Origin of the sequence: Chryseobacterium sp. CCNWLW53 (assembly GCF_037083525.1) — a bacterium.
GTDB lineage: Bacteria > Bacteroidota > Bacteroidia > Flavobacteriales > Weeksellaceae > Chryseobacterium > Chryseobacterium lathyri.
On sequence record NZ_JBAOJR010000001.1, the window covers coordinates 980417 to 1083065 of the forward strand.

Here is a 102649-nt window from a genome sequence, read left to right on the forward strand (position 1 = left end):
CTTTAGAGAAAATAGAGGTCCTGAGAGACGGGGCTTCAGCCCAATATGGTTCTGATGCCATTGCAGGAGTAGTGAATTTAGGTTTAAAGAAAAGACTTGGACTTTCAGGACAGGTATTTTTAGGAGGATATGCTTCACCTGTTGCCAATAATTTTTCAGGAGGAATAGATGGGCAGACCATTTCTGCTGATCTTAACTATGGAGCAAAGATCGGGGAGAAGGGATTTATTAATGTAACAGGTTCCGTGCAATACCGTGATCCATATTCAAGAGCGGGAGAACGTCAGGGACCCATCTTTAATGCTTATAATGCCATTAATTACAGAGCATTGCAGAACGGAGTGAATATCGATGGATTATATAAAAACATTACCAATACTTCCAACACTCAGCAGATCATCAATACAGTCAAGCAATATGCATCACAGGTTGATTATTTTTCGCAGGATTTTAAAAATCAGATATCAGGAGCTAACAGTATTACGGCATTGCAGGGGTTACTGGGAAAAGATTTTACTGATCAGGAACTTGCATACAGAGGTCTGGAAAGAAAAGATTTCAGCCTTAGGGCAGGACAGTCCAAGCTGCAGTCTGCACAGCTTTTTTTCAACTCTGAAATTCCGGTTAATGAAGACTGGAAAGTGTATTCCTTTGGAGGATACAGCTACCGTTTGGGAAATGCAGGTGGATTTTACCGTCTTCCGAATACAGAAAGAAACATCAATGCTGTTACCCCGAATGGATACTTGCCGCAAATTGAAGCCAATGTGAATGATTATTCTCTAGCCGGAGGAATCAAAGGAAAATGGAACGGCTGGAATGTGGATCTGAGCAATACTTTTGGTAAAAATGCTTTTAATTTTGGAGTGGTGAACACGTTTAATGCTTCTTTAGGAGAAAATTCTCCAAGAACCTTTGAAGCAGGAGGCTCAGAATTCTTACAAAATACGCTGAATCTTGATTTCTCAAAAAAATATGATGTGTTTCATGGCCTGAATGTGGCTTTTGGAGGGGAATACCGTTATGAAAACTATAAAGTAAATGCGGGTAATGAAAACTCCTATGTTTCTTATGATATTTTTGGACGTGTAGTGACTGCTGCTACCCCTGACAATGAAAAAGTAACTGACTTTTTTGGAGCTACAAGACCAGCCGGATCACAGGTTTTCCCCGGATTCAGCCCGGATAACGCCGTTTCCGGAAGCCGAAACAGTGTTGCCGCTTATGCTGATGTGGAAATTGAACCTACGGATTGGTGGCTGGTAGAAGGAGCTGTGCGATTTGAAAATTATTCTGACTTTGGTTCTACCTTTAATTATAAGCTGGCAACGAATGTAAGGCTGGCTAAAAACTTTAACTGGAGAGGTGCAGTTTCTACAGGTTTTAGAGCACCATCTCTGGCACAGATCTATTACAGTTCAACCTCTACATTGATCCAGAAAGGAGAAACTACCCAGGTAGGGACTTTTAGAAATAATTCCGAAGCAGCTCAGGCTTTGGGAATTCCCAAACTGAAACAGGAGACGTCACAGTCGTACAGCACAGGAATTACATGGAAGATTCCGGCTTTAAGTCTGGTATTTACGGCAGACGCCTATCTTATAAAAATTAAAGATAGAGTAGTGCTTACCGATTTGTTCTACCGTCCGGAAGGAAGTTTTGCGCCGGGTTCAGACCAAGCCGTGCTACAGGGAGCGTTCGATCTTGCAAGAGCCAGTGCTGCGAATTTCTTTGCTAATGCAGTAGATTCCCAGACAAAAGGGCTGGATATTACAGTTTCTCAGAATACAAGAATTTCGGAAGGGATATCTCTGGAAAATAACCTGGGACTTAATTTTAATCAGACCAGAAGAGTTGGTGATATCCATGCTTCGCCTAAACTGGTAAGTCAGATCAATAATTATTTCTCTGAGCCGAACAGAGTTTATTTTGAAGAAGCTGTTCCACGTATAAAAGCTACGCTTGCCAATACCCTGAAACTTTCAGCACTTACGGTTTCCCTCAGAAATTCCTATTTTGGAAAAGTGACAGATGCTGATGTGCTGGATGCCAACTTTGACGGAGTTACTGAAAGCAGAGAACACTTTGTTCTGAATGAACGTTTTGTGACCGATCTTTCCGTAGGCTATGACTTCAATAAAAACATTTCGGCAACAATAGGCAGCAATAATATATTTAACATCCTTCCTTCGAAAAGCCCTGATATAAGCTCATTAACAGCGGATAATCAGTTTGTGTATTCCAGGCAGGTTTCTCAGTATGGTATAGGAGGCCGTTTCCTGTTTGCCAGAGTAGAATTTAAATTTTAAAATACATAAAAAGCAAAGCAAAAAACAGAGAAGGAATCTCTGTTTTTTGTTAAATGAGGGCAGAATTTATTATTCTGCTCTTTCTTTTTCTTTAAAATTGACCGTTCTGCTGTTAGATTTGACCTTTTGGTTCCCAAAATTATAAGTAATGCTTACGGTTAGCTTTCTTGCATCCCAGTAATTATCAAAAGATTGTGTATTGTTTGTAAAATAAACACTTCCTCTGTAGCCGCCCTGCCTGAAAATGTCATTCACAGAAAGATTCATCTGCAATGCTTTCTCCATAAGGCTGACTTTGATTCCTGCATTTAATCCGGCACTGCTTTTTGATGTTGAATTGCCACTTTTTGAAGGAAGGGATTGCCAGTAATTCAGGAAAAAGTAGAGGGTTTTTGTTTTATTTAATTTAAAAGTATTGTTAGCAGAATAATAAATTGACTGCCCATTTTTAGGACTTGCATTAAAGTTGGTAATTTGAGTTTCGCTATAGCTGAAGGAGGTCGAAATATTGCTTTCCCAGATCTTGAAAAAAGTGTCTGTATAAGTAAGATTAAGCCCATAATTATCCTGATCATAATAGTTTTGGTAGGTGCTGTTCAGGTAAATTCCATCCAGGAAAGTAATCTGGTCAAAATTGTCTTTACTTCTCTGATAATAAAGGTTGGCAGAAAATTTATTTTTAAAAATATAATTAAATTCCAGATTATGATTAAATGAAGGTTGAAGGCTCGGATTTCCGGCATAATAACTAAGTGGATTAGAATACCATCTGAAAGGATCAAGAGCACGGAAATTTGGACGGTTAATTCTTCGGGAATAATTCATACTGAATTGGTTATTTTTATTGGCTTTATAGGAAATATAAGCTGTGGGAAAAAGTTTTCCGTAATTGTTTTCAGACTGAGATTGGGTGGTCGCAGAAAATCCCGTTGTCTGCGCATACTCGTAACGTAAACCGAATTTTGCAGACCACTTCTCTCCGAAATCTTTACTTGCACTGATATAGGCGGCATAATTTTTTTCATCATAATCAAAAAGATTACTCCTTTTCGGATCAATGATATAATCGCTGTTAACCAGATTAAAATACCCAATATCCGATCTATTGGAAAACTGACTGTATTTAACACCTGTTTCTAACTGTAAGCCTTTTAAATTTAATGTTAAATCTGCCTGCCCTGAATAAATTGTGTAATCTACCGATGAAAGATTTCTTACAATTTGAGTAGAATGATCAGCAAGATCTGTGGTTATAAAATTGACATTTGTATCGGGCGAGTTTCCATAATAATTAGCCCCCAGACTTAATTTGTGTTCACCAAACTTCTGATCAAAATAGAGATTGAGCATTTGCGAATCCGAGGTGGAACGGTGTTTGGATTCTGTGGCTGTTTTTAGTGTAGAAATATCATCAGTAAAGTAATTTTGAAAAGAATGGATATCCATATTAGAATGGGTTCTTGCCATATCATAGATCAGTCCGATAACAGACTTGTCGCTCAATGAATAGTCAAGACTTACATTGATACCTAACCCATCATTCATATCACGTCTTTGGTCTCTGCTTACAGAGGATTGATTGCTGATAACGGTATAATTCTCGATGGATTGTTTTTCTTCATCGTATCCCCGGAACTTTAAAGAAGCTTTTACTTTTTCATTCTGATAATTCAGACCTGCAGTTCCGCCAAAGCCTGCAAAAGTTGCCTGTTTATAATAATTATTCAGATAACCACTCCATCCGGTATTCTGATTCTTTTTTAAAACAATATTAATGATTCCGCTGTTACCCTGTGCTTCATACTTGGCGGGAGGTGTTGTGATCACTTCAATTTTAGCAATATTTTCAGAACGTAAATTTTTCAGATAGTTCATCAGCTCCGATCCGGAAAGATTTAGCATACGGTCATTCACCATGACAGAAACCCCGCTTTTCCCTGCAATAGACAGAAGACCTTTATCTTCTTCTACTTTTAACATAGGTGTATTGCTTAAAATTTCTGTTCCTGAGCTTCCCTGGGAAACCATAGAATTTTGAACATTATAAACAAGACGGTCAACCTTGCGTTCTATAATTTTTTTATTGCCTTCTAATGATACGGCTTCAATTGTTTTTACTTTTGCTGTATCATTTACGGACTGTGCAGATAATAATGTACAGGATAAGGTGAAGATAAGTATAGGTATTCTTTTCATGTTTATTTTATAATAATTGCTAATAACTTTGTGTTACGTTATAGAGCAAAATTATAGGATAGAAGATCCTCTGGAAATAGAGACTAGATGAATGCTTCATTTTAACGGACCAAACCGGTTTCATCGGGAATTTTTGGTGTTTTGTCGAGAAAGTACCTTATAGTATCCAGTAGAGAATTATATTTGAAAATGAAAAAGCAACAAATTATCTGGCTTCAGGTCCTCTACTGGGCTTTCAACTTTGTAGGTAATGTCATTATGCCGAATTTTTTTTTCCCAGAGCGCAGAGGCTTTGAGTGGAATGTCCTGAATATTACTTATTTTATTACAGAGATTTTAACCTTTTATATTTTATACCTCATCATCATTCCCAAAGTATTTAAGCTGGAGAAGCTTTATTCTGCAGTTTTTGTTTTTCTGCTGGCTATTTTATGTTTTGGATTTGTACGTTATGGGATCGAGGAAATTATTCTTCCACTTACTCTCGGGTTCCGGAATTATAATAAGGATGCGGAACTTTTATTTTATTTAGCAGATAATATATATAATGCCTCTCTAACAGTGTTTATTGGGGGAATCTTATGGATATTAGAAAAATATGGGGTAGCTGAAAATGACAAGAAACAATTAATGATTGAGAAAAAGCAGGCAGAGCTTCAGGCGCTGAAAACGCAGATCAATCCACATTTTATTTTTAATTCTTTGAATAATATCTATTCATTGGTCTATCAAAATTCTGAAAAGGCGTTGCCAGCCATTGAAGAATTAAGCCGATTGTTGAGGTATAGTACAAAAGATTTGGAAAAAGATGTGATCTCTTTGGATAAAGAGATGGGATATATTGATAGTTTAATTGCTTTGGAGAAGCTTAGGATCAAGGAACCTGAATTATTGGTTATGACAAAAGAGATTACTCATCCGGAGCTTAATATTTCACCAATGTTGTTGGTCCCATTTGTTGAGAATGCTTTTAAACATGGCGATTTTCGAGGGAAAGGTTTTGAAATAAAGGTTTCTGATAATGAACAGGTATTACATTTTTATCTTTTAAACTTTAAAAAACAAAAAATGGCAGACTCCGGTTCAGGAATTGGCATTCAGAATGTGAAAAAAAGATTAGAGATTTTATATCCTCATAAGCATCAACTCATCATCAATGATTCAGAAACAGAATTTGTTGTAGATTTAAAAATTGATTTACGGCATGAAAAAAATTAAATGTATTATTGTAGATGACGAACCGCTGGCCGTCTCTCTTTTGGAAAAGTATGTTGAAAAAATACCTTTCTTTGAACTTGTTTTTTCTACTGAAAATCCCATTTTAGCCCTGGAATATATACAGACCCATGATGCAGATCTGATCTTTCTGGACATTCAGATGCCTGAACTCACAGGAATTAACTTTATGAAGATTGTCGGAGAAAAGAAGAAATATATTCTGACGACAGCCTATTCCGAGTATGCTTTAGAAGGGTACGAACACAATATCATAGATTATCTTTTAAAGCCTGTTTCCTTTGAAAGATTTTATAAATGTGCGTTGAAGGCCCAGGAGCGCTTTTCTTTTCACGGAGAGATGGAATCTCATTTTTTTGTAAAATCATCAGGGCAGCAACACCGCATTAATTTCAATGATATCCACTATATTGAAAGCATTAAAGATTATGTGAATATTCGCACTACGGATGAAGAGTATATCGTATTGGATACTCTTAAATCAATGGAAAACCAGCTTTCTGAAAAGTTTATCAGGATTCATAAGTCTTTTATTATTAATGTGGACAAAATTAAAAGCATTGGTCCTAAAAAGGTAATACTGCCATTGCATGAAATTCCAATCGGAGAAAGCTACAGAATAAATCTTTTGAATACACAAAAATAAAAGCGGCTTCCGAGGAAGCCGCTTTTCTATGATTAATTAATCTAACAATTAATTTTCCTGTTTCTTAATCAGGTTAAGAGCAGAACCTGCCTTAAACCAGTCGATCTGCTGATCGTTGTACGTATGGTTAGCCATGATGATATCTTTGGTTCCGTCCGTATGAATGAATTCTAAAGTCAACTGCTTTCCTGGAGCGAATTGATCAAGATCTAAGAAATTAACCACATCGTCTTCCTGAATTTTGTCATAATCAGCTTCATTAGCGAAAGTGATTCCAAGCATTCCTTGCTTTTTAAGGTTTGTTTCATGGATTCTCGCAAATGATTTTACCAATACAGCTTTTACCCCAAGATGTCTAGGCTCCATTGCTGCATGCTCTCTTGAAGAACCTTCACCGTAGTTCTGGTCTCCAACAACGATGGTAGGAATTCCTGCAGCTTTATAAGCTCTTTGTACAGCCGGAACTTCACCATATTCACCAGTTAATTCATTTTTTACACGGTTGGTTTCCATGTTATAGGCATTCACAGCTCCAATCAGCATGTTGTTTGAAATATTGTCGAGGTGGCCTCTGTATTTCAGCCATGGTCCAGCCATAGAAATATGGTCAGTAGTACATTTTCCGAAAGCTTTGATCAAAACTCTGGCGGCTTCAATGTTTTTACCGTCCCAAGCCGGGAATTCTTCCAGTAACTGAAGTCTGTCCGAAGTAGGGCTTACCTTCACGACAACAGAAGAACCGTCTTCAGATGGTGCCTGGTATCCGTTATCATCAACAGCAAATCCTCTGGATGGTAATTCAGAACCCTTAGGCTCATCAAGTTTTACCTGCTCACCGTTTTCGGCAGTTAAAGTATCTGTAATTGGATTGAAATCTAATCTTCCTGAAATTGCTACTGCAGCTACCATTTCCGGAGACGCTACGAATGCATGCGTGTTCGGGTTACCGTCAGCTCTTTTGGCAAAGTTTCTGTTGAACGAGTGAATAATAGAATTTTTCTCTCCTTTATCAGCTCCTTCTCTGTCCCATTGCCCGATACAAGGTCCACAGGCATTGGTGAAGATTCTTGCGTTCTCAAATTTTCTGAAAGAATCCAGGAAACCGTCTCTTTCTGCTGTGAATTTTACCTGCTCAGAACCAGGATTAATCCCCAGGATCGCTTTAGGTTTAACTCCTTTTGCTACAGCATCTTCCACAATGGAAGCTGCTCTCGAAAGATCTTCATAAGAAGAGTTAGTACAAGAGCCAATAAGAGCCCATTCCACTTCTATCGGCCATCCGTTAGCTTCAGCTTTAGCTCTGAATTCCGCTACAGGAGTCGCCAAATCCGGAGTGAAAGGTCCGTTTAAGTGTGGAGTAAGCTCAGAAAGGTTAATTTCAATTACCTGATCAAAATACTGCTCAGGGTTGGCGTATACTTCAGCATCACCGGTTAAGTGTTCCGCTATTTTATCAGCTGCATCTACCACATCCTGTCTTCCTGTTGCCGCAAGATATCTTCTCATAGAATCATCGTATCCAAAAGTAGAGGTTGTTGCTCCTACTTCAGCACCCATGTTACAGATCGTTCCTTTACCAGTTGCTGAAAGAGATTGTGCCCCTTCTCCGAAATATTCCACGATGCATCCTGTTCCACCTTTTACGGTAAGAATTCCTGCTACTTTCAGGATAACGTCTTTTGCAGAAGTCCATCCGCTCATTTTACCGGTTAATTTTACCCCGATAAGTTTTGGCATTTTAAGCTCCCACGCCATTCCGGCCATTACGTCTACTGCATCAGCACCTCCAACACCGATAGCCACCATTCCTAAACCTCCTGCATTTACGGTGTGAGAATCTGTACCAATCATCATCCCTCCGGGGAATGCGTAGTTCTCCAGTACAACCTGGTGAATAATACCGGCTCCCGGCTTCCAGAAACCAATTCCGTATTTGTCACATACAGAGCTCAGGAAGTTGAAAACTTCAGAGTTTTTGTTGATTCCTTCCTGTAAATCTGATTCAGCACCTACTCTTGCCTGGATCAGGTGATCGGCATGAGCCGTTGAAGGAACAGCTACTTTAGCTTTCCCTGCCTGCATAAACTGTAAAAGCGCCATCTGCGCAGTTGCATCCTGCATGGCCACTCTGTCCGGTGCAAAATCTACATAAGAGTTTCCTCTCTCATGTGCTGATGTAGCATTACCTTCCCAAAGATGGGTGTAAAGGATTTTTTCTGAAAGTGTAAGAGGTTTTCCCACGATTTGTCTTGCTGCAGCAATTCTCTCCGGGTAGCGTTCGTACACTTTTTTGATCATATCAATATCAAAAGTCATATCTTAATTTAATTTTTCTTCTTTAAATAAGCTTTTCCGTCAATAATTTTATTTTAAAACGGAAAAATATCATTGTTACTTAATTCATCAAATTCTGTTCCTCCAATTCATAAAAAGGATAATTATGATAAATAATCAGAATGTTATATTTCTATCAAGTTAAGAAAAAATTGGAATTTCTTTCTATATTTTTATTTTAAATAATTCTAAAGCAGTCTTAAATAGAAAGGTTCTAAACAAAAATTGAAAGATTTAAATCCTAAAGGACTAAATCTTTCAATTATATAATTTTAAAACAGTCCTACGACCTAACGTTAAGCTATACTATGACCAACCTGGACCAACTCTTTAATAGGTGGAGCAAATTTAGTCAGGTCAATACCTTCAACGGCAGCTTTATATTCATCAATATTAGGAATTCTTCCAATGATAGCAGAAAGAACAACCACCGGAGTTGAAGCCAATAAAGATTCTCCTTTTTTACGTTCTGAATCTTCAACTACTCTTCCCTGGAAAAGACGGGTAGAAGTTGCCAGTACCGTATCTCCTTTAGCCGCTTTTTCCTGATTCCCCATACAAAGGTTACAGCCTGGACGCTCAAGATACATCATGTTTTTGTATTCAACACGTGCTTCGCCTTTAGGAGCATTATCATCAAATTCGAATCCTGAATACTTTTCTAAAAATTCCCAGTCTCCTTCTGCTTTTAATTCATCAATAATGTTATACGTTGGAGCGGCTACAACAAGCGGAGCGTTAAATTCAACTTTACCTTGTTGTTTTTCAATATTTCTAAGCATTTGAGAAACAATTTTCAAATCGCCTTTGTGAACCATACAAGATCCAACAAATCCAAGATCCACTTTTTTCTCGCCTCCATAATAAGAAAGGTCTCTGATGGTATCATGAGTATATCTCTTAGAAACATCTTCGTTGTTTACATCCGGGTCAGCAATCATCGGTTCAACGATGGCATCAAGATCAACAACGACTTCAGCATAATATTTAGCATTCGCATCCGGTGTCAGAGCTGGTTTCTCACCAGATCTGATTTCAGCGATTCTCTTATCAGCCTTATTAATTAATCCCTGAAGGACATGGTTATGATTGTCCATACCCTTATCAATCATGATCTGGATTCTGCCTTTTGCAATTTCCAATGACTCGATCAGGGTTTCGTTCTCAGAAATATTGATGGAAGCTTTTGCCTTCATCTCTGCAGTCCAGTCTGTAAAGGTAAATGCCTGGTCAGCAGGAAGTGTTCCGATGTGAACCTCAATGATTCTACCCTGGAATACGTTTTCCCCACCAAACTGCTTAAGCATCTGAGCCTGAGTAGCATGAACAACATCACGGAAATCCATGTGCTCTTTCATGTTTCCTTTGAAAGTTACTTTTACGGATTCAGGGATTGGCATAGATGCTTCACCTGTAGCCAGTGCAAGGGCAACTGTTCCTGAGTCTGCTCCAAAAGCAACCCCTTTAGACATTCTTGTGTGGGAGTCACCACCAATGATGATCGCCCATTCATCTATCGTTATATCATTAAGAACCTTGTGAATAACATCTGTCATAGCGTGGTATTCACCTTTCGGGTCACGGGCTGTGATCAAACCAAATTCGTTCATGAATTTCATTAGTTTCGGAATGTTGGCCTGCGCTTTTTTATCCCAAACAGAAGCAGTGTGACATCCGGATTGATAAGCACCGTCAACAATTGGAGAAATCACGGTAGCTGCCATTGATTCAAGTTCCTGGGCGGTCATCAAACCTGTTGTATCCTGAGAACCAACGATATTAACCTGTACACGAACGTCTGAACCGGCATGCAAAACTTTTCCCGGAGTTGTTCCGACTGCGTTTCTGTTGAAGATTTTTTCAACTGCAGTCAAACCTTGTCCTTCGTGGGAAATTTCTTTTGACGGAGCAAAAACAAGAGGAGTTTCTATTCCTAAAAGTTTTGCAGCAAATGTCTGCAGCTTTTTACCGAATACAATTGCATATGATCCGCCAGCCTTGATGAATTCCATTTTTTGTGGAGTGAATGCCTTAGCAATATCAATCAGCTCCTGGTCACCGTTATAAAGCTTTTTTGTTTTTGTATTGATGGTAAGAACGGTTCCTGTAGCAACGGAGTACGCTTCTTCAAGAATCGGTTCCCCAGCTTCGTTACGGATTGGCTCTCCATTTTCGTCAAGTTTTTTAACCCAGTTTTTAAGGTCAAGGCCAATACCACCGGTAACGTCAACCGTAGTAAGGAAAATCGGAGAAATACCGTTTGTTCCTCCAACGATTGGAGCAATATTCACGAATGGGATGTACGGGCTTGCTTGCTTACCTGTCCATAAAGCTACGTTGTTCACTCCGGACATTCTGGATGAACCTACACCCATGGTTCCTTTTTCTGCGATAAGCATTACACTTTTATCAGGATGCTGTACCTGCAAAGCTTTAATTTCTTCCTGCGCCTGAGGAGTGATCATACATTTACCATGAAGTTCACGGTCTGATCTTGAGTGCGCCTGATTCCCCGGAGAAAGTAAATCTGTCGAGATATCACCTTCACCAGCGATAAAAGTCACTACTTTTATTTCTTCAGCAACTTCCGGAAGTTTAGTGAAGAACTCTGCTTGTGCATAGCTTTCAATAATTTCTTTGGCGATTTCGTTACCGCTATTGAATGCTTCCTTCAGACGGTTGGTATCTGCCTCATAAAGGAAAACCTGTGTCTTAAGAACGTCTGCCGCTTCCTTGGCAATAGAGATATCATTACCCAAAGCCAGATCAAGCAGTACCTCAATAGAAGGTCCTCCCTTCATGTGAGATAATAATTCAAAAGCAAAGGCCGGAGATATTTCTTCTACTACGGATTCTCCCAGAATAATCTCTTTTAAAAACTTAGCTTTTACGCCTGCAGCACTTGTTGTTCCTGGTAAGGTGTTGTAAATGAAAAATTTAAGAGAATCTGATCGATATTCGTTACCCGGATCTTTAATTTGTGCAATGATTTCGCTTAGTAATCCGGCACCGTCAATGGGCTTTGGATTGAGTCCCTGGTTTTTTCTTTCTTCAATCTCTTGGATGTAATCCTGATACATATTCATAATAATAGAAGTCTTTTAAATTTTAAAAGTAGATGTAAGGCAGTTCTCAGTACTAAAGTTGCTGCAAAAAACAAGTATAGTCATCAACAACATAATCTACCCCTTTAAAAATGTGAAATAATGTTCCGTTTCAAAGTGGGATATATTTGACCTTTAATAGAATGTAAGTAATTTACCTGCGATTTGTCTTGCTGAAAAACTCTCTTTGGGTAAGATTTATACACTTTTTTGACAGCATTCCTATCAAAATTATATCTCCAAAACGTTTTTAGATTATCAAACACTTAAAAAGTGCTTCCAAATTTACGAATTTTTTAGTATTTTATCAGAATGAAATTATTTAGATTCTTTATAAATATGAATTTGATAATTTCTATTTTTGGCCGTAATTTTGCAGGCAAATGATGAATATGAAAAATATCCTGAATTTTTGGTGTGTATTTATCTCGGTTTTCGTTTTTTCACAGACGAAATCCGTGAAGAAGCTACCGATTAAAAATGTAACTAAAACTGTAGTGAAAAAGGGATCTGCAGTGGCTAAGCCAAACCCGGATCTGGTGATTATCAATCCGGATCTTCCGGTTTTGATCCCTAAAAAAGAAGATGGGAAATTTGGTTACGTTAATCAGAACGGAAAATTTATTATCAAACCTGAATACCATATTGCCGTCTTTTTTTATGAAGATTGTAATCTTTTGAACTCTCCCAACGAAAAAATAAGAAAATTCGGAACTAAAGAATATGCTACTGTAGAAAAGGATATGATTTCTTACCGGGTGAATAAGGCGGGGAAAAGAGTCTATCAGTTCAAAGATTCGGATCTCGGAAAATGTAAGTTGGAGGATTATAAGCAGCAGCTGTATCAGGCATACGTTTTAAACGGATTTTACGGTATCATTGAAAAGTCCAGATTCGTGAACGCAGCAGATTACAGGGATTACCAGATCTATCCCCAGTATCAGTATTTATATATTCTGGAAGGTGATGATACCGCAGATCCAATGATTGTGGCTTCCCACAACGACAGGTTTGGAGTAATTGATGTTAATAATAAAGTGATTGTTCCTTTTGAATATTCCAATATAAAAAGGAATTTCAGCTGGAAAATGGGGAAAATGTTTGACGTGACGAAAGACGGAAAGAACTATTATTATATCGATGCCAGAAATAAGACTTATTAATCTTTGTATAAGAATATCTCTTTCAGATTAAATTGAGGATGCAGATCTCATCATTCACAGAGTATCGGAAGATCCTATCTCACTTTTTTTTTGTAATTTCGCGGTTGAAATAAAGGGGTGCTTTAATAAGCTGAGATTATACCCAATGAACCTGGAACAGATAATGCTGTTTAGGGAATTTTGAAAATGTACCACTGGAACAGTATAACAATATATCAATCATTGCTAGACTGTTAAATTAGTAAATTGCTACATTATTTAATCCGCCCCTTTTATTCATTAAATTTTAAAAATTTATAGAATGAAAGGATTATTTTTTTTAGGGCTTACGGTAGGCTCTGCAGCCTTTATCCAGGCGCAAAATAAGGATTCACTGAAGGTCAGGGAAATTGAAGCTGTCAACTTTACCAAAAGACTTCCTGTTGCCAAAGAAATCATTAACGTACAGAAAGATGTAGACAGCAGGAATCTGGGTCAGGATCTTCCAATTCTTTTAAAAAATCAAACGTCTGTTATCTCAACCTCTGATGCCGGAAACGGAATTGGGTACACGGGATTCAGAATTCGTGGAGTAGAAGGAAAAGGTATTAATGTGATGATGAACGGCGTTCCCTATAACGATTCTGAAAGCCAGGGAACATTTTTCGTCAATGTTCCGGATCTTACCAGTTCTGCTTCCCAGATTGTGATTCAGAGAGGGGTGGGGACTTCCAATAATGGGGTTTCTGCGTTTGGTGCGAGTATCAATGTGATCTCCAAAGAACCGGATGAGAAGATGTATTTCAAAACTGATGACAGCTACGGCTCATTTAATACCTATAAATATTCAGCGGAAGCAGGTTCCGGGAAATTCTGGAACAACAGGCTTTCGGTGATGGGAAGGTATACGCGTATCCAGTCTGACGGGTATATTGACAGAGCTTCTTCAAAACTGGATTCTTACAATTTCACTGCATTATTTGAAGAAGGGAAAACAAGGCTTCGTCTGATGGCTTTCGGTGGAAAAGAAAAAACTTATCAGGCATGGAACGGAATTGACCGGCCAACCTGGGAAACCAATCCTAAATTCAATTATTCAGGACAATACACAGATCTGTTGACCGGAGAAGAGAAATTCTATGATAACGAGACGGATAATTACAGACAGAATCATTTCCAACTTTTATGGGAGCAAAAATTCAATGATAACTGGAATTTGGAAACCACGCTTCATTATACGAAAGGAAAAGGCTACTATGAAAACTATAAAAGAGTTGATGAAACAGATGTAGAGGCTACACATTATTCCAATTATAATTTGCCGGTACCGATTGTAAATGGCTCTCCGGTAGAAATAACCGATTTTATCAGAAAAAAATGGCTGGATAATGATTTTTACGGGGCTGTTTCTACGCTTTACGGAAAGCTGGATAATATAGATCTTAATTTCGGTGTGGTCGCGAACCAATACTATGGAAGACATTTTGGAAATGTTACCGGGGTTTATTTTCCACAGATCAATGAGTATGAATATTACAGAAACCGTTCGGTGAAAACTGAGCTGGCAGGGTTTGCAAAAGCTTTATGGAGAACCGGGGATCACTTTGAATTCTTCGGAGATCTTCAGATCAGAAATATTGATTATGATACCAAGATCCTGAATGCCGGAGATGGAGAAGGTGGAAATCTTGATAAGAACTGGCTTTTCTTTAATCCAAAAGCGGGAGTGAATTATAAAATCGGGAATGGAAAAGTTTTCCTTTCATACGCACATGCCCACCGCGAACCGAACAGGGATGACCTGATGAGTGATAATGAAGTAAAAGCCGAAAAACTCCATGATTTTGAAGCCGGTATTGAAAAACAGTTTGGAATTTTATCTGTTACGGCTAATTTATACTATATGTACTATGTTAATCAGTTAGTACTGAACGGGCAGTTAAATAATGTAGGAGCATTCATCAGAACAAACTCCGGAAAAAGCTACAGAAGAGGAATTGAAATCGGAGCGTTGGCGAAACTTTCCAAGCAATGGGAAGTGAATGGGAATATCAGTCTCAGCCAGAACAGAAACCTTGACTTTAAGATTAAAAATAATGGAGCACTTCAGAATCTGGGTGATACCAATATTTCATTTTCGCCTAATGTCATTGCCAATCTTGGCCTAAAGTTCAATCCTTCCAAGAGTTTTCTGTTTGCTTTAACGAATCAATATGTCGGAAAACAATATCTGGATAATACCGGGGATAAAAACCTCGAGCTGAAAGATTATTTCCTGACCGATTTCAATGCGCAGTACCAGTTTACCATAGCCCATAATGATATTGCTTTAAAATTACTGGTGAATAATCTCTTTAATAAAAAATATGTAAACAACGGAGCGGTTTATGGTGGAGATCCATACTATTTTTCACAGGCAGGAACTAATTTTATGTTCGGGATCAGCTGGAAAATTCAATAATACGGATGATAATTTGCCAAACAGGGTTTAATACATTCAATTTTATACCTATTTATCAAAAGACTGTTCAGGCAGTCTTTTTTTATATCCTACAAATCTCTTCAAAAAGTCACGAAAAAATTATAAATTTGCTGCCAAATGAATATTTCAGCTTACATTTTAGAATATCTGAAACAATTTGGAACTGTGACGGTTCCGGGATTCGGTGCGTTTTCGCTTAAAAACTCCAAGGCAATTATTAATTCTGAGAACGGAAGCATTCTTCCGCCTGCAAGCGAGATCGTTTTTGCAGTGGATTATGAAATACAGTCTGACGAGCTGGCTGCCTTTATAGCCGGAGAAAAGCAGATGTCTTTAGAGGCTTCCAGAAGTGACTTGAAAATCCAGACTGATTTTTGGAAGAAAAAACTTCAGGCAGATCAGTTTCTGGAAATTCAGAACCTCGGAGCTATCCATATTGAAGATGATAAGACGCATTTCAAGGGGAAAAGAATAGAAGCGGGGCATCCGGACTTTTATGGGCTTGAAGAGATCAGGCTCTCGGATATCAACAATGGTGAAAAAATAAGTACTAAAGAAAAGAGAGAGAAAGATTATACATTCAAAAAATCTATTCTTTGGATTTTTCTGCTTGTCATTCCTGTTTTAGGAATTCTGTATCTGGCATTCACCCAAAGAGAACTTCTTTTCGGAAAAAAATCTTTTGATAAAGTTTCTGTCCAGACTTCTACACATAGAATTGTAAAAGACACCGTAAAAGTAATGGTACAAGGTCCGGAAACGGCTGTTTCAGATTCCCTGAAAAAAGATTCATTAGCAAAACCAGCCGGAAAAGGCATAAAACCCGCTTCGGCAGCTCAAAACAACACTAAGACTCAATGGCAAAAGTAAAAAAAGCGTCAGAATCTCTGACGATCATGACCAATATTGTTCTTCCGAACGAAACCAACTCTTTAAGAAACCTTTTCGGAGGTGAACTTCTTGCAAAAATGGACCGTTGTGCTTCTATTTCTGCAGCCAGACACTGCGAGAGAAGAGTGGTAACAGCTTCTGTAAATCACGTTTCTTTCAATCATCCTATCCCTGAAGGTGGGGTAGTGGTTCTGGAATCTAAAGTTTCAAGAGCTTTCTCTACTTCAATGGAGGTGTATGTGGATGTTTGGTTGGATGATCCGATCAATCAGAAGAAAGTTCATACCAATGAAGGAATTTATACTTTCGTTGCAGTAGATGAATTCAACCGTCCTATTCCTATCCCGGACATGATTCCCGAAACTGAAGAAGAAAAACTGAGACATGCTGCTGCTTTCAGAAGAAAAGAACTGTCATTAATCCTTTCCGGAAGAATGAAGCCCCTGGAATCGGTGGAACTTAAAAAATTATTCCAGGAACCGGAAGAAACAAAAGAGTCAAAGAAAGATAAAAAATAAAAAATTAAACACAAATAACATGAATGGATGGCACGAATTTTCACAAATGGTTTGTGCCTAATCAAATGAAAAAAAATAATAAAGATGGATATTTCAGAAAATGATATATCAAAAATTGTTTATGAAGCAGGGTAATATAGTCCATAAGTCATTAGGACCGGGACTTTTGGAAAGTGCTTATGAAGAATGTTTGTTTTATGAATTAAATAAATTTGATATTCTTGTAGAGAGGCAAAAACCGATGCCATTAGTTTATGATGAGGTTAAAATGGATATTGGTTATAGGCTTGACTTTTTAATTGAAAAAAAATTTGTGCTGGAAATAAAATCCATAGAATCATTAAAAGATATTCATTTAGCACAAATACTTACATACCTTCGCCTAAGTAATTGTAAACTTGGAATGTTAATTAACTTTAATACACTTCAGTTTAAAAATGGAGTTAAAAGAGTGATTAACGGCACTTTATAATTGTGTTATTTGTGAAATAAATTAGTGCCATTTGTGTTTAAACTATGAAAATACTTCTTTTAGATAAAAACCATCCTCTCATCACAGAACAGCTTTTAGCTAAGAATTTTGTATTAGAAGAAGATTTCACATCTTCCTATGATGAGGTTTGTCATAAAATTGATAACTATGACGGAGTTATCATCAGAAGCAGAATTCCTCTGGATAAAAACTTTCTGGAAAAAGGGAAAAGCCTGAAGTTTATTGCCAGAGTAGGAGCGGGAATGGAAAATATTGATATTCCAGTTGCAGAAAAACTGGGAATTCAGTTGATCAATTCTCCGGAAGGTAACAGAGATTCGGTAGCAGAACATGTTGTAGGGATGCTGTTGATTTTAATGAACCGTCTTTTTATCGCTTCTCAGGAAGTGAAAAACGGAATCTGGCTTCGTGAAGAAAATAGGGGAGATGAGCTTCTCGGAAAAACGGTAGGGCTTATAGGATATGGAAACATGGGGAAAGCTACAGCAAAAAGATTCTCAGGATTTGGCTGTAAGGTTATTTTTCATGATATTCTTCCTGGGCTTTCTGATGAATATGCTACACAAGTCAGTTTAGAAGAATTAAAACAATCTGCAGATATTCTGAGCCTGCATATTCCGCTGACTTCTGAAACTCACTATCTTATTGATGAAAAGTTTATTTCAGAAATGAGAAAAGACTTTTATTTAATCAATACAGCCAGAGGAAAAAACGTAGAAACTAAATATTTAGTTGAATCTTTAAAGTCAGGGAAAGTAAAAGGTGCCTGTCTTGATGTTCTTGAATATGAAAAGGCATCTTTTGAAAATCTGGAAACAGAAAATGAAGATCTTAAATACCTTCTGGAATCTGAAAAAATAATCGTAACACCACACATCGCCGGATGGACTCACCAAAGCAAAGAAAAGCTGGCACAGGTGATCGTGGACAAGATAATTGCTTCCTACTGTTAGGAAAAATCTAAGGCAAAAGATAAAATTACTCATTGCCTGTGTCTTTATCCCTTTCGCGAGTTTCATCTTTTATGTTAAATAATTCATAATATACGCTTCGAACTGAAAATTTATTTTGAGTTTTATTAAATTGCTGCTCATTTTTTGATACTCATGACGAAGCGTAATTTTTTACTTATTGTAGCTGTTTTTTTATCCTTTATTTCCTGTAAAAAAAATTCTGAATCCAAGCAGACTTCAGCTGAAAACACGACTAATCTTCCAAACTACGGAAATGTAGATCTGGGCAATGTTTTTACCAAAGAAGACAATCAGCTTGGAGATAAAGGAATACTCACAGGGTACATCGACCAGTATTATAAAAAGATCTGGGAAGGTGGAGATCTGAGCGGAGGGATACTCGTCGCAAAAGGAGATGATATTCTGTATGAAAACTACAGAGGTTTCGGCAGAGAAGGAAACCAGATGCCGATTGATAAAAATACACCACTGCATGTAGCTTCTGTCTCAAAGACGTTGACGGCTATGGCCATGCTGAAATTGGTGGAAGCTGGAAAAATAAAACTGACCGACCATCTTACCCAATATTTTCCGGGGTTTCCTTATCCGAATGTCACTGTACAGACATTGCTGGATCAGAGAAGCGGTCTTCCGAAATACGAATATTTTATTGCCAAAATACAGCCGGCTCCGGCAGAACTTTCAAAATCTTTTATTACCAACCAGGATGTTCTGAATATGATCATCAAATACAAACCAGATCTGGCAAGGGATACGGATACAGGTTTTATGTACTGCAACACCAACTTTGCGATGCTGGCTTTACTGATAGAGAAGATCACCAAAACTCCGTTTCCGCAGGCCATGAAAGAAATGGTATTTCAGCCTTTGAAAATGGAACATACTTATATTTTTCAGGAGAAAGATATTCCTACAGCCGCACAGTCTTTTTATTACGGCGGAAACAGACTATATCCTTTAGACAGGCTTGACCTTATCTATGGTGATAAAAATGTGTATACAACGCCGAGGGACCTTTATAACTTCTCAAAAGCCATGTTTTCAAAAGACTTCTTAAAGCCTGATCTGATGCAGATGGTTTTCACACCGTATAGCAACGAGAAAGCAGGAATGAATAATTACGGACTCGGTTTCAGGATGAAGATCTTTGACAATGGCGAGAAACTTACTTATCATAACGGATGGTGGCACGGAACCAATTCCGTATTTGCCCATCTGCTGAAGTCAAAAGTGACGATCGTAGCTATTGGGAACAAATATTCAGGGAAAGTATATACAGCATTGGCTTTATCAGGATTATTTGAAGATTTTCCGGCTCAGAAAGATAAGCTGCACAGTGTAATGAACGACAATAAAGATACTTTGAATGCCGGACATGAAGTTTTTGGAGAATAATGTTTAATTTTGCTTAAACATATATGAAAAGACTTCTTCTATTATTCGTTATCTGTTTTCTTGTACACTCATGTGCAAGAGTAGGATCTCCCGTGGGAGGACCGAAAGATACCCTGGCTCCAAAGTTTTTAAGCTCAAATATTGACACTACAAGAGTTAATGTAAAAAGAGACATCCATGAGCTCAGACTGGATTTCGACGAATATATTACCTTAAAGGATATCAATAAAAACCTGATCATTTCTCCGCCTATCAAAAATATAAAGCGGATTCTTCCTTCCAACATCGCCAATAAGTTTGTGATGATCCAGTGGGAAGATACCCTCCAGGCCAATACGACTTATAACTTCAACTTTGGAAACTCAATTGCTGATAATAATGAGTCTAATATTCTTAGGTATTTCAATTTTGCTTTTTCTACAGGAGATAAGCTGGATGATCTTTATATCAGCGGTGAAATTTCGGATGCAGTAGCGCTTAAAAAGAAAGAAGGAGAAAATAAGCTTGTTGTAGGGCTTTACCAGGTGAAAGATACGATGAATTACAGACAGAAACCCTATTACATTACCAAAGTGGATGAAGATGGGTATTATGAACTTAACTATCTTACCCCGGGAAAATATAAGATTATAGCCTTTGAGGATGAGAATAGTAATTCTATTTATGATCCGGGAAAAGAAAAAATAGGATTTCAAAAAGAAGCTGTAGATGTTGAAAAGTCTGTTTCAGGATTAAATTTAAAAATATATCCTTCCAAAAAGCCTTTGAAATATCTTGAAATGAAAGAAAGTCCCGGAGGAGTTATCATGACATTTGAAGGAAACCCTGAGAATGTGAAAGTAGCCTCTGTAAACGAAAAGCTTCAGGACATTAAAGTGACCCACCGCCCGAAATCGGATACCGTAAAAATCTGGTTTGATGCTGTAAAAAGCGATGTGGGGCAAACGGTTACTGAAAATCTTAAATTCAGCTACGATATCGGGAGCAAGCAGGATACTGTTTCCGTATTCTATAAATACAACAAGAAAAATGCAATGGATCTTGAAAATGACAGTGGAGGCCCATTATTGGCTCCGAATTCTGACTTTAATATCAGATCCGGCTATATCATCGATAAGATAAGTCCTGAAAAGTGGACTCTTAAAAGTGACAGTTTAACCACTCAGGAATTTACTGCTAAAATCTCTGAAACAGATCCTTACCAGATTCAGATTCATTCAGATTTTGTGAATGGCAAAAAATATCAGCTTACGATTCCAAAGGAGACGGTATCGTCCTATTACGCTAAAAATGTACAGTCAAAACGTTTTGATTTCGAAGTAGAAAAGGTAGATCAATTCGGAAGTCTTGCATTTAATATACAGAATGCACCGGAGGCCAGTTATTGGATCCAGCTCCTGGATGCTTCGGATAAAGTTATTTATTCAAGATATACCAAAGGAAACAGCGTGAAATTTGACATCCTGAAACCTAATGAATATATCGTAAGGATACTGGTGGATAACAATGGAAATAAATTCTGGGACGAAGCGGATTTTGAAAAAGAAACTTTTGCTGAAGATTCCTATGTCTTTTACAAAAAAGCTGTTGTGCGGCCGTTATGGGAAACCAAGGAAGACTGGGACCTGAAAGATACCAGAACGCTGGATAATCCTAAAGGAAATATTCCTAAGCCTGTAGATGCTCCTGCGGAAACACCAAAAGATACCGTACAGAAAGAATTGAATAAAGAAGTGAAGTCAGAATCCGGAAATGCAGTCTTAACACCGGTAAAATAAAGCTATGAATACATTAAAGAAAGTGTTATTCTGGGCGCTGGTTGTTTTTGCACTGATGCAGTTTATTTCTATTGATAAAGTAAATAAGCCTGTCAATACAGCAGTTAACTTCGTCGATACAAAAAAGACTCCGGAAAAGATCAGGGGTTTGATAAAAGGAGCCTGTTACGATTGTCACTCCAATGAAACAGTATATCCCAAATATGCTTATGTTGCGCCTATTTCGTGGTCTGTAAAAAGCCATGTGAATGAAGGCCGGGAGCATCTCAATTTTTCTGTTTGGGGTACATATAACAAGGAACTGAAGGAAAGCATGCTGAGCAAATCCATTCAGACAATCCAAAGCAAAGCGATGCCTATGCCGGGATATATCGTCTATCACAAAGAAGCTAATCTTACAGACGCTGAAAGAACACTACTAGTTCAGTATTTCGAAGATATGCTGAAATCAAAATCTTATTAATATCAAATAAAATAACTCCCACACATCGTAATCTGCGGGAGTAAATTTCTTTATAATAACTTACCGGTTATTCTTCAGATATTCTACAAAAAATCTCTGCTGAGATTCAAAAGCAATATCATCAAGTTCCAAAGCATTCAAAGGAATCCAGGTCGCTTCTGATATTTCAGAAAGCTCCAGGCTCACCTCAAACTTTTCCTGAACACGATACTCATAAAAAAGATCGATTGTATTGTAATCAATTTCTTTATACTGATAGACGTTCGGGAGGCTGGTAAGATACTTTAGTTTTGAAATATCCACATCAAGCTGAAGCTCTTCAAAAAGCTCTCTTTTGCACGTTTCCTCTGCGCTTTCCCTTGGATCTACAAAACCTCCGGCCAGATCAAGTTTTCCCTTTTTAGGTTCCCTGTTTCTTCTGGTAAGGTAGATTTCATCACCACATCGGATAACAACAGCTACCGCGCCGGCAACGTTATTGTAGAGGGTAAAACCGCATTCGGGACAGCTCCATTTCTTTTCGCCATCCCAATGCAGGGTTTCTTTGCCACAGCTCGGGCAGTATTTCAATAATTTCATCTGTTAACAATATTTTTTCAAAAGTCAGATGGAACTTCGTTTTATTGAGCAATATTAATATTTCTCGGGTGATAAGTTAAAATCACATCCCGAAGTTCTTCTGTTTTCAGATGAGTATAGATCTCCGTAGTGGTAATACTGGAATGTCCCAGCATTTCCTGGATATAACGAAGGTCTGCCCCATTCTGTAAAAGGTGCGTTGCAAAAGAATGTCTGAAAGTGTGTGGAGATATTTTTTTGCTTACCCCAGCTTTGTCTGTAAGTTCTTTAATGATCAGAAATACGATTACTCTGGACATGGATGTTCCACGGCTGTTAAGAAACAGCGTATCCTCATATTTTTTATTGATCTTGCTTTTCGAACGTACTTCTTTAATGTAAGTTTCCAAAAGTTCAGCAGTATAATCGGCTAGAGGAACGAAACGTGTTTTGTTGCCTTTTCCGTTTACTTTAATGTACTGTTCTTTGAAATTGATGTTCGAAATCTTAAGGTCAATAAGTTCCGAGACACGTAATCCGCATCCGTAAAGAACTTCAATGATACAATGATTTCTCTTTCCGAGGTCAGAATGCGACTCAATGGCTGCAATAATCTTATTGATGTCAGGCAGGCTTAAGGTGTCAGGAAGATACAATCCTAGTTTTGGACCTTCAAGCAGTGAGGCAGGATTATCTTCTCTGAACTCGTCCTCAAGCAGAAACTTGAAGAAAGCTTTTATCGAAGAAATCCATCTTGCTTGTGATCTTTCGCTGAACTTCTGTTTGGAAAGATTGAAGATATATTCCTGTAAGTTTTCGTAACCGATAGAGTCTGGACCGACGTTTTCCAGATCCACTTCGGCATAATCTTTTAATTTTTTGATGTCTCGAATATAGGCATCGAGAGTGTTTTCTGAAAAATTTCGTTCGAAACGAAGAAATATTTCAAAATCTTTGATCTTTTCATCCCAGGTCATTTGTGCTTATTTTTTTAGTTCACAGTCCGATATTTGTTCTATTTCAATGTTATGGTTTCTCAAGAACGCTATCCCGTCGTCGTCTGAATACTCATTAATATACACAAGTCTTGTAATTCCAGCCTGCAGAATCAGCTTACTGCATTCTTTGCATGGCGACAGCGTTAAATATAACGTAGCACCTTTTGCAGACTGAGTGGAAGCGGCCAGCTTTAAGATAGCATTGGCTTCCGCATGAAGTACATACCAGTGTGTTTTTCCTTCTCCATCTTCACAGCAGTTTTCAAATCCCGAAGGAGTTCCGTTGTAACCATCTGAAATAATCATCCTATCTTTTACGATAAGAGCTCCTACCTGTTTTCTCTTACAGTAGGATAATTTTGCCCACTCTTGGGCCATTTTTAGATAAGCTTTATCAAACTTATTCATACCGCAGCATTAGTTTTTTTCGAAATAATTTGGATTAAAAATCTTAGAAATTAGGCTTTCTTTTCTCTAAAAAAGCGTTAACTCCTTCTTTCTTGTCGTTCATTTCAAAAAGTTCTCCGAAATACTTGATTTCAGATTCAAAACCTTTATCCGTGTCAGACAAGTTTACGGCTTGGATGGCCTTTGATATAGCCATTGGTGAGTTATTGGCTATAATATTCGCTAATTCTTTTGTTTTGGTTAATAATTCTTCAATAGGGTATACTTCATTCACCAATCCGATTTCCTTTGCTTTTTGAGCAGGGATCATTTTGGCTGAGAAGATCATTTCGTTGGCAATACCTTTTCCTACCAATTTAGGAAGCCTTTGAGTCCCTCCATACCCCGGAATTAATCCCAGAGTAACTTCCGGAAGCCCCAGTCTTGCATTCTCTGATGCATATCTGATGTGGCAAGCCATAGCTAGCTCTAAACCTCCTCCCAATGCGAAACCGTTCACGGCTGCAATAACAGGCTTAGATGTATTTTCAATTTTGTTGAACAGGGTATTATGCCCGTTTCTGGCCAGTTCTTCGGCTTTTTCCTGTCCAAAATCACTGAATTCTTTTATATCGGCTCCCGCTACAAATGATTTTTCGCCGCTTCCTGTAATAATAATTACTCTACAGGACACATCAGCGTTAAGTTCATCCATGGCTGAGCTTATCTCTTGAATCGTTTTTGCGTTTAAAGCATTTAAGCTTTGAGGTCTGTTTATGGTTACAACAGCTAATTTCCCTTCCTTTTCTAATAATATATTTTCGTAACTCATTTTTCCACTATAAAATATTATTTTTTGCAAATTATGAATTTTTTGCAAAAAAAAGGAAAAAATATTAGTTTTTTTTCCTTTTACTTAATGAATCCTTCAAAATCCTATTTCGAATGATTCATCATATTAGCATCAATATTGATATTTAGCTGAGATGCCACTTTCATGCCAAGTTCTATATTAGTCCTGAAAAAGTGACATAATTGACGGTTGATGATCTCATCTTTTTTCGGCCCGGAAATTCCTCTCATACTTCCTACGATGTTGCTGATTAGGTGCTCTCTATCTTCAGCGGTCATAGATTTTGTATACAGTAATCCGGGTTGGGTATAATGATCATCATCATTTTCATTTCTGTTATAGCTGGCAACATGGGCACTGTCCAGCTCATATTCATAATTCTTATAAACCGGATCCGGCTTAATGTCATCAAAGCTGTTCGGGAAATAATTCGGTTTATCCTGGTATTGACTGGAATCTGCCATAAAACCGTCTCTCTGGTAGTTGTTGACTGCAAAAGGGCATCGATTCACTTCCAGCTGGTGAGCATTGACTCCCACTCTGTATCTGTGGGCATCGGGATAAGAGAATAACCTTCCCTGAAGCATTTTGTCCGGAGAAAAGCTGATTCCGTTAATAAGACTGCTTGGTGAAAATGCAGACTGTTCCACATGTGCAAAATAATTGACCGGAACTTCATTCAGTTCCATTTCACCTACTTCGATCATCGGGAAATCATCATGAAACCATACTTTCGTAATATCAAAAGGATTCCATCTGAAATCTTTTGCCTGCTCTTCCGTCATCACCTGGATATACATGGTCCACTTCGGAAAATCTCCATTTTCAATGGCGTTGCAAAGATCTTCCTGTGCAAAATCAGGGTTTTCTCCAGCCATCTTTACGGCCTCTGCATCAGTGAAGTTTTTGATTCCCTGTTTTGTTATAAAATGGAATTTTACCCAGACTCTTTCATTTTGAGCATTGATCATCGAAAAAGTATGTGATCCGAACCCGTGCATATGTCTGTAACCATAAGGTGTTCCTCTGTCAGACATTAAAATAAGAACCTGGTGAAGAGATTCCGGATTATGGCTCCAGAAATCCCACATCATCGTGGCACTCTTTAAATTGGTTTTCGGAACTCTTTTCTGGGTATGGATGAAGTCTGGAAATTTTTTGGCATCCTTAATAAAGAATACCGGCGTGTTATTTCCTACCAGATCCCAGTTCCCGTCTTCCGTATAAAATTTTAAAGCAAAACCTCTCGGGTCCCTTGCTGTATCTGCACTTCCTTTTTCACCCCCTACAGTAGAAAACCGGGCAAACATTCTGCATGAGTTTCCTATTTTTGAAAATAATTTGGCTTTTGTATACTGACTGATGTCGTGTGTTACGGTAAATGTTCCGTAGGCTCCGGTTCCTTTGGCGTGCACAATTCTCTCGGGGATTCTTTCCCTTACAAAGTGCGCAAGGTTTTCCTGAAGAATGAAATCCTGCAGCAGGACAGGCCCTCTGGGACCTACTGTCTGTGAGTCCTGATGTTCAAAATAAGGTGCGCCATTGCTTAGCGTTAATTTTTTAGAATCCATATAGTTATGATTTGTATGGTTGATTTCCCTTGTAAACTGTCTTATGCAGACGTATTAAATATCAAATTTACTTGAATTTTTGATTACAAATAGCAAAAACATTTTATCTTTGTAATAGATAATATTAATCAGATGAACATTCAGCAACTGGAGTATCTTATCGCTGTAGATAAGTACAAACATTTTGGTAAAGCAGCTCAGGCATGCTTTATTACACAGCCTACATTAAGTGCGATGATACAAAAATTTGAGGATGAACTGGATGTGAAGGTGTTCGACAGAACAACACACCCAATCCGTACTACAGATGTTGGGCTCCAAATCATTGATCAGGCAAAGGTAATTATAGAATCTGTCAATGAGCTGAAAAATAAAGCCAACCTTTTGAATAATATTTTAGGAGGAACGATCAATTTAGGAATCATTCCTACCGTTTCTTCTTTCATTTTGCCGACAGAAATCTTTAAATTTTTGGAAGATAATCCGAAAATCCAGATGAATGTAAAAGAAATGACCACAGACAATATTGTCAAGGCTTTAAAAGCAGGTGAACTGGATGCCGGAATTATTTCTACCCCTTATGATTCTGCTGATGAATTTTATCAGGACTTTCTTTTCAATGAAGAATTGATGATCTACAGCTCCAATACGGAAGCGAATAAAAAGAACTCTTACATCATACCTGAAGAACTGAATGTGGAAAAAGTCTGGCTCCTGGAAGAAGGGAACTGCCTGAGAAACCAGTTTGAGAATATCTGTCATTTAAAAGAAAATACATTAAAGCCTAAGAATTTGGATTTCTTAGCATCCAATATTCAGACTTTGGTCCATATGGTGGATAAAGTGGGAGGGATCAGCATTCTGCCGGAATTAGCGTTGAGCCAGCTTTCGGAAGAGCAGAAGGAGAATGTTTTCAGGTTCAAAAAACCTTTTCCTTACAGAGAGATCAGCATTATTTACTATAAGCCGACTTTTAAGCAGAAAATTATTGATGAGCTGGCGCTGTCTATCAAAAAATCTCTTGAGCTTAAACTGAATTATCATGTAAACCCAAAGGAATTTGTGAGCATCAAACCGCAATGAACTAAGAAGACTGCAAAGTGATATAAATCATTAATCTTAAGAAAATTACAATTAATAAGCAAAAACCTTTAGTATTAAAAAAATAGTACTTAAATTTGCGAACGTTTATAAACGAGGAAAAATTTGACCTGATTGCAACCTCTCTAAAAATATGCTAAAACAGTATTCTTTCTAGGCAATTTATTCTTATTTTTCTTCATATATTTTAATCTAAAAAACAAAGAATAATATGTCTTATCTATTTACATCTGAATCAGTTTCAGAAGGACATCCGGATAAAATTGCCGATCAGATCTCCGATGCATTAATCGATCACTTTTTAGCATATGATAAAAGCTCTAAGGTAGCATGTGAAACCCTTGTAACAACAGGGCAGGTCGTGCTGGCCGGAGAAGTGAAGTCCGATGCATATCTTGATGTTCAAACTATTGCAAGAGATGTTATTAACGGAATTGGATACACTAAGGGAGAATATATGTTCAACGGAGATTCGTGTGGAGTAATTTCCGCGATTCACGAACAGTCTCCGGATATCAACCAGGGAGTGGACAGAGCAGTAAACGACGAATCTTTTGAAGCCAAAGCTAACGCACAGGGAGCTGGTGACCAGGGGATGATGTTCGGTTATGCAACCAACGAGACGGCTAATTATATGCCTCTTGCTTTAGACCTTGCCCACACGATCCTTAAAGAACTTTCTGTATTGAGAAGAGAAGGGAACGAAATCGCTTACCTTCGTCCGGATGCAAAAAGCCAGGTAACAATTGAATATTCTGACGATCACAAGCCGGTAAGAATTGATTCTATTGTGGTTTCTACACAGCATGACGACTTTGGAACTGAAGAAGAAATGCTGGATAAGATCCGTGAAGACATCAAAAAGATCCTGGTTCCAAGAGTGGTAGCTCAACAGACTGAAGAGATCAAAGCATTGTTCAACGATCAGATCAAATATCACATCAACCCAACAGGGAAGTTTGTGATCGGAGGTCCTCACGGGGATACAGGTCTTACGGGAAGAAAAATTATCGTAGATACCTACGGAGGAAAAGGAGCTCACGGTGGTGGTGCTTTCTCTGGAAAAGATCCGTCGAAAGTAGACAGAAGTGCTGCTTACGCTACAAGACACATTGCTAAAAACTTAGTGGCTGCAGGAGTAGCTGACGAAGTTCTTGTACAGGTTTCCTATGCAATTGGTGTTGCTGAACCTTGCGGTTTGTATATCAACACTTATGGAACCGCGAAAGTAGATCTTCATGATGGTGATATTGCTAAAAAAGTGACTTCAATCTTTGATTTAAGACCTTATGCCATTGAGCAGAACTTAAAATTAAGAAATCCTATCTACCAGGAAACGGCTTCTTACGGGCATATGGGGAAAGAGCATTATATAGCTGACAAAACATTCAATAAAGGTCAGAAAAATGAAATTACCCTTACAGGTCTTGAGTTCTTTACTTGGGAAAAACTTGACAAAGTAGACGAAATTAAAGCTGCTTTCGGCATTTAATTTGTCTTCAGAAATAATAAATAGGACTGCTTTATCTTTGGGTAAGGCAGTTTTTTTTAATTTTACACCTTAAATAATTAGAGATGATGAATTTTAGATCAACAGTTACCGTACTTTTTATATTTTTCCTGAGCATAGTGGCAAGGGCACAGTATACCATGCATAAAATGGTCACCGTAGGATATACATACCAGAACCAAAGCTTTGGAGAATTGGGAGGGAAGCTGCTTTTTCTGAAGAATGATGATGTGATATACCGTTTGGGTGCATCTGCTTTAATGGGATCCGCCGGGTCTAAGTTTGCGATCATGCCGAAACTGCAGGCTGATGTTCTTCTTAATTTTGAAAAAAATGTAGATTTCTACCACTCATATTATCTTTTAATTGGGGCAGAAGGAACTAATAAATATATCGCACCAAAAATAGGAGTTACTCTTTTCGGCCTTTTGGATCTTACCGGAGGCTATGCTTTCCCAATCGGAGAGGCCCGTTTGAACGGAAAAGAGCTGAAAGGCTTAAATGTTAATTTAACATTAAATATTCCTACAGTCTTTATTCATGATATGTTTAAGTGATTTTTTTTAAATTTTCCCGTAAAAATTTAATAATAGGTTAACAGTTATTAAAAAATTATTATATTTACACCATATAATAATTGTACTGCCTATTGATTTTACTTTACTCTAAAAAACTGTTTTGTATTTACAGCTAGGGCCAGATAAAATATCTGGAGAATTGCTGGTCTGCAAATTTTTTATTATTGAGAAGAGTTATGAAATCAAAAACGGACAGCCTACTAATTTCCCTTTATCAGAAAGGAGATGAAGAAGCCCTATCAGCCCTTATTCATCGTCATCAGAGAGAACTGTTTACATTCATTTTTTACAAAATTAATGATGAAGACCTGGCCAATGATGTTTTTCAGGATACATTCATGAAAATCATCCTGATGTTGAAAGAAGGACGATATAACGAAGAAGGAAAATTTATTCTTTGGGCAAAAAGAATTGCACACAACCTTATTATTGATCATTTCAGACTGAAAGCGAAAAACGTTAAAGTTTCAGAAACTACTTTTGAAACAGATGAGTATTCTATTTTCGATCTGATCCGGGAGCCTTCAGAAAATATTGAAGAGCAGCTAGTAACGTTGCAGATCCAGGAAGATCTTTTGAGGATGCTTCAGTTCTTGCCACAGAATCAGCAGGAAGTTATTAAATTAAGATTTTTCGATGGCTTAAGTTTCAAAGAAATTGCAGATCATACCAATATGAGTATCAATACCACATTGGGAAGAGTACGTTATGCGCTCATTAACCTGAGAAAAATCATGGACGAAAATAACATTGTATTGACACGTTAGAATAATATTTTCGAAAAATTCACGTTTAAAGGAAAACATACTTTCGCCTATGAAAAAAAATGATTCCTTAAAAGTGAAAACTTTGAAACCTAAGAAACAAACAATTGATTTTTTACTGAGTTACTCCAAAAGTCTTGAATTGGTACAAACCAAAAGCAAGAATTTCCCGATTTCCAAAAATTAAATTGAGTAATTTTGTGCTGTATGAAAATTCAGCACATTTTTTTTGACCTGGACAATACGCTCTGGGATCACCGTAAGAACGCTTACCTTACCATCAAAGACCTTTTTGAAAAACAGGAAATCACCTTACATTATAATATCGACTTTGAGGCCTTCCATTCTGTCTATCATGAAATTAATGAGAGCCTTTGGGAAAAGATCAGAGACGGTATTATCGGTAAAGAATACCTGAGAAAACACCGTTTCTATGATACTTTCAAACATTTCGGAGTGGATGATGAAGAGCTTTCGCAATATTTTGAAGAGCATTTCCTGGATAAGATCCTCAACCACAACGAGCTGGTAGAAGGTGCAGAGTACATTTTGGAATATCTGAAATCAAAAGGTTATACGTTGCACGTTATTTCCAATGGCTTCCAGGAAGTAACAGAGAGGAAATGCATCCTTTCAGGAATTGATAAATATTTCAAAACCATTACCAGCGCTGATTCTGTAGGGGTGAGAAAACCCAATCCGAAGATCTTTGAATATTCGTTGGGGCTTGCAGAAGCCGGTAAAGAAGAAAGTATCCTGATTGGTGACGACTGGATCGCGGATGTTGTCGGGTCCCAGAATTATGGAATTGATGTAATCTTCTTCGATGTGTATAAAGAAAATAAGCAGGAAGAAGGTCTGAAAAGTATTACCCATCTTTTGCAGATTAAAGAATATTTATAAAATACACAGCTTTCAATAGCTACAAAATTTATTTTTTTGAACCATTAAGATGATTGAAGGTCTTAAGTTTAATTAAGAAAAAATCAAATGATTTTATTAAGCAGCAGCTTTCTTAATTTTCTTAAACACTTATCTGATCTTAATGGTTCAATTTTTTTTCATTATTCATTCTCCACTTTTCATTTTTCCTAATTCTTTCCTAAATTGATTCTGAACTTTGCTCCATAATAAAACAGAAAAAATTTAAGATTATGAGAAATTTTAGGAAAATCACCGGAGCATTCGTTTTAATTTTCTTACTGGCAGGCGGATTTATCTTTGCACAGGACAAAGCAATCAATGCCAATCAACTGCCTAAAACGGCTAAAAATTTCCTTGCCTCCCATTTTAAAGGTGTTGCTGTAGGATCGGCAATCGAAGACAGAGAAATCTATGGTGTTGATGAATACCAGGTCTATCTTGCTAACGGGATGAAGGTAGAATTCGACAGTAGCGGAGACTGGAAAGAAGTGGACGGAAAACATCAGAAGCTGCCTTATGCATTTATTCCGGCATCGATCAGGAACTATGCTGCTAAGAACTTTCCAAATACCTATATCGTTAAGATAGAAAAAGAAAGGTGGTCTTATAAAGCAGAACTTTCTAACGGCCTGGATCTTGAATTTGACAGAAAAGGAAACTTCAAGAGAATTGATGATTAATTCAATTGAAAAAATATAGCTGAAGGAAGATGAAAGCTAGAAGATGGAAGTTTTTAAGTAACAGTATCGATTGAAGAATATTCAATTACTATTGTAAAAACAACAGTCCTTGAAAATAACCTTGAGCTTTCATCTTTCTTCTATTTCATATATTTGATAGACCAATACTGCAGAATGAAGATATTAATCATAGAAGATGAACCGGAACTGAAAGATACTGTACAGACTTTTCTGGAAGCAGAGCGTTTTATTGTAGAATTTGCCCTTACGTACAATACAGGGCTGGAAAAGATCATTTCGTATGAATATGACTGTATTCTTCTGGATATTATGCTGCCGGATGGAAATGGAATTGACCTGCTGAGAGAAATCAGGAAGCTGCATAAGAAAGATCCTGTGATTATTCTATCGGCCAAAGATTCTGTTGATGATAAGGTGGCAGGACTGGAAATAGGGGCCGATGATTATCTGGCAAAACCTTTTCATCTTGCTGAGTTAATGGCGAGAATCAGGTCTGTAATCAGAAGAAAGAATCAGGATGGGGAAAATACAATTACCTATAAAAACATCAGTATTGATCCGGAAAACAGAACCGTTAAAGTCGGGAATGAAGATTTGATTCTTAACCGTAAGGAATATGACCTCCTGTACTATTTTGTGATTCACCCGGAAAAAACGCTGCAGAAAACGACTTTGGCTGAAGCCATCTGGGGAGATTATATTGACCAGGCAGACAGTCTGGACTTTATTTATTCACAAATTAAAAATCTCCGTAAAAAATTGAAAAGCCTCAATGCAGAAGCCGATTTCCAGGCCGTTTACGGAATTGGTTATAAATTTGTCTAAATGAAAGTTTCCTTAAAATATTACACTATCAAATATATGATCGGCATTCTGCTGTTGATCATTGCGGTCTGGGCGGCGCTATTTTATGCCTATATCCTGGACGAAGTTTATGATAATGTAGATGACGGACTGAAAGACAGAAAGATACAAATTATTAAAGCGGTATATCACGATCCTAAACTGCTGGACAGTAAAAATTTCGGATTTAACGAATTTAAGATCAAACCGATTTCAGAATCTGAATATAAAGATAAAAACAGGCTCTATAACAAGATGTTCTATATGGAATATGATGATAAGGACCAGCCTTATCGCGTACTTGAGACCGATTTTATAGATCAGTTCGGAAAACGCCAGAGACTTGAAATACGGACTTCTACTGTAGAGCAGGACGAGCTGGTGTATGACCTGACTACAGCTTTAATCGTGCTGTATATTTTACTTGTGATCAGTATTGTTGCTGTCAATGGGTATATGCTGAACAAAGCCATGCGTCCGTTCTATGCCATTTTAAACAGGCTGAAGAAATACCAGTTCGGAGCTTCTTCCCCACAGGAACCTCAGAATTATTCTATCAAAGAATTTGAAGAGCTTAATGTGGAAATAGAGGAAATGATTAAACGGAACGAATTTGTTTTCCATCAGCAGAAGCAATTCATTGAAAATGCATCTCATGAACTTCAGACACCGCTGGCTATTGTAACTAATAAGATCGATCTGATGATCCAGAATGATGATCTTGACAAGAAGAATATGAATTTCCTTACTGAAGTGAAAGGAGACCTGAGAAGAATGGCAGGACTGAATAAATCCCTGCTGATGCTTTCAAAAATAGAGAATAGCCAGTTCAATAAAATGTCAAAAGTAAATTTCAATGAAATGATTGCAGAACTGGTTAAAAGCTATGAGGATTTTATCGAATTCAAAAAAATTGAAGTCAGCATTGTTGAAAAAGGATTCTTTGGGGTAGACTTTAATCCTGATCTGGCGGATATCCTTCTTTCCAATCTGCTTAAAAATGCAATTAAATATAATAATCAGGAGGGGATTGTCAATATCATTATAGAAGATAACAGGCTCGTCTTCCGGAATAGCAGTAATGGTGTTCCATTGGACAAAGTGCAGATCTTCAACCGCTTTTATAAGCAGGGCTCAGACCATAGTTCTACCGGTTTGGGACTGTCTATCATCAGGACTATAACAAAACAATATCCCGGATGGGATATTGTCTATGAGTTTGAAGATGGATTGCATTGCTTTATTCTTTCTAAAAACAATGCTTTGGTATCTTAATGTTTAAATTCCTAAGCTTGCTCTTACTTTTTTAATGGTTTCTGTTGCAACTACTCTTGTTTTTGCAGCACCTTCCTGAAGTTTTGCTTCCAGCTCATCCAGATTGTTCATATAATAAGTGAACATTTCTCTTTCTTTTGCAAAACGGGTTAAAATCAGATTTAAAAGCTCTAATTTGGCGTGTCCATAACCGAAGTTTCCGGCTAAGTATTTAGCTCTTAATTCTTCCGTCTGCTCAGGAGTAGCAATTAATTCATAGATCGCAAAAACTTTATCTGTTTCAGGGTCTTTTGGTTCTTCCAGAGCTTTAGAATCGGTTTCTATACTCATTACCTGTTTTTTCAGCTCTTTTTCAGGTAAGAATATATTAATGATATTTCCCATGGATTTAGACATTTTACGGCCATCTGTTCCGGGAACATATTTCGTGTCTTCCTGAAGCTCAGATTGAGGAAGTACAAAAACTTCTCCCATCTGGTTATTGAACCTTGATGCTACATCACGGGCAATTTCAAGATGCTGAAGCTGATCTTTTCCTACAGGAACTATTTCTGCATCGTACAGTAAAATATCCGCAGCCATCAGAATAGGATAGGTGAACAGTCCGGCGTTAACGTCCTGAAGCCTGTCTGCTTTATCTTTAAATGAATGAGCAAGGGTTAATCTCTGGTAAGGAAAAAAACATGATAAATGCCAAGAAAGTTCACAGGTTTCAGGGATATCACTCTGTCTGTAAAAATATGTTTTTTCTGTATCCAGCCCACAAGCAAGCCAAGCCGCAGCGATCTCGTAGGTATTCTGTTTTAAAACCTTCGCATCTTTGATCTGGGTAAGAGAATGAAGATTCGCAATGAATAAAAATGATTCATTTCCTTCCTGCTTGGAAAGTTCAATAGCAGGAATAATCGCCCCAAGAAGATTTCCAAGATGGGGGGTTCCGGTGGCTTGAATGCCGGTAAGAATTCTTGACATTTGTTTAAATTATTTATAAAAATTAATGAATTGCAAATTTAATTAATTCTCCCGCAGATTACACAGATTTGCACAGATGTTTGTGTGAAATTAAAATTGCGGAGAATTTTTAAGCTAAAAAGCAATGTTATTTCCAGTGAAGATAGTTAAGGAATAATAATCTTTTCTCCCCCGAATTTCGGCTGTACTCCGAAAAGCAAATCCCAGTAAACCTTTGCTTTGGCCAGATACTCTCTGAGGTTGGTTTTTAAGCCGGCGTATTTATTTACATCATTAGCATTATACCCGAAAGCTTCTATTCCGTTTTTTTTAGCCAGAAAAACAGCTCTTTCATTGTGGAATTTCTGTGAAATGATCACCAGCTTCTGCTGTCCAAAGATATCTTTTGCCCTTACCACGGAATCCAGAGTACGAAATCCGGCATGATCCATTATAATCCTGTCCTTTGGAATGCCGTATTTCATTAAAGTAAGCTGCATATCTTCCGGTTCATTATAATCTTTGGTGCTGTTGTCTCCGCTTACGATAATGTATTTGATCTTTCCGCTTTTATACAGGTCTACAGCGGCCTGTATCCTGTTGTAGAAATAAGCATTCGGCATGCCGTTGTTCAGATTCTTCCCGGTTCCGAGCAGTAAAGCCACTTTGGTTTCAGGAATATCAGAGATATTGTAAGAAACAAAAGCGCTGCTTTCTTTTCTGATACTGTAGTTAGCCCAGGCTATAAAAATAATTCCCGCTACAACAAGCAGCAGGAAAATTTTAAAAATATTTTTGATTACTTTTTTCATCCGGAATACTGTTTTTTAAAACTCAAGTCCGTTAGGAAAAGCTTTTTTTCTGAATATTAATAATAAAGCAGCTCCTACCGTAATGGCAGAATCGGCCACATTGAAAATATACTTGAAGAATTCAAGGTGTTTACCACCAATCAAAGGGATATTATCAGGAACATACCAGTCTACCAGAGGAAAGTGAAGCATATCTACTACACAGCCTTTCATAAAAGCAGAATAACCTTGTCCGAAGGGAACAAACTTCGAAACTCCTCCATATCCTATCCATCGGTCGATGCTTGGGTCGTAAACTGTTCCGCTGTCGAAGATAAGTCCATAAAACATTCCGTCAATGATATTTCCAATGGCACCGGCAAAAATAATAGCCATTGGGATCAGAAGATAGTTGGATGCTCCCTGCTGCAGCCATTTTTTGAACATATAAACCATTCCTCCAATTAAGAAAAGTCTAAGGATCACCAGGAAATATTTCCCGATAATACCTCCGAAATGAAGCCCGTAAGCCATTCCCGGATTCTCTACAAAAGTCAGTTTAAAGCCCGGAAGAACAGTAACACTGTCATCCAGATTGAAATGGGTTTTGATGTAAATTTTTGAAGCCTGATCAATTAACAATACTAAAAATGTTATAGCTAAGATCTTTTTCATTACTGTCCTTTTGGTTTAGAAGGTTTCTCAGAATTTTTCTTGTCAAAGATTTTCTTGGCAACCTTTTCTGTATGGAACGTATTTTTGGTCTGAGCACGCTCGTATCTGATGTTCATATCTTTTAAAACACTTTTCAGTGCACTCAGTTCCATAGGGTTTTTAGGATGTACTATGATAGATTCCATTTTCTTTTCTTTTTTAAATGTTACATTTTGGACAGCTCATCGAGTCTTTTCCGGTCTTTTGCAGACAGGTCATTAACACCGTTTTTGCCCATCTTACTCAAAATTCTGTCAATTTCTTTTTCCCTTTCACGTTTATCAGAATTAAACTGATCATCAATGGTGTAGTTCTTCTGTCGGTCAGGAAAGAATCTGTTTTTGATCCATTCTCTATTGAAAAACAGTAAAACTGCAGCAACAATAATTGCTAAAATTAATACTTCGCTCATGGGTATACATTAAAAATTAGGTTTATAAAGTATCCGTGAATACGATATAAACCCAATAGTATTTTTACAAACCTTAACGGTTTATTTCTGCATATTTTTCGCTTCAATGCTCAGCGTAGCATGAGGAACGGCTAAAAGTCTTTCCTTAGGGATCAGCTTTCCTGTCACTCTGCATACACCGTAGGTTTTATTTTCGATTCGGATCAAAGCATTCTTAAGATCACGCACAAATTTTTCCTGGCGTCCTGCTAATATAGAGTTCTGCTCTTTGCTCAGCGTTTCTGCTCCTTCTTCAAAAGCTTTGAATGTAGGAGAAGTATCATCTGTACCATTATTCTGGTCATTGATGAAGCTTTCTCTGATCAGCTGAAGATCTCTTTCTGCTTTTTCTATTTTTTCTCTTATGATAGCTTTAAATTCCTGTAAATCAGCATCGCTGTATCTTACTCTTTCGTCTGACATATTCTTTTCTCTTTTTTAATAAAATTATGAAATGGAATTTGAAATACAATAACTATATGTTAATTTTTTTCGACATTTATCTTAAAATTAACCTCATCTATTTCGATTTCGTTAAAATTTGAAAGTGAAGATACAATTTCTATTTTATTTGACAAGACCTCAGATGAAATATATTCCTCATTTTTCTTAACATCTTCAATGAAAGGTGAGTTTTCTTCAATGGAGATTTTAATCCTGTCCGTCAGTTCAAAGTCCTTCTCTTTTCGCAGATTCTGAATTCTGTTGATGAACTCCCTTGCAATACCTTCAGATTTTAATTCTTCTGTTAACGTCAAATCTAATGCCACAGTTGTTTTCCCGTCGGAAGTTACCGTCCATCCCGGGATATCTTTTGTAGAGATTTCCACATCATCAAGGGTGATCTCATACCCCTGAATATCTATTTTTCCTTCTTTTTCAAGGCTGGCAATCTGCTCTGTGTTAAGATTGGCTATTTCTCCGCCTACCGTTTTCATGTCTTTCCCTAATTTAGGACCTAAAGCTTTGAAATTCGGCTTGATTTGTTTTACAATTAAATGAGATGCTTCCTCAGCATTAATCAACTGTAATTCTTTCACGTTCACTTCCTGCTTGATCAGGTCTGCAACGGCTAAGATCTGCTCCTCAGTTTTAGCATCCAGAACCGGAACCAGTACTTTCTGTAAGGGCTGGCGAACTTTCACATTTTCTTTCTTTCTCAGGGAGAAAACCATACTCGTGATGTTCTGAGCCAAATGTGTTTTTTCTACCAGATCCTGATCTATCAGACTTTCATTAGCTACAGGGAAGTCTGTTAAATGCACAGATTCGCAGTTTTCTTTTCCTGTTACCTTATTTAAATCCTGATACAATTGATCCATAAAGAACGGAGCAATAGGGGCTGATAATTTCGCCACAGTCTCAAGACACGTATATAAAGTCTGGTAAGCTGAGATTTTATCATCAGAATAATCTCCTTTCCAGAAACGTCTTCTGCACAGTCTTACGTACCAGTTGCTCAGGTTATCATTCACAAATGTGCTGATTGCTCTTGCTACTCTTGTCGGTTCGTAATCTTCGTAGAATGCTTTTACTTCTTTGATTAAAAGATTAAGCTCAGAAAGGATCCATCTGTCAATTTCCGGACGGTTTTCCACTTCTTTTTCCGTATAATTGAAGCCATCCACATTGGCATACAATGCAAAGAACGAGTACGTATTATAAAGTGTTCCGAAGAACTTTCTTCTCACTTCGTCAATTCCTTCGATGTCGAATTTCAGGTTTTCCCAAGGATTCGCATTCGAGATCATATACCATCTGGTAGCATCCGGACCGTATACAGAAAGGGTTTCGAACGGATCTACTGCGTTTCCTTTGGATTTTGACATTTTCAGTCCGTTTTTATCCAAAACAAGACCGTTGCTCATTACATTTTTATAAGCAACTGAATCAAAAACCGCTGTTCCGATTGCGTGAAGAGTATAGAACCAACCACGCGTCTGGTCAACACCTTCCGCAATAAAATCTGCCGGGAACGCTTTATTGTTGTCAATTAATTCTTTATTCTCAAAAGGATAATGCAACTGAGCGTAAGGCATCGAACCTGAATCGAACCAAACGTCGATTAAGTCGCTTTCACGCTTCATGGCTTTTCCTGAATCTGAAACTAAAATGATTTTGTCTACTACATTCTTGTGAAGATCCACCAGTTCATAGTTCTGCTCAGACATATTTCCTATGATAAAGCCCTGGAACGGATTTTCTTTCATCAATCCTGCAGCAACAGACTTTTCGATCTCATTATATAACTCCTCTACAGATCCGATGATCTTTTCTTCTTTAAGATCTTCAGTTCTCCAGATCGGTAACGGAACTCCCCAATATCTTGAACGGGATAAATTCCAGTCGTTTACGTTTTCAATCCAGTTCGCAAAACGTCCTTCTCCCGTTGATTTAGGTTTCCAGTTAATTTCTTTGTTTAAATCTACCAATCTGTCTTTCACAGCGGTCATTTTCACAAACCACGAATCCAGCGGATAGTATAAGACCGGCTTGTCAGTTCTCCAGCAGTGTGGGTAACTGTGAACGTATTTCTCTACTTTGAAGGCTTTATTTTCAGTCTTCAGAACGATGGCAAGTTCCACATCCCATGATTTCTCAGGCGCAGTTCCGTCATCATAATATTCGTTCTTGATATATTTTCCTGAGAATAATTCAGGAACATTTTCTCCTTTGATAAATCTTCCCTGTAAATCTACCAGCGGAACCAGATTGTCATTTTCGTCTTTGATCAACATGGGTGGAATTCCGGCTTCTTTGGCCACTCTCGCATCATCCGCACCAAAAGTAGGCGCGATGTGAACGATACCGGTACCGTCCTCAGTCGTTACAAAATCTCCCAAAATCACTCTGAAAGCTTTTTCAGGGGAGTCATTAGGTGTAAACCAAGGGACTAACTGCTCATAATGAGTTCCGGCAAGCTTTTCTCCTGTAAATTCTTTTACGATTTTGAAAGGAATCACTTTGCTTTCCGCAGTATAACCAGCGAAATCTTCATCGGTTCCTTCTGCATATTTCTTACCGAATACTTTAGGTAAAAGAACTCTGGATAAAACAATAGCTATCGGCTCAAATGTATATTGGTTGAACGTTTTAACTACAACATATTCAATATCTCTTCCTACAGCCAATGCTGTGTTGGATGGCAAGGTCCATGGAGTTGTCGTCCATGCAAGAATGCTTACGTCTCCTTCCACATCACTAAATAATTCAGAAGATTCTTTTTTTACTTTGAACTGAGCTACAACGGTAGTATCAGAAACATCGTGATAAGTTCCCGGCATATTTAATTCCGCAGAAGATAGTCCTGTTCCTGCTTTCGGAGAGTAAGGCTGGATCGTGTAACCTTTATACAATAATTCTTTATCATACAATTGCTTCAGCAACCACCAAACCGTCTCCATATATTTTGACTTATACGTGATAAACGGATCCTCAAGGTCTACCCAGTATCCAATTTTTTCCGTAAGGTCATTCCATACGTCTGTATATCGCATTACCGCTTCACGGCAGGCTTTGTTGTAATCTTCAATAGAGATTTTTTTGCCAATATCCTCTTTCGTAATTCCTAATTCTTTCTCTACGCCCAGTTCCACAGGAAGTCCGTGTGTATCCCAGCCCGCTTTACGGAAAACCTGTTTCCCGTTCTGAGTCTGGAAACGACAGAAAATATCCTTTAATGCTCTGGCCATAACGTGGTGAATTCCGGGCATACCGTTTGCTGAAGGCGGACCTTCATAAAAAACAAACTCGGCATTACCCTCGCGAATCTCAACACTTTTACTGAACGTTTTATTCTGTTTCCAAAATTCCGCTACATTCTCGGCTACGTCAATAAGGTTGAGGTTTTTGTATTCTTTAAATTGGCTCATTGTAAATATCTCAATATCGTTGATTAATTAAGTCTGCAAATTTAGTGATTTTTGTCGGTTTATAAGATATGTTTTATTTAGCTTATATCTATTAAAAAGTTCAATTTCAGAAATATAAATGAAGGAAGTGGTAAAAAGTGAATGGTGAATGGTGAATAGGCCAACTTTTACTGTTGTTTTTATTATAATTTACATCCATTTTTATCAATAGAAGCGGGCTTTAGCCCGCTTAAAAAGTATAGCCCATCTTTTGGCTTTAGCCAAAACTAATTAAAAATCTTACTCATCATTATGTAAAATTTCTTAATTTTAAATAACCTCAAACCCTAATGCTGTATGAAAAACTTATGTAAAATTCTATTCGTCATCTGTTTCATCAATATAATAACAATAGGTGCTCAGACTAATTATCCACAAAATTATTTTAGGAACCCTCTGAATATTCCCATGCAGTTGGCTGCCAACTTTGGAGCGGTGCGCTCCAATCATTTTCATATGGGTTTAGATCTGAGAACCAATAGCCAGGAAAACCTATCCGTTGTTGCCGCTGCAGACGGTTATGTAAGCAGGATAAAAGTGGAACGATACGGCTTCGGAAATGCTGTTTATATTACCCATCCGAATGGTTATACCACAGTATATGCACATTTAAATAAATACTTCGATAAATTGGACGAATATGTAAAAGAAAGACAATATAAAGACGAAAAATGGGAACAGGATATCACTTTTTCTCCCGGACAGTTTCCCGTCTCTAAAGGTCAGCTCATTGCTTTGAGTGGAAATACCGGAGGTTCGGCAGGACCGCATTTACATTTTGAGATCAGGGATACTAAAACAGAAGAATGCATCAATCCTTTGCTTTTTGGCTTTAATATTCCGGACCGTGTTTTTCCTTCTATCAGCGGGCTATATTGGTATGACCGTCGTTTCAGCACCTATGAGCCTGGTGCAAATGGAATTGCAGTTAAAAAAGCCGGAAATGGATATACAACAGATGTTATTCAGGTTACTTCACCGGAAATAAGCTTTGCGGTTAAAGCTGTGGATAAAGCCAATCAGGGGTTTAATCTCGGAATTTATCAGGCAGAGCTGTTGATGGATGGTCAGCTGATCTATAGCTTTTCCATTGATAAAGTGAGCTATGACGATACCCGATATATTAATGGCTGCATAGATTACACAAAGTTTTCAAGAGATAAAATGGGCATCCAGCATTTATCTGAATTACCGGGAATGAAACTGAAAAATTACAATTTATCCGGTAAAACAGGAATTATTCACCTCGAGGATGACAGTGTTCACGGTATTGAGATTGTTTTAAAGGACGTCAATGGAAATACAAGTAAGCTGGTTACAAAAGTCCGTTATGCGAGAAATTCGCAGCAGGTTACTTCTTCGGATCAATTGGTGAGACCGGATGAAGCAAAAACAGTAAGTACGGGAAATGCCGAAATCAGTCTCAGCAAAAATGCATTGTATGATGCTGTGAATTTTAAGATGGATGAAAGGCTAAGCTCCAATGCAGATGCTGTTTCCAACACTGTTATTCTGCATACTCCATATATTCCGGTTCATGATGGCTATACTTTGAAAATAAAGCCCAACAGAAAATTATCGGATAAAGAAAAAGAAAGAACAGTTGTTTTGTTCGATTATGGAAGTGATACGGATGTTGTCAAAGGAAAATGGAGCGGTGATAAAGTAGAGGCAGAGTTTAACAGGTTGGGAACAGCAACCCTCTTGTTAGATCAAAGTTTACCATCTGTCTCTGCAGGTTGGAAGGACGAAGCACTTATGAAAAACAGTACTCTACGATTGAATGGGAGAGCTAAAATTGGTGACATCATATCATTCCGTGCAGAACTGGACGGGAAATGGATTCGCTTTGCCCGGGTAAAAGATGACTTTATCTATGTTTTTGATGAGAAATGTCCCAAAGGCTCAGGTTCACACACTTTAAAAGTAACAATAACCAATACGGCCGGAAATACCAATATACAGACTTTTACTTTTCAGAGGTAAAATATTGCGGGTTCCTGTTTTAATTTTTTATTCATTCAAACGTTTAATTTTAATTAAATAAATTTGTTCCTTAAAATTAAATCATTGGAATTCTATCCGGACATCGAAAGATCAGACCTTAAGGACATTAAAAAGTTTCAAGAGCATAAGCTCCAGGAACTGTTAACGTATCTTCAAACCCATTCGCCTTTTTATCAGAGACTGTTTAAAGAGAACAGTATCAATATCTCGGATATTCAGACATTAGAAGATCTGCAAAAAATTCCTACCACCACAAAAAATGACCTGCAGGAACATAATCATGATTTTTTCTGTATTTCACCGGATAAAATTGTAGACTACAGCACCACTTCAGGAACTTTGGGTGATCCGGTAACTTTCGGATTATCAGACAGTGATCTTGAAAGACTGGCCTATAATGAAGCCATTTCATTTGCCTGCGCCGGAATTCAGAAAGGAGATGTAGTGCAGATGATCACCACAATCGATAAAAGATTTATGGCAGGTCTTGCCTATTTTCTGGGACTAAGAAAAATGGGTGCTAGCGTGGTAAGAATGGGTCCCGGTATTCCGGAGCTGCAGTGGGATTCTATTCTAAGGTACAAACCTAAATACCTCATCACAGTTCCGTCTTTTCTTTTGAAGATGATTGATTATGCCGAAAAACATGGATTGGACTATAAAAATTCCAGTGTCTACGGAGCAGTTTGCATTGGTGAAAGCATCAAAAATCAGGATTTTACAGACAATATTCTTTCGCAGAAAATCAAAGAGAAATGGAATATTAAGTTATTCTCAACCTATGCTTCCACAGAAATGAGCACAGCCTTCACGGAATGCGAGTTCCAGATCGGAGGCCATCATCACCCGGAATTGATTATCACGGAAATTCTTGAAGATAACGGAAATCCTGTGCAGAAAGGAGAGAACGGTGAGCTGACGATCACCACTTTAGGTGTTGAGGCTGTTCCTTTGCTGCGTTTTAAAACAGGAGATATCGTAAAGGCGCATTACGAGCCCTGCAGCTGTGGAAGAAATACCATGAGGCTTGGTCCCGTTGTCGGAAGAAAACAGCAGATGATCAAGTACAAAGGAACAACATTGTATCCGCCTGCAATGAATGATATTTTAAATGATTTTAATACTATATTATGCTATCAGATTGTTATTCAGTCGAATGAAATCGGTTTGGATGAAATTATCATCAAGCTAAGCACAGACCAGGACCAGGAAACCTTCGTTAATGAAGTTCGGGATCATTTCAGGGCAAAACTGAGGGTAAGTCCTAAAATTGAAATCATAGATTTTGATATTCTGTCTAAAACTGTTTTTAATCCGAACAGCAGAAAACCAATCACATTTATAGATTTAAGATAATAAGACCAGAGGATGAAAAAAATATTATTTCTTTTGTTAATTGCTCTTTCTGCCGGTGTTATGGCTCAAAGGGTAAGAGTTGTTTCCGGAGATTACAAGTTCCTGAAAGATCAGAAATCCATCAAAGTAATTTTCAAATTTGATGGCGTTACTTTTGCGAAAAAGAAGATCAGTGAGGATCAGTATATCAAAGATAGGATGGAGGATATTGAGCAGACCAGCGGTAAAGAAGAATCTGAAAAATGGAGAAAAGACTGGGAATATTCAAAAGAAAAAAGCTTTCCGGATAAATTTTTGGCTTCATGGAATAAAAATATCGATATAAAGGCTGCCACAAACATTGAGCAGACAAAATATACCCTTATTGTAGAGCCAACATGGATTTCCCAGGGATGGTTTGCCGGGGTTGTCAACGAGCCTGCAAAATTGGATTCCAGAATGACCTTTGTAGAAACAAATAATCCCGATCATGTTTTACTGGTTGTTGAAGGAGTGGGAGCAACAGGTGATAATGTGATAGGAATTCCCAACCATAATGACCGGATCGCAGAATGCTATGCAAAAACTTCTAAAATGTTGGCTCTGAAAGCAAACCACTACAAAGAAAAAAAGTAATAATTGATTGCTTTTTTATAATATATTTGAAACTTCAATTTTTAAAGAAAATATAATGATGAAAAAACTATTATTTCTATTGTTGATAGCCATTACAACAACAGTTTTTGCTCAGAATCAAATTAACTTTGAATCAGGAAACTTTGATTTCTTAAAAGACCAGACTGAAGTTAATGTTCAGCTGAAATTTGATAATGCTGTTTATCAGGAGAAAAATTTCACAGAAGCACAGTATCTTGAAAACAGGGAAAAAGATATTGTCGCTAAAAAGAATGAAGCTGTTTGGAAAAACTGGATTTTTCAATGGGGGAAATTTAAAGCTTCAGAGTATTTGGATTATTTCTTTAAGGGAATTAACAGCAAATCGAAAAAAATAACTTTTAAAAATGATGTAAAGGCAAAATACACTTTAATTATTGATGCAAAATGGATTTATGCAGGCTGGTACGGTGGAATGATCGGATCACAGGAAGCGAAATTAACTTCAGATCTTACATTCGTGGAAACTGACAACCCTTCAAAGGTGGTTATGAAATTACACGCTGACAAAATTCAAGGAAAGAAGATGAATAAAGATTTTTCCTGGGAATACGGAAGAATTGCAGCAGCATACGAAGTAACAGGAAAGAAGTTAGGTGCGGAAATTAAAAAAGCAATTAAATAAAACAAAAAGCGGTCTGAAATTTTCAGACCGCTTTTTTATGGTTGTTCCTGCTGTCTCTCTGTTTTGATGAGGTTGGCAAGATTTTTAATAACCGTATCATGCTTTTTTACAAAAGGATTGTCTTTGTTCCAGACATAGCCTGCTAAGACCGCACATATTTTCTGCTTTACATCTTCATTTTCAGGCCTGTGGAAAAATAACTCCTGCAGATTTCCGGTATACCATTCCTTTACATACGTTGTGAAAACGTCTACGCCATAAAGAATATAATCACTGTATTCTTTCTGCCAGTCAATTTTCTCACCATTAAGCTGTCTTAAAGCCAGTTTTGCAGCAAGCATACCCGATTCCGTAGCAAATGCCATTCCCGACGAGAATACAGGATCCAGGAACTCAGAAGCGTTTCCTGTCAGGGCGTATCCGTCACCAAACAGTTGCTTTACCGAGCACGAATAATCTTTCAGGTGTCTTGGCTCAAAAATAAAATCTACATGGCCAAAACGTTTTACATAATAATCAGAAAGGGAAATAGCTTTCCTTAATGCTTCCGTTACATCCCCATTTTCAGACAATCTTTCAATATATTCTGTAGGACCTACAATACCTACACTCGTGTTTCCGTTGGAAAAAGGAATTACCCAAAGCCAGACTTCAGTTTCAATGATGTCAAAAGAAATTAAAGTGCCTTCCTGACCTTCTTCTCTGTTAATATCTTCTACATGAGAGAAAATAGCAGAATGCGGAGAAAGTTTTGAAGGTTTTTCAAGATCAAGAAGTCTTGGCAGTACTCTTCCATAGCCACTAGAATCGATTACGAACTTAGAGTGGATCTCTTTCGTTTCACCGTTTTTATTTCTTACGGTGGTTATAGAATCTGTGCCGTTGAACTGAATATCAATAACTTCTGTTTCAAATTCCAGATCAATGCCTTTATTGATAACTTCCTGAGCCAGAGTATTATCAAAATCAGCTCTCGGAACCTGCCAGGTCCAGTCCCAGCCTTCCCCGAACTTGTCACTAAAATCAAAAATGCATACTTCATCGCCTCGTAAAAAACGTGCTCCCAGCTTTTTTTCAAAGCCCATTTTATCCAAAGCCGGAAAAAGTCCGGCTTCATCAAAATGATCCATTACCCTGGGAATTAAGCTTTCACCAACGACCAGTCTGGGGAATTTTGTCTTCTCAACAACTTTCACGTTGACATTGTTCTTCTTTAAGTATGAAGAAGATACGCATCCGGAAGGCCCAGCACCGATTACGAGAACATCAACAAATTCTTTACTCATCTTGATTTTTTATTTTAATAATAACTTCTATCTTTGCCGCAAAATTAGTGACAATTAATTAATATTTTACAAAATTAGCAACTATTACTTTTAATTGATGAAAATAAATAACTTTTTAGAACTGAGGGATTTTCAAAAAATTATCATTGAAAACGAAAAAATCGAGCTGAATGAATCACTTTTGGACAGAGTGGAAGAAAGTTTTCAGTTTTTAAAGGAATTTTCGAAAAATAAAGTAATATATGGTGTCAATACCGGCTTCGGGCCGATGGCTCAGTTCAAAATCAGTGATGAAGATACGCATCAGCTTCAGTATAATTTGATCCGAAGCCACTCTTCAGGAATCGGAAATCCACTGCCCGCCCAGGAAGTAAAAGCCTGTATGCTGGCGAGACTTAATACACTTTCTCTTGGAAATTCAGGGGTACACCAGTCTGTTATTCATTTGCTTAAAGAGTTGATCAACAGAGATATTACACCGCTGATTTTTGAACACGGAGGAGTAGGTGCTAGTGGTGATTTAGTTCAGCTTGCCCATCTTGCTTTGGTCCTGATCGGGGAAGGTGAAGTTTTTTACAAAGGAGAAAGAAAAGCAACAAAAGAAGTTTTTGAAACAGAAGGATTAGAACCGATCACAGTGGAAATCCGTGAAGGACTTGCCCTGATGAACGGAACTTCTGTAATGTCTGGAATAGGAATTGTTAATGCATATAAAGCCAATCAGTTAACGGATATTTCAATCAGGCTTTCCTGTGCGATCAACGAGATTGTTCAGGCTTATGATGATCATTTATCAGAAGCTTTGAACGGTACAAAAAAACATTACGGTCAGCAGAAAGTAGCCGAAAGAATGCGTGCTCATTTGGCAGACAGCAAACTGATCAGAAAAAGAGAGGACCATCTTTATACCCACTTTGAAGAGCAGGAAAAAGTATTTAAGGAAAAAGTCCAGGAATATTATTCTTTAAGATGTGTTCCCCAGATCTTAGGTCCGGTTTTGGATACCCTGGAATATACTGAGAACGTTCTTGAAAATGAAATCAATTCAGCGAATGACAACCCGATCATCAATGTAAAAGACAAGCATGTATACCATGGCGGAAATTTCCACGGAGATTATATTTCATTGGAAATGGATAAGCTGAAAATTGTTGTTACCAAACTTACGATGCTTGCAGAAAGGCAGTTGAACTACCTTTTAAATGCAAAGATCAACGAAATATTGCCTCCTTTTGTAAATTTAGGTAAATTAGGCTTTAATTTCGGGATGCAGGGCGTTCAGTTTACGGCAACATCTACAACGGCGGAAAGTCAGATGCTTTCAAATTCCATGTATGTACACAGTATACCTAATAATAATGATAATCAGGATATTGTAAGCATGGGGACCAATGCAGCAGTGATCTGCAGAAAAGTAATCGAGAATGCATTTGAAGTGCTGGCTATTGAAGCAATTACAATCATCCAGGCTGTTGAATATCTTGGATTTCAGGATAAAGTTTCGTCTTCTACCAAAGAGCTGTATGACGAGATAAGAAAGATTATTCCTGCATTCTCTGATGATATGGTGATGTATCCTTACCTGGAGGAAGTGAAAAAGTATTTAAAGGCAATGTAATTATCAGTGATAATGAATTGTTATACACTTGAGGATTAAATTAACGGAAAAAACTAAAACTAAATAAACACTAACACATGAAATGTGCAATTGTCACAGGCGGCTCCAGGGGAATTGGAAGAGCGGTCTGTATAAAACTGGCGGAAGAAAAAAACTATCATATACTCATCAACTACGCTTCAAACGAGGCAGCGGCTAAAGAAACTTTGGCTAAAGTACAGGAATTGGGAGCTACAGGAGAGATCCTTAAATTTGATGTAGCCAATGCTGAAGAAAGCTTGAATGTTTTGACGCAATGGCAGGATAATAATCCTGATGCTATTGTTGAGGTGATCGTAAACAACGCCGGAATTACAAGAGACGGATTATTCATGTGGATGCAGAGTGAAGACTGGAACAGTGTGATCAATACAAGTCTGAATGGTTTTTTCAACGTAACTAATTTCTTTATCCAGAAACTGCTTCGTAATAAATACGGAAGAATCATCAATATGGTTTCCGTTTCCGGAGTAAAAGGAACAGCGGGACAAACCAATTATTCTGCAGCAAAAGGAGCCTTAGTTGGTGCTACAAAAGCTTTAGCTCAGGAAGTTGCGAAAAGAAATATTACGGTAAATGCAGTAGCTCCCGGATTCATCAGAACAGATATGACCCAGGATTTTAATGAAGACGAGCTTAAAGCGATGATCCCGGCCAACAGATTTGGAGAAGCAGAAGAAGTGGCAGACTTAGTAGCATTTTTAGCTTCAAGAAAAGCTTCATACATTACCGGGGAAATAGTAAATATAAACGGAGGAATTTACTCTTAAATAATGTAACAATATAACAATGTACCGGTGTAACAATAGTGCTGTGGCCTCAATTAGATTGTTACATTGTTAAACTGATACATTGTTAAATTAATAGAACTCATGGAAAATAGGGTTGTAATTACCGGAATGGGAATTTATTCTTGCATCGGGACCTCTTTGGAAGAAGTCAGAGAATCCCTATATCAAGGAAAATCCGGTATTGCTTTAGTACAGGAAAGAAAAGAATTCGGGTTCAGGTCAGGCCTTACAGGTGTAGTACCAAAGCCCGATCTTAAAAATCTACTCAACAGACGCCAGCGTGTAAGCATGGGTGAGGAAAGCGAATATGCTTACCTTGCGACCAGTGATGCGCTTCAACAGGCAGGTATAGACCAGGATTTCCTGGACAGCCATGAAGTAGGTATTTTATACGGAAACGACAGCGTTTCTCAGGCAGTAGTAGAATCTATCGACATTGCCAGAGAAAAGAAAGATACAACATTGATGGGATCGGGAGCGATCTTCAAATCAATGAATTCTACCGTAACGATGAACCTTTCAACCATCTTTAAGCTGAAAGGAATTAATCTTACCATCAGTGCAGCGTGTGCCAGCGGTTCACATTCATTAGGACTTGCTTATATGATGATCAGGAACGGTTTTCAGGATATGATCATCTGTGGAGGAGCCCAGGAAACCAACAAATATTCAATGGCGAGCTTTGATGGCCTCGGTGTTTTTTCTGTAAGGGAAGATGAGCCTACAAAAGCATCAAGACCTTTTGATACCGGAAGAGACGGGCTTATCCCAAGCGGGGGAGCAGCCAGCCTTATTGTGGAAAGCTTAGAATCTGCCCAGAAAAGGGGGGCAACCATCCTTGCAGAGATAGTGGGTTATGGTTTCTCTTCCAATGGAGGACATATCTCAACCCCTAATGTGGACGGTCCGGCCTTAGCGATGGATAGGGCTTTAAAACAATCAGGATTAAAAGCAGAGGATATCGATTATATCAATGCTCATGCGACTTCCACACCCATTGGTGATGCCAATGAAGCCAAAGCGATATACGAGATCTTCGGAAGCGATGTTCCTGTAAGTTCTACCAAGTCCATGACTGGTCATGAATGCTGGATGGCAGGCGCAAGTGAAGTCGTTTACTCAATTCTGATGATGCAGAACGATTTCGTTGCACCAAACATTAACCTGGAAAACCCTGACGATGAGGCGAAGAAGATAAATTTGGTCTCAAAAACGAAAAATCAAAAAATTGACGTATTTTTGTCAAATTCTTTCGGATTTGGGGGAACCAACTCCGCATTAATAGTTAAAAAATTTGATTAAAAACATGGAAAGGGAAAAAATTGTTGACATCGTTAATGATTTCTTAGTAAACGAATTCGAAGTGGATGGTGATGAGATCAGCAATGATGCCAATCTGAAAAAGACGCTTGGGCTTGACAGTCTGGACTATATTGATATGGTTGTGGTTATCGAATCTAATTTTGGAGTGAAATTAGGAGAGGCAGATTTCAAAAAAATGGTCACATTTGATGACTTCTATACTACTATTGAACAAAAAATCGCTGAAAAAAACGCATAGCTATCGATTGAACTTTATTCTTTAACAATATACCAATGTAATAATGTAACAGTGTACCAATGGTGAATAAATGCAGTAATAGTATTGTTACATTGGTACACTGTTACATTGATAAATTAGACTTATGAACAAGTGGAAAGGTAAATCTAAAGGAACCATATTAGGATATAAAATATTCGTGTGGTGTATTAGAAATATCGGGATCCGGAGTTCATATGTTGTGCTCTATTTCGTAGCTTCCTATTATTTTTTATTCCTGAAAAAGAGCAACAGTTACATCTTTTACTATTTTCAGAAAAGACTGGATTACGGATATTGGAAATCAAAAGCTTCCGTATTTAAAAGCTATTTTACCTTCGGAAAAGTACTGATTGATAAAACGGCAATTTCTGCCGGTTTAAGAGAGAAATATACCTACGAATTTGACGGCGTTGAAAATCTCACCAACCTTCTGGCTGAAAAGAAAGGAGGTGTCCTTATCAGCGCCCATATCGGGAATTTTGAAATAGCAGAACATTTCTTTGCCGACATTGATTTCGACTGCCAGATCAATCTTGTCACTACAGACCAGGAAGTGACGGTCATTAAAGAATACCTGGAAAGCGTTGCTGTAAAACAGAGTAATATTAAGTTTATCTATGTCAAAGACGATATGTCGCATATTTTTGAGATCAATCAGGCTTTGTCAAATAATGAGCTGATCTGTTTTACAGGAGACCGTTATTTCGAAGGTTCGAAATACCTCGAAGCCGATCTGCTGGGGAAAAGTGCAAAATTTCCGGCCGGTCCGTTCCTTATTGCTTCACGTTTAGGTGTTCCTGTGGTTTATGTGTATGTGATGAAAGAAAAAAAACTTCATTACCACTTATACGCAAGGGTTGCAAAAAATATTAAAAACCGTGATTCTCAGGGACTTCTCAATTCTTATGTTCAGAATCTTGAAACCATGATCAGAAAATATCCCCTTCAATGGTTCAATTATTTCGATTTTTGGGATGATATTGATTAATTTTTCTAATTTTATCCCTGAAAACTAATTAATAAACTCAAATTGTTAAATAAATTCAGGAATTAGATAGATGAACCTTTCATTCAGGTTCAGGTATTGCTTTGTAATCTCTGGATTTCTTAATTTTTGAAATAAAAACACAGCTTTTCTCCTTTTGAATAAAAAATACGACATACTTGTGATCGGCAGCGGATTGGGAGGTCTTGTTTCGGCTCTAATTTTGGCGAAAGAAGGTCTGAAGGTCTGTGTCCTGGAAAAAAATAATCAGTATGGAGGAAATCTGCAGACTTTTTCAAGGGAAAAGCTCATCTTCGATACTGGAGTTCATTATCTGGGCGGCCTTTCAAAAGGACAGAATCTCCATCATTTCTTTTCCTATCTTGAGATTATGGATGATCTGGAACTTCATCAAATGAATGAAGACGGCTACGATAAGATCTCTTTTGGTGAAGAAAATATCGAATATCCTCATGCACAGGGTTATGAAAATTTTATTGAACAGCTTGCAGCCTATTTTCCCAACGAAAAACAGAATTTAGAAAGTTACTGCGAAGAGATCCAATATGTCTGTGCACAGTTTCCGAGATATCAGGTGATCGGAAAAGACAGCTATAATGAAGAGATCCTCCATCTCAATACTAAAAGATTCATAGAGTCTGTGACCCAGGATAAAAAACTACAGGCTGTATTGCTGGGTTCCAATTTTTTATATGGCGGAGACTCGGAAAATATACCATTCTATGTTCATGCACTGACTGTAAACTCCTATATTCAGAGTGCCTACAAATGTGTTAAAGGAGGAAGCCAGATCACCAAACTCCTGATCAAAAAACTTCGCCAATACGGTGCAGAAGTGCATAAACATTCCGAGGTTTCCGGATTTATTTTCGATGAAGCCGGAGTGCTGTCTTCCGTTACAACAAAATCTGGAAAAGAATATGCAGCGAAAAAATTTATTTCAAACATAGAAATCCGTTCCTTCATCAAGCTGATTGGAGAAGAAAAACTGAGGAAATCTTTCCTGAACCGGGTAATGAGCTGGGAACCTGTTTCATCATGTTTCAGTGTTTATCTGGTTTTAAAACCACAGTCACTGCCAAATTTTAATTATAACATATACCATTATTCATCCGAAGAAATGGTCTGGAATGCATTCCGTTACAGCAAAGACAGCTGGCCGGAAACCTATATGCTTTCCTCCACGCCCTCAAAACATTATCCCGATTATGCGGAAAGCCTTACTGCGATCTCCTATATGGATTTTGATGAGATTAAAGATTGGAAAAAAACAGTAAATACAGTTGCCGAAAAACACGATAGAGGATTAAAGTACGAACATTTCAAGCTGGAAAAAGCAGAAAAAATGATTTCTGCATTAGAAAAGAAAATTCCGAACCTGAGACATTCCATCAAAAGCATCTATACTTCATCGCCACTCTCTTACAGGGACTATATCGGCAGTTTTGAAGGAAATATGTACGGATACATGAAAAGTTCGGATAACCCGCTTAAAACAATGGTCTCACCCCGTACCAAGACCGATAATCTGTTCCTGACAGGACAGTCTGTCAACATGCATGGAATTCTGGGGGTAACGATCGGGGCATTTAATACCTGTGCAGAAATTCTCGGAAAAGAAATTGTAGATGAACGCCTGAAACAAATGATGAATACCCATGAAAAAAAATAACAGATTCACTATGGCATTCCGGGGAATTCAATTGATCCTTATCCTTTCCCTTATTTCCTGTGGAATCTCAAAATCGGTTCATCATATTCCGGAGGTAAGCAGCTATACGCTGGAGACACCTAAGATCAATAAGATCAATGATTCTACGTTCAGCTTCAACCGGAATTATTTAACCAAAAATAAACAGCAGCTTTGGGAACTTTATATTAAAGGAAATCCATTGCAGCTCGGATATAATAACGGAGCTTTAACCCAAAGCCTGATGCAGCAGCAGGAAGAAATTTTCTTCTCTAAAGTGGAAGGCTTTGTTCCATCAAAATTTAAACAAAAACTCCTTAGGGGATTTCTAAAATGGTATAACAGGAAAATGTACCTGAATGTAAGGGAAGACTATCAGGCAGAATTGTACGGTTTGTCTCAGTATTCTTCGAATAAATACAATTTTATTGCCCCAAAATATCTTCGGAACCTCTATCTTCACGGTGCTCACGATATCGGACATGCCATGCAGGATCTTGCTATGGTAGGCTGTACTTCCCTGGCCGTCTGGAATGAAAATACAGAAGATGGGCAGCTGCTCATCGGAAGAAACTTCGATTTTTATGTAGGAGATGAGTTTGCTAAAAATAAGCTAATCGAATTTGTAGAACCGGAATCTGGAATTCCATATATGTCCGTAAGTTGGCCGGGAATGATAGGTGTAGTTTCCGGGATGAATAAAGAAGGGATAACAGTGACAATTAACGCAGGAAAATCTAGAGTCCCACTCACCGCTAAGACCCCAATCTCTCTTGTGACACGGGAAATTCTGCAGTATGCGAAAAATATTGAGGAGGCCATCGCTATTGCCAAAAAAAGAAAAGTTTTTGTTTCCGAATCCATTTTGGTTGGAAGTGCTCATGATAAAAATGCTGTGATCATTGAGGTCTCTCCTGATAATTTTGGGGTTTACAAGGTGGAAAATACAAGCAGGGTGCTTTGTACCAACCACTTCCAGTCCGAAGCTTATAAAGATGACAAAAGAAATAAGAAGCATATTATAGAAAGCCACTCCGAGTACCGGTATGAAAAGCTTCAGGAGCTTCTTCAGGAAAAGAAAAAGCTCAACCCTGAAAAAATGGCGGCCATTTTAAGGGATAAATCTGGTTTAAAAGACCAAAAGATTGGCTACGGGAATGAAAAAGCGATCAATCAGCTGCTGGCTCACCATGCGGTCATTTTTTCACCTGAAAAAAGACTGGTGTGGGTTTCTTCAAACCCTTATCAGCTGGGAGAATTTGTTTGTTATGACCTGAATGAGATCTTTTCCGGAAAGAATTTGGAAGAAAGCTTAAAGGCAAAAACAGCACTGAATATCGCCAGAGATCCTTTTGCAGATTCGGAAGAATTCAACAATTATGAAATATCTAAGATGTTAGGTTCAGAAGTGAGCAATGCTATAGACAACAAAAAGATGGCATTAAGTGATGATTTTATTCCTTATTACCAATCTATGAACCCGGATTATTGGCTGGTCTATTATCAGGCTGGAAGATATTATTTGGGTATTAACGAATTTTCAAAAGCGAAAACTGAATTTGAAAAAGCCCTGACTAAAGAAATTACCACAGTTCCGGACAGACAAAATGTAGAAAAGTACCTGAAGAAAACTCTAAAGAAGCTAAAATGATTCCCAAACATATAAAACTGCTGTTCTGCATTCCCTTTATCATAATTATTGTTTACACAATCTACCTGCTTACAAAGTACAGCTCTATTCCTGATGTTATTCCTATTCATGGATATGGAGGCAAGAATGACGGGTTCGGAAGCAAACTGTTTCTTTTTGCACCTATTGTATTGAACCTCGTTATTTTGATCTTTATCTGGATGACTATCAGAAAACCGGACAAGATCAGATTTACTTTTGAAGTGAAAGAAGAAGATAAAGAGAAGACCTATTATCAGTACCAGCTGGTTTTGATCATACTGGCTATATTTGTCACCTTGATTATGTGTCCGTTATCATTTTCGGATGTTGTCTTTAAATAATTATACACGAAAAGACTAACGGCTGATTAATTATTTTCCGGATTCAGTTTATTCAGGAAAATAAACGTTAGAACCCCGCAAAGAGCAGACATAGAAGTAGCCAGGATAGCACTTCCGATCACATATTGTAAAAGATTATTTTTGATCAGCTCAAAATTGAGTTCACTGTTCAAAATATTACTGTCCCCATGCACAAAAGGGGATCCTAAAAATAGAGAAGCGGCAATCACAAAAGGAATAAATGGCGGAAGGCTGACATTGGAAGCTATAAAAGCCAGGACCTTATTTAGCTTAAAGAGAACAGACAGTGAGATGACAAGCAGGGTGTGAAATCCCCAAAAAGGAGAAAGACCTATAAAAACACCGAGAGCAATAGAAAATGCTTTTGTGCGGTTGCTGCCGTCACTTTCCAGAACATCCTCTTTTAAGAATCTTTTAAAGCTTTTTTTTTTGAAATTATTCACGAAATTTCTCGGAATAATGTAAAGCAGTGTTATGGTTACCAAAATAGTATTCAGGATACTGATCCGTGTAAAATCTTTGAATGGTCTGAAATGAGAAACCCGTTCTGCCGGGTCATACAAAACTTTTATCGGGACATTTTTTACAGGAACATGCCTCCAGGCTGTCCTTACAATGATTTCGATCTCAAATTCAAATTTTGGGGTGAAATATTTCTTTGGAATTTTCAGCAACGGATATAATCTATAGCCGGATTGGGTATCCTCAAGTTTTATTCCGGTCTCAAACCAGAACCAGAAGTTAGAAAACCTGTTCCCGAAACTGCTTTTTTTGGGAATTCCATCCTGTTCCATATTCCGGTTACCAATCAGAAGTATATCTTTATCTTCTTTAAGCAGTGCTTCTACAAATACAGGAATATCATCGGGATAATGCTGCCCGTCAGAATCAATGGTGACCGCATAATGATAGCCCAGCTCTTTTGCTTTTCTGAAGCCTGTTTTAAGCCCGTTTCCCTTTCCTTTGTTTTCAGGCAGGGAGATAACCGTTATCTGGGAATATCGGGCTAATATTTGTGGAGTAGTATCTGTAGACCCGTCATTAACTGCAATAATGCTATCGGTGTAGTCCAGAACACCGTCTATCACTCTTTTCAGAGTTTTTTCATTGTTGTAAGTAGGTATTAAAATACAGATCTTCTTTTCAGAAATTGCATTTTGTACTTCAGGAAGGGTCATTGTTTTATTTTATAGTAGCTCTTTCAGTATCTGTAAAGGACTTGGACTGCATCGCAAACTTTTTTACATAACTTTTCAGGGTTGCGTTCTGCTTACTGTAGTTATTGATAAGGAATGCTTTATCATCTTTCATGCTGCCTCTGTACCCGACTATTTTCGGGATATTTTCCTGAACGCTCAGCCTGATTACTCTAAGTTCTATATTATTCGGATTATTTTTGATAATGCTTTCAAGGCTGGTAGCACCATTTTTTACAAGAGCTTTCCTGTTGTTTTTGGTAATCTTTGCTTCCATGATCTTTGCAGCAGCTTTATAGGCGCTGGTTACAGCATCCGAACCGGATTGTTTTTCTGCAAGATTGATGAATGCTTCTGTATTGGCATTAGACTGGTTAGCTTTTGCGTAGCTGCTTCTTAGGGCTTCCAAATCACTTTGAAAGAAAAAAATAAAAGCGGTTATGAGGGATAAGAAAAGTTTCATGAAAGTATTTTTTTATAGCTTACAGACATTTTTAATGCAATAGTCTCGCCAAAAGAGGTTGCATTTTTTACTTTAACATCCTCTTCATTTTCAGTAATATCCAGCTGAAGCCTCAGATCCGGTGTTTCAAAAGGATTGATAATAGCCATGAACTTTACATTCGAGGCTGTTTTTAAGAATAGCTTAGAGCCGGTGAATTCTTCTGTCAGCTCTTTTACGATCTGCATCATACAAACCCCTGGTGTTACCGGATTACCCGGAAAATGGCCTTTAAAAATATCATGATCTTTATTCAGATGAATATAAGCGGTAAAACTGCCGTTTTCTGCCTTTTCATAAGATTCCAAAGTATAAAAGTCTGTAAGAATGGTCTGCATGATCTTATTTTTTCAGATTAAATGTATAATAAAGTCCTGTCTGGAAAACAACATTAGAATGATTTCTATTATAGCTGTCCACAGGGATAAAACCTTTTTTTACCCTGGCTTCGATACCAAAGTTTTTAGTAATGTCATAGCCTAAACCTGCTGTAATTCCCAGGTCAATCTCATTTTCAGGGTCAAAATTCTTTTTATCTACCACAAATTCCAAAGTAGGCCCAACATGTATATTGAACTGGTTGAAATAGAATTTATTGATAAGCTGCAATCCCAGATAAGATACGGAAAGCGTTTTCCCGTCCCAGTTGTTTACATTCGTGCTTATTTTAGCTCCCTGCCTGGAGTAATTGATCTCCGGCTGCAAAGCATAAAATTTGGCGAGACGGATATTTCCTATAAAGCCAATATAAAAATCTGTTTTCGTTTTATAGTCCAGGTAAGGTTCAGCAGCGTTAGGAGATTCTTCCAGATAATAATAGTTAAACTCTTCACTGTTCGAGAAATGAGAAAAATTGGCTCCTGCTCTGATCCCCGGAGTAAAAGTGACCTGCGCGAAAGACAGGCCTGAAATAAAGGCTGTGACTAAAAATAGAAATTTTTTCATGTTAATTCTGTTCGGTTTCGGTTATTTGAAATAGTTTTATATTGATCTTAAAATCCTTATGTTGCAGGTTTAAGCTATCCGCGAAGATATGTTTTTTTGCCTCAAAAGTAAAATCGATTTTTTCCTTATTGTTTTTTGTGTACACAATTTCTTTTAACAGTCCGTTTTCTTTATTGAAGAACAGATAATAGGCTTTATGATCAGTCTTTGACAGGTAAATTTTAGAATTGTCATTTTCAAAAGATTCATTCACCGGGTATTTTCTTTTCAGTAACTCCCGGAAGTCGTTTCTTAAAAAGCTGATAACCATCTTTTTGTCCAGATCCGGAAGAACGTAATTCAGTTTAAAATCATTCTCAGAAATCTCAAAATCAATTAATTTATTTCCAAAATCTGAGGTCATGGCGACCCGATGAGTTGTTTCATTAAGCTTTTTAATAATCAGAATTCCGCTTACGTGGTTTTTATAAATATCCATCTGGCATTTATACACATAGTCTTCACCGGAAGAAAAATATAAATTTTCAACGGTTTTTTCAGAACTCTGAACCGGTTTTGCCTCTGCAAGTTGATAGCTTTTGCAGGAAACAAATAGCAAAACAATCAGACTATAAACTAAACTCTGAAGCTGCAATCGCTGCATTGATCTTGGTGTTTTTGAAAACAATATTGGTGGTATCTCCCGAAGCTTCTGTCATATTAACCTGCGAAACGGTAGACTGATTTTTAGGAAAATGCAGTTCAATCTGTTTAATGTATTTTAACAGCTGAGCCGATTTCGGGGTAAATTTTGCTACATTGGAGTTCCCGCTTTTGTAATAGGAAACAGAAAACTCAGGATCGCTGAACATTTTCCCGTTCGAGCTTCCTACAATCAGCTTATTGATCTTTTCAAATGTTTTGCTTTTCGCATCAACAGATGATTTCTTGCCCTGATCGTTGATGAAAATTTTATTGTCTTTAAAAATAATGCTGTACTGATATGGTTTTGTGTATTTCCAGCTCAGCATATTCGGAGTTTTCAACGACATTTTGCCATAGGTAACAATATTTTTATCCAGAAAGTCCATTTTTTTGGTCTGGGTAAAATCGCTTTGAAGGGTTTTGATCTCCTGGGTCTCAGAAGAAACTTTGGCGACAAATGCTTTTGCTTCTGCTCCTGACATTGCTGTCATCTGTGCGGAAATGAAGCCGGAAACTAATAAAAATGCTCCAAAAGCAATATTTTTAATCATTTTTCTTTGATTTTGTAATTGAATCGACCGTAAACGTCGAATATTTTTTATCTTTCAAAAATAACAATAAATCGGCCAACACACGATAAGTCTTTTCGGAAGTGTCATGAAGCAGAATGATACTTCCCTTCTTCAGGCCTTTGGTTATTCTTTTATAAATTTTCTTTTCATCGTCTATAATGGTATCCAGCGAACGGACATTCCAGCCGATGCTTTTTTTACGGGTTCTTTTAATGGCTTTGGCAATGCTCGGATTGGTAACGCCGAAAGGAGGCCGGTATAAATCAGTTTTTATAGTGCTGGTTTTTGCCATTATCTCATCACATTTCTCAATCTCCTCAATCATTTTTGAAACAGATAAAAATCCTGTATTGTTGGAATGGGAAAAGGTATGATTTCCGATGGTATGACCTTCAGCAATAATTCTTTGAAAGGTCTCAGGATATTTTTCAATCTGTTTTCCGATGCAGAAAAAAGTAGCTTTTACCTGATGTTCTTTAAGCAAATCCAAAAATTTCGGGGTGAATTCGGTTGGCCCGTCGTCAAAAGTCAGGGCAATTTCATTGGTTTTTGTTCTTTTATGAGTAATGCTGTTGACAAAATATCCGAGCTCTATATCAAAAGATCCCCAGACTACAACTGCAGAAAACGCCAGAAAACAAGCTATATAAACCCAAAAGCTTCCATGAAACGCATAAATAAATGCATTGCAGAAAAGATAAAATAGAATGAATGGATAATGCTTCATCTTCTGTTATTTTGAATTTTGGCAATAACAAATTTACAAATTCATTCTTACCCTTTCATCTTTAGGCTCTTTCCAACAGCATAAGACTGTGATCGCTTCCTGCGAGATGATTATAGAGAAGAATATTCTTAACTTCTGTTTTCTTTTCCAAATTGATCATCATGACTTCCGGAATCTGTTGCTCCTTGAGGATATGACACGCCATAAATGTTGAAAAGCCGCTTGCCGTATTGAATTCTCCGCTCAAATGTTTGTAATACAGCAAAGCTGAATTTTGAAATGTGTCCATTGCTTTTGTATAGTAAACATCAGATGTTGCATCGCCACTGAAACCTAAGATCACAGCATCGATATCTTCATGTTTCAAATCATTTTTGGATAAAAAATCTGTTATAAAAGATGGTGCTTCTTCCAGATCCAATCTGTTGTTGATCTGAATATCTCTAAGCCTGGCGTAAGAGTTTTCACCCTTATCCTTTCCCAAGACAAAAAAAGCAGCACCTTCACCCCAGATCACTCCATCCGTTTCAGAATGCAAATAATCAGCAGGAAGATCCTCTTTCTTTTTAATGGTATTGTTCAGACAGTAAAGCTCCATTGTTCTGTTAGTCTGCTCATCTGCAGCTCCTACAAGAATATTTTCAGCTTCTCCGTCATTGATCTGAAGCTTGGCATCCAGGAATGAAAATTCCAAAGATGAAGAGGTATTGACGTAGGTAAAATTGTACGCATGGCATTGAAGCCCCAGAGCAATCTGCCCTGCAACGGTATTGTGCGTCGACTGTATAAAAAATGTCGGAGTTAAAAACTCTTCATTGTTATCAATCACATTTTTCAGAAACTTTTCAGAATCCTGCGAACATCCCATCCCCGTTCCTACAATAATGGCATCCGGTTGTTCAATTCCAGCTTCCTGTAAAGCGTAATGTGAAGCTACAGAGCTCATTTTTACAGTTTTAGACATTCTCCTGATCATCGCAGGCGGAATGAATTCTTTATAGTTAGGATCTATAGCTTTTAAGATCTGAACAGATTGGTCAGCATTAAGATCTTGAAAGAAATTTTCTTTTAGAGTGTCCTGAACGGAGATGCAGGATGCACTGTTGATGTATACGGCACTCATGATTTTGAGAAAATTAAAGTAGAACAGTTACCTCCGAATCCGAATGAATTGGAAAGAACATGGTTGATGCTTTTCTCCTTCAATTCTGTAACCGGAGTCAAATCAAATTCTGCCATTTTCGTTTTGAAATTCAGGTTCGGGAAAATAATACTGCGCTGCATCGCTAAAATAGAAAATACAGCTTCAATGCCCGCTGCCGCTGCCAGAGTATGGCCTGTAAAAGATTTGGTAGAACTGAATTCCGGAACATTATTTTCACCAAAGATTCTGATCATGGCAATTCCTTCTGAAAGATCATTATTGGGAGTAGCTGTTCCGTGAACATTGATATAATCGATGTCTCCTTTTGCCAGTCCGGATACTTTAAATGCCTGTTCCATGGCCAGAAAAGCACCTTGCCCGTTTTCTGACGATGCGGTCTGATGATGGGCATCATTGGCATTACCATAACCGGAAAGATAGGCGAGGACTTTTTTATTTTCTTTTTTTACAACCTCATCAGACTCAAGGATGATAAAAGCAGCAGCTTCACCAAGGTTCAATCCTTTTCTGTCATTATCAAATGGTGTATTGTAAGAATCCGTGAGAATCATCAGGGTATTGAATCCGTTCAAAGTAAATTTCGAAAGGGAATCTGTTCCACCTACAATCACGCGGTCCAAAACTCCGTTTTTAATCAGTTTGGCTCCCATCATAATAGCATTGGCAGCCGAAGAGCATGCCGTACTGATCGTAGAAACCATGCCTTTTAAGCCCAGATAATCAGCAATTGCCAATGAGGAATTACCTGCATCATGAGCATCGATGTATTTTTGCTTTTCAGGAAAGTCTTCGTAAGAGTAGAAATACCTTTCAGTGATATCCATTCCGGCTACACTGGTGGAAGAGATGAGTCCGGTTCTGTATTTATTAATGTCTGAAATTCCGGAAGATTCTACAGCTTCTCTTGCGGCAATCATGCCCAATAAAGATGTTCTCGTTACATTATTATCTTCAGGCAGCTGAAGCTGTTGTACAAGCTCTTCATTAGACCATTTTATTTCACCTGTTTTTATAGATCCGGCGTGACGGGTTTCAAACATCTCAATATCTGAAATTCCGTGTTTTCCGGATTTCAACGAAATAAAATTTTCCTCCACATTGTTTCCGATGGAGGAAATGATGCCCATTCCTGTTATGGCAATTTTTCGACTCATTTTATTTTATAATATAACAATGTATCAATTTACCAGTTTACCAATATTGTTATACTGGTAAATTGATACATTGCTAGATTAAATATATTATTTTGTTCTGTTCTCTTCAATGAATGCAGCCATTGTATCGATAGACTGGAAGATTTCCTTTCCTTTTTTAGGATCGGCTAATTTTATCCCGTAATCTTTATCAAGCAGAACAATAAGTTCCAGAGCATCAATAGAATCAAGGCCCAAACCACCACCGAATAAAGGATCTGTATCTTTGATCTCTTCTACAGAAACATCTTCAAGGTTAAGGACTTCAATAATTTTGTGCTTCAATTCTGTTTTTAAGTTTTCCATAATTATTTTAATTAATGTAGCAATTTATCAATTTTACCAGTGTAACAATGATCAGATTGTAAGGATTGTTACATTGCTAGACTGTTATATTGTTACATTTATGTTATTACATTTTTTATAAGGTTAGCAAATATACAAAAGCTTTATAATTATCCTGATAAAGTTCTGTCCAGCCACAGAGAACTTTTTCCGCTTTGCCGGACAGCAGGATCTGTTCTGCATAATCATTTAAAAATGTCTCGTCAAATTCATCCAAAATGAAAAAGGCATTCTCTGTCTGCATTTTATGTTTAATGCTGATCTCGCCTACGCAGATGTTAGGTAAGGTGTAGACAAATACGGCAGGACTCGGGAAATAATTTTCCTGTGAGTTGATACTTTCCTGGTATTTAAAATCCGTATCCAGACTGGATGACCGGTTGGCAAGAACTACCGCTGTTGTGCTATGGTCTTCATTTTTTAAAACCATTTCTGTAGCAAGAAAAGCAAGCTTACTCAGATTATCCATCTTGTGGAACTTGGGATAATTGAGCTCTAAACTTTTATAGGCATCTTTGGCAAAGTCATGAAATGTTTCGCTCCGGCTTTCAAAAACAGGATTTCCGGTGACGGTTATTTTTGAATGTTCTATGATACAGCTTTCAGTTTTCTTCATCCCTTTCATTTTAACATTTTTCTAGAACTATTGCCGCATTACATCCTCCGAATCCTGAAGCTGTTTTTAAAATATACTGAATAGTTGCAGACTGGTTTTCTTTAATGATATTCAAAGGTTGGGAAACTCCCATTTCTTTAAAATTCTTTGAAGGAATCAGCAGTCCATGCCGGGCACTTTCCATGGATATAATACTTTCCAACAGTCCGGAAGCACCTAAACAATGGCCATAATACCCCTTCATACTGTTTAACGGAACATTCTGAAGCTCCATCCTGTTGAAGGCGATGGCTTCCATTTCGTCATTATAAATGGTAGCGGTTCCGTGGGCAGAAATAAAATCAATCTGTTCCGGGGTAACGTCGGCTTCTGTCATTGCATTCTTGATGCTTGCATACAGCCCGTCTCCTGTTCTGGAAGGTCCGGAAATATGGTTGGCATCATTTACTGAAGAATCTCCCAGTATTTTAAACCTAAACTTTTCGTTTTCATTCAAGATAGAAGTAATATAGACCGCTGCTGTGGCTTCTCCGATATTAATTCCGTTTCTGTTTTTATCATAAGGCTTGCAGGGCTCTGGTCCAATGGCCTGGAAAGAATTGAATCCGGAAATGACAAACTCTGAAACTTCATCGCCGGCAATCACAAAAGCATTTTTATATTTCCCTGCCTGGATCATATTTTTGGCAACGGCAATAGCCATTACTCCTGAAACGCAGGCATTGGAAACGACGATAGGTTTTGTTTTAAATCCGAAATAATCAGCAATTTTTTGTACTAATTTTGAAAGATAAGCGCCTTCCGGTACTTCCGGCTGGTTTTTTAATAAACTGATATTTCCTTTGGTTGTTGATAAAATAAAAGCGGTTTCTTCTGTAATTTCATGTTTTTCAACCAGAGGTTTTAAGCTTAGAAGAAACATTTTTTCCAGCCTTGTAAAATCCGGGCTGTCGAAATTACTTGTAAATTCTTCCTCCAGCTTTTCAGTATTTATAATTGAGGCGTAAAAAGCCTCCTGGTTTTCTATGACTTTATGTAATGCTACGCCTGGTTTTCCTTCCACAAGATGGTTCCAGTTGGAAGAAACATCAAAGCCTATAGGAGTGATACAGTTGTAGTCTGTAATATAAATTTCTTTCTTCATTATAATCCCATTTTATCTTTCCATGCCTGAAAAAATTCAGGATTATACAAACATAAGCTTCCGTTGCTGTCTAAGAATACCTGGATGGTTTCTCCACTGCACACCAATTGATCATTCTGGTTGAAAATTTCGTAGGTATAGATCAGTTTTGCAGATACTGAATTGACAAAAGTGGTCACGATCCTGAATGTTTCCCCATATTTTAGAGGAAGAAAGTGCTCACATGTACTTTTTACGATAGGTGTTACATAGCCTTCTCTCTGAATATCAAGATAGGTCAGGCCATGTTCTCTTCCGAAAGCTTCTCTTCCGTCTTCAAAATATACGATGTAATGCCCATGCCAGACAATGCCTAGCGGATCTGTCTCATTGAATCTTACCCTTACTTCTTCCGTACAGGTTAATATGTTTTCTTTAGACTGCATTTTGTTTTCTTTCGTAAAAAATAGAAATAGCTACCATGGCAATATAGAATGCAAACAATAAAGCGAGTTCTTTGGCAATTCCTGCGATACCGCTGTTTCTTAAAATAATATCGTAGTAGGCATTCAATCCCCAGTTCATCGGGGAAAATTTCGCCACGGTCTGCATAAATTCAGGCATTAAAAATACGGGAACCCATATTCCTCCGATCGCGGCGAGAACCACCACTGATGTTGCTCCAAAAGGGGCAGACTGTTCCTGGGTATCTGCAATGGTTCCCAATAAAACACCAAAACCGATCGCTGCCAGCCCTGAAAATAAAGTTACCACAATAAGCTGGAACATTTTTCCTGAGACATCAAATGCAGGCAGATCCATGTATGGGAAAAGATAAATTCCTACGGCTACCATCAGTAAAAACTGGATGATACAGATGATAAGGTAAGTGAATGTTTTTCCTAAAATATGAACAAAATAAGGGGTCGGGCTGATCCTCGCTCTTACGCTTGTACCCTGGCTTTTTTCTTTAACTAAATTGATAGAAAGTGGTACTACAATAAAAAAGATGGCAAAAAGAGTCCATGCCGGAACATTGTGCTGAACAGAATTCGGCATTATGTCCATGGCTCCTTTTTTCGGGGTGATCTCTTTGAAGCTGATGAGGTTTTTGTTTTCTTCAAGGTTCTCTTCAGTTCCCAGCTGATCCTGAAATGCTTTATAGATCTTTTTGTTTTCGATCTCAAAGACCATTTTATTCACAGAATTCATGACTGAATTTTTGAATCCGGCGTTGGTGGCCGGGTCAAAGTACAGATGAATTTCTTTTGCTTTCACAGCTGTTTTTTTAACGGCTGCAGAATCTCCTTCCAGGCCAAAAGAGCTTACAATCGTCTGAACCTTGGAATCTATGTTTGAATTTAAATCTTTCGTTAAATTTTCAGGAATGACGATGGCCATCTGGTAATCTCCGGAAAAGACGGCGTCCTGTGCTGATTTTTCGGTGTAATTTGTCAGCAGCTGGAATGTTTTACTGGTTTCCAGTTCCTGTTTTATACTTTTTGAGACTTCAGATTTGTCATTGTCAATGAAAATAATCGGGATTTTTGAACCCTCAAGATTTTTGAAAGTAGAATCCTGAATTAAAGTAATCGTTACAATTAACAGCAACGGCATGACGAAAATAATGACAATTCCACCGATATCTCTCTTCAGAAGAAGGATTTCCTTCACGAAGCTTCTCCAAAGTTTATACAACAACATCTCTTAGTTCTTTTCCTGTTAATGATATGAAAACGTCTTCCAGGTTTTCAGCGTTTGCGATTTGTGACACCAGTTCTTCCGGTGTTCCTATGGCATGGATTCTTCCTCTGTCGATAATAGCGATCTTGGTACAGAATTCTTCCGCTTCGGAAAGATGGTGGGAGGTGTATATAATGCACGTTCCATTTTTATTCAGCTCCTGCAGGAAATCGATGATCACCTTTTTCGACTGAACATCAACACCTACAGTCGGCTCATCCAGAAACAAAACTTTTGGATTGTGAAGTGTTCCCGCGATAAGGTTGCAGCGGCGTTTCATTCCTCCGGAAAACTGTTCTACCTGTTTATCTGCGAATTTTGAAAGTCCCATAATCTCTAGGGATTCATCGATCACTTTCTTAAGCTCTTTGTGCTTTAAGCCATACAGGCTTCCATAAAACATTAAGTTTTCTTTAGCAGTAAGAGTCGGATAGAGGGCATATTCCTGAGGCACAATACCAATGATCTGTTTGATCTTAAAGCTGTCCTTCTGAGGAGATAATCCATTGATCGTAAATTGTCCTGAAGTAGGTTTGATCAATCCGGAAAGCATAGAGATCAAGGTGGTTTTTCCTGCTCCGTTCGGCCCAAGAATTCCATAGATCTCGTTTTTTTCTATATTCAGCGAGATGTCGTTGACAGAAAACTCTTCGGAGTTTTTATATTTTTTATAGAGATTTTTAATCTCAATCATATTCTCTGCCATATCAGATCGCTTTTCTCAGTTTTTTATAAAAAGCTTCTTCCAGATCAGCAATATGAAGCATGGATTTTGAAAGGTTGTTGTAAATATCGCTTTTCGAGTTCCTGTTTTTGTAAACACGGGCAATATCCACGGCAAAATCTCTCCATAAATCTCCGATGGCGGTAATTTCTTTTGAAAGTTCTTTTAATTCATCATTTTTAAGAATTACTGATGCTTCCTGAAGAAATGCGCCATAAATAAACCGGAATCCGCCTCCGCCGGTGCCAATCTCTTCCTGCATTCTGATCAGCTGGCCCAGATAGTGGTTGGTGACCTTAGTTCCTTTCTTTTCAGCCCATTTCGGGATGCTTCTGGCTACCCATCTCATGGCTTTTACGCCAATAAGAGGAACCGGAGCCAGCATATTTTTGCAGGTATCTTTTATTCCTTTTTTTATAGCTTCTTCAATATTCACATTTTCTGGAATGTAGGTCGGGTAGTACATATGTCCTTTTGGGGGCAGTGCACCTTTGGCATATCTTACCTTTTCCAGCTCAGCTTCTGATAGGGTAGTGGTATAATCCATTACCGGATCGCTGATCAGGAATTTTCCGTCCTCTTTTCCATATACCACAAGATTGTGGGCATTGAAGTGGAATTTATATTCTTCAGGGAAATAGGTAAGGTTAAAAACGCCTACCTGAAGTCCTGTAGGGATATTCTGATTTAAATTTCTTTCTAAAGCGGACTGTGCTTCTTTAGGATTGGAAAATTTTTCTCTTTTGATTTTAATGCCCAATCTTTTTGCTGCTTTGCTGAAAATAGCACCCGGCATCGGTCTGTAGCTGAAGCCCGGAGCGAAATTCACTTTCAAAAACGGCAGATAGACAAAAAACAGTCCGGAACCAATCCCAAAGATCATAGGTTCACTGAGTTTTAAGCCTTTATTAAGTAACAGATTGGAGGCGACACCGTTTTCGCAATGCGCGGTCTGATGGTGTTCGAAGTTAAGTTTCATTTGCTGCTTTTATCTTTTTCATTGGCGAAATGAAATTCTGCATATATTTATGCTTCATTTCTTTATTATTTTTCCGTCAAAGTTTTTTAATTCATCCACTGAAATTCCGAATGCATCTGCATATTTTTTCAGTACGGATTGGTTTAGTGTTTTAAATACTTTTGGTTTTGCATGTCTTTTCACTCTCCACTGCCACATTCCGACGTAGGAAGCGAGAACGCCCAGATCCATCTTATTCAGTTCCATGAAATAAATAATAGGACTTACTAAATTATTGGCCACATTGTGTCTGGCCTCTTCAATTCTTTCATGAATGAGCTCCATGGATTCTTCGAGGGCTGCTTTTTTAGCTTCCCATCCAATGCTGTTGGCCGTTGTATAATTATCATTTTCGTCCGTCACATACAAGACTTCGGTCATGTTTGCTGACTTCAGATTGCTTTCATCCTGGGGCAGGTCTTGTTTTTTCATGTAAACCGTATTATTCTTTTTAATCAGTTGGCTAAAATAGTGAAAATACATTATATGTAAATCATATTAAATTATAATGCCGAAACAGGCTTTATTTAAAGATAAATTCAAATTTTAACATAAAAAGTCATAATCTGACGTTTGCTGTAACAAGTGCATGATGAAAGTAGACTTATAGGATTCTATGAAATTTGATTTAAATAAATAAGACTTATGAAGAAATTTTTTATTTCTGTTTCTCTTTTCTGCATGCTGCATGCAATGGCGCAGAAATTTGATACTCAAAAGGTGACAGACAGCCAGGGATATACTTACGAAACCGTTAAGAATGACCAGTCCGGTGTGAGAGTGTATACTTTGAAAAACGGACTGAAGGTTTATCTGGCAAAGAATGATGATGCCCCGAGAATTCAGACTTATATTCCGGTAAGAACGGGATCTAATAACGACCCTAGCGACAATACAGGTCTGGCGCATTACCTTGAGCATATGGTTTTTAAAGGAACTTCTCACCTGGGAACTCAGGACTGGGCAAAGGAGAAAGTATTGCTTCAACAGATCTCTGACCTTTACGAGCAGCATAAAGCTGAAAAGGATCCTGAAAAGAAAAAACTGCTCTACAAGAAAATAGATGAGGTTTCTCAGGAAGCTTCCAAGTATGCAATTGCCAATGAATATGACAAAGCGATTTCTTCATTAGGAGCAACAGGAACGAATGCCCATACATGGTTAGATGAAACGGTTTATAAAAATAATATTCCATCCAACGAGCTTGAAAAATGGCTGAAAGTGGAAAAAGAACGTTTCTCAGAACTGGTATTGCGTCTTTTCCATACCGAACTGGAAGCTGTGTATGAAGAATATAACAGAGCTCAGGATAACGACGGCCGTCTTGTGAACTATGCCATGATGGAGGCTCTTTTTCCAAAGCATCCGAACGGACAGCAGACCACGATCGGGACTTCAGAACACCTGAAAAGCCCGTCAATGGTTGCTATTCATAAGTATTTTGATACATATTACGTGCCTAATAATATGGCTGTTGTTTTGGTAGGAGACCTGGATTTTGATAAAACGATTAAACTGGTAGATCAGTATTTTGGAGCTTTCAAGTACAAAGAGCTGCCGATGAAAAAAATGGTATCTGAACAGCCGATGGAAAGCATTGTGGCGAGGACAGTAAAAAGCCCGAGTACACCGAGAATGACGCTGGCATGGAGATCAGATTCCAATGGAACTCAGAATGCAAGATTAGCAGATGTGGTTGCAGAAATTTTAAGCAACAGAGGTGATGCCGGTCTTATCGACCTTAATATGAACCAAACGCAAAAGGTATTAGGTGCGGGAGCTTACGAATCGGCTTTTAAAACTTATGGTGCTTTTACGATGTCGGTAACTCCGAAAGACGGACAGAGCTTTGATGATGCTAAAAAACTATTGTTAGATCAGTTGGATTTAGTGAAAAAAGGGCAGTTTCCGGATTGGATGCTGAAAGCAATCGTCAATGACAAGAAAGTACAGCGTATGAAGTCGTGGGAAACTGCTGACGGACTGGCAACGACCCTATATGGTACTTATATCAATGAAAAAACATGGCAGGAGGAATTAGACGATATTAATCAGTATGAAAAAATCTCAAAGGCAGATGTTGTTAAGTTTGCAAACGAGTTTTTCAAAGATAACTATGTAGTTGTTTACAAAGAAAAAGGAGTGAATGATAAGCTGGTTCGCGTACAGAATCCGGGTATTACCCCGATCAAGCTGAACAGAGAAGCGCAGTCACCTTTCCTTAAAGAGATCTTAAGCAGTAAAGTATCTGAGATCAAGCCGGAATTTATCGATTATAAAACTGCGATCCAGACTTCTCAGATTAAGGATAAGAAAGTAAGCTTTGTAAAGAATAAATATAATGATGTAGCACAGATCAGCTATATATTCCCTTTCGGAACGGATAATGATAAGGAACTTCCAATCGCGGTAACTCTTTTCGAATATCTTGGAACGGATAAATATACTCCTGAGCAGCTGAAAGGTGAATTCTACAAACTGGGAATCTCTTACAGCTTCAGAACGTCCAACGATCAGGTGATCATTACACTGAGTGGTCTTGAGGCCAATATGAAGAAAGGTACTGAACTGATGAACCACTGGCTTACGAATGTAAAAGCAGACAAAGAGACCTACGCAAAGACCGTAAAAACCATATTGGAGGCAAGAGAAGCCGGTAAAAAGGATAAGACAAGAATCATGGCTGCTCTTACGAACTATGCTAAATACGGTAAGAATTCCAGAATGACGGATATTGTTTCCAAAGAACGTCTTGAGAGCATTGATGCAACGGAACTGACTAAGAAAATTAAAGTCCTGAACCAGTCTCCATATGAGATATTCCTTTACGGACAGGATCAGTCAGGTTTAGAAAAGGCGGTTAAACCATATATCGCAGAAACCACTGTTCAGCCGGCAAAAGCTAAGGAATATCCGGAGCCTGCTGCAGAAGGAAAAGTATATTTTACAAACTATGACATGGTTCAGATGGAAATGTCTAAAGTAGCCAAAGGAGGGAATGTGAACTTGAGTAATTTCGGAAAAGCGAATGTTTTCAACGAATATTTCGGAAGAGGACTGTCTTCTATTGTCTTCCAGGAAATCAGAGAAAGTAAGTCACTGGCTTATTCTGCGTATGTTTCTTATGCGAACGCAACAGAGAAAGGGCATGCGAACTATATCACGAATTATATCGGAACTCAGGCGAATAAGCTTCCTCTGGCTGTAAATGCAATGAATGATCTTATGGCATCCCTGCCACAGATTCCCGCACAGTTTGAGAATTCAAAAGGTTCTGCATTGAAGCAGATTGCATCCAACAGAATCAACAGAACGAATATATTCTTTAATCAAATGGCACTGAAAAAGCTTGGTGTTGATTATGATATCAGAAAAGATATTTATTCTGAAATTCAGGGGCTGACGCTGCCACAGCTTACAAGCTTCTACGATGCTGATATCAAGCCTGTAAAATACAATACAGCGATCATAGGCAAGAAAGAAAACCTGAATATGGAATCCATCAATAAAATGGGAACATTCCAGGAGGTATCTCTTGAAGAGATCTTCGGGTACTAACCATTTTTGATACTAATTTTAAAGCAGGGCAGTGATGCTCTGCTTTTTTGTTTAAACTAATCTGAAAGGCAACTTTATTTCCTCTTGGTGTAATTCAGCTTCACCAGCAAATATATTTCTGTTTTCTCAAGATCATTACACCATGTGCGTTCTGAAACGACAGCATTTTCGTAGAGATAAAGATCTTCCATATTATTAACATATTCCAGTCTTTCGGAAGTCCGGTATTTAAAAAATGAAATAAGATTCACTTCATCACCAACCTGTGGAGCAACCGGAAATTCAACGGAATTCTCGAAATCGAATTCAATGTCATACGAATAGAACCTTACTTTTACACTCATAATATTATTTTTATCAAATATATTGAAAATAAAGGGTTATTAAATATTTGGGAGGGAAGAGGGAAGATGGAGGCTGGAAGTTACTGGCAGGATTTCAATGTCTGATAGTTTATTATACAAATTGATAGATAGGTTAAAAGAACAATAAACAGGCTTAGAGTTATTCTGAGACTTCTTGAATAACTTTCCTCTCCCAAGCTCCAGCTTCCCTCCTTCATAATCATCTGTGCAAATCTGTGCAATCCGTGGTTAAAAAACATAAACAAGACAGCTTTTTCACGAATCGGGGCTAAAAAAGAAAAACCGCACGGTAATCGTACGGTTATATATTTTCACTGAAAATGTATTCTTAAGATTTCACTTCCTGAATAAATAGATTGATCTCCGCTCTGATCAATAATTCATCATTATTAAAAGTCTCACAGAAGATATTGCAAATATTTTCATACTGGGAGATCAGTGAAGCTTTGGAAATAATCTTGTCTCCTGTTTTTGGAAGAGCAAATACTTCAATTTTTTTGATGTTGGTGATAAAGCCTATCACTTTCGTATCTGCCTCAGGGTTTTCAAAGAAACTTTGTCCGAGAATGGATGAGCAGGTCTGGGCAAGGTTTTCAATCAGGCCGGCTTCTGCCAACTCGTTGTTGTGGACAAAGATATTATCTTCTTTTATTTCAAAGGAAGTCACAACCTTTTCTTTGGTCAATTCCAGGATATAATCTGCCATCAGCATCGGTTCCCGGTGCGGCAGAAAGTTATGTATATTGATAAGGTGCTCTTCCTTGATTTCCATTACATTTATTTTACAGCAGTTTTCATTTGGGATTTTGCAATGATCGAGCCATTCAGCTTCGTGACAATATCCACCAGTGTTACCCCCATCACTTCATTAAGGATCGATACTTCCGAGATCAGCCGATCACCTGTTTTTGGCAGGGTTTCAGCTTCAAAAGATTTAATAGCTCCGATATATCCGGTAGGGGCATCTTTTCCTAACAGGTAATATTTATAACCTGTGTGTAAAGCAACACTCTGTGCCTGATGCTCGATAAGACCGGAAGCCTGGAATGTCCCGTCTTGGATAAAAATATTATCTTCTTTTATTTCAAAGCCTGAAACAAGATGATCATCAGAGTATTCCGTAAGCTCATGAACCATGACAAACGGAAAACGCTGTGGGATAAGGCTTCCCACAAAATCCTGATCAGATGTCGGCAGTTGGTGTTTCATTAGCAAACTGTTAATAGGGCACAAGAGTAGGCAAATCTTCCACTTTCAGGAACACATAACAATACTTTTTCTCCTTTTTTCAACGTTCCGGAATTCATTAATTCTTCCAGTGCGATGAAAATAGAACCTGCACCGATGTTTCCTACTTCAGAAAGGTTATAGAACCATTTCTCTGTAGGGAAATCCATACCTTTTTTAGCGAATTCGTCTTTTAAGCCATCTTTAAAATAGCCTGAAGAAATATGTGCCAGAACATGGTCTATTTTTTCAGGATCCAGGTTATGCTTATCAAAAGAAGATCTTAAGCTTTCTGCTCCTTTTACAAGAATATATTTGTCCAGGATTTTGGTGTCCTGCTTAATAGCAAAGATTGATTCTTTCAGCCATTCATCAGAAGGGTAATCTGCCCATGATTTAAGGCTTCCGTCTTCCTGCTTATCGCATCCGGCATACATACAGGCTTCAATTTCGTGAGCGTAAGAATAAAAATCAATGAATTCTATTTTTAAATTAATTCCGTTTTCTCGGGGTTTATTTTCGAGAAGGAATGCACCGGCGCCGTCAGAAAGCATCCATCTCAGGAATTCTCTTTTGAAGGCAACAATAGGTCTTTCTTCCAGTAATTTTAAGTTTTCTGCTTCATGATTGAATTTATCTGCAGTCATCCATGCAGACATTCTTTCTGAGCCTGCACAAATAGCATTATCCTGTACACCAGCCTTTACGGAAAGGAATCCGTAGTTCAGGGCGTTCATTCCTGAGTTGCAGAGACCTGTAGCGGTATTAATTTCAATAGATTTTCCAATATTCAGCTCACCATGAACCATAGAAGCATGTGAAGGCTGCATCTGATCCGGAGAAGTGGTTCCAACGGACAATAGCTTCATATCTTCTTTTTTGAAGTTTTCATCGAACAATCCTTCAACAGCTTTGGCTGTGATCTGTGCATTGGTATGGGTAGGATTTCCTTCTTTATCCAAAGCATAGTATCTTGTTGTGATCTTGTTATTTCTTAAAATCAATGATTTTGCTTTAGAGGGAGCGCCATTTATCAGACCAAGATAAGTCTCCATTTCATCATTTGATACCGGGTTATTAGGTAAGTATGTTGATGCTTTTGTTATAAATACGTCGTACATTCTATTTTAAATTAATTCCTTGTAAATATGTTTTTTGTTTTTGTCTTTTAGACCAAAATATAGGGGTTGTCAGTAAGTGTAAAACTAAGACGACAGGTGAAATAATCCATATCGCAGCCATCAAATATACCTTAAAGAATTTTATCAGCAATGGACGTTTCTCTTTTTTCTTAATAATGAGATTAGACCATACGGTGAAGATCTTGTTGCCTACTTTCTCTACTCTTACTAAAAAAGGACGGATCTCTACAGCGCCATTCTTTACCAGATCAGGCTGAAGGCCGGATAAGTTTCCGCTGCTGAAATGCTTTTCTATAATGTTTCCGTACTTTACAGAGCCCGAAATTTCTTCATCCGAAATCCCGGCGGCAGGAAGCATTCCTGATTTTTCTTTCTGCCCTGTAGTCAGCCAGCGTAAGATCGTCAGTACACTTGTGTAATTGTCATGCCTATCCACTAAAGCAATATTTCCTACCAGTTTTGCGCCAAGATTTTTTAAATATACCTTAAGCTTTTCCTGAGAAAGCATCCACATATTTCTGGTTCCTGAAATTGTAACCACATCTGTATCTTTCAGGATCTTTTCTGCAAAACCACTCTTTAGGAATGAAATGATGGGAATAGATGGTGTAAGATACCAAACCTGATAGCCGAATAAAATAAGATCGTACTTTTTATTCAGGACCTCATCAGAAGGCGGGAAGATCTCTTTCGGAATCTGAAGGTAAGATTCAGGAAATGTATTGAAAAAAACATCGCCCGGCCAAGGAAAAGGAAAGTCTTCCTTCAGCTGTATATTATAATAGGTAACGTCATATTCCTCCTTTTTAGCTTCAAAAGGTTGGGCCATGTTCTTCACAATATCCTCCAGCTGGCCGGTTTGCGAATAATAAATGATGAGTATGTTTTTTTTCATTAATATTCTTTAGCGGTTACAAAAATATGCTTTTCATATTTATTTACTGTTTTTTGAATATTTTTATTGCCTGGGAATTAAATTCCTGTGAATAACCTGGATTGTTTAGCTCTTTGGATGCTGTGTTCAGGAATATAATTCTCTCAGGAAGTTCATTCAGTGTACTGATATCAAAATTATGATCTGAAACCAGCAGTACATCAATATTTTTATTGATTTCCGAAAGATTATTAATATAATTCAGCTTTCTTCTTTTAACCAAATAAGTCTGTCTTGCCGTTTGTCTTCTTTCATCATTTTCAATGAAAGAGAAAATTCTTCTTTCTGCCTGATAAAGGGTAAGTAGGATATCCTTCTGTCCGAAATCATCTGCGATATGCAGGATGGATGCATCCTTCGGAATATGTTTGTTCAATTCAAAATAAACAGATTTATGGGCAGTAAAATCATCTTTTACTTCTTTTACCACTTCACTGTCTTTATAGAGGTAGCTTAAGAATAATTTTTTCCTGAAATAATTTTCGTCTTCCAGCTCATGTCGCAGTTTTGCAAATTCCAGTCTGAAGTACGCATTGATTTTTTTTGTTCTTTCAGAATAGTTTTTTCCGAAACTCAGATCATCTTTGCTGATTCTTTCCCCTACTTTTACGGTAATGCTTCCGTCATAGATAATGAAGTCTCCTTTTGGCAGCACTTCGGAGTTTCCGTGAATGTACAGAGGGAGAATATCAAGTCCGAACTGTTCTGCAAGATAAAATGCTCCTTTGTGGAACCTTTTCACATCGTTCGTATAAGATCGTTCTGCTTCGGGGAAAACAACGAGGGAATATCCCTGTTCAATTTTTTCTTTCAGTTTTTCCATCCCGTTCTCTATTCCCTTAGAAACCGGATAAAAGCCAAGTGCTCTTACCAATCTTCCGAAAACAGGAGAGTCATATACCCAGTCATTGACCAGATAGATGATTTTATGAGTCGCCATTGCAATAGCAAGTGTATCCAGGAAAGAAGTGTGATTGGCTATAATCACTGCCGGTCTGCTGAAATCTTCCGCAGGGTTTCCAATAACTCTTTTCTTTACAAAGGGAGTAATATACAATACAGATGTTAAAAATTTAGCTAAAATTAATTTAATAATATCTAAAGTTTTTCCTTTTGATCTTTTGATAAATACACTTCCGATCAGTGAAAAAACGAATCCTCCCAAACCATAATAAAAGAATGATATGATGCATCGTAAGAACAGCCTGAAAGTAATAGGAGAAAGTCCTTTTTTTGCTCTGTTTGTGATTAATAATCTGAACCAGAACGGATACAGCGTGGAGGTAATGATAATCACAGAGAACATCCCGATAAGGGCGACCAATGCCAGTGAATGTAATGCCGGATGTTTTGCAAAGATCAAAGAACCGATTGATAGGATGGTCGTGAAAACGGCAAGAATAATAGACGTTCTGTAAGTTGGAAGCTCATTTTTACCGGTTGTATGCTCCTTTTGCATGGCCTGGGTCAGGAAAATGCTGAAATCATCCCCAACTCCAAAAACCAGTGTACAGACTACGGTACTGAAAATATTTAGTTCTAATCCTAAGAAATAAAGAATCCCCGCCGTTACGATTCCTGTTAATACAATAGGGAACATGGTGAGAACAGTAAGCTCAAAATTTCTGAAGAAAACAATAATGGTCAGGATAATGGCCAGAAGAGAATAGTTGATCAGCGTACTGAAATCTCTTTTCAACAGACCCAAAAAGTTCTCATTCATTTGCTGGCGGTCAATGGCGAGAGCATCGTGGTTCTTCTCAACGTCTTTTATGAAGGTGTCTCTTTTCTTCTCATCTACTTTTACAACATTGGAGACCGTATAAAATCCGTTTTCATTGCTCAGGAATTCCGAGATCTGTAATGCTTTTACCTTCTCGTAATCTTTGAGGCTTAATGTTGTATAGCTCTTATTTAAAATTTCATTGAAATTGTCAAAAGCATTGCTGTTGAATCCAAATTGATTTCCGCTGTTTACCAGTTCAGAAACAGTACGCTCCTTTTTATTTCCATCCCAGAATTTATTCCATATTTCGATCCTTTGTTTCTGATCTTTTTCAGAAAGGACAATATTTCCCAGTGAATTATAGCTCAGGATTTTTCCTTGCTGTTTTTCCTTCTCAAGAAAGTTGCTCAGCCGCGAATTTCTTGCCAGTGCCTCTTCCTCCGAGTCCCCATAAGAAATAGTGTAAATGGATTTTGAAGTGATATCAGAAAGTTTCTGAAGTTTGGCCTCGCTTATTTTTAAGTCTTTCGGAATATAATTGAGGTCACCAATATCCTCATTGAAGCCTACATGCCGGAAACCGAACAGACAGGCAATAATAATGATAGAGCAGCCTATGATCAGAGGTTTGTTCTTTTCATATGGATAAGAACCTATCCTGTCGATAAAATTAATGCTGTGCTTACCCTTTTCCTGCTTGGGCTTATAAAGCTGAGGTACAATGATCAGTGCAGTAACGGAAGAGAAAATAACTGTAATCGCGGCAAAGAGACCAAGATCTTTCAGTGCTTCAGAACGTACAAATACCAGACATAAAAAAGAGACAGCAGTTGTGGCACTGCTCAGTATAATGGGTTGTGTGATCTCTTTGTACAGCTCTTCTATATTATTGTTGTGCTTGTAATGGGTAAGAATATGGAGTGCATAATCTATGGTGATTCCGATAAGGATGGCACCTACACTCAAGGAAATAGCTGAAATTCTGTCTTTTATAAAATAAAGGATCAGCAGGGCCAGCAATACCGAAAATACAGTTGGGAGAAATACGATAATGGGAGTAAAGAAATTCCTGAAATAGTAGATGAGGAGGATCAGAAGTACCGCCATGGAGATCATGACCGTATTTTGAATATCTTTTTTTATCTGCTGGGCATTGGCCACGGCAATTACCGGAGAGCCGAAATAACTAAGCTCTGTTTTTCCTTTAAACTGTTTATTGATGCTGTCTTTTATCTGGTTGAGCTGATTGATGAAAGCTTCGTTGCTTTTGGTGTTATTGCTTTCATTTTTAGGATCTATGAAAAGCAAAAGGTTTTTCCCGTCTTTTGTGACTATATAATTGTCTTCAAGCTTGAAATCTTTGCTGATGTTTAAAGCATTCAGTTTTTTGATTCCTAAGTAAGTAATTCCCAAAGGATCTTTTTTGATGAATTCCTTTGTTACAAGACTTGTCGGTGAGACCAGAGAAACATAATTATTCTCTACCTGCTTGGATATACTGTCTTTTTGAAGTTTCCTTTCAATTTCCCTGTAATCATTTTCATCAAGGAAAAGAGGCAGATTTTGGTTGACAAAATCAAATGTTTCCGAGATTTCACTGTCGTTCACCTTTCCCTGAACAGAACCTATATATTTTTTCAGAGGTTCCATCTTTTGCAGAAAATTATCGGCCGTTTCAGAAAGCTGAAAGCTGTCTTCATTGGATTTGTTCTCTATAATCACAATGATCTTATCTGAAAAATTGAGCTGTTTAAGGACTTTTGCGGTAAGATCGGACTTTTCATTTTTAGGAATTATCTGGTTGATATCCTCTTCAAAGTTAATTTTTGAAGCAAAAACACCACATATTACAGCTATTCCTAAAGCAAGAATTGCTGAAAGAAGCTTGTTTTTAGAAATCAGATAATATAAAAATATAAAGAAACGATGCATTACATTATGAAATCAAGTCTGCAAATTTAATTTTTTCAGTATTAGTTCAAAACATTTAAGCTATAAGTTTATCTGAAAATCAATAAAATATTCTAGGCAGAATAAAAAAATATTCTACTTTTGCAAAAGTTCCCTCTTAAAATATATTTTAAACCAATATTATTACTAAATAAGAATCTGTTTTAGATATGTTGAAAAAAAATGATGAAAAAATTAACGGATTTCTAATGGCAGGAGCATTCTCTTTTCTGCTGCCTGCATTCTCTTATTACAGATTTGCATCTTCTTTGTGCGTACTGCACCGGTTACAAAAAACACTAAATTAGCATGAGTTTATTACATCCATATTTCATCGTTGCGATTGTATACATGCTTTTCTTTAGTGTACAGGAAGTTTTTGGTAAAAGAGTAGAAAAAAAGTGGTTGTGGTTCCTGGGGATCTATCTTATTTTACTGGCTGGCTTCAGGGATAATGTAGGCCCGGATTATGGAAGTTACAAGGCAATTTACATTTATTCTGATACAAAGAGCTATTACAGTATTTTTATGAAGATGCTCCACATGGAGGGTCCGGATCATCTGGAAGTGGAATGGCTGTATACACTCATTAATAAGATATTGCTGAATGTCTTTAATGCACCCTTTTATGTGCTTACCCTGGTTATTGCTATCTGTGCGGTTTTTTTCAAGATAGAATATACAGAGGATAATACTTTTTACCCCTTTACATTTACCCTGTTCATGTTTATTCCTTACTTTTTTGTGGGGGAAAGCGGGCAGATCAGGCAAAATCTGGGGACATTTATTGTTTATTTTGCCGTACGCTACATTAAAGAACGGAAATTATGGCATTATCTCTTTTTTATATTCCTGGGATCGGGTATACATACCGTTTGCTACCTGTTTCTCCCAATGTACTGGCTGGCCCGTATTCCACTGAGTAAAACCGTCATGCTGGTCCTGATCATCATCTCCATATTTCTTTCGCCATTCGAGATATACCGGGCTTTTGGAAGCTTTTTAGACAGTATGGCCTCAGATAATATTTTGGTGAATGGATTAAATGGATATATGGATGAATATTCAGAAAGACTGAACGGAGGTTTTGGAATTCCCGAAGCCATGATGATGATTTTGACGTTCTTTCTTTTTGCATTTGATACCAAGATGAAAGAGCTGTATCCCTATTATGAATACCATAGAAGCTATGCCGTTGTGGGAATATGCTTTTATTTTATTTTCAGGAACAATCCGGTATTCTCATCCAGACTTGTAGGTGCATTTATCGGGTTTTCTTACGTGCTGATCCCCAATACAATGTATGTAGTATCGAGTGGCATGAAAAAAATGATTTATGCTTTTATCATTGCACTTGTTATTTTTAACTTTGTTGTTTTCTCCTCCTTCTTAAATATTAAAGTAGGTAGATTTACCATTGAGCTTTATAAAAATCACATTCTCCCTTAGAATTATTTTATTGACTATATTTTATAAAGACAGCTCCAATGCTGTCTTTTTTTATTCCTTATTCCTCTTTTTTTAAACGGTGATTATCCTCATAAAAATTTATCAATTGAAAACTCTACTTTTGTATTCTACAAAGTGCCGTTTTCGTATTTATAATCTTTTAATGATGATTTATTATTAATACAATTAACATATTGTTTTTCTATTCATATTTTTAATTGTTTATTGTTGATAAAGGCTTAAAAGTTGTATTTCATGTAAATGACACACAAGTCTAAGGATATGAAAAATTTAGTTAAAAGTTTTGCGGCAATTTTTTGCTTAGTGTCGATTTGTACCTATTCTAGGAATAGTAGAGGATTGAAAGAAAATCTTCCGTATGGATATACAGAAAAATCAGTATCTGCAAAAGATACTTTAACAAAGCCTGCTGACAGAAGGGCAGTCGTTTCGGACTGGACAAAAGCTCCCAACAGTTATATTTTTGATCCCGGCCAAAACAGCGAAGGTTTGCTGATTCCGGTAAGAAAAGCTTATGCTATGTGGCAGGGGGACGGATACATTAAAGGGGACGGAATCCCTTCCGGCAACCAGACAGCTGAGGTATTGTGGGAAGATTCTCATGGTCTGATAAAATCAGGGGAGAGATACTCGCTGGAAATTTTAGGGTCCGATGAAAATGCCAAAATAAAAGTTCCCATCAACAAAGCAAAAAAAGGAAATGCTGTGGTTGCCTTAAGAGTAAACAGTGAAATCTATTGGAGCTGGCATATTTGGGTGACCGATGATCCTACTAACGGATCCACTTACAAAAGTTTTGATAGTATCACAAGAGTTAGGGGAGATGGAACGGTTGAGCGGATTCCTGATTCAGATTGGGGATGGATGGACCGTAATCTCGGAGCTTTAAGCAGCTCCATTACTTCTTCGGACTGGAGCAAAAGTATGGGACTGCTCTACCAATGGGGAAGAAAAGATCCGATTCCGCCTTTGGTAACAAGAGGGAACGACTTCTATGAAGTGTCAGGATCCATAGGGAGGATCAGGCATAGAGGCGCGAAAAACTTTACCGGTGCTTTAAATATTGATAACCTCACAAAATACGTTCCGCTTGCAAATGCAGAGATAACCAATAATATCAGGCTTTCTGTGAAAAATCCATTAAGTCTGATCTATGTGAACAAAGACGATAACAGCGGCCAGGCTTATTACAATAACAACCCCAATCTTCCGGTTAACTGGTTTGGAAATGCTGCCGGAATTCCGGATAGCAGGCTCTCAGAACTTAACCTTTGGTCTGATAATTCCCGGGGACTCATCAGTACGGGATATAACAATAATGCAAGTGCAAAACCTTACTGGGATAAATCTCCCTATGATCCATGTCCCAACGGATGGAGAATACCGTCAATGCTGGTAGCGAATTTAGCCTCACAGTCTTATATAGATGATATCAGACTGGATTTTTCCCCTTTCGGTGTCAGAAGCAATATGGCTAAAAATGTTTTCGAAGCAAACAAGTATCATATTATTAAACCTACAGATACAGGAGTACCGTCATTCATGACAGGATTTAAGGTCTACCCTAACTTTGGTTTTGATCTTTCCAATGCCGGTGGGAATAATATGGGAGTTTTTCCGGGAACAGGACAGTTGATTAGGAATGCCCACCAGGGGCAGTATACCGACCAGCATCACGTTGCCTTATGGACGGCAACAATGGCCAGGCATTTTGATACTTCCCCGGCGGTTATCACCAGAGGGCTTTTTATGATCCCTGATAAAGGACAGTCCGATATTCCGGATCCTAATTATCCCAATATTAAAGGAAGATATTTTTATGTGCCTATGTCAGGAATGTATACTTCCGATGCCAATGGATGTCGATGCATCAAAGACCCTCTTTATATCGTAAATGATTATAATTTTCCTTCCGAATATCTTGCTCCGAAAACAGAATACAGAGAAGGAATCAATAATCCTAATACCTATCAGGCTGTTAAAAATTCAACGCCTTTTATTGTGGAAATCCCGGTAAGCAAAGCCTTTTCAGTGCAAAGTCAGCTTTTGAATAATCAGGAAATCTTAGATGCCCCCAACTTCAATAATCTAAAAGTAAATGTGCTTTGGACGACTAATACAGCTCTGATTAATAAAGTGTTGGTCGTTAATCCTTCCCCGGTCTCACTTGAGAGTCTCAGCAGCTCAAAAATTTCGGTGGAGATTAATCCGAACCAGAGTGGGAATGCTGTAGTGACACTTCATAACGGAAGCATTTCTTCACCGGTGTATTGGAGCTGGCATATCTGGATAACCGATTCCTCTTTAGGGTCTTATAACTACAGGACAGAACTTCCGATGGCTGAAGCGGTCAACTATGTGAATTACGTAAATAAAGCGGATGCTGTGTTTCAGACAGAATTTATGGACAGGAACCTGGGAGCGATAGATGCATTTCCGATAGTTGCCAATGCGATGACACCAACAGCTGCAGAACTTGCAAAAATAAGAGCTTCTACAGGACTACATTATCAATGGGGAAGAAAAGACCCGATTCCTACCTTTCAGTATGCAGACAACAGAGCATCATTTAATGTGTTTTTAGGAACAGCATCGAGTAACGGAACTATAGTTTATACTACACTAACTCCTGCTGCCTATAATAATATGTCAGGAAACTATATTGTTCCTTATAATACTTATGCAGCTCCAATTGTGCAGAGTGCCGATAAACCAGCGGATAAAATTGCAAAAGTACTGTCTTACTCTGTGAAGAATCCTTTGGTATATATGATCCCAAGTGTTTTTGCTCCTTATAACAGTGCAATGCCTAATTATACCAATGGGACGGACTGGCTGGCCAATGAACCAAATCTTGCTGCTGACCGATGGGGCAGAGGAGGAAAAAAATCACCTTTTGATCCTTGCCCGGAGGGCTGGAGGATCCCGGATGTCACCAATGTGGCATTAATTTCTAATCAGGATTTCGGGCAGTCGCCCTGGTATAAAAAAGATAAAAATATAGCGACCTTTTATAGTGTCAGTACAGATTACGCAGGATATAGAGTCAGAAATCCTTCCACAACCTCTACTATAGGGTATATGTTTATAGGTCCATCTTATATACTTGGTAATTTCCCGGATTCGGGTTCGCGCGGATTCAGAAATGTTATAGCTAATCAGTCTCCACAGGGAACATTCAATACAGTCAACTTTCAGTATCCTGGTGTCTGGACAGCAGCTTTGGCTGCAAACTATCTGGGGCGATCTGTTAATGTCTTGTTTGATGCAGCTTCTACGGCCAACCGGTTTATTGCATTTAATGATAATAATGATCCCTATTTAGGAATAAGCTGCCGATGTGTGAGAGTGAAGTACGACGCTCAGGGAAATGAAGCTGGTCCCATTCCGAGATTACAGGTTACAGCTATGGCTGCAGGAAAAGAAGCGGCTGTCTTGAGCACGACTGAGATGAAGGAAAAGATAAATGAGAAGAAAATATCATTATTTCCAAATCCAGTAAAGGATATACTGTATATTAATGCTTCGGATAAAACAGGCTATTATTATCAGATTTATAATGTTGCTGGACAGTTTGTTAAATCCGGAAAGTTTGAAAACGGAAGAACAGACTTGTCAGCTCTAAGTTCAGGAGTATATTTAGTAAGGATTAACAATTCTGAAGAAATTGTGAAAATTATTAAACAGTAGAAACTTTAAAAAGCCATAAAAGCAGAACAGAATTTCCTGTTCTGCTTTTTTATAACGGCATATGCTTGCATCTATCACTGTTGATGAAAAATTCTATATCATCTATTTTATTAAAGTTAAATTTCGAGCTAAACCCTACGCCCTAAAGGACTTGATATCTTTAAAAATGCCCTCAGGAACGCATGTTAAACACATCTAAATATTAAATTAAACCGTTTTAACAAAATGTATATAATAAAAAAGCTTTACTTTTGCAAAAAATTTTTTTAGAATGTCGAAAAATTTAGTAATTGTAGAGTCCCCGGCAAAAGCAAAAACTATTCAGAAATATTTAGGGAAGGATTTCGAAGTGAAATCGAGTTTCGGACACATCCGTGACCTTCCGAAAAAAGGTATGGGAATAGATCTTGCCACCTTCAGTCCTGATTACGAAGTTTCGGCTGACAAAAAGAAACTGGTAACAGAATTAAAGGCTGCCGTAAAGAAAGCCGAAATGGTATGGCTGGCTTCCGATGAAGACCGCGAAGGAGAAGCTATCGCATGGCACCTGGCGGACGAATTGAAACTGAAACCCGAAAACAGAAAAAGAATTGTTTTCCACGAGATTACTAAAAATGCCATTCTAAAAGCCATTGAAAATCCCAGAGATATTGATCAGAATCTTGTGAATGCCCAGCAGGCAAGAAGAGTTTTGGACAGGATCGTAGGTTTTGAAATGTCTCCGGTTCTCTGGAAAAAAGTAAAACCAGGCCTTTCTGCAGGAAGAGTACAGTCTGTGGCTGTAAGATTAATTGTAGAAAGAGAAAAAGAGATCCGTGAGTTTGTTCCGAAAGCAAGTTTCAAGCTGGATGCAATTTTCTTAAATAAAGCTGAGCAGGAAATTGCTGCAAAGCTTAAAAAAGACTTCGAAAAAGAAGAAGACGCAGAAAAATTCCTTGAAAAAGCAAAAACTACAGAATTTAAAGTCCTGAATGTTGAAACAAAACCGGGAACACGTTCTGCATCTGCACCATTTACCACTTCTACCCTGCAACAGGAAGCCTCTTCAAGATTAGGATATAACGTAACCAATACCATGCGCCTTGCACAAAGGCTATATGAAGAAGGGTACATTACCTATATGAGAACCGACTCCGTGAACCTTTCCCAGGAAGCGATCGAAGGTGCAAAAAAGCAGATCACTTCAGAATATGGAGCTGAATATTCTTCACCAAGAAACTATACTACAAAATCAGCCTCTGCACAGGAAGCTCACGAAGCGATCCGTCCGACTGATTTTGCGGTGAAAAGTATCGGTGATGCCCAATTGAACAGATTATACCAATTAATATACAGAAGAACACTGGCTTCCCAAATGGCAAACGCTAAAATTGAGAAGACTGTGATTGAAATAGGAAACACATCACTGCCCCAGCATTTTGAAGCACAGGGGGAGGTGATTATTTTTGACGGTTTCCTGAAAGCTTACGGAATTGTAAAGACAGAAGACGATGATGAGGAAAACAATGAAAAACTGCTTCCTAAAGTAAATGTAGGGGAAGTTTTAAGTTATAAAAAAATAACCGCTTCAGAAAAATTCACAAGACCAAGTGCAAGATATACGGAAGCCGGATTGGTGAAAAAGCTGGAAGAATTAGGAATTGGACGTCCGTCTACTTATGCGCCGACGATCCAGACCATTCAGAACAGAGAATATGTAGACAAAAGAGAGATAGATCCTCAAACCCGTGAAGTGGTTAAGATGTCTCTTACAAAAGATAAGATCAAAAAAGAAGTTCTTGAAGAAAAATTCGGGGGCGACAAAAATAAATTTGTACCTACAGATATTGGTGAGGTTGTTAATGATTTCCTGACAGATAATTTCAAAGAAATCCTGGACTATGGCTTCACAGCAAGAGTAGAAGAAAGCTTTGACGAAATTGCCAACGGAGATCAGAAGTGGAAAGAAATGATGACCAATTTCTATTCAAAATTCCACCCGAGAATTGAAGATGTAGAAGAAAATGCAGACAGAGCGAATGGCGACAGGCTTCTTGGAGTAGATCCTAAGACCGGTAAAAATGTTCATGCAAGAATCGGAAGATTCGGAGCGATGATTCAGATCGGTGAAACGGAAGATGAAGAAAAGCCAATCTTCGCTTCACTAATGACGGGACAGAATATTGCAACCATCTCTTTAGCTGAGGCACTGGAGCTTTTCAAACTGCCATTCGAACTTAATGAATTTGAGGGTCAGGCAGTTTCTGTAGGAGTAGGAAGATTCGGACCTTATGTGAAGTGGGGAGAGACATTTATCAGCATTCCGAAAGGTGAAGATCCTCTTTCTGTAAGCCAGGCGCGTGCAGAAGAGATCATCAACGAAAAGAAAAAAGCTGATGCGCCAATTGCTACTTATAAAGGAGATCCGGTGACCAAAGGAACAGGAAGATTCGGACCGTTCATCAAATACAAAGATATTTTTGTGAATGTTCCTAAGAAATATAACTTCGATAATCTTTCACAGAGTGACATCAATGAGTTAATTGATGCCAAGCTGGAAAAAGAAGCCAACCGATACATCCAGCAATGGGAAAAAGAAAAAATTTCTATTGAAAACGGAAGATGGGGCCCATTCGTTAAATTCGGGAAAGCCATGTTCAAGATTCCTAAGAAAAAAGATGACACCAAATATGAGGCTGAAGAGCTGAAGGATGTATCTCTGGATGAGGTGAAAAAATGGATCACAGACCAGGATAAAAATGCCTTTGCAGAGAAAAAGAAGCCGGCAGCTAAGAAACCTGCAGCAAAGAAAACAACTGCAGTAAAAAAGACAGCAGCTAAGAAGAAGTAATATTAAAATAAGTATACAAAGCCGTTAACAATATGTGTTGACGGCTTTTTTTATTAACAAAAGTTGCCACAGCATATGAACTTGCTCTGGTTTTTTTGTATGTTTGTTTAGGAAAGCAATTAGTCAATTAACCCATTCCCAAGTTTTCAGATTAAAAATATGGATTTTGAAGATTTTATCATTTCACCAAGAAATTTCAAAACAGAAAGCTGGCAGATCGGCAGCAGAATTACAAAAGATATAAAAGAAGACAGCATTGTTCTTCTCTTTGTTTCAGATTACAGAGGAGCGGGCGGTGATGCAGAGGTACAGGACTTTACAGCGGTAAGAAAAGAGTTTTATAAACTTTCGCAGCTGGATTTTGAGGTTCCTGTCGTGGATCTTGGAGATCTGGTTTCCGGAAAAACGGTTCAGGATTCCCATTATATCCTGCAGGAGGTTTTGTCGGCATGTCATTACAAAAGAGCCCTTCCGGTGATTATCGGCGGATCCAATGATTTTGCTTTCTCACTCTTTTCGACATTGAATTTTCACAAGAAAAACATAAACTACACCCAAATCAGCAATATTATTTCTCTACAACAAGGGGAAACAATTAATGAGCATACTTTTTTAGGAAAAATTTTAGGTTCCAAGAATTTCTCCATCAAAAACTATCATCATCTGGGTTATCAGAAGCATCTGAACGAAGCAGATTCAGTAAGGCTGATCAAAGACGTTGAGTTTGATATCATCCGCCTTGCTGAAATGATGAATTCCACCGAAAAAACTGAGCCTTTCTTCAGGAAAACCGATTTGGTAACCTTAAACTGCGATGCTGTTGAAAGCTTCAGCGAACCGTTTTCCATGAACCCTCAGGTAAACGGGTTGAACCGAAGAGAGATCTGTGCCTACATGAAAGAAATAGGTTTGAGTGAGAATTTAAAATCTGTAGGAATTTTTAATTATAATATTTATTCTGAAAGTCAGCTGAACCACCAGCTCCTGGCACAGATGATCTGGTACCTGATCGAGGGAATCAATATTCAGAGGTCCCATCCCAAAGAAAGGCATTATGAACTGTTCTATGTTTTGATTGACGATAACCAATATGCTTTCAAACGGGATACTTTCAGCAATCTATGGTATTTCGGAGAAGATGAAAATATTGAAAACTGTATTCCATGTTCCAAAAAAGATTTTGAAGAAGCAAAAAGAGGAACGCTTAATCCCAGGCTGACTTTTTAAGTACACACAAGATGAAAAAAAAATTAGTAGCAAGCATTGTTCTGTTAACCGGACTCGTCAGTTTCATTTATTTTTGGAATAAATATGCTTATGCGGGTGAAGAAAACTATTTTTCTTCCAATACAAAACCGGAAAACGGACTTCAGATCGGCATTATTGGAGATAGCTGGGTGGTAAGGCAAAACCTGGATTCACTTTTACAGAAAAAGCTTTTGGATCAAGGAATCCATTCAGAAATTTATTCATCGGGAAACCCGGGTGCCAAAACCAAACGAATCTATGAGAACCTTTTTAAAGAAGAGAGTGAAGAGTTTTCTTCTAAAAAAGTGATTGAGAAAAAACCTGATTACTGTATTATAATTGCCGGAGTTAATGATGCGGCAACATATGTAGGGCCGGATTTTTATACCCATCACATGTTGATGATCATTACAACACTCCTGCATTATAATATCAAGCCGGTTGTTGTTTCCCTTCCGGAATTTGGAGTCGAAGAAAATTTTAAAAATAAAAATATACTAAGCAGCCTCAGTAACAGAAGTGCTGAATTGGTTTTAAATGGCGGCGACCAATTTAAAATCCCGGATTACAGGAATGCTTTGCTGACAGAATTAAAGCATGACGGGCTGGATAAAAAAGTGGCCATTTTGAATTTTGATGAAGTAAGCTCTGATTATGATAAGGACAGAAGTCTGTATGCAGATCCGCTCCATTTAAACAAGCAGGGTTACCAAAAATTCAGTGAATTTTTAGCAAAAGGAATTATTAATTTAGAAAACATAAAATGAAGGTTTCAATTATAGTTCCCGTATATAATGTAGAGAATTATCTGGCAAAATGCCTGGATTCCCTCGTTAGTCAGACTCTGCAGGATATTGAGATTCTGGTCATTAATGATGGCAGCAAAGACCACTCAGGACTTGTCATTGATGAATACGCACGAAAATTCCCGGATAAAATAAAAGCTTTCGCCAAAGAGAACGGAGGCCTGAGTGATGCCAGAAACTTTGGTATTGAAAGGGCTTCGGGAGAATATATAGGTTTTGTAGACAGTGACGATTATGTCATGGAAACGATGTTTGAAGAAATGCTGCAGCTGGCAGAAAAACATCAGGCTAAAATGGTCATCTGCAATATCCAGAAAGTAGATCAGGACGGAAAAGTAACTCAGAAACTCACTCAGATTCCTAATATGTCTGAAAAAATAGAGCTTGAAAATCATTTTTCTGTTTTTTCAGACCTCAGTTATTTTGCCTGTAACAAGCTGTTTAAAAAAGAGCTGTTTGATCATAAAAGATTTAAAAAAGGAATCCATTTTGAAGATATTCAGCTGATACCGCAGCTGCTTCTGGAGTGCAAAACTTTGGCGCAGACACAGAATTTTCATTATCAGTATCTGGAGCGGACAGATTCTATTACAAAAACCCACACAGAAAAAGGGCTTGATATCCTGAAAGCCGTAAGAGAGGTGGAACAGGTATTTGAAGGATCCGGATATTCCCACAAAAGAAAAGAGCTTAAAAACTTCCAGATTTTTGAAGGAGTATATTCTTTTTTAGCTTATCTCGCTTTTGTAAAAGACAACGAAACATTTTATAAAATGGATGCTGAACTGGCGATTTTTATGAATGAAAGGAAAATAAAAATTCGAGATATATTAAACTATAATCGTTTTGGTAAGAATTATCTTTTATCTTTGCCGTTGAAAAAAAAGATATTTTATCTGTTGTTTTTTGCAGGACAAAAGAAGCTGATAAGAAAATTGTTATAACACAAATGATAAGTACAATTATTTTGGTCATTACATAAAACATTGAAAGGTAGCTCTTTATGGAGTTTTTTAGTAAGTTTTATTAAGATATTGATGATGTGCTTGATAAAAAAAAATGAAGAATTTTGAATTGTTCTTAAGCGAATCAGGAATTTCTATTTTTTACGTGAAAATAGGGTTAGGTTTTCTATTCTCTTTTTTAATTACCTTTTTCTCTATTCCCACCATCATTAAGATTTCCAGAAGAAAGAATCTTATGGATGAGCCAGGGATAAGAAGTTCCCATCTCAGAAAAATTCCCAATCTTGGCGGGATAGCTATTTTTTATTCAATAGGAATCTGCGCATCCATCTTTGCGTATGAGCTTTTTGATCTGTACAAATTTTTGTTTGCCTCATTAATTATCCTTCTGTATATAGGAGTAATGGATGATATTGTTGTAATGAGAGCCTATAAGAAGCTTGTTGCCCAGATTATGGTGTCTGCATTAGCTGTAATAGGATCCGATATCAGAATCAGAAGCCTGTTCGGAATATTTGGAATCTATGAATTGAGCTATTTCATAAGTGTATTGTTCAGTATCGTTACTTTTATTATTCTCATCAATGCTTTCAATCTTATTGACGGAATAGACGGGCTTGCCGGAGGATATTCTGTGATCTGCAGTGCTCTTTTCGGAATAAGCTACTACAGGTTAGGAGAATATAATTTTCCTTTGGTGGTTTTATCAGTTATAATTATAGGTACCGTACTGGCATTTTTATATTATAATTTATCTAATTACAGGACCAATAAAATATTTATGGGAGATACGGGATCCATGCTTCTGGGTTTCCTTCTGGCATTTACTTCGATCTGTTTTATTGATATTTTCATAGACAGAGAACTTCCCAATGTGCCAAGATATCATCTGCAGTCTGCACCGGCAGTGGCAGTTGCTATTCTTATTCTGCCGATTGTGGATACCCTAAATGTAATTATTGTAAGACTCTGCAATAAAAAATCTCCTTTCGATGCAGATAAAAACCACATTCATCACAAACTGCTTAAATTAGACCTTACCCATAGACGTTCCACATTTTATATTATTGTTTACTATTTGATGATTGTAGCTGTAGCTTATTACTTAAGACACATCAATATAAATTTCCTTTTACTTATCATTATTTTATTAGGCTTTTTTGGAGCTTATCTTCCAGATCTTATCTATCATTTACGAAATAATAAGAAAATAAGAATTTAATTTTTACTTTTGCAAATAACATCCCAATATGATGAAGAACTTGAAATATTTATTTTTATTATTACCCTTTTTGATTACATCCTGCATCACCAAAAAAGATGTAAGGTATATGCAGCCCAGCGAGAGTCTTGTAATCAATGAAGAAGGACTTATTCCCTACAATATTCCTACTTACAGAATTACAAAGAATGACATTCTTAATCTCAATATTGTAACCACTCCCAAGGGAGATGCTGCACAATTTTATTCATCCCTGAATTCTTCCGGAGGAGCAGGAGGCATCAATAATTCTGCATTAGTAGGTGTTGGAGGCGTTGGGGGCTCTGGTGTTGGCGGAAATGTGAACTTTTACTTTAACGGTCTGAAAGTGGATTCTAAAGGAGATATCAATGTTTTCGGAATAGGATATGTGAAAGCAGAAGGAAGAACATTGGAAGATATTACCCAGGAGCTTCAGGAAAAAGTAAATGAAAACTTTCAGGAAGGAAAATCTGAAGTAAGACTGAACACAAACGGAATCACGTATTATATTTTGGGAGACGTAGAAACGACAGGTCTTTCCGGAGAAAAAGTAGCACACAAAAATACGCTGACTATTACAGAAGCTTTAGCTATTAATGGAGGCTTGAACAGAACGATTGACCGTACAAATATTGTTATTCACAGAAAATTGCCGGAAGGAATAAAAGTGGCAAAAATAGACCTTACCCGTGAAGATATTATGAATTCCCCATACTATTACGTACAGAACGGTGATGAGATCTATCTGAATACAAGAGGAAAAAGCTTGAACGGATTTGGTAAAGATCCTGTACAGACTTTAACAACTGGGGTATCGGTGATTACTACAGCATTATCAATTTATCTGCTTCTTAAAAACCTTTAACCATGATTCCAGACAAAGACACCAAAATAGGGAAGAACGAACCCCAGAAGGAAAAGTACGGATCGTTTGCGTTATTTGATATCGAGCACTTTCTGAGAAGAATAGTGAAAAACTGGTACTGGTTTGTATTTATGCTGTTTATCGGCTACTTAATCTCATGGGTATACAGTAAATATTATGCACAGAACATTTATGCATCAGACCTCTCTCTGAGCATATCCAATAATACCTCCAGTTACTTTACCCCAAGCCAGTCCATCAACTTTATCTGGGGACAGAGCGGGAATCAGGACGGAGTTTATCTGAAAAAAATGTTGTTATCCAGATCTCATAATGAGTTTCTGGTAAAGGAATTAGATCTTTTTGTGAATTATTCCACCAAAGGATTGATCAAATCAACCTACATTGACAAAACAGACTCTCCGGTGTTTCTGCAGATTGACAAAAAGCATCTTCAGCAGATTGATTATCCTATTACGCTTATTCCAAAAGGTGGAGATTCTTATGAAGTGGTTCTTCCGGAAGAGGGACAGTCTACCAATTTATATAATTACGAATTAGAAGGATTTCAATCCGTAAATGGATATAGCAGGCCTGCCAACAAGATTGTAAAGATCAACGAATGGTACAACTCCCCGAATCTAAGATTCAGGCTGCTTAAGAATACAGAGACTCCTAAAATAAAAGTTGAAAACATTATCATAAAGCTTAGTTCTGTCAATCAGAGTGTTAATGGTATTGTGTCTACAATAGGAGTGGAATTTGACAAAGAAATCGGAACCATTATGATTATCACCAAAAAAGGGTTTAATCTTAACAGTACTGTAAATTTCTTAAACAAATCTGTTGCCGAACTTCAGAAGAAAAGACTGGCAGACAAAAATATCGTCAATAAGAATACAGACGTTTATCTTCAGAACAATATAGATGATATCCGCAAAAAACTGGATTCAAGTGCAGCAGTGCTGAATTATCTGAAGACTTCTGAAAAGCTTTATAATATCAAAGACAGAGACGAAAAATCCTTAGAGGAAATAAAAAATCTTGAAGCCAAGAAAGCAGATATTGTAAGTAAAATCAGCTCACTGAATAATATTAAAAATACATTGCAGGCCCGTGATTTTGATAAAATGATCAGCACCAATGCTGCAGGTTTTGAAGATGGCTTCTTTTCGGCGTCTGTAACAGAACTCAAGGCTTTATATATGAAGAAAAGAGAAATGGCGACCATCTATAAGCCAAACTCTGAGCCTATGAAAGAAATAGACAGGCTGATTAATGAAGCAAGAATGGGTTCATCTGGTTCTTTACGAAATTATTATACGAAATATTATGATGAAATCAATAAGATAGACCGTCAGGTAGCAGAAGCCAATTCAGATCTCACTTCATATCCTGAAAAAGAAAGAAAATATCTGGATGCGGAAAGAGGATACAATATGATCGAAGCTACCTATAACAGTCTTTTGAACAGACAGAACGAGGCGCAGATGAAAGTGGCTACCAACCAGTCTGATATTACAGTAATAGACCCTGCGAAAAACTTAGGACAGGCTCCAATTGGCCCCAATGTAAAAGCAATAAAATCAGCAATTATATTTGGTTTATTGCTGATTCCATTACTGCTCATTCTAATCGGTGCGGTACTGGACAACAAGATCCGAAACATCAAAGAACTGTTAAGTGCAACAAAGATTCCGCTTCTTGGCGTTATCGGCAACAACAGCAACGAAAATATGCTTACTGTTTTGGAGCAGCCTAAATCATCAGTATCAGAGGCGTTCAGAGGAATCAGGGCAAGCATGAGATTCCTAATGGAAAACAATAAAGAAGATGGTAAAGGAAAAATTATTTTAATTACTTCTTCCATTGGTGGGGAAGGAAAAACATATATTTCCATCAATCTGGCTTCAGTAGTAGGGCTAAGTGATAAAAAAACAATCCTGCTTGGGATGGACCTTAGAAAGCCTAAGATATTTGGAGATTTTAAAATTGATAATAAATATGGAATCTCAAATTACCTAACAGGAGAAGTAGAAATGGAGCAGGTCATCAATAAAACTAAGATTCCGAACCTGGATGTAGTAACTTCCGGACCAATTCCTCCAAATCCGTCAGAGCTCTTAATGAGCAGCAGAAATATCAAATTCCTAGAACAGCTGAAGGAGAAATATGATTTCATTATCATCGATTCTCCACCGGTAGGTTTAGTAGCTGACTCTTATGAACTGATGAAATACTCCGATGCTAATATTTATATAGTCCGTCACGAATACACCGAGAAATATATGCTGAAGATGATCACTGAAAAGTACCATAACGGAGAAATTAGTCATTTAGGACTTATATATAATGATTACAATAAGAAACAAGGTTACGGATATGGTTATGGATATGGTTACGGATATGGCTACGGCTATTTTGATGAAGATAAAAATTATAAGGAACCGTTATTAATAAAAATCCGAAATAAGGTCCAAACAATATTTAATAAAAAATAGCGTTTTAAACCCTCAGCAAATGGGGGTTTTTTTATACGTTCAGTATTGGTAATCTAAGGAAAAAAGAATATTTTTGGCACTTTGCCGTTTACTTTATAACAAATTATGTTTTTTTGTTTATTTTTAACTATACATTAAGAATATCATTAATATAAAAATGTTTTATATTTGCAAAAATTAAATTTTAAAATAACCATAAATCCATATTCTTTTATGAATAAAAAATTATTGTTTAGCTTTCTTGCCTTCCTTGGAGTGGTAAGTGTTAAAGCACAAAGAAACGAATTGGGAGTTCGTCTGGGTATGAGTAACCTAGTTGGGGACATAGGAAGGACCAATTATATTTTACAAAAGCCGTTGGATTTAGACAGAATGTCAGATTGGGGTTTCCCTTTCTATGGTGGTTTATTATATAGATTTAATTTTAACCCGCATCAGACCGTTAGATTGGATTTAGGATACAACCAGATCCAGTTTAGTGATAAAGCTGCGAAAGAAGAATATAGAGTGAATAGAAATTCATACGGAAAAAATAACGTATACGAAGCAAGCTTAATGTTCGAATACAACCTTTTCCCTGTCAATAATGAACAGGTAAGTATGGTGAGCCCTTATATCTTTGGAGGTATCGGTGCTTTGATGTTTGATGCCCCTAAAGCCAATCTTGTAAACGATTTTAGAAGAGATGCAGATGGAGTAGCACAGGCTCCTCTTAATGAACAGGATTTTAAAAGTACTCCGGAATATACATTAGGAAAAAAAGTAACAATGCATATCCCTTTCGGGGTAGGTTTAAAATATAAGTTTAACCATAATTGGGCTATATTTGCAGAAGCCACATTTAGATATACACTGACGGATCAGCTTGATCATAGCCGTTTGCTTTCAAAAGATCTAACGTCCAGCTTTAATGCAGATATTTTAGATCCTGCTACCGGCGGTTCGCTGCTACAGTCAGGAAACTATTATGCGGTCTCTAAAGAAAGAGAACAAGAACTTCTTAATAAAAGAAATATAGGGGATGAAAGGTCTAAGGACTGGATGAATACTTTTAGTTTAGGACTTACCTATTCATTCGGAAGACCTCCATGCTATTGTGATTAATTAATATGTCGTTGATTAAAGATAAAATAAATTCTCAGAATTTACCGAAACACGTCGCCATCATAATGGATGGCAATGGAAGATGGGCAAAAACGCGTGGCGAAGAAAGAACTTTCGGCCACAAGAATGCCATTAATGCAGTAAGGAATGCCATTAATGCCTGTAATGAGATTGATATACCTTATTTAACACTGTATACATTTTCTTCTGAAAACTGGAGCCGTCCTGCAGATGAAGTAAGTACACTGATGAATCTGCTGGTAGAAACCTTATTGCTGGAGGCCGAAGAGATCTTTAGTAAAGGACTCAGAATGCATGTTATAGGAAACCTGCAAAAGCTTCCTTCTCTCGTGAGAGAACAGCTTGAACGTGTGGTAGAACTCACAAAAGAAAACACAAAAGGCAATTTAGTACTGGCAATAAGCTACGGCTCACAGAACGAAATATTAGATGCCGTAAAAAACATCAGTTCCGATGTGAAAGAAGGAAAAGTTGATATTGAGAATATTGATGAAAAACTATTCGAAAATTACCTTTATACAAAAGACTTTCCTCCTGTAGACCTGCTGATCAGAACCAGCGGAGAAATAAGAATAAGCAACTTCCTTCTTTGGCAGATCGCTTATGCGGAACTACAGTTTTTAGATGTTCTATGGCCGGATTTTACAAAAGATATCTTCTTCCAGTGTATTGTTGATTACCAGAATAAAGAAAGAAGATACGGCTTAACCGGCGATCAGATAAATGCCCAATAAATTAAAGAAAAGAAAGACTCGATAAAATGAAGTTTAGACTATTACCCATCATAATGTTTGCTGCTTCGGCGCATTTTTATGGACAAGTAACTCCTCAGGACAGCACTAAAGTTAATAATGCTGTACACGCAGAAAATGAAGCAGGAACTTACACTCTTAAAGACATTGTTGTAGATGGGGTAAAAAAATATACGCCGGCACAAATCTTAAGATTTACTGGCTTAACTAAAGGAGAAGCTGTAGATATTCCGGGACAAAAAATCAGCAACGCTGTTAAAAAACTTTGGGATACCCAGTCTTTTTCAGAAGTTGAAGTTTATGTTCAGAGTATTGAAGGGCAGACCGTAATTTTGAGATTCTACCTTGAAGATCTTAAAGAACTTGGAGAAGTAAAATTCACAGGTAAAGGGATAGGTAAATCTAAAAACGAAAAACTAATAAAGGACAATAATCTAAAGCCCGGAACAAAAATCACACAAAACCTGATTTCCAGTCTTAAGACTAAGGTTCCTAAGGATTACGTGAAAAAAGGCTTTGCTGATGCTAAAATTACCATCCAGGATAAAGTGAATGCAAACGATCCGTCTATGGTAGACTGGACCATCAATGTAGAGAAGGGCAAAAGAATAAAAATTGACCATATCGAATTTGAAGGCAACCCAAGCGTTACAGATGCAAAACTTAGAAAAAAGGCATTCAAAGAAACTAAACAGAGAAGATTTGGTATCGGAGGAATCCTGAAATCTTCAAAATTTATTGAAGAAAAATATCAGGAAGATAAACAAAGCCTTATCAGCTATTATAACTCTTTAGGATATAGAGATGCTAAGATTGTTTCAGATTCCGTATGGAGAAACAAGAGAAATAATTACGAAATCAATGTAAAGCTTAACGAAGGTAAAAAGTATTATATCGGGGATGTTACATTCACCGGAAATACCGTTTACTCTACAGAATATTTACAGAGATTATTAGGATACAAAAAAGGAGATATCTACGATGCCGTAGGTTTCAATAAAAAAGTAGGAGAAGACGGAGGTAAAGAGGACGACTCGGATATCAAATCTGTGTACATGAATAACGGTTACCTTTTCTCTAGCGTAACACCGGTAGAAAAATCCGTATCAGGAGACACTGTAAACCTGGAGATCAGAATTAATGAAGGAGAACAGGCTACATGGAATAAAGTAACATGGCAGGGGAATACAACTACCCATGACCATGTTGTGCTTAGAGCTCTAAGAACAAAACCGGGGGAGCTTTTCAAAAAGACAGAGATTAAAAGAACCTACTTCGATTTAGCCGGGATGTCCTTCTTCGATCCACAGCAGGTGGGGCAGGATATTCAGCCAAATCAGCAGGATAATACTGTAGATATCAACTGGAAACTGGTAGAGAAGGGTTCTTCTCAGGTACAGTTACAGGCAGGATATGGAGGTAACAGCTTTATCGGGACATTAGGACTTACGTTCAATAACTTCTCTTTAAAGAACTTCCTTAAATTCAAAGATTTTAAACCGGTACCTCAGGGAGACGGACAGACTTTGTCTATTCAGGCTCAGGCAGGACAGTATTTCCAAAACTATGGTATTTCATTTACAGAGCCATGGTTATTCGGAACAAGACCAACTGCCCTTTCAGTAAGTTTGAACACTTCCAGAGTAAAATATAATGACAGTAATGGGCTTGATCAAAAGCTTAATATCTTCTCCGCTTCAGTAGGTCTGAACAGATTGCTGAACTGGCCGGATGACTATTTCTCGTTATATACTGGGCTTCAGTTCCAAAAATATACCTTCAATAACTATCCTTTCCAGTTCGGAGATGCTACAGAATACTACGGTGATGCCAATAACTTAAGCCTTAACTTAGGTTTAAGCAGAAACTCTGCGGGTATTGATCCTATTTTCCCGACAATGGGTTCAAATATTGAAGTTTCCGCGAAACTGACTGCACCTTACTCATTGTTCAGCAATAAAGATTACTCTACCATGTCACCGGTTGACAAATACAAGTGGATGGAATTCTACAAGATCAAGTTCAAGGCTGATGTATATAATGAGGTTGCAGGTAAACTTGTATTGAGATCTTCCGCTGAAATGGGATTCATGGATGGTTATAATAAAAAACTTGGTGCTCCGCCATTTGAAAGATTCTATGTAGGAGGTACAGGTTTATTTGGAGGTAGATATGACGGACGTGAATTGATTCCATTGAGAGGTTATGAAAATGCTTCAACATACGGAGGAGAAGTAGATGATATTACCCAAAGAGGGGGAGGTACAATCTATAATAGATTTACATTAGAATTAAGATACCCGATCTCAATGAATCAGACGGCCAAAATCTATGCACTTACCTTTGCAGAAGGGGGTAACGTATGGAACTCCTGGAGTACATACAACCCATTCCAGCTGAAAAGATCTGTGGGAGTTGGTGTAAGAGTTTATATGGGAGCTTTTGGTTTGATCGGATTTGACTTTGCTTACGGATTTGATAAAACTGTTTCCGGAACAGAGCCATCTGGATGGAAAACACACTTCCTGATGAACCAATCATTATAATCACACATATGAAAAACTTTAAAATCATTTTCACATCTGTATTGTTCCTGCTTTTCGGACTTTCAAACGCCCAGAAAGTTGGAATAGTAGATACAGGCTATATTTTAGATAAACTACCTCAATACAAAGAAGCAGAAGCAAGATTGAATTCACAGATCGATACATGGCAGTCTGAACTTCAAAATATGCAGTCAGAGTACGAAAGAAAAAAATCAGCATTTGAAAGTGAAAAAGTATTGTTGATAGGGGATCAGCTGAAGCTTAGAGAAAAAGAAGTAATGGATCTCGAGAAAAATATCAAAACAACTACCAGCTTACGTTTTGGAGCCAATGGTGAAATTACAAAGCTGAGAACAAACCTGGTAGTACCGTTTCAGGATCAGATCTGGACAGCTGTCAAAACAATGGCTGAGAAAAATGGATTGGGCACGGTTCTTGATAAATCGGATAACAATGTCCTTTTTCTTCTGCCAAGATATGATTACACAGAAAAAGTATTAAACATCTTATTAAAAGGATCCGCTGCATCTGATAAGAAAGAAAAAACAAGCAGCAAAAGTAAAAAGTAAATTTTTAAATTAACTTTTACTTAAATTTAAAATCTAAAAACAAATTAAATTATTTATTTTACCAATTATGAAAAAATTAAGTGTATTATTTGCCGCGGTAATAATGGTTGTATCGGTAAGTATGGCAAAAGCTCAGAAATTAGCTACTGTAGATTTAATGGGAGTTCTTAATGCAATGCCTGAAAAGAAAAAAGCAGATACCGACATAAAAGCTTTCTTAGATGCAAAACAAGCTGAAATCAAGAAAAAAGCAGATGCTGGACAGGCTAAATTAAAGCAGTACAGTGAAGAAGCTCCTAAGAAAACTGCTGAAGAAAACAAAGCTAGAGAAACAGAATTACAAAAGATTCAGGAAGAAATTGCTCAAATGCAAGAGAAGGCTCAAAAAGATCTTCAGGCTAAGCAGGACGTTGCTTTCGGACCAATCGAGAAAAAACTGAATGATGCAATCGAGAAAGTGGCTAAGGCTGGTGGATATGAATTTATCATGGATGCAAACTCTTCAGCATTAGTATACAAATCTGGTGCAGATGCTACAGCTGCTGTTAAGAAAGAATTAGGAATCAACTAATAAATTAACAAAGTTTTATAAATTAACCGCCTCTTTTAAAGGCGGTTTTTTTATTTTTGCGCTATGGAAAAAGAAGTATCAACGACCGTAAAAGTAAGGTTCAGCGATTGTGATCCGATAGGACATTTGAATAATGTAAAATATTTAGACTATATGTTCAATGCCAGAGAAGATCATGTAGAAACATTTTATGGATTCACATACGAAGAATATACCAAAAAGACCGGCTGTACATGGATTGCTATTCAAAATGAGATCGCTTATTTAAAAGAAGTGAGATATAATACCCAGGTAGTGATCAGCAGTAAAACCATAGAAGTGCAGGACAGAACGGCTAAAGTGGAAATACTCATGAAAAGCCTGGATGAAAAAATAGTTCATGCTGTACTATGGGTTACGGTGATCTATTTCAATCTTAAAACAAGAAGATCAGAAATTCATCCCCAGGACATAAGAGAAACCTTTGGAAAGTTCTTTGTAGATCTTGAACAGAAAGATTTCCAGCCTAGAGTAAAATTCTTAAGATCCCAGAACGCAAAAAATTCGTAATCAGTTGGTGCTGGATAATATCCTGTTTTGTAAGCCAGATATTATAGTACACCTTAATAAAATAATAAATTACAGATGAAAAAAATAGCAGTAATAGGAAGCAATGGGCAGTTGGGGAACTGTATCAGAAAAATTGCCCCTGATTTTGAAAATACCTACGAGTTCCTATTTACAGATTCCCAGACTCTGAATATCACGAACGAAGATCAGGTTAATGATTTCTTCTACGATAATAAACCAGACTACTGTATTAACGCTTCGGCATATACCGCAGTGGATTTAGCCGAAAAGGAAAAAGATAAAGCATTTGCTGTAAATGCTGATGGAGTAGCCTATCTTGCTCAGGCCTGTGTAGATTATAAATGTTTCCTGATCCATGTTTCTACAGATTATGTGTTTGACGGAGATACAAACCTTTCCTACTCAGAAGATGATTTTACCAATCCAACCGGAATATATGGTGAGTCAAAAAGAAAGGGTGAAGAGTTAGCTCTCGAAATCAATCCAAAAACTATTATTCTAAGAACCTCTTGGCTGTATTCGGAGTTCAATAAGAATTTCGTTAAAACAATGTTGAATCTCTTTTCTCAGAAAGAAGAACTTGGGATTGTAGCGGATCAGTTTGGGCAGCCTACCAATGCAAATGATCTCGCAGAAGCAATCATGAGGATTATAGAAAGTCCAAACAAAACCTTTGGTATTTTTCATTTTTCAAACTATCCTGAAACCACTTGGTTTGATTTCGCTAAAAAAATTGCTGAATTTTCAAACTCTTCAGTAAAACTGAATCCTCTTACAACAGAACAGTATCCTACTCCTGCCAAAAGACCGGCAAGAAGTACAATGTCATTAGATAAGATAGAAGAAATATATAAAATAGAACTCAAGCATTGGGAAAACAGCCTTGAAGAATCTGTCAAAATATTAACACAACAATAGTATGATCAAAAACCTGGCAGTTGCCATTTCCATATTCTGTGTCCATTTGTGTCATGCCCAAAGTGTATACCTTTCAAAAGTTGAAAAAACCAACGACAATACAGATAAATTCCTGTATAAAAAAGCGGAAGCTACAGTTGACGCTGAATATTTGGGAGAAATTGAAGTCCAGGGATTCTCAAGAGATGATGCAGCTGTTTTTTCCTTAATATATAAAAAAGCAAAAGAAATAGGTGCCAATACCTTTTCGTTGAAACCATTTGAAAATATAGATGGCACTCCTCAGCCCCTCAATCCAGCTAACTATAGGATGGCTCTATATTATACTCCCAAAGAAAAATTGAGAGATCAGAATGGAAAGCTTTATGTCTTTGCTTCCTCAGATAAAGATCAGAAGATTAATATCAATAAGAAAGATTACCTGCTTACACCCAGATCTTATATTACTCTGGATATTATACCAGGAGAAGTGTATACCATATCAACAAGGAAGCTTTTAGGCTCTACTATTAAAGTTCAGCCCAAAGCAAATGATGAAAATCTATATTTTCAGGCTTCCTCGTTAAAAGTAAAATCAGATACTTCCGGAACAGGCGGTTTAAATTTGAAGTCCGGCGATATTATAGGTTTAGAAAAATCCTATGCAGAATTTTTAAGCGTTATATACGTTCAAAATAAGCAATAAGATAATATTGATAATCAAAGTAAGTGAAAATTAAACATAAGTTTAAAATTTTTCTGCCTGCTTACCAGTAGCTTATGAATTCATATTATATAATTATGAATTTTATGTTAAATAAGTTTGTTTTGCGTGATATTAAGTTGTTATCTTTGCCGCACTGAAAAACGAGAGTGGTCAGTAGCGCAGAAGAGCTTTTAGATAAGCGATAGGTATTTAAAAAAGCTTACAGGAATCAAGAGAAAAAGCTTAGCAATATTTTAATAAATAAAAGTTGTGGGTTTTAATTTTTTTTGTATCTTTGCAGTCCGGTTAA

General features: G+C 37.6%; 89 protein-coding genes and 1 riboswitch (1 of these 90 only partly in view). Of the genes, 50 read left to right on the forward strand and 39 right to left on the reverse strand.

Going from position 1 to position 102649, the window contains the following annotated elements; translation table 11 throughout:
• Positions 1 to 2309 carry the 3' portion of a TonB-dependent receptor domain-containing protein gene (locus V6R96_RS04605; RefSeq protein ID WP_336378137.1) on the forward strand. It extends 436 nt beyond the left edge of the window, so 2309 of the gene's 2745 nt are visible here — the last part of the coding sequence; its start codon lies off the left edge, out of view; its stop codon occupies positions 2307 to 2309.
• Between the two features lie 69 nt (positions 2310 to 2378).
• Here the strand turns inward: V6R96_RS04605 and V6R96_RS04610 are convergent, their stop codons facing one another.
• Complete coding sequence (locus V6R96_RS04610) at positions 2379 to 4505, reverse strand: outer membrane beta-barrel family protein (protein WP_336378138.1); 2127 nt, start codon at positions 4503 to 4505, stop codon at positions 2379 to 2381.
• Between the two features lie 189 nt (positions 4506 to 4694).
• On the opposite strand from V6R96_RS04610, the gene V6R96_RS04615 reads away from it, so the two are divergent.
• Complete coding sequence (locus V6R96_RS04615) at positions 4695 to 5723, forward strand: histidine kinase (protein WP_336378139.1); 1029 nt, start codon at positions 4695 to 4697, stop codon at positions 5721 to 5723.
• Positions 5710 to 6387, forward strand: coding sequence for a LytTR family DNA-binding domain-containing protein (locus tag V6R96_RS04620; protein WP_336378140.1), 678 nt, complete (start codon positions 5710 to 5712; stop codon positions 6385 to 6387). The genes V6R96_RS04615 and V6R96_RS04620 overlap by 14 nt, the downstream gene beginning before the upstream one ends.
• 48 nt (positions 6388 to 6435) lie before the next feature.
• Here V6R96_RS04620 and V6R96_RS04625 read toward each other — a convergent pair whose 3' ends face one another.
• Entirely contained in the window at positions 6436 to 8703 is a 2268-nt protein-coding gene (locus V6R96_RS04625; RefSeq protein WP_223557714.1) for an aconitate hydratase, read from the reverse strand.
• A 314-nt stretch (positions 8704 to 9017) separates the two neighbouring features.
• Positions 9018 to 11807, reverse strand: coding sequence for a bifunctional aconitate hydratase 2/2-methylisocitrate dehydratase (locus V6R96_RS04630; RefSeq protein ID WP_336378141.1), 2790 nt, complete (start codon positions 11805 to 11807; stop codon positions 9018 to 9020).
• A gap of 410 nt (positions 11808 to 12217) precedes the next feature.
• On the opposite strand from V6R96_RS04630, the gene V6R96_RS04635 reads away from it, so the two are divergent.
• From V6R96_RS04635 to V6R96_RS04675, 9 genes are all read left to right on the forward strand, one after another.
• Positions 12218 to 12988, forward strand: coding sequence for a WG repeat-containing protein (locus V6R96_RS04635; protein ID WP_228452679.1), 771 nt, complete (start codon positions 12218 to 12220; stop codon positions 12986 to 12988).
• 103 nt (positions 12989 to 13091) lie between these two features.
• Positions 13092 to 13182: riboswitch (TPP riboswitch) on the forward strand.
• 107 nt (positions 13183 to 13289) lie between these two features.
• Positions 13290 to 15428, forward strand: coding sequence for a TonB-dependent receptor plug domain-containing protein (locus tag V6R96_RS04640; RefSeq protein WP_336378142.1), 2139 nt, complete (start codon positions 13290 to 13292; stop codon positions 15426 to 15428).
• Positions 15429 to 15566: 138 nt separating this feature from the next.
• Positions 15567 to 16319, forward strand: coding sequence for a hypothetical protein (locus V6R96_RS04645; protein ID WP_336378143.1), 753 nt, complete (start codon positions 15567 to 15569; stop codon positions 16317 to 16319).
• Positions 16307 to 16858, forward strand: coding sequence for an acyl-CoA thioesterase (locus tag V6R96_RS04650; RefSeq protein WP_048500903.1), 552 nt, complete (start codon positions 16307 to 16309; stop codon positions 16856 to 16858). Before V6R96_RS04645 ends, V6R96_RS04650 begins: the two co-directional genes overlap by 13 nt.
• A 121-nt stretch (positions 16859 to 16979) precedes the next feature.
• Positions 16980 to 17330, forward strand: coding sequence for a GxxExxY protein (locus tag V6R96_RS04655; protein ID WP_336378144.1), 351 nt, complete (start codon positions 16980 to 16982; stop codon positions 17328 to 17330).
• Positions 17331 to 17374: 44 nt separating this feature from the next.
• Entirely contained in the window at positions 17375 to 18304 is a 930-nt protein-coding gene (locus tag V6R96_RS04660; protein ID WP_336378145.1) for a 2-hydroxyacid dehydrogenase, read from the forward strand.
• A gap of 153 nt (positions 18305 to 18457) precedes the next feature.
• Positions 18458 to 19720, forward strand: coding sequence for a serine hydrolase (locus V6R96_RS04665; protein WP_223557708.1), 1263 nt, complete (start codon positions 18458 to 18460; stop codon positions 19718 to 19720).
• Between the two features lie 23 nt (positions 19721 to 19743).
• Positions 19744 to 21498, forward strand: a complete 1755-nt coding sequence (locus V6R96_RS04670) for an Ig-like domain-containing protein (RefSeq protein ID WP_223557707.1) — start codon at positions 19744 to 19746, stop codon at positions 21496 to 21498.
• 4 nt (positions 21499 to 21502) lie between these two features.
• Positions 21503 to 21961 carry a heme-binding domain-containing protein gene (locus V6R96_RS04675; RefSeq protein ID WP_111958584.1) on the forward strand — a complete coding sequence of 153 codons (459 nt, stop codon included), beginning with the start codon at positions 21503 to 21505 and terminating at the stop codon, positions 21959 to 21961.
• A 60-nt stretch (positions 21962 to 22021) separates the two neighbouring features.
• Here the strand turns inward: V6R96_RS04675 and V6R96_RS04680 are convergent, their stop codons facing one another.
• From V6R96_RS04680 to V6R96_RS04700, 5 genes are all read right to left on the reverse strand, one after another.
• Positions 22022 to 22540, reverse strand: a complete 519-nt coding sequence (locus V6R96_RS04680; RefSeq protein WP_336378146.1) for an NUDIX domain-containing protein — start codon at positions 22538 to 22540, stop codon at positions 22022 to 22024.
• Between the two features lie 41 nt (positions 22541 to 22581).
• Complete coding sequence (gene xerD, locus V6R96_RS04685) at positions 22582 to 23496, reverse strand: site-specific tyrosine recombinase XerD (RefSeq protein WP_111958588.1); 915 nt, start codon at positions 23494 to 23496, stop codon at positions 22582 to 22584.
• Between the two features lie 6 nt (positions 23497 to 23502).
• Positions 23503 to 23925, reverse strand: a complete 423-nt coding sequence (locus tag V6R96_RS04690; RefSeq protein WP_111958590.1) for a dCMP deaminase family protein — start codon at positions 23923 to 23925, stop codon at positions 23503 to 23505.
• Positions 23926 to 23968: 43 nt separating this feature from the next.
• Positions 23969 to 24736 carry an enoyl-CoA hydratase-related protein gene (locus tag V6R96_RS04695; RefSeq protein WP_336378147.1) on the reverse strand — a complete coding sequence of 256 codons (768 nt, stop codon included), beginning with the start codon at positions 24734 to 24736 and terminating at the stop codon, positions 23969 to 23971.
• Between the two features lie 104 nt (positions 24737 to 24840).
• Complete coding sequence (locus V6R96_RS04700; RefSeq protein WP_111958594.1) at positions 24841 to 26328, reverse strand: catalase; 1488 nt, start codon at positions 26326 to 26328, stop codon at positions 24841 to 24843.
• Positions 26329 to 26460: 132 nt separating this feature from the next.
• On the opposite strand from V6R96_RS04700, the gene V6R96_RS04705 reads away from it, so the two are divergent.
• The 8 genes from V6R96_RS04705 to V6R96_RS04740 all read left to right on the forward strand — a co-directional run bounded on the left by V6R96_RS04705 (position 26461) and on the right by V6R96_RS04740 (position 34024).
• Complete coding sequence (locus V6R96_RS04705) at positions 26461 to 27411, forward strand: LysR substrate-binding domain-containing protein (RefSeq protein WP_111958596.1); 951 nt, start codon at positions 26461 to 26463, stop codon at positions 27409 to 27411.
• Between the two features lie 229 nt (positions 27412 to 27640).
• The gene (gene metK, locus V6R96_RS04710; RefSeq protein WP_111958598.1) at positions 27641 to 28921 is read left to right on the forward strand and encodes a methionine adenosyltransferase; all 1281 of its coding nucleotides are present in this window, start codon (positions 27641 to 27643) and stop codon (positions 28919 to 28921) included.
• Positions 28922 to 29004: 83 nt separating this feature from the next.
• A complete protein-coding gene (locus V6R96_RS04715; protein ID WP_336378148.1) occupies positions 29005 to 29496 on the forward strand; it encodes a hypothetical protein in 492 nt (163 codons plus the stop codon).
• Between the two features lie 197 nt (positions 29497 to 29693).
• Positions 29694 to 30284: an RNA polymerase sigma factor gene (locus tag V6R96_RS04720; protein WP_111958602.1), complete on the forward strand. Its 591-nt coding sequence runs from the start codon at positions 29694 to 29696 to the stop codon at positions 30282 to 30284.
• A gap of 204 nt (positions 30285 to 30488) precedes the next feature.
• Positions 30489 to 31184, forward strand: coding sequence for a YjjG family noncanonical pyrimidine nucleotidase (locus V6R96_RS04725; RefSeq protein WP_336378149.1), 696 nt, complete (start codon positions 30489 to 30491; stop codon positions 31182 to 31184).
• Positions 31185 to 31435: 251 nt separating this feature from the next.
• Positions 31436 to 31885: a PepSY-like domain-containing protein gene (locus tag V6R96_RS04730; protein ID WP_223557701.1), complete on the forward strand. Its 450-nt coding sequence runs from the start codon at positions 31436 to 31438 to the stop codon at positions 31883 to 31885.
• Between the two features lie 174 nt (positions 31886 to 32059).
• Positions 32060 to 32731 carry a response regulator transcription factor gene (locus tag V6R96_RS04735; protein ID WP_336378150.1) on the forward strand — a complete coding sequence of 224 codons (672 nt, stop codon included), beginning with the start codon at positions 32060 to 32062 and terminating at the stop codon, positions 32729 to 32731.
• A complete protein-coding gene (locus tag V6R96_RS04740) occupies positions 32732 to 34024 on the forward strand; it encodes a HAMP domain-containing sensor histidine kinase (RefSeq protein WP_336378151.1) in 1293 nt (430 codons plus the stop codon).
• Between the two features lie 3 nt (positions 34025 to 34027).
• On the opposite strand, the gene trpS is transcribed toward V6R96_RS04740, so the two are convergent.
• The 7 genes from trpS to ileS all read right to left on the reverse strand — a co-directional run bounded on the left by trpS (position 34028) and on the right by ileS (position 40803).
• Entirely contained in the window at positions 34028 to 34996 is a 969-nt protein-coding gene (trpS, locus tag V6R96_RS04745; protein ID WP_111958612.1) for a tryptophan--tRNA ligase, read from the reverse strand.
• A gap of 146 nt (positions 34997 to 35142) precedes the next feature.
• The gene (locus V6R96_RS04750) at positions 35143 to 35787 is read right to left on the reverse strand and encodes an ElyC/SanA/YdcF family protein (RefSeq protein WP_336378152.1); all 645 of its coding nucleotides are present in this window, start codon (positions 35785 to 35787) and stop codon (positions 35143 to 35145) included.
• Between the two features lie 15 nt (positions 35788 to 35802).
• On the reverse strand, positions 35803 to 36441 hold the full coding sequence (locus tag V6R96_RS04755; RefSeq protein WP_111958616.1) for a lipoprotein signal peptidase: 639 nt from the start codon (positions 36439 to 36441) through the stop codon (positions 35803 to 35805).
• Positions 36441 to 36626 carry a DUF2683 family protein gene (locus tag V6R96_RS04760; protein ID WP_111958618.1) on the reverse strand — a complete coding sequence of 62 codons (186 nt, stop codon included), beginning with the start codon at positions 36624 to 36626 and terminating at the stop codon, positions 36441 to 36443. Before V6R96_RS04760 ends, V6R96_RS04755 begins: the two co-directional genes overlap by 1 nt.
• 20 nt (positions 36627 to 36646) lie before the next feature.
• Complete coding sequence (locus V6R96_RS04765) at positions 36647 to 36892, reverse strand: DUF6576 domain-containing protein (RefSeq protein ID WP_116013118.1); 246 nt, start codon at positions 36890 to 36892, stop codon at positions 36647 to 36649.
• An 81-nt stretch (positions 36893 to 36973) separates the two neighbouring features.
• A complete protein-coding gene (locus tag V6R96_RS04770) occupies positions 36974 to 37354 on the reverse strand; it encodes a TraR/DksA C4-type zinc finger protein (RefSeq protein WP_048505480.1) in 381 nt (126 codons plus the stop codon).
• Positions 37355 to 37413: 59 nt separating this feature from the next.
• Complete coding sequence (gene ileS / locus V6R96_RS04775; RefSeq protein ID WP_336378153.1) at positions 37414 to 40803, reverse strand: isoleucine--tRNA ligase; 3390 nt, start codon at positions 40801 to 40803, stop codon at positions 37414 to 37416.
• A 336-nt stretch (positions 40804 to 41139) separates the two neighbouring features.
• On the opposite strand from ileS, the gene V6R96_RS04780 reads away from it, so the two are divergent.
• The 4 genes from V6R96_RS04780 (at position 41140) to V6R96_RS04795 (ending at position 45484) form a co-directional block, all read left to right on the forward strand.
• Positions 41140 to 42828: a M23 family metallopeptidase gene (locus V6R96_RS04780; protein WP_336378154.1), complete on the forward strand. Its 1689-nt coding sequence runs from the start codon at positions 41140 to 41142 to the stop codon at positions 42826 to 42828.
• Between the two features lie 84 nt (positions 42829 to 42912).
• Positions 42913 to 44205 carry an AMP-binding protein gene (locus V6R96_RS04785; protein WP_336378155.1) on the forward strand — a complete coding sequence of 431 codons (1293 nt, stop codon included), beginning with the start codon at positions 42913 to 42915 and terminating at the stop codon, positions 44203 to 44205.
• Between the two features lie 12 nt (positions 44206 to 44217).
• Positions 44218 to 44820, forward strand: a complete 603-nt coding sequence (locus V6R96_RS04790) for a hypothetical protein (protein ID WP_336378156.1) — start codon at positions 44218 to 44220, stop codon at positions 44818 to 44820.
• 55 nt (positions 44821 to 44875) lie between these two features.
• Complete coding sequence (locus tag V6R96_RS04795) at positions 44876 to 45484, forward strand: hypothetical protein (RefSeq protein WP_223557689.1); 609 nt, start codon at positions 44876 to 44878, stop codon at positions 45482 to 45484.
• A 35-nt stretch (positions 45485 to 45519) separates the two neighbouring features.
• Here V6R96_RS04795 and V6R96_RS04800 read toward each other — a convergent pair whose 3' ends face one another.
• Positions 45520 to 46770, reverse strand: a complete 1251-nt coding sequence (locus tag V6R96_RS04800) for an NAD(P)/FAD-dependent oxidoreductase (protein ID WP_111958627.1) — start codon at positions 46768 to 46770, stop codon at positions 45520 to 45522.
• A 97-nt stretch (positions 46771 to 46867) separates the two neighbouring features.
• Between V6R96_RS04800 and hutH the strand changes: the two genes are divergently transcribed.
• From hutH to V6R96_RS04840, 8 genes are all read left to right on the forward strand, one after another.
• Positions 46868 to 48388 (forward strand): histidine ammonia-lyase, encoded by a 1521-nt coding sequence (gene hutH / locus V6R96_RS04805; RefSeq protein WP_174772323.1) that lies wholly within the window; start codon positions 46868 to 46870, stop codon positions 48386 to 48388.
• A 77-nt stretch (positions 48389 to 48465) separates the two neighbouring features.
• Positions 48466 to 49197, forward strand: coding sequence for a 3-oxoacyl-ACP reductase FabG (fabG, locus tag V6R96_RS04810; RefSeq protein WP_111958631.1), 732 nt, complete (start codon positions 48466 to 48468; stop codon positions 49195 to 49197).
• Between the two features lie 102 nt (positions 49198 to 49299).
• Positions 49300 to 50520, forward strand: coding sequence for a beta-ketoacyl synthase (locus V6R96_RS04815; RefSeq protein WP_111958633.1), 1221 nt, complete (start codon positions 49300 to 49302; stop codon positions 50518 to 50520).
• Between the two features lie 4 nt (positions 50521 to 50524).
• Positions 50525 to 50779 carry an acyl carrier protein gene (locus V6R96_RS04820; protein ID WP_034727052.1) on the forward strand — a complete coding sequence of 85 codons (255 nt, stop codon included), beginning with the start codon at positions 50525 to 50527 and terminating at the stop codon, positions 50777 to 50779.
• Between the two features lie 124 nt (positions 50780 to 50903).
• A complete protein-coding gene (locus V6R96_RS04825) occupies positions 50904 to 51788 on the forward strand; it encodes a lipid A biosynthesis acyltransferase (RefSeq protein ID WP_111958635.1) in 885 nt (294 codons plus the stop codon).
• Positions 51789 to 51942: 154 nt separating this feature from the next.
• Positions 51943 to 53478, forward strand: coding sequence for an NAD(P)/FAD-dependent oxidoreductase (locus tag V6R96_RS04830; RefSeq protein WP_336378157.1), 1536 nt, complete (start codon positions 51943 to 51945; stop codon positions 53476 to 53478).
• The gene (locus tag V6R96_RS04835) at positions 53465 to 55147 is read left to right on the forward strand and encodes a C45 family peptidase (RefSeq protein ID WP_336378158.1); all 1683 of its coding nucleotides are present in this window, start codon (positions 53465 to 53467) and stop codon (positions 55145 to 55147) included. Before V6R96_RS04830 ends, V6R96_RS04835 begins: the two co-directional genes overlap by 14 nt.
• On the forward strand, positions 55144 to 55509 hold the full coding sequence (locus V6R96_RS04840) for a DUF1648 domain-containing protein (protein ID WP_336378159.1): 366 nt from the start codon (positions 55144 to 55146) through the stop codon (positions 55507 to 55509). The genes V6R96_RS04835 and V6R96_RS04840 overlap by 4 nt, the downstream gene beginning before the upstream one ends.
• 26 nt (positions 55510 to 55535) lie before the next feature.
• Here V6R96_RS04840 and V6R96_RS04845 read toward each other — a convergent pair whose 3' ends face one another.
• The 17 genes from V6R96_RS04845 to V6R96_RS04925 all read right to left on the reverse strand — a co-directional run bounded on the left by V6R96_RS04845 (position 55536) and on the right by V6R96_RS04925 (position 68515).
• A complete protein-coding gene (locus V6R96_RS04845) occupies positions 55536 to 56708 on the reverse strand; it encodes a DUF2062 domain-containing protein (RefSeq protein WP_336378160.1) in 1173 nt (390 codons plus the stop codon).
• A 4-nt stretch (positions 56709 to 56712) separates the two neighbouring features.
• Positions 56713 to 57189: a hypothetical protein gene (locus V6R96_RS04850; RefSeq protein WP_223557680.1), complete on the reverse strand. Its 477-nt coding sequence runs from the start codon at positions 57187 to 57189 to the stop codon at positions 56713 to 56715.
• Positions 57186 to 57566 carry a 3-hydroxyacyl-ACP dehydratase gene (locus tag V6R96_RS04855; protein ID WP_111958647.1) on the reverse strand — a complete coding sequence of 127 codons (381 nt, stop codon included), beginning with the start codon at positions 57564 to 57566 and terminating at the stop codon, positions 57186 to 57188. Before V6R96_RS04855 ends, V6R96_RS04850 begins: the two co-directional genes overlap by 4 nt.
• A 4-nt stretch (positions 57567 to 57570) precedes the next feature.
• Positions 57571 to 58173 (reverse strand): porin family protein, encoded by a 603-nt coding sequence (locus tag V6R96_RS04860; protein ID WP_336378161.1) that lies wholly within the window; start codon positions 58171 to 58173, stop codon positions 57571 to 57573.
• A gap of 1 nt (position 58174) precedes the next feature.
• Entirely contained in the window at positions 58175 to 58816 is a 642-nt protein-coding gene (locus V6R96_RS04865; RefSeq protein WP_111958651.1) for a hypothetical protein, read from the reverse strand.
• Positions 58782 to 59408, reverse strand: coding sequence for an outer membrane lipoprotein carrier protein LolA (locus tag V6R96_RS04870; RefSeq protein WP_223557676.1), 627 nt, complete (start codon positions 59406 to 59408; stop codon positions 58782 to 58784). Before V6R96_RS04870 ends, V6R96_RS04865 begins: the two co-directional genes overlap by 35 nt.
• Positions 59401 to 60156, reverse strand: a complete 756-nt coding sequence (locus tag V6R96_RS04875) for a polysaccharide deacetylase family protein (protein ID WP_336378162.1) — start codon at positions 60154 to 60156, stop codon at positions 59401 to 59403. Before V6R96_RS04875 ends, V6R96_RS04870 begins: the two co-directional genes overlap by 8 nt.
• A 61-nt stretch (positions 60157 to 60217) precedes the next feature.
• Positions 60218 to 61279 carry a beta-ketoacyl synthase N-terminal-like domain-containing protein gene (locus V6R96_RS04880; protein WP_336378163.1) on the reverse strand — a complete coding sequence of 354 codons (1062 nt, stop codon included), beginning with the start codon at positions 61277 to 61279 and terminating at the stop codon, positions 60218 to 60220.
• Positions 61276 to 62475, reverse strand: a complete 1200-nt coding sequence (locus V6R96_RS04885; protein ID WP_336378164.1) for a beta-ketoacyl-[acyl-carrier-protein] synthase family protein — start codon at positions 62473 to 62475, stop codon at positions 61276 to 61278. Before V6R96_RS04885 ends, V6R96_RS04880 begins: the two co-directional genes overlap by 4 nt.
• A gap of 87 nt (positions 62476 to 62562) precedes the next feature.
• Entirely contained in the window at positions 62563 to 62820 is a 258-nt protein-coding gene (locus tag V6R96_RS04890; RefSeq protein WP_111958661.1) for a phosphopantetheine-binding protein, read from the reverse strand.
• 115 nt (positions 62821 to 62935) lie between these two features.
• Positions 62936 to 63475: a 3-oxoacyl-ACP synthase gene (locus tag V6R96_RS04895; RefSeq protein ID WP_336378165.1), complete on the reverse strand. Its 540-nt coding sequence runs from the start codon at positions 63473 to 63475 to the stop codon at positions 62936 to 62938.
• Positions 63476 to 63485: 10 nt separating this feature from the next.
• The gene (locus V6R96_RS04900; RefSeq protein ID WP_336378166.1) at positions 63486 to 64619 is read right to left on the reverse strand and encodes a beta-ketoacyl synthase N-terminal-like domain-containing protein; all 1134 of its coding nucleotides are present in this window, start codon (positions 64617 to 64619) and stop codon (positions 63486 to 63488) included.
• Positions 64619 to 65044 (reverse strand): thioesterase family protein, encoded by a 426-nt coding sequence (locus V6R96_RS04905; protein WP_111958665.1) that lies wholly within the window; start codon positions 65042 to 65044, stop codon positions 64619 to 64621. The genes V6R96_RS04900 and V6R96_RS04905 overlap by 1 nt, the downstream gene beginning before the upstream one ends.
• Complete coding sequence (locus V6R96_RS04910; RefSeq protein WP_111958667.1) at positions 65034 to 66302, reverse strand: ABC transporter permease; 1269 nt, start codon at positions 66300 to 66302, stop codon at positions 65034 to 65036. Before V6R96_RS04910 ends, V6R96_RS04905 begins: the two co-directional genes overlap by 11 nt.
• A complete protein-coding gene (locus V6R96_RS04915) occupies positions 66289 to 67047 on the reverse strand; it encodes an ABC transporter ATP-binding protein (RefSeq protein ID WP_111958669.1) in 759 nt (252 codons plus the stop codon). Before V6R96_RS04915 ends, V6R96_RS04910 begins: the two co-directional genes overlap by 14 nt.
• Before the next feature lies 1 nt (position 67048).
• Complete coding sequence (locus V6R96_RS04920) at positions 67049 to 68044, reverse strand: BtrH N-terminal domain-containing protein (RefSeq protein WP_223557670.1); 996 nt, start codon at positions 68042 to 68044, stop codon at positions 67049 to 67051.
• A 54-nt stretch (positions 68045 to 68098) separates the two neighbouring features.
• Positions 68099 to 68515: a hypothetical protein gene (locus V6R96_RS04925; protein ID WP_336378167.1), complete on the reverse strand. Its 417-nt coding sequence runs from the start codon at positions 68513 to 68515 to the stop codon at positions 68099 to 68101.
• A 213-nt stretch (positions 68516 to 68728) separates the two neighbouring features.
• On the opposite strand from V6R96_RS04925, the gene V6R96_RS04930 reads away from it, so the two are divergent.
• Positions 68729 to 71641 (forward strand): insulinase family protein, encoded by a 2913-nt coding sequence (locus tag V6R96_RS04930; RefSeq protein WP_336378168.1) that lies wholly within the window; start codon positions 68729 to 68731, stop codon positions 71639 to 71641.
• 74 nt (positions 71642 to 71715) lie between these two features.
• Here V6R96_RS04930 and V6R96_RS04935 read toward each other — a convergent pair whose 3' ends face one another.
• From V6R96_RS04935 to V6R96_RS04960, 6 genes are all read right to left on the reverse strand, one after another.
• Entirely contained in the window at positions 71716 to 71985 is a 270-nt protein-coding gene (locus V6R96_RS04935; protein ID WP_223557668.1) for a hypothetical protein, read from the reverse strand.
• A gap of 349 nt (positions 71986 to 72334) precedes the next feature.
• Entirely contained in the window at positions 72335 to 72778 is a 444-nt protein-coding gene (locus V6R96_RS04940; protein ID WP_336378169.1) for an ABC transporter permease, read from the reverse strand.
• A gap of 5 nt (positions 72779 to 72783) precedes the next feature.
• Positions 72784 to 73215, reverse strand: a complete 432-nt coding sequence (locus V6R96_RS04945) for a hypothetical protein (RefSeq protein WP_223557666.1) — start codon at positions 73213 to 73215, stop codon at positions 72784 to 72786.
• Positions 73215 to 74354: a beta-ketoacyl-ACP synthase III gene (locus tag V6R96_RS04950; RefSeq protein WP_111958681.1), complete on the reverse strand. Its 1140-nt coding sequence runs from the start codon at positions 74352 to 74354 to the stop codon at positions 73215 to 73217. The genes V6R96_RS04945 and V6R96_RS04950 overlap by 1 nt, the downstream gene beginning before the upstream one ends.
• Before the next feature lies 1 nt (position 74355).
• A complete protein-coding gene (locus V6R96_RS04955) occupies positions 74356 to 75270 on the reverse strand; it encodes a dialkylrecorsinol condensing enzyme DarA (protein WP_336378170.1) in 915 nt (304 codons plus the stop codon).
• 43 nt (positions 75271 to 75313) lie between these two features.
• On the reverse strand, positions 75314 to 78967 hold the full coding sequence (locus V6R96_RS04960; RefSeq protein ID WP_336378171.1) for an MMPL family transporter: 3654 nt from the start codon (positions 78965 to 78967) through the stop codon (positions 75314 to 75316).
• Positions 78968 to 79294: 327 nt separating this feature from the next.
• On the opposite strand from V6R96_RS04960, the gene V6R96_RS04965 reads away from it, so the two are divergent.
• The 17 genes from V6R96_RS04965 (at position 79295) to V6R96_RS05045 (ending at position 102339) form a co-directional block, all read left to right on the forward strand.
• Complete coding sequence (locus V6R96_RS04965; protein WP_223557662.1) at positions 79295 to 80434, forward strand: EpsG family protein; 1140 nt, start codon at positions 79295 to 79297, stop codon at positions 80432 to 80434.
• Between the two features lie 360 nt (positions 80435 to 80794).
• Positions 80795 to 84145: a T9SS type A sorting domain-containing protein gene (locus tag V6R96_RS04970; RefSeq protein ID WP_336380185.1), complete on the forward strand. Its 3351-nt coding sequence runs from the start codon at positions 80795 to 80797 to the stop codon at positions 84143 to 84145.
• Positions 84146 to 84416: 271 nt separating this feature from the next.
• Positions 84417 to 86975, forward strand: coding sequence for a type I DNA topoisomerase (gene topA / locus V6R96_RS04975; protein ID WP_336378173.1), 2559 nt, complete (start codon positions 84417 to 84419; stop codon positions 86973 to 86975).
• Between the two features lie 159 nt (positions 86976 to 87134).
• Positions 87135 to 88202 carry a formimidoylglutamase gene (locus tag V6R96_RS04980; RefSeq protein WP_223557659.1) on the forward strand — a complete coding sequence of 356 codons (1068 nt, stop codon included), beginning with the start codon at positions 87135 to 87137 and terminating at the stop codon, positions 88200 to 88202.
• A gap of 11 nt (positions 88203 to 88213) precedes the next feature.
• Positions 88214 to 88990, forward strand: coding sequence for an SGNH/GDSL hydrolase family protein (locus V6R96_RS04985; RefSeq protein WP_336378174.1), 777 nt, complete (start codon positions 88214 to 88216; stop codon positions 88988 to 88990).
• Entirely contained in the window at positions 88987 to 89973 is a 987-nt protein-coding gene (locus V6R96_RS04990) for a glycosyltransferase family 2 protein (RefSeq protein WP_336378175.1), read from the forward strand. The genes V6R96_RS04985 and V6R96_RS04990 overlap by 4 nt, the downstream gene beginning before the upstream one ends.
• A 115-nt stretch (positions 89974 to 90088) precedes the next feature.
• Positions 90089 to 91216, forward strand: a complete 1128-nt coding sequence (locus tag V6R96_RS04995) for a glycosyltransferase family 4 protein (RefSeq protein ID WP_111958699.1) — start codon at positions 90089 to 90091, stop codon at positions 91214 to 91216.
• Positions 91217 to 91244: 28 nt separating this feature from the next.
• Positions 91245 to 92102 carry a polysaccharide biosynthesis/export family protein gene (locus V6R96_RS05000; protein WP_111958701.1) on the forward strand — a complete coding sequence of 286 codons (858 nt, stop codon included), beginning with the start codon at positions 91245 to 91247 and terminating at the stop codon, positions 92100 to 92102.
• Between the two features lie 2 nt (positions 92103 to 92104).
• A complete protein-coding gene (locus tag V6R96_RS05005; protein ID WP_336378176.1) occupies positions 92105 to 94603 on the forward strand; it encodes a polysaccharide biosynthesis tyrosine autokinase in 2499 nt (832 codons plus the stop codon).
• A 213-nt stretch (positions 94604 to 94816) separates the two neighbouring features.
• On the forward strand, positions 94817 to 95707 hold the full coding sequence (locus V6R96_RS05010; protein ID WP_111958705.1) for a DUF6089 family protein: 891 nt from the start codon (positions 94817 to 94819) through the stop codon (positions 95705 to 95707).
• 5 nt (positions 95708 to 95712) lie between these two features.
• Positions 95713 to 96462 carry an isoprenyl transferase gene (locus V6R96_RS05015; RefSeq protein ID WP_111958707.1) on the forward strand — a complete coding sequence of 250 codons (750 nt, stop codon included), beginning with the start codon at positions 95713 to 95715 and terminating at the stop codon, positions 96460 to 96462.
• A gap of 26 nt (positions 96463 to 96488) precedes the next feature.
• Positions 96489 to 99026, forward strand: coding sequence for an outer membrane protein assembly factor BamA (gene bamA / locus V6R96_RS05020; RefSeq protein ID WP_223557654.1), 2538 nt, complete (start codon positions 96489 to 96491; stop codon positions 99024 to 99026).
• A gap of 8 nt (positions 99027 to 99034) precedes the next feature.
• Positions 99035 to 99595 carry an OmpH family outer membrane protein gene (locus V6R96_RS05025; RefSeq protein WP_336378177.1) on the forward strand — a complete coding sequence of 187 codons (561 nt, stop codon included), beginning with the start codon at positions 99035 to 99037 and terminating at the stop codon, positions 99593 to 99595.
• Positions 99596 to 99662: 67 nt separating this feature from the next.
• Positions 99663 to 100166 (forward strand): OmpH family outer membrane protein, encoded by a 504-nt coding sequence (locus V6R96_RS05030; protein ID WP_111958711.1) that lies wholly within the window; start codon positions 99663 to 99665, stop codon positions 100164 to 100166.
• A gap of 63 nt (positions 100167 to 100229) precedes the next feature.
• The gene (locus V6R96_RS05035) at positions 100230 to 100715 is read left to right on the forward strand and encodes an acyl-CoA thioesterase (RefSeq protein ID WP_336378178.1); all 486 of its coding nucleotides are present in this window, start codon (positions 100230 to 100232) and stop codon (positions 100713 to 100715) included.
• A gap of 75 nt (positions 100716 to 100790) precedes the next feature.
• Positions 100791 to 101654: a dTDP-4-dehydrorhamnose reductase gene (rfbD, locus tag V6R96_RS05040; protein ID WP_336378179.1), complete on the forward strand. Its 864-nt coding sequence runs from the start codon at positions 100791 to 100793 to the stop codon at positions 101652 to 101654.
• 1 nt (position 101655) lies between these two features.
• Positions 101656 to 102339 carry a hypothetical protein gene (locus tag V6R96_RS05045; protein ID WP_336378180.1) on the forward strand — a complete coding sequence of 228 codons (684 nt, stop codon included), beginning with the start codon at positions 101656 to 101658 and terminating at the stop codon, positions 102337 to 102339.
• The last annotated feature ends 310 nt before the right edge of the window (positions 102340 to 102649 follow it).

Excerpts from the sequence above, each read along its gene's own strand:
- V6R96_RS04610 (WP_336378138.1), bottom strand. The coding sequence starts at position 4,505 with ATGAAAAGAATACCTATACTTATCTTCACCTTATCCTGTACATTATTA.
- V6R96_RS04615 (WP_336378139.1), top strand. The coding sequence starts at position 4,695 with ATGAAAAAGCAACAAATTATCTGGCTTCAGGTCCTCTACTGGGCTTTC.
- V6R96_RS04620 (WP_336378140.1), top strand. The coding sequence starts at position 5,710 with ATGAAAAAAATTAAATGTATTATTGTAGATGACGAACCGCTGGCCGTC.
- V6R96_RS04625 (WP_223557714.1), bottom strand. The coding sequence starts at position 8,703 with ATGACTTTTGATATTGATATGATCAAAAAAGTGTACGAACGCTACCCG.
- V6R96_RS04630 (WP_336378141.1), bottom strand. The coding sequence starts at position 11,807 with ATGAATATGTATCAGGATTACATCCAAGAGATTGAAGAAAGAAAAAAC.
- V6R96_RS04635 (WP_228452679.1), top strand. The coding sequence starts at position 12,218 with ATGAAAAATATCCTGAATTTTTGGTGTGTATTTATCTCGGTTTTCGTT.
- V6R96_RS04640 (WP_336378142.1), top strand. The coding sequence starts at position 13,290 with ATGAAAGGATTATTTTTTTTAGGGCTTACGGTAGGCTCTGCAGCCTTT.
- V6R96_RS04645 (WP_336378143.1), top strand. The coding sequence starts at position 15,567 with ATGAATATTTCAGCTTACATTTTAGAATATCTGAAACAATTTGGAACT.
- V6R96_RS04650 (WP_048500903.1), top strand. The coding sequence starts at position 16,307 with ATGGCAAAAGTAAAAAAAGCGTCAGAATCTCTGACGATCATGACCAAT.
- V6R96_RS04655 (WP_336378144.1), top strand. The coding sequence starts at position 16,980 with ATGAAGCAGGGTAATATAGTCCATAAGTCATTAGGACCGGGACTTTTG.
- V6R96_RS04660 (WP_336378145.1), top strand. The coding sequence starts at position 17,375 with ATGAAAATACTTCTTTTAGATAAAAACCATCCTCTCATCACAGAACAG.
- V6R96_RS04665 (WP_223557708.1), top strand. The coding sequence starts at position 18,458 with ATGACGAAGCGTAATTTTTTACTTATTGTAGCTGTTTTTTTATCCTTT.
- V6R96_RS04670 (WP_223557707.1), top strand. The coding sequence starts at position 19,744 with ATGAAAAGACTTCTTCTATTATTCGTTATCTGTTTTCTTGTACACTCA.
- V6R96_RS04675 (WP_111958584.1), top strand. The coding sequence starts at position 21,503 with ATGAATACATTAAAGAAAGTGTTATTCTGGGCGCTGGTTGTTTTTGCA.
- V6R96_RS04680 (WP_336378146.1), bottom strand. The coding sequence starts at position 22,540 with ATGAAATTATTGAAATACTGCCCGAGCTGTGGCAAAGAAACCCTGCAT.
- xerD (WP_111958588.1), bottom strand. The coding sequence starts at position 23,496 with ATGACCTGGGATGAAAAGATCAAAGATTTTGAAATATTTCTTCGTTTC.
- V6R96_RS04690 (WP_111958590.1), bottom strand. The coding sequence starts at position 23,925 with ATGAATAAGTTTGATAAAGCTTATCTAAAAATGGCCCAAGAGTGGGCA.
- V6R96_RS04695 (WP_336378147.1), bottom strand. The coding sequence starts at position 24,736 with ATGAGTTACGAAAATATATTATTAGAAAAGGAAGGGAAATTAGCTGTT.
- V6R96_RS04700 (WP_111958594.1), bottom strand. The coding sequence starts at position 26,328 with ATGGATTCTAAAAAATTAACGCTAAGCAATGGCGCACCTTATTTTGAA.
- V6R96_RS04705 (WP_111958596.1), top strand. The coding sequence starts at position 26,461 with ATGAACATTCAGCAACTGGAGTATCTTATCGCTGTAGATAAGTACAAA.
- metK (WP_111958598.1), top strand. The coding sequence starts at position 27,641 with ATGTCTTATCTATTTACATCTGAATCAGTTTCAGAAGGACATCCGGAT.
- V6R96_RS04715 (WP_336378148.1), top strand. The coding sequence starts at position 29,005 with ATGATGAATTTTAGATCAACAGTTACCGTACTTTTTATATTTTTCCTG.
- V6R96_RS04720 (WP_111958602.1), top strand. The coding sequence starts at position 29,694 with ATGAAATCAAAAACGGACAGCCTACTAATTTCCCTTTATCAGAAAGGA.
- V6R96_RS04725 (WP_336378149.1), top strand. The coding sequence starts at position 30,489 with ATGAAAATTCAGCACATTTTTTTTGACCTGGACAATACGCTCTGGGAT.
- V6R96_RS04730 (WP_223557701.1), top strand. The coding sequence starts at position 31,436 with ATGAGAAATTTTAGGAAAATCACCGGAGCATTCGTTTTAATTTTCTTA.
- V6R96_RS04735 (WP_336378150.1), top strand. The coding sequence starts at position 32,060 with ATGAAGATATTAATCATAGAAGATGAACCGGAACTGAAAGATACTGTA.
- V6R96_RS04740 (WP_336378151.1), top strand. The coding sequence starts at position 32,732 with ATGAAAGTTTCCTTAAAATATTACACTATCAAATATATGATCGGCATT.
- trpS (WP_111958612.1), bottom strand. The coding sequence starts at position 34,996 with ATGTCAAGAATTCTTACCGGCATTCAAGCCACCGGAACCCCCCATCTT.
- V6R96_RS04750 (WP_336378152.1), bottom strand. The coding sequence starts at position 35,787 with ATGAAAAAAGTAATCAAAAATATTTTTAAAATTTTCCTGCTGCTTGTT.
- V6R96_RS04755 (WP_111958616.1), bottom strand. The coding sequence starts at position 36,441 with ATGAAAAAGATCTTAGCTATAACATTTTTAGTATTGTTAATTGATCAG.
- V6R96_RS04760 (WP_111958618.1), bottom strand. The coding sequence starts at position 36,626 with ATGGAATCTATCATAGTACATCCTAAAAACCCTATGGAACTGAGTGCA.
- V6R96_RS04765 (WP_116013118.1), bottom strand. The coding sequence starts at position 36,892 with ATGAGCGAAGTATTAATTTTAGCAATTATTGTTGCTGCAGTTTTACTG.
- V6R96_RS04770 (WP_048505480.1), bottom strand. The coding sequence starts at position 37,354 with ATGTCAGACGAAAGAGTAAGATACAGCGATGCTGATTTACAGGAATTT.
- ileS (WP_336378153.1), bottom strand. The coding sequence starts at position 40,803 with ATGAGCCAATTTAAAGAATACAAAAACCTCAACCTTATTGACGTAGCC.
- V6R96_RS04780 (WP_336378154.1), top strand. The coding sequence starts at position 41,140 with ATGAAAAACTTATGTAAAATTCTATTCGTCATCTGTTTCATCAATATA.
- V6R96_RS04790 (WP_336378156.1), top strand. The coding sequence starts at position 44,218 with ATGAAAAAAATATTATTTCTTTTGTTAATTGCTCTTTCTGCCGGTGTT.
- V6R96_RS04795 (WP_223557689.1), top strand. The coding sequence starts at position 44,876 with ATGATGAAAAAACTATTATTTCTATTGTTGATAGCCATTACAACAACA.
- V6R96_RS04800 (WP_111958627.1), bottom strand. The coding sequence starts at position 46,770 with ATGAGTAAAGAATTTGTTGATGTTCTCGTAATCGGTGCTGGGCCTTCC.
- hutH (WP_174772323.1), top strand. The coding sequence starts at position 46,868 with ATGAAAATAAATAACTTTTTAGAACTGAGGGATTTTCAAAAAATTATC.
- fabG (WP_111958631.1), top strand. The coding sequence starts at position 48,466 with ATGAAATGTGCAATTGTCACAGGCGGCTCCAGGGGAATTGGAAGAGCG.
- V6R96_RS04815 (WP_111958633.1), top strand. The coding sequence starts at position 49,300 with ATGGAAAATAGGGTTGTAATTACCGGAATGGGAATTTATTCTTGCATC.
- V6R96_RS04820 (WP_034727052.1), top strand. The coding sequence starts at position 50,525 with ATGGAAAGGGAAAAAATTGTTGACATCGTTAATGATTTCTTAGTAAAC.
- V6R96_RS04825 (WP_111958635.1), top strand. The coding sequence starts at position 50,904 with ATGAACAAGTGGAAAGGTAAATCTAAAGGAACCATATTAGGATATAAA.
- V6R96_RS04835 (WP_336378158.1), top strand. The coding sequence starts at position 53,465 with ATGAAAAAAAATAACAGATTCACTATGGCATTCCGGGGAATTCAATTG.
- V6R96_RS04840 (WP_336378159.1), top strand. The coding sequence starts at position 55,144 with ATGATTCCCAAACATATAAAACTGCTGTTCTGCATTCCCTTTATCATA.
- V6R96_RS04845 (WP_336378160.1), bottom strand. The coding sequence starts at position 56,708 with ATGACCCTTCCTGAAGTACAAAATGCAATTTCTGAAAAGAAGATCTGT.
- V6R96_RS04850 (WP_223557680.1), bottom strand. The coding sequence starts at position 57,189 with ATGAAACTTTTCTTATCCCTCATAACCGCTTTTATTTTTTTCTTTCAA.
- V6R96_RS04855 (WP_111958647.1), bottom strand. The coding sequence starts at position 57,566 with ATGCAGACCATTCTTACAGACTTTTATACTTTGGAATCTTATGAAAAG.
- V6R96_RS04860 (WP_336378161.1), bottom strand. The coding sequence starts at position 58,173 with ATGAAAAAATTTCTATTTTTAGTCACAGCCTTTATTTCAGGCCTGTCT.
- V6R96_RS04865 (WP_111958651.1), bottom strand. The coding sequence starts at position 58,816 with ATGCAGCGATTGCAGCTTCAGAGTTTAGTTTATAGTCTGATTGTTTTG.
- V6R96_RS04870 (WP_223557676.1), bottom strand. The coding sequence starts at position 59,408 with ATGATTAAAAATATTGCTTTTGGAGCATTTTTATTAGTTTCCGGCTTC.
- V6R96_RS04875 (WP_336378162.1), bottom strand. The coding sequence starts at position 60,156 with ATGAAGCATTATCCATTCATTCTATTTTATCTTTTCTGCAATGCATTT.
- V6R96_RS04880 (WP_336378163.1), bottom strand. The coding sequence starts at position 61,279 with ATGAGTGCCGTATACATCAACAGTGCATCCTGCATCTCCGTTCAGGAC.
- V6R96_RS04885 (WP_336378164.1), bottom strand. The coding sequence starts at position 62,475 with ATGAGTCGAAAAATTGCCATAACAGGAATGGGCATCATTTCCTCCATC.
- V6R96_RS04890 (WP_111958661.1), bottom strand. The coding sequence starts at position 62,820 with ATGGAAAACTTAAAAACAGAATTGAAGCACAAAATTATTGAAGTCCTT.
- V6R96_RS04895 (WP_336378165.1), bottom strand. The coding sequence starts at position 63,475 with ATGAAGAAAACTGAAAGCTGTATCATAGAACATTCAAAAATAACCGTC.
- V6R96_RS04900 (WP_336378166.1), bottom strand. The coding sequence starts at position 64,619 with ATGAAGAAAGAAATTTATATTACAGACTACAACTGTATCACTCCTATA.
- V6R96_RS04905 (WP_111958665.1), bottom strand. The coding sequence starts at position 65,044 with ATGCAGTCTAAAGAAAACATATTAACCTGTACGGAAGAAGTAAGGGTA.
- V6R96_RS04910 (WP_111958667.1), bottom strand. The coding sequence starts at position 66,302 with ATGTTGTTGTATAAACTTTGGAGAAGCTTCGTGAAGGAAATCCTTCTT.
- V6R96_RS04915 (WP_111958669.1), bottom strand. The coding sequence starts at position 67,047 with ATGGCAGAGAATATGATTGAGATTAAAAATCTCTATAAAAAATATAAA.
- V6R96_RS04920 (WP_223557670.1), bottom strand. The coding sequence starts at position 68,044 with ATGAAACTTAACTTCGAACACCATCAGACCGCGCATTGCGAAAACGGT.
- V6R96_RS04925 (WP_336378167.1), bottom strand. The coding sequence starts at position 68,515 with ATGAAAAAACAAGACCTGCCCCAGGATGAAAGCAATCTGAAGTCAGCA.
- V6R96_RS04930 (WP_336378168.1), top strand. The coding sequence starts at position 68,729 with ATGAAGAAATTTTTTATTTCTGTTTCTCTTTTCTGCATGCTGCATGCA.
- V6R96_RS04935 (WP_223557668.1), bottom strand. The coding sequence starts at position 71,985 with ATGAGTGTAAAAGTAAGGTTCTATTCGTATGACATTGAATTCGATTTC.
- V6R96_RS04940 (WP_336378169.1), bottom strand. The coding sequence starts at position 72,778 with ATGGAAATCAAGGAAGAGCACCTTATCAATATACATAACTTTCTGCCG.
- V6R96_RS04945 (WP_223557666.1), bottom strand. The coding sequence starts at position 73,215 with ATGAAACACCAACTGCCGACATCTGATCAGGATTTTGTGGGAAGCCTT.
- V6R96_RS04950 (WP_111958681.1), bottom strand. The coding sequence starts at position 74,354 with ATGTACGACGTATTTATAACAAAAGCATCAACATACTTACCTAATAAC.
- V6R96_RS04955 (WP_336378170.1), bottom strand. The coding sequence starts at position 75,270 with ATGAAAAAAAACATACTCATCATTTATTATTCGCAAACCGGCCAGCTG.
- V6R96_RS04960 (WP_336378171.1), bottom strand. The coding sequence starts at position 78,967 with ATGCATCGTTTCTTTATATTTTTATATTATCTGATTTCTAAAAACAAG.
- V6R96_RS04965 (WP_223557662.1), top strand. The coding sequence starts at position 79,295 with ATGAGTTTATTACATCCATATTTCATCGTTGCGATTGTATACATGCTT.
- topA (WP_336378173.1), top strand. The coding sequence starts at position 84,417 with ATGTCGAAAAATTTAGTAATTGTAGAGTCCCCGGCAAAAGCAAAAACT.
- V6R96_RS04980 (WP_223557659.1), top strand. The coding sequence starts at position 87,135 with ATGGATTTTGAAGATTTTATCATTTCACCAAGAAATTTCAAAACAGAA.
- V6R96_RS04985 (WP_336378174.1), top strand. The coding sequence starts at position 88,214 with ATGAAAAAAAAATTAGTAGCAAGCATTGTTCTGTTAACCGGACTCGTC.
- V6R96_RS04990 (WP_336378175.1), top strand. The coding sequence starts at position 88,987 with ATGAAGGTTTCAATTATAGTTCCCGTATATAATGTAGAGAATTATCTG.
- V6R96_RS04995 (WP_111958699.1), top strand. The coding sequence starts at position 90,089 with ATGAAGAATTTTGAATTGTTCTTAAGCGAATCAGGAATTTCTATTTTT.
- V6R96_RS05000 (WP_111958701.1), top strand. The coding sequence starts at position 91,245 with ATGATGAAGAACTTGAAATATTTATTTTTATTATTACCCTTTTTGATT.
- V6R96_RS05005 (WP_336378176.1), top strand. The coding sequence starts at position 92,105 with ATGATTCCAGACAAAGACACCAAAATAGGGAAGAACGAACCCCAGAAG.
- V6R96_RS05010 (WP_111958705.1), top strand. The coding sequence starts at position 94,817 with ATGAATAAAAAATTATTGTTTAGCTTTCTTGCCTTCCTTGGAGTGGTA.
- V6R96_RS05015 (WP_111958707.1), top strand. The coding sequence starts at position 95,713 with ATGTCGTTGATTAAAGATAAAATAAATTCTCAGAATTTACCGAAACAC.
- bamA (WP_223557654.1), top strand. The coding sequence starts at position 96,489 with ATGAAGTTTAGACTATTACCCATCATAATGTTTGCTGCTTCGGCGCAT.
- V6R96_RS05025 (WP_336378177.1), top strand. The coding sequence starts at position 99,035 with ATGAAAAACTTTAAAATCATTTTCACATCTGTATTGTTCCTGCTTTTC.
- V6R96_RS05030 (WP_111958711.1), top strand. The coding sequence starts at position 99,663 with ATGAAAAAATTAAGTGTATTATTTGCCGCGGTAATAATGGTTGTATCG.
- V6R96_RS05035 (WP_336378178.1), top strand. The coding sequence starts at position 100,230 with ATGGAAAAAGAAGTATCAACGACCGTAAAAGTAAGGTTCAGCGATTGT.
- rfbD (WP_336378179.1), top strand. The coding sequence starts at position 100,791 with ATGAAAAAAATAGCAGTAATAGGAAGCAATGGGCAGTTGGGGAACTGT.
- V6R96_RS05045 (WP_336378180.1), top strand. The coding sequence starts at position 101,656 with ATGATCAAAAACCTGGCAGTTGCCATTTCCATATTCTGTGTCCATTTG.